This is a genomic window from Pseudomonas sp. AIG (genome assembly GCF_977020205.1).
Map to the genome: position 1 here is coordinate 1 of NZ_CDROCK010000028.1, position 86,286 is coordinate 86,286.

The window sequence follows — 86,286 nt, forward strand, 5'->3', positions numbered from 1 at the left end:
GGTATCTCAGGTCGGCGGACCTCGCCCATCCAATCCGGTCAGTCCCCTCTCCCTCCGAAAGAGGAGGCTGATCTTTGGGCTTTTCTAAACTTGAGTTCGACTCGGTATCTCAGGTCGGCGGACCTCGCCCATCCAATCCGGTCAGTCCCCTCTCCCTCTGGGAGAGGGTTAGGGTGAGGGGCTTTTTGCTCTTCGGGCGCGGAAGAATTCGGTCAGCACCGCGCCGCACTCCTCCGCCAACACCCCGCCTTCATACAACACCCGGTGATTCAAAAAGCCCTGGGTAAAAAACTGCCCCTGACTCTGCACAATCCCCGCCTTCGGCTCCAGCGCGCCGTAAACCACCCGCGCCACCCGCGAATGCACGATCAAACCGGCGCACATGCTGCACGGTTCCAGCGTCACATACAGCGTGCTGCCCGGCAGACGATAGTTGTCCACCGCTTGCGCCGACGCACGAATCGCGATCATTTCCGCATGGGCACTCGGGTCGCTGGTACTGATCGGGCAGTTGAAACCCCGCCCTATGATCTCGCCGTCCTGCACCAGCACCGCGCCCACCGGCACTTCGCCGAGCGCTGCGCCTTGCGCGGCGAGGGCCAGCGCTTCACGCATGAAATCGCGATCACGACTGCGGTCGATGATCGCGGCAGGGCGAATCTGGCGCATCACTTCACCTCGATGGCGGCCATCAGGCCGGTTTCCATGTGGTCGATCACGTGGCAGTGGAACATCCACACCCCCGGATTATCAGCCACCAGCGCCACTTGCGCGCGCTCGTTCTTGCCCAGCAGATAGGTGTCGGTGAAGTACGGAATGATCTTGTGCCGGTTCGACGCGATCACCTTGAAACTCATGCCGTGCAGGTGAATCGGGTGCTGATACTGAGTCATGTTCTTCAATTCGAAGATGTAACTCTGGCCCAGTTTCAGGCTGGCAATCGGGCGGTCGGCGCAGGTCTTGTCGGTGATGTCCCAGGCCTTGCCGTTGATCTGCCACAGGCTCGGCGGTTTGCCGTTGTCGACGTTGACCGACACCGAGCCGACCCATTCGAAATTGAAGTTGAGTTTCTCGGCATTGGCCAGGTCTGGCTCCGCCACCGGGTTGGCGGGCAGCGCTTTCGGCCACTCGGTCGGCGCATCGTTATTGGCCACCGAACGCAGGGTGCCGAGACGTACCGGACCATTGCGCAGCGACAATTCTTCGCCGGCCGCCGGTGCCTTGATCGCCAGACAAATACGCATGCCCGGGCCGAGCCAGTATTCCTTGCCCAGCGGCCGGGGTTCGACCGGATTGCCGTCCAGCGCATAGATCTGCGCTTCGACGCCGGGAATATTGATGCGGTAAGTCAGGGTGTTGTCGAGGTTGAGCAAACGTACCCGGGTGATCTGCCCGGCCGGCAGCTCGATCACCGGGGTCGGCACGCCGTTGATGGTCGACAACCGCCCCGCCGTGCCGCCCCGTGCAGCCTCACGCGGGATGCTGAATTCGACGAAATTGCCTTCGTCATCGATGTGCCAGTTTTTCAGGCTCAAGGTTTTTTCGTACTTGAAACCGGTGGGTTCGCGCTCTTCGATGATCAGCGGCCCGACCAGCCCACGCCCCAGCTCTTCGCTGCTGCTGACATGCGGGTGATACCAATAACTGCCGGCATCCGGCACGCGGAACTTGTAATCGAAGTATTCGCCGGGCAATACCGGCAGTTGCGACACATACGGCACGCCGTCCATCTCCAGCGGCAGACGAATGCCGTGCCAGTGAATGGTCGTCGCCACCGGCAAGTGGTTGATGAAGCGCACCCGCAACCATTCGCCCTGGCGCACACGCAACTCGGTGCCCGGCGCCGACGGGCCGAATGCCCAGGCCTCGGTCTTGTGCCCCGGCACCAGTTCGACGTCCAGCGGTGCGGCGATCAGTTCATAGTCGTGGCCCGCCTCGGCGTCGGCCATTTTGCCGAGCCAATAACGCGACGCGCCCCCCGCCCCGACACCAACGACAACAAGACCGGCCAGGCCACCGAGGATTTGGCGACGGGTAAAGGACATGAACTCAACTACCTCACGTATCAGCGACAGGCCCTAAGGCCTGCAAAAGGCGAATACGATACACCTGCGGTTGAGAAACAGTAAGGGCGACCTGAGGCCGCACGTCACCTGTCGGCTTGAGATCGTAACCCGGTAATCAGGTGCACCACGCCGCCCTCCAGAGGCATGACGCCTGCGACACCGGCGGCATTCAACGCCGGCTGGTCCATGCGCGAAACATCACGCAACACAACCCGCACCCGCGTCAACGCCAATGGTTGCTGCGATTGGAGGTTATCCACACCGCCCAGCGCCGCGACGATATCGGCGCTCAACGCGTCGATCGGCTCGGCCGCTGCTGTGGGTGTATCCACCACCAGATCCGGGGTCAGGGCTTTCCAGAATGCCTTCTGCAATTTATCCAACATCTCAGTTCTCCAGAACCCGCAAAGTATCGACGGTTGCCTCGTGAAAGAGCTGCAACGCCTCACGCACCTGCCCGGCGCTTTCCAGACCCAGCACCTGTTGCGCGATGATCTGACAATCCGCCAGTTCCAGCTCGCGCACCGTTGCCTTGACCGGTGCAATCATCGGCACGCTCACCGACAACTCATCGACCCCCAGCCCCAGCAACAGCGGCACCGCCAGCCGTTCAGAGGCCATCGCCCCGCACACACCGACCCATTTGCCATGGACGTGGGCGGCCTTCACGGTCGTGGCGATCAGGCGCAATACCGCTGGATGAAAACTGTCCGCCTGACTGGCCAGACGCGGGTGGTCGCGATCCATGGCCAAGGTGTATTGCGTCAGGTCGTTGGTGCCGATCGAGAAAAAATCCACCAGCGGCGCAAACAGGTCCGCCATCAGCGCCGCCGCCGGCACTTCGATCATGATTCCCAGTTTCGGCCGTTGCGTTAGCCCCAGCGCCACTATTTCCTCGTCGAGCATCTGCCGCGCCAGACGCAGCTCCGACAGCTGCGTGACCATCGGCAACATGATGTGCAAACGCGTCAGATCGCAGCAACCGAGCATGGCGCGGAACTGCTCACGCAATAACTGCGGACGCTCCAGGCACAAACGAATGCCGCGCACGCCCAGGAACGGATTGGTTTCGCTGTCCATGGGCACGTAGGCCAGCGGTTTGTCGCCGCCGACATCGAGGGTGCGCACCACCAGATTGTGCGCGGACCCGACACAGCGAGCGATCGCGCTGTAAGTGGCGACCTGTTCGTCATGGCTCGGCGCATGGTTGCGGCCCAGATAGAGAAATTCCGAACGTAGCAGGCCAACGCCCGCGCCCCCCGAGGCCATGGCCTGCTCGGTCTCAGGCAAGGATGCGACGTTGGCCGACACCTCGACGTGATGCCCGTCACGGGTGCGCGCCGCGAGCGTCGCGTTGGCCAGTTCATGTTCATGACGCTGGCGCTGTTGCGCCTGCCGAGTCTGCCATTGACTGACGGCCGCAGGATCGGGGAGCACATGCAATTCGCCCTTGTCGGCATCGAGCAAAACCTGCGTGCCGTTGCCCAGCGCCAGCATTTGCACCGGCACCCCGCAGATCGACGGCAGACCACAGGCGCGGGCGAGAATCGCCACGTGACTGGTCGCGCCGCCGCCAACCGTGGCAAACCCCAGCACTTTGCTGGTATCGATGCCGGCAGTCTGCGACGGCGTCAGTTGATCGGCGATCAGGATGCAACCTTGCGGCAACTCCAGCACCGGCTCGCCAATCCCCAGCAACAGCTTGAGCACGCGGCGCCCGACATCGGTCAGATCCGCCGCCCGCTCGGCGAGCAGCGCACTGCCGAGTTGGCGAAACATGATCGCGGTTTCTTCAGTGGCCGCACGCCAGGCGAACGCCGCACTTTTGCCCGCGCTGATCAGCGCTTGGGCCTGATCGAGCAGCCCCGGGTCTTCGAGCAGTTCCTGATGCGCCTTGAAGATCTCGGCTTCGGCCTCGCCAGCGGCGGTATCACGCAAATGCTGCAGGGCCAGATCGGCTTCGATCAGGGCATTGGCGAGGGCCTCGCGCTCGACGTCTGCTCCGCCGCCGAACTCGCTGACATCGAAGACCGGCTCGCTGATCTGCAGCACCTGCCCCAACGCCGAACCGGGTGATGCACAGACGCCCCGCAGCAGCGTCAGCGCCTCCGTACCGACGATCTCGGCGGGCGCCACCGCCGTTATCGCTTCACCGCAGCCCTCGGCTAGCAGCCGGGTCAATGCATCGATGGCAGCGTCAGCGTCTGCGCCCACCGCACTGACTTGCACGCTGTCGCCAAACGCGGTCTGCAACGCCATGATTGCCACCAGCGATTTGGCGTTAGCTTGAGCCTGCTGCTTATGCAGGTAAATCTTTGCCGTAAAACCCTTTGCCGCTTGCGCGAACACCGCCGCCGGGCGCGCATGCAGACCATTGGGGTTGGGCAGTTTCAATGATTGCGAGAGAACAGCCTGCCCCTCTGACGCCCCGGCTTCCTCGCTGAGTGCCTGGGTGCTGGCTATTTCAAGCAACGGCTGGCCGCTTTCGACCCGTCCGCTCGGCGCGATCAGCCAGGTAAACGGCTCCCCACTGACCACCAGCATCAACGTCATCAGGCTGCGCGCATGTCGGGCAATGTAATCGGCGTCGAACTCGATCAGCGCCTGCCCGGCGGCGACCCGCTGCCCCTCTTCGACCAGAGAAGTGAAGCCTTGCCCGGCGAGGTTCACCGTATCGAGGCCAATATGCATCAACACCTGCACGCCGTTGTCATCCGTGATGCTCACGGCATGCCCGCTGGCCTGCACGTTGCTGATAACCCCGGCCAAGGGCGCGCATAAGGTCGACGAGGTTGGATCGATGCACAGACCGTCGCCGATCACGCGCCCGGAAAACACCGGATCGGGCACGTGCTCGAGCGCCATCAGGACACCGGACAAGGGAGCCAGCAGTAGCAAGGGTTGGGGTGTGGCCATGACGTCACCTGCAGTTTTGTTCTTTGAAGTGCCCACGGAGCGCGACGCTCCATCAGCATCGCTTATTTCCACCAGTATTCGACCTGCAATCCGACATTCGCACCGTGGCGAGCGGTGCCAAAGGCGCCGGTGTCAGACAATGCCGAGCCTTTCGCCAGTTCATTGGCCGCACGTTTGGCGGCCTCGTTCCAGGTGGCATACGTGTAATACAGACGCACCTCGGGACGCGCCCAGAACTCGGGCCCTTTGGGCGACCAGGTCGGGGCAAACGTGAACTTGCTCAGCTTGCGCGTGCCGCCCGGGGCCTCGACTTGATCGTGACCCAGTTCGGTGACCAGTTTGAACTGTTCGCTGAGCGCGTAGGTGGGACGCACGCCCAAGGACATCCAGTTCTGATCGGCACCGTCCGGGCGAATGTCTTTCTGATACACCGCCGCGATTTGTCCGCCAAAACGCGGGGTCACCTGCCAGTCGAAAAACTCGACGATCCGGTAGCTTTTATTGTTGTCGTCCAGTTTGACGTTGCCGGTGTAGCCAAGCCCGGTGCCCGGCCCTTCACCGTATTGCAGGGCCAGTTTGTTCTTGCCGCCGAGAAAGTCCTTTTGCACATGTTGCGTGGTGATCGCCCAGCCTCGGTGGGCATCGCGGCTGTCGGGCTTGTCGATATAGCTCAAGCCGAACTCCAGTTCACCGCCCGGATTGGTCTTGAAACCGGCGACGTTGAAGTCATGCCGATTGATGTAGTCCTTCTGGTACAGGTTGTCCTTTCGCGAGAAGGCGTAGCTGTATTTCAGATCGCCGATCAATACGTCTTCGACCCCGCCCCCGGTGGCGCTCTGGTTCCAGTAATAAAAATCAGAGATGTGGATGTCATTACGTTTGTAGTAACGGCGCCCGGCCCAGAGTGAACCGCCATTGAGCGCCGGCATTGCCGACCACTGTGCGTAGGCTTGCGGCAAGCGTATCGAGCCATTGTCATCTTTGAATGTAGGGCTGCGGTCGTAGCGGTTGTACAGCGAGGCCATGCCATCGACACTCAGTACCGAACCGTCGTCGAGGGTGTACAGATCCTGACGCAACTCCAGCTCACCGTACTGCTCGCATTCGTTACCCAGACGATATTTGGTCTGCGCACCGGGTAACTGGAAGCACGACTGACCGCTGCTGTTGACCGACGTGCCGACACCGCTGCGCAAGTAGCCGCCAAACTCCAGCGCTTGTGACGTTGGCGGCAAGGCCAGGCAAAAACCTGCGACTGCAAGGCTGCGATTTATTGTTGTTTTCATAAGCCACCCCATTGTTTTTATTGTTGGTTGCATGAATTCGGCGCGCAAAAATCCCCCGCGCATTGATCTGCGTGTTTTTTTGAAAGCAGGTTTTTCCAGTTAAAGGTCAGGGATCGATCAGGTGCAGCACGAAGGACTCATAAGGTCGTAACGTCACCTGTCGCTTGCGCAACGGGCCGTCCGGATAATTGCTGATCAACTGGCGCTGGCGCATCGACTCGCTGATGACTGTCGACGGTAACTCCACCTCACAGGTTGTCCCGTAGAAGTTGTTCACCACCAACAAACGCTCGGCGCTGCCTTCACGCACATACGCCCAGACCTGCGGATGTTCGGGCAGCAATTGTCGGTACAGCCCTTCGGTGATAAGCGGCTCGCAGCGACGCAATGCGATCAGACGGCGGTAGTGATGCAACACCGAATCCGGGTCGTCGAGCTGGTGGGCGACGTTGATCTGCGCGGCATTGGCCGGCACCCCGATCCACGGCTCGACGCTACTGAAACCGGCATTCGGCCCGGCGTCCCAGTGCATCGGCGTGCGGCCGTTATCGCGGGACTTCTGCATGATCGCCGCCATGTTGTCGGCATCGCTGCTGCCGGCTTCGCGCTTGAGTCGGAAGATGTTCAGCGTCTCGACATCGCGATAATGCTCGATCGATTCGAACCCCGGATTGGTCATGCCCAACTCTTCGCCCTGATACACGAACGGCGTGCCCTGCAGAAAGTGCAGTGCAGTGCCGAGCATTTTCGCCGAGCGCTCGCGGTACTCGCCGTCATCGCCGAAGCGCGAAACCACACGCGGTTGATCGTGGTTACACCAGAACAGTGCGTTCCAGCCGCCACCGGCCTGCATGCCGGTTTGCCAGTCGGACAGAATTTTCTTCAGCTGAAGGAAATCGAAGTCGGCGCGCACCCACTTCTGCAGGTTCGGATAATCGACTTTCAAGTGGTGAAAGTTGAAGGTCATCGACAGTTCTTTCGACTGCGGATTCGAATAACGAATGCAGTGTTCGAGACTGGTCGAAGACATCTCGCCGACATTGATCAGCTCGTGCCCTGCGAAGACTTCGCGGTGCATCTGCTGCAAGTACGCGTGGACATTCGGCCCGTCGGTGTAGAAGCGTCGGCCATCGCTGCTGTCTTCGGGAAAGTCCTCGGGCTTGGAGATCAGATTGATCACGTCCAGACGAAAACCGCCCACGCCCTTGTCCCGCCAGAACTGCATCATCCGGAATACTTCGGCGCGGACCTCGGGATTGTCCCAATTCAGGTCAGCCTGGGTGTGGTCGAACAGATGCAGGTAATACTGACCGGTCTGGGCTTCGTACTCCCAGGCGGAACCGCCGAACTTGGATTCCCAGTTGTTCGGCTGATCACGCCAGATGTAGAAGTCACGGTAAGGGTTGTCGAGGCTGCTGCGCGCCTGCTGGAACCAGACGTGTTCGATCGAGGTGTGATTGACCACGATGTCGAGCATCAGCTTGATCCCGCGCTTGCCCGCTTCGGCGATCAACAATTCGCAGTCGGCCATGCTGCCGTAGCTCGGATCGATCGCGTAGTAATCGCTGATGTCGTAGCCGTTGTCGCGTTGCGGCGAACGCAGGAATGGCGTGATCCACAAGCAGTCGACACCCAGCCAGTGCAGGTAGTCGAGCTTGGCGACGATGCCGAGCAGATCCCCCGTCGGGTTGCCGGCGTGGCTATGAAAACTCTTCGGGTAGATCTGGTAGATCACCGAACGTTGCCAGTCTTGCATGGCACATTTTCCTCTTGAATTTTACGAGCCCTGTAGGAGCTGCCGCAGGCTGCGATCTTTTGACTTTGAGAGGCAGGATCAAAAGATCGCAGCCTTCGGCAGCTCCTACAGTTCGATTCAGGCAACCCGATAACCGGGCCGGACAATCTTCATGCTCAGTGCACAGGTCAGAACAAACGGCACGAGCATGGCAATCAGCATCCCGATCACGAACATCGGGATGTACTGCGGAATGATCGAGATAAACCCTGGCAGGCCACCGACACCGATGGCCGATGCCTGAACCTTGTTCAGCGACAGAAACACGCAGCCCAGCGCGGAGCCGGTCAGCGCGGCGTAAAACGGAAACTTGTAGCGAAGATTGACGCCGAACATCGCCGGTTCGGTGATACCGAAGTAGGCGGAAATCGCCGAGGTCGACGCCATGCTCTTGTCCCGCGCATTGCGCGTCATCCAGAACACCGCCAACGCGGCACTGCCCTGAGCGAGGTTGGACATGACAATCATTGGCCAGATAAAGGTGCCGCCCTGGGTCGAGATCAATTGCAGATCGACCGCGAGAAACATGTGGTGCATGCCGGTGATCACCAGCGGCGCATACAGCAGACCGAAAATCGCGCCCCCGACCATCGGCGCCAGATCAAACAGCATGACCAGCCCTTCGGTGATGAAAATACCGATATGGCGAGTCACCGGGCCGATCACTGCCAGCGCCAGCACGCCGGTGACGACGATGGTGGTGATCGGCACCACGAGCAACTGAATCGCGTTGGGCACGCGCGCGCGCAGCCATTTTTCGATGACACTCATCACATAGGCGGCCAGCAGAATCGGCAGGATCTGCCCCTGATAACCGACCTTTTCCACCTGGAACAACCCGAGAATGTCGAAGTACGGCAGATGCTGCCCGTCCAGCCCGGCCACGGCCTTGCCGTAGTTCCAGGCGTTGAGCAGATCGGGGTGTACCAGCATCAGGCCGAGCACGATGCCGAGGATCTCGCTGCCGCCAAAACGCTTGGCCGCCGACCAGCCCACCAGCGCCGGCAGAAACACGAACGAGGTATTGGCCATCAGATTGATCAGGCTCCACAGCCCGTCGAGTTTCGGGTAGGCATCGAGCAGGGTCTGCCCTTCGATGAACATGCCTTTGGCGCCGAGCAGATTGTTGATGCCCATCAGCAGGCCGGCAATGATCAGCGCCGGCAGAATCGGCATGAACACATCGGAAAAGACTCGCACCAGGCGCTGCAGGGCGTTGATCTTTTCGGCACTTTTCTGTTTGACGTCAGCGATGGTCGACGCGGCGAGACCGGTCTGGCGTCGCAGTTCGGCGTAGACCTTTTCCACCTCGCCCGGACCGATCACCACCTGATACAGGCCGCCGGTGAAGAACGAGCCTTTGACCAGATCGATCTGGTTCAGCGCGGCGCTGTCGACCAGGCTCGGGTCTTTCAGGGCCAGTCGCAACCGCGTGACGCAATGGGCGGCCTGTTCGAGGTTATCGCTGCCGCCGAGGCTGCGCAGCAATTGCCTGGCAATGTTCGGATAGTCGTGGCTCATGCTTATTCTTCCGCTGTGGATTGTTGTTATTGGCAGCACGCCGAAGCGAAAAATACTCGTCTGTACGAGTTAATGCAACAACTCGTACAGACGAGTTTGTTTATGCTTATTCCCGCCAGACCGACGACGAATTTTCCTACCCCGCCCTAAGGTGATTTCCATCGTCCACATGGACAAAGCCCTACCCTGGCCTTAAGGTTCGAAGCTTTGAGCACCGTCGGCACCGAGCCTCCCCATGAGCAAATACAACCAGATCTATAGCGATCTGCTGGCCAGCATCACGACTGAGCGCCTGGAGCGCGGCGCCCGCCTGCCTTCCGAAACCGAATTGATGGACAGCTATCAGGCCAGCCGTGGCACGGTGCGCAAGGCTATCGAACTGCTTCAGGAACGCGGCTTTGCGCAGAAAATTCACGGCAAAGGCACCTTCGTGCTTTCGACCAACCCGATCGAGTTTCAGCTCGGCGGCATCGTCAGTTTTCAGGAAACCTACCCGCGCCTGGGCAACGACGTCAGTACCGAGGTGGTCGAGCTGAGCCAGATACCGCTGGAAGGCGCCCTGCTTGAGCACATCCATGCCGAACCGGGCAGCCTCATCACGCGGATCAAGCGTGTGCGGCGGATCGATGGCAAACGGGTCATCCTCGACATCAACCATTTCGTCAGCGAAGTGATTCCCGGTCTGTCCCTCGACATCGCCGAACAGTCGATCTACGCCCATATCGAACAGACCCTGCAGTTACAGATTGCCTACGCGCAACGCACCATCGAAGCGGTGCCGCGCAGCAAAGATGATCAATTGCACCTGGACCTCGACGGTCAGAGCCATGTGATCGTGGTCAGCAACCAGACCTTCCTTCAGGACGGTCGTCAGTTCGAGTACACCGAATCGCGGCACACCCTGGACAAGTTCTACTTTTCCGACGTGGCACGGCGCTGACCCCGGCACATTTCCAACGATCCTGTGCGGTACATATGTAGTGCACTCCCCTTGAGCGAATCGGCCATGCTCGGCCCTCATTTCTCAAGGATGGAGAAAGCATGTACGCCACCCAACCAAGCCCTCTGCCGAACGCGGCAGACAAGGCGGCTCTGAAGCGAATCGCCTATACCGTCGTGCAGAACTGCCCCGGCCTGCAGGACGCAGCCCATGAGGCGGCCAGTGATCTGCTGGAAGCAAAAGGCCTGCCGGCCCTTGATCCGGATCAGGTGTATTTCCATCGTTTCAAGACGGCCCAGAGCAGCACTCGTTCGTTTACCGGGTGGGAACACATCCGCGAAAAGCCCTACGAATCGATGACCCTGACACAGTTGGTCACTCATCGTTTTCGCGTCACCGACCAGGACAATGCCGATCTTCTTGATCTGTATGGCGGCTTCTACACGGAAGGTCCGCAGGGCGAGAATTTCGACGAAAAAAATCAAGTACGCCTGCATGGCAATGAGGTCTTGAACGCTTTCTGGAACCTCGATTTCAGTGGTCATTACACCGCCACCCTGACGGACTTCTGGAACACTCACGCCGACGATTTCCGCACCTTGGCCAAGTGCAATTTTCTTAACCGGGCGGTGCAGGCTCTGGACCTTGGGCAACTCACCGGGAGTGATTTTCAGTGGCTGGTGGATTCAGTGGTGGGGCCCGTCAGCTGGCCGATAACCCTGAGCATGTTGCAGGCGCGCCACACTGCAACGGGGAATGTATGCGCGTTCGACATTGATGGGCATGTCGCCACGCAACTGCTGCGCGTCGTTGATCCCGGCGGTCGGCAGATTATCTATCTGCCCAGTGAGGCCGAAGCATTCGTGGTCAAGGAAACGGTGACGGACCTGCATTGGTGGGTGCTTGATCAAATGAACGACGCGAAACGCCGCACGTCCTTTCTGGATCATTTTGCCCTCGCTGACCGTCAGCGCATGACCGAGAACGTGACTGACCTGATGAATCGCCTGGTCGGGACCTGGGGCCGTGCCGACCATCACCTGATCAACCAAACCAACCTGGTGCTGACCGATGATGCATTCAGTTGGCTGCGCGACTCGACCCGCCAGGCGATGTTCACAGAAGCCCACCTGTCCCTGACATCGAATGGCGATCTGCGCAAAAAACTGTGGATCGGCTACCTGAGTGCGGGCCTCAAAGTGTTCGGCCCGATGGCCACTGTCGGCTGGCCGCTGGCGCTGCCGGTGATTGGCGCCACCCTCGCGAACATGGGCCTGAATATCGATCAGGCGCAAAACGGCAAGACCAGAGCCGAGCGCAAGGCCGGCGTGCTGGGCGCGGTGTTGAATGGCATCAATCTGTTGTTCAACCTTCCATTGCTCATCGGCACCGGGCCGATGCTGGAGGTGGGCGCCGAGGTCGACGCGGCTGAGGCCGCTGAAATGGCCGAGTACAGCGAATTCCCGAACCCCGTCCTCGAAGCTGAAAACGCGACACAGATCATGGTGCCGGACGCTGTCGACACTACCGTGCCAAATCTTGATGAAACGGTGCTGATTCCAGCGCAAAAGGCTGCACCGCCCCCGGTGCCCGAACGTTATCAATGCAACGAATTACTCGATGGCACAGCTCTCGGCGAGGAGTCCGGAAAATATCAGGGTATTTACCGACTCGAGACTGATCCGCCCTACGCCATTCTGATGAATGACACCCCCTACTATGTGCGTTTCTTCGCTAATTCCAAGGGCAGTGGCGACTGGGCAATCGTCGATCCAGACAGACCCAACCAACTGGTTCATTCGCTGCCGATCCGCCTCAATGGATCAGGCGAATGGGAGCGAATGCCGGCATTGGGCCTCAAAGGCGGCGGCCAATGCATGGGCAAACAATGCACCCCGGATATCGAACTCGACACCTTCGAACCCACACCGCCCGAGATGCCCGCTGAAGCGACGGCAGAACCGCAGCCCTCGAAATCGCGCCCACCGCGTCCGGTGACCAGCGCCTACGACATCGATCCGACAGTACGCCGCTCGATAAGGGGTTGGGCGCTGAACCTCAACGAAACCCATGCCCAGTTGCAGCCCGACGGTGCCGGCGGCTTGGGCATGGACGACCCGTTCGAGTTGTATGCCGTCGGCAAACGCCAACTGTTGCAGAATTCAGCCCGAGGCTTTTTCAAGAACCTGCCGTGGATGATCCAGCCAGCGCGGCCAACGCTGCCCGAGATCAGCGGTTCGATGCCACTGGCCGATCTTGTCGATGGCATTTTTGAAAACGCATCAGGTCTGGTGGTGGGAGAAACGCTTGATCGCATCGCCAGCCTGCGTTTTCTGATCGATACCATGCCGGCGTTAGCCCGCCACGCGAAAACCCTCTACCTGCGTGGCCTGCTCAGTGACTTCGCTCAGGTCGAACTGAACCGCTACTTCACAAGCGGCAATATGGCCGTGGATTTACGCGCTTACTTGAACAGTCTCGGCACCGATCCTGGCGGTCGATTCAACCCACTGGAACTGGTCCAGGTTGCGCGAGCGAACGGGGTTCGGGTCCAGGCGATCGACTGCGCCGCCAGCTACAAAATGAAAACACCGCTGCCCTCCGTCGACGAACAAATGATGAGCACCTACCTGGCAAGCGACATCATGACCGGCGACGTCTACCTCAACAGTCCTGAGAAATGGATCGTTGTGACGGATGCGCACAACACCAACACCTTCAGAGGACTGCTGGGTCTCAGTGAATTGAAGGGAGGAATCGGCCTGCGAATCGATGAAGTCGGCGCGGGTGAAGAGCTGGGTATCGACGTTGACCCGGGCATTGAAGTACCCCGCGGCAGCTCGCCCGGTGGCACTGTCAGGCAAGGAAATCCAGACCTTCTACGCGCCGACTTGCGCTTGAAAGTTCAGGTACCCGAGGTGAGCTGGAACGAGGAGACGCTGGAGAATCTTTTGTACCGGCGTGGCATGTATCTGTTCGAAAAAGCAGGCGACAGCTACACGCTGATTCACCGCAGCAAACAGGGCTTGCTGCAACGCACACCGATCGCTCGATTGAATGACGGCAAGGTCTCTCTCCACCGACCTGCGTGGCAGCGGGTGAATGACATCGCGTTCGCCAACCTGAAGGACATGTCTCAGCGGTTGTCCGATACCGGACTGATATTGCGTAGCCGGATCCCTGATTGAAGCTCTCCGTTTAAACATGAGCAGGGGAAACCCGACAACCAAAAAATGCCCGTCAGCAAAACTGACGGGCATTTTTCATCAAGCTTCCTCTGCGCTTGTGAAGCCAGCTAGCGCCTGCAGGATGTCCTGCAATCTGCCCTCCTCCAGCACTCCCACTCTATTATCAACAAGGGCAATATGCGGTAGCCCGGTAGTGCACTGCCCTTGCGCGAATCAGTCATGCTCGACCTTTGTTTCTCAAGGATGAAGAACGCATGACCTCACCCGAACGACGTCTCCTGCCAAACGCAGCGGATAAAACTGCCCTCAAAGCCATTGCCGCGACTATCGTGCAGACCTGCCCGAGTCTGCACGACGCAGCCCGTCAAGTTGCCAACGAAATCCTCGCGGACAAAGGACTGTCCGGCCTCGATCCCGACCGGGTTTATTTCCACCGTTTCAAAACGGCGCAGAGCAGCTCGCTGACCTTCACGGGTTGGGAGCATGTGCTGGAAAGGCCTTATGAAACGCTCACCCTCACGCAGTTGGTGATCCATCGCTTTCGTGCGACCGATCAAGACAACGCGGATCTGCTTGGCCTCTACTGCGGCTTCTACTCGGATGGCCCGGAGGCGGAAAACTTCAATCAGAGCAATGAAGTGCGGTTGCTCGGCAGCGACGTGCTAAAGGCATTCTGGGATGTCGACTTCAGCGCGCGCTACACAGGTCAGCTGACGACATTCTGGCAAACCTCGGCGGATAACTTCCGCGCATTGGCAAAGTGCAACTTTCTCAGTCTGGCTGTGCAGGCGCTGCAGCAGGGTGACCTTGATGGCTCTGATTTTCAGCGCATCGTCGGCTCGGTCATCGGGCCCGTCACTTGGCCCGCTACCTTGCAAATGCTGCAAGTGTTACACCCGGTCGGTGCTGAAGTGCGGGCGCTGGATCTCGATGGCCACGTCGCCTTCAATGCGCTGCGTCTGGTGGAAGACAGTGGCCGCCAGACCCTTTACTTGCCAGGCGAGGCCCGGGCATTCCTCTTGATGGACAATGCAGCGGATCTGCATTGGTGGATGCTTGAGCAGATGAATTCAGAGCACAAGCGCACAGCGTTTCTCCAGCATTTCCCGCTGGCCGACCGTAATCACATCAACGAAAACCTCACCGATCTGATGAACCGCCTGGTGAGCACCTGGGGTCACAGCGATCACCGCATGATCAATCGCAGCAACGTCGCGATCAGCGGTGACGCATTCACTTGGTTGAGCGAGTCGACACGCTCGGGCATGGTTGCCGAGGCGCACTTGGCGCTCACGTCCAACAGCGACCTGCGCAAAAAACTCTGGATCGGTTATTTGAGTGCCGGGCTGAAAGTATTCGGCCCGATGGCAGCGGTGGGTTGGCCCTTGGCGTTGCCTTTGATTGGCGCCAGCATCGCGAACATGGGATTGAACATCGATCAGGCCATCAACGGCACTACGCCCACCGAACGCAAGGCCGGTGTTACTGGCGCAGTGCTCAATGCCATCGACATTGTGTTCAACATTCCGTTTCTGATCAGCACGGGCGCGCAACTTGAAGTGGGCCCGCAGGTGGATTTTGCCGAAGCTGAAGAAATGCTCGGGTTGATCGAGTTCACTTCGCCAGACTCACCCTTGTTGCCGCCTCTGGATCAACCGCCAGTCCCGGTGGTTGATCCAGAGGTACCCGTTGAGCTGACAAACGAAATCCCCACCGAGACTCCCATCGCATCCATCCGGCAGTTGGCCACGGCTGCTGCGCGCCAAGGTCCGCCCTTTCCAAAGATTCCTGCCCGATATCGATGCAACGAATTACTGGCCCACCGTTCTGTAGAGGCGGCGCCGGGCAAATATGAAGGTATTTACCGCCTGGACAAGGAGCCGGGCCATGCCATCGAAATGGAGGGTGCCGCGTACTACGTGCGCTACTTCGCCGACTCCGAAGAGGCCGGCAATTGGGCTATCGTCAATCCCGAGCGGCCCAATCAGTTTGCTTACTCATTGCCAGTACGCTTCGCCAGTAACGGCAAGTGGCAACGCATACCCGCGTTGCGTCTCAGGGGAGGCGGCCAATGCGTGGGCAAGGCCTGTTTCCTGGACACCGACCTGTCCTCGTCCTCGGCCCAGGCTTCATCAACGCCGTCAGCGGAGCTTCCCCTCGTCGAACCGGTTTCACCGGGCGCGCGACCACTGCGCCTGGTGACGCCCCTCAACGACATCGAAGGCGTGAACATGGCGAAAATGAAAAGATGGGCAATGAACTTGCCCGAGACGTTCGCCGAGCTCTCCAGTGCAAACCGCGGTAAACCATCAAGTGTCGATACGTTTGTGGCCTATTTCCGCGACAGACGCTTGTCCCTGCTAAACGAGGCCAAAGAGTATTACTCCGAGCTGAACTGGACCAACCTGCCCGCACGGCCCGTCATCCCGCCAATCGATGCCGAGATGCAGACGGCTGAGTTGATTGATCGCATCTTTGCCAATGCCGATGGACTGGTCGTCGGCGAAACCCTTGATCGCATCGCCAGCACACGCTTCATGATCGAAAACATGCCGGCGTTCGCACGGCATATCAACACGCTCTACGTACGGGGTTTGCTGAGTGACTTTGCCCAGGCAGATCTCAACGACTTTTTCCTGTCGGGAGAGATGTCAGAGGATCTTCGAGGCTACTTGTCCAGCCTGGGTACCGACCCTGATAACCGATTCAACATCCTTGAACTGATCAAGACTGCCCAGGCCAATGGCATCCGCGCCCAAGGTCTTGAAGTCGCGCACAGTTACAAACTGAAGGTACCGCTGACTTCGATCGAAGAGCAGATGATCCACGCCCGGCTCGCCTCTCAAATCATGTGGGGTGACGAGCTCCTCAACAGACCCGGCAAATGGGTGGCCCTGGTCGAGGCAACGAGCACCAATACCTTCAGAAATCTGCCCGGCATCAGCGAACTCAGAGGTGGCATCGGGTTACGGATTGAAGAAGCGACATCCACCGAAGTGGCCGGTGTCAGGATAGACCCGGGACTGGAAGTCGCTCGGGGCCCGTTTGATAACGGGGCATCGACGCGCAACTCATCGGACTTCCTGTTCGCCGATCTGCGCTTGCAGATCGAAACGCCTGTGCCGCAATGGACTGAGGCAGCGGTGAATACATTGCTGAATCGCAACGGCATGTTCATGTTCGAAAAAACCCAGAATGCATACACACTCGTGCGTCGTAACAGCGACGGCAATATTGTTCGAACCATGGTGAATTGCAGACGAGATGGTCAGGTTTACATCTGGGCACAGTCGATGCCCCGAATCAGCGGCATCATGTTCCGTGACATCGGCGCGTTATCCCAGCGCCTGATAGAGATCGGCTTGACCCTGCAAAGTCGCTTACCCAGCTAACCTGTTTTCAGCGGCATGAAACGAAAAAACCCTTGGCTTCAGGCCAAGGGTTTTTCGTTAATCAGCTTGTAGCGGGATCACTCCCACTCAATAGTCGCCGGCGGCTTGCTCGACACGTCGTAAGTGACGCGAGAGATGCCTTCGATTTCATTGATGATGCGGCCGGAGACGGTTTCCAGCAGTTCGTAAGGCAGGTGCGCCCAACGCGCGGTCATGAAGTCGATGGTTTCTACGGCGCGCAGGGCAACGACCCAGGCGTAACGACGGCCATCACCAACCACGCCAACCGATTTCACTGGCTGGAACACCACGAAAGCCTGGCTGACTTTGTGGTACCAGTCGGCTTTGCGCAGTTCTTCGATGAAGATATGGTCGGCACGACGCAACAGGTCGGCGTATTCCTTTTTCACTTCACCGAGGATGCGCACGCCCAGGCCCGGGCCCGGGAATGGGTGACGGTAGACCATGTCGTACGGCAGGCCGAGTTCCAGGCCCAGACGACGGACTTCGTCCTTGAACAGTTCGCGCAGTGGCTCGACCAGTTTCAGGTTCATCTCTTCCGGCAGGCCGCCCACGTTGTGGTGCGACTTGATCACGTGGGCTTTGCCGCTTTTCGCGCCAGCCGATTCGATCACGTCCGGGTAGATGGTGCCCTGAGCGAGGTACTTGATGTTTTCCAGTTTGTTCGACTGGGCATCGAAGACGTCGATGAAGGTGCGACCGATGATCTTGCGCTTCTTCTCCGGATCGGCTTCGCCGGCCAGGTTGTCGAGGAACTGATCTTCAGCGTTGGCGCGAATGACTTTGACGCCCATGTTCTCGGCGAACATGGCCATCACTTGCTCGCCTTCGTGCAGACGCAGCAGGCCGTTGTCGACGAAGACGCAGGTCAGTTGGTCGCCGATGGCTTTGTGCAGCAGCGCAGCAACCACCGAGGAGTCAACGCCGCCGGACAGACCCAGCAGCACGTTGTCGGTGCCGACTTGTGCGCGGATGTTGGCGATGGCGTCTTCAGCGATCTTCGACGGCGTCCACAGGGCTTCACAGCCGCAGATGTCGAGCACGAAGCGCGACAGGATGCGACCGCCCTGCTTGGTGTGGGTCACTTCCGGGTGGAACTGCACGCCGTAGTAGCCACGGTCGTCGTTGAACATACCGGCGATCGGGCAGCTTGGGGTGCTGGCGAGGATGTGGAAGTCTTCCGGCATCTTGGTGACTTTGTCACCGTGGCTCATCCATACGTCGAGGCCGAACAGGCCGTCAGCGTCGATGTGGTCTTCAATGCCGTCGAGCAGACGGCTCTTGCCGACCACGTCAACGCGGGCGTAACCGAACTCACGCAGTTCGGAACCTTCAACCTTGCCGCCCAGTTGCTCGGCCATGGTTTGCATGCCGTAGCAGATACCGAAGACCGGTACGCCCAGATCGAACACTGCCTGCGGGCAACGCGGGCTGTCGGCGACGTGCACGGACTCGGGGCCGCCGGCGAGGATGACGCCTTTAGGAGCGAATTCGCGGATCGCATCTTCGTCCATGTCGAACGGGTGCAGTTCGCAGTACACACCGATTTCGCGCACGCGGCGGGCAATCAGTTGGGTGTATTGCGAACCGAAGTCGAGGATCAGGATGCGGTGAGCGTGAATATCGAGGGCCATGATTCAGTCTCGTCTAAGTCGTTCAGAAACAGTCGTGATTCAGAAACAACTCGGGGCTGAATCAAACAGCCCCGGTTGCTTACTTTATTGCTTGAAGGCTCAACCTACGCGGTAGTTTGGCGCTTCTTTGGTGATCTGCACGTCGTGAACGTGGGATTCGGCCATGCCAGCGCCGGTGATCCGCACGAACTCAGGCTTGGTGCGCATTTCTTCGATGTTGGCGCTACCGGTGTAGCCCATCGAGGAACGCAGACCGCCCATCAACTGGTGAATGATCGCGCTCAGGGTGCCTTTGTAAGGCACACGGCCTTCGATGCCTTCCGGAACGAGTTTCTCGGCGCCTGCCGAGGAGTCCTGGAAGTAACGGTCGGAAGAACCTTGTGCCTGGGACATGGCGCCCAGCGAACCCATGCCGCGATACGCCTTGTACGAACGGCCCTGGAACAGTTCGATTTCGCCCGGCGCTTCTTCAGTACCGGCGAACATCGAGCCCATCATCACGCAGGAAGCACCGGCTACGATGGCCTTGGACAGGTCACCGGAGAAACGGATGCCGCCGTCGGCGATCAACGGAACGCCAGTGCCTTCAAGGGCAGCGGCAACGTTGGCGATGGCACTGATTTGCGGGACGCCGACACCGGCGACGATACGGGTGGTGCAGATCGAGCCAGGGCCGATACCGACCTTGACGGCGTCAGCGCCTGCTTCGGCCAGAGCCTTGGCAGCGGCGCCGGTGGCGATGTTGCCGCCGATCACCTGCACTTCAGGGAAATTCTCTTTGACCCAGCGAACGCGGTCGATCACGCCTTTGGAGTGACCGTGCGCGGTATCGACTACCACGACGTCCACGCCAGCATTGACCAGAGCGGCAACGCGGTCACCGGTGTCTTTACCGGTACCGACCGCAGCGCCCACGCGCAGACGACCTTGATCGTCCTTGCTGGCCAGCGGGTAGGCTTTGGCTTTTTCGATATCGTTGACGGTCATCATGCCTTTGAGGGCGAATTTGTCGTCGACGATCAGCACGCGCTCGATGCGGTGCTTGTGCAGCAGTTCGCGTGCTTCGTCCTTGCTCGCGCCTTCCTTGATCGTGACCAGACGCTCTTTGGGCGTCATCACTTCACGGACGGTGGCTTCCAGACGGCTTTCGAAACGCACGTCACGGGAAGTGACGATGCCGACCAGGTCGCCATCGTGCAGCACCGGAACGCCGGAAATGTTGTGCATGCGGGTCAATTCGAACAGGTCACGAACCGTGGCATCAGCCTCGATGGTGATCGGATCCTTGACGACGCCGGCTTCGAACTTCTTGACCTTGCGCACTTCGGCAGCTTGCTGCTCGATGGTCATGTTCTTGTGGATAATGCCGATGCCACCTTCCTGAGCCATGGCGATTGCCAGACGGGCTTCAGTAACGGTGTCCATGGCGGCAGAAACCAGAGGAATGTTCAGCTCGATGCCACGGGTAAGGCGGGTCTTGAGACTGACTTCGTTAGGAAGTACCTCGGAATAACCGGGCACTAGGAGAATGTCGTCGAATGTCAGAGCTTCTTGGCTGATACGCAGCATCGCGGGGGCTCCCGAGCGGGAAAATGGAAGCGCGCCATTATAGTCAGACACCCCCTGCTGTTCAATGTAAAACTCAGCTTAATATCAATGTTGCTGATATACGGAGATCCCCGGCCCTACAGCTCCACCTTGACCCAAGAGACAGGTTGATCGAGCCAATCGGCAAACTCATCGATAAAGCTTTGCTTGAAGCCCGCCTCCAGCCAGTTGTTGAAGATGAAACCGAGGTTGGAAAACGCGCACTCCTGCAAATACAGAAAGCCGTTGATATCGTCTTCATGCCCGCATTCGGGGCAGGTGAAGTTGTCGGTGCGACCCGGAAACCACTCTTCGAGGCTTTCGAACAGTGCTTCGCCAACTTCACGACGGCACTCGGCGCAACCGGCCTCTTCGAGAAAGCCCTTGGCCGGGGTGTAGATGCAGCGTTTGGTAACGATCTCCAGGCCGTTGATTGGCTCACCAAACGGCAGCGCTTGCGGGTGCAGGACCACGGCACGCGCGCCGTCGGCAATCGCGTAAGCCATGCGGTTGCCGGTGCGGCCACAAGTGCTCAGCTCTTCCTTGATGATGTTCTTGCGCACCAGCCAGCGCACGATCGCCCGGGCCCGGGGTTCGTGGACCGGCAGGGTGGAGATTTTCGGGACGATGATGCTTTGCGAATTCATGGAGAGTCCTGCGGTGTGGCTGCTGACGCCTTCGCGAGCAGGCTCGCTCCCACAATGGAATGCAGTTCCCTGTGGGAGCGACGGTGCGACGATTCGACCTGCTCGCGAAGAGGCCCTAAAGGCCGGCAGCTTAATCCCTGACGAAATCCGGTCAAGTGCTGAGGTAGCGTCCGATCAAAGCAATCCCGCTCGCCAGCACCAGCCACGTCACCAACCGCACAAACGCCTCGCGCGACAACTTCATGGTCAAGCGCCGCCCGATCCACAGCCCCAGCGCCATGGCCGGCAACAAACACAAGGCCAGCATCAACAAGGGTAGCTCGGCATACACACCGGCGATAGCAAACAGGCTCAAACGCACCACCGTGCTGCAACTGATCAGCGCACTTTGCGTGGCCCGCGCGGCGTCTTTCGGCAGCCGACTATTCAAATAGATCGCATAGAGAAAGCCGCCACTGCCAAACAGCGCCCCGAACAACCCGCCCACCGTCCCCATCGGCACCGCCCATGCCGCCGACAATTGCGCCGGCCGCGCTTTCACCCACAAGCTGTAAATCGCATAGGCGCTGATAAACAGCCCCATCAACAACAGCAACAGATCGGACTTCAGATTAAGTAGAAAAATAACCCCCAACGTACAACCGACCGCCATCCACGGCAGCAACCGCAACAGCTCCGGTTTAGCCACATCCCGCCGCGACGGCAGCAGATTGCCGAACGCCGCGACAAAATCCAGCAGCACCAGCAGCGGCACAATCTTCGACAATGGCAGGAACAAAATCAGAATCGGCCCCGCCACCAGCGCCGTACCAAACCCGGCAATGCCAAACACGATGTAAGCCAGCGCGATGCCCAAGGCAATTACCGCCCAACCACTGACGCCCCACGACCACTCACTCAACAACCCCGCCACGCTCATCGATGCGCTTCCTTAATAAGCCTGAGATGACTTTAGTCAGCGCCGAGCGTTGCGACTAATATCTTCCAGATCGCTTACTTATCTCGAAAAGGCATGCCTTGTGCTTTCAACCCGTCAATTACGCTACTTCGTGGAAATCGCCGAATGCGGCAGCTTCAGTGCGGCGGCCGAGCGTCTGTTTATCGCGCAATCGGCGCTGAGCCGGCAGATCAAGGACATGGAAACGCGCCTGCAAACCCCATTGTTCGAACGCACCGCTCGCCAGCCCCGACTGACGGCGGCGGGCGAAGCATTTCTGCCGCGGGCAAGAAACCTGCTCAATGAGCTGAGCAAGGCCAGCGCCATGGCCACAGAGGTCGGCAATGGTCAGCTAGGCACCTTGCGCCTCAGTCATTCCAGCACCGTGTCGATCAGCGGTCGTTTGCTCAGTGATATCGGCGCCTATCTGCAGCAACAACCCGGTGTGTCGCTGGACATCGGCAAGTTGTCTTCCGAGGCGCAACTGGACGAGTTGACCGAAGGACGCCTCGACATCGGCCTGCTGCGCCTGCCGGTGTTGCGCCAGCGTGAAGGTATTCAGATTGTGCCGCTGTTTACTGAGCGGTTGCTGCTGGCGGTTCCGATGGATCATCGGTTGGCCGCGGCTGAGCGTGTCGACCTGGCCCAACTGAAGGACGAAGCGTTCATCTCGATTCCGCATCCGCAGCGCGGCGGTTTGAGTTATCTGTGTGCCGATCTGTGCATGCGTCAGGGCTTCTTCCCGAAAGCCGCGCGGGTCATGTCGCGAAAGACCACGCAGTTACAGTTGATTCAGGCCGGATTCGGCATCGCCCTGCTGCCGGAATCCATGCAGGACATCGCGCCGAGCGGCGTACGATTCCTGCCGCTGACCGATGCCGACTGCCACAGCACCGTCGCCCTCGCCTATCGGCAAAATCCCACGCCGCTGATTCAACACTTCCTCCAGACATTCACCAATTCCCCCTGTGGGAGCGAGCTTGCTCGCGAAAGCGGACCGTCAGCCACTGAGGATGTCGAAGGATAAGACGCCTTCGCGAGCAAGCTCGCTCCCACAGGGTTTTGTGCGGTGTAATGGTGATTCGGCGGCAAATGCCTTTAAACTGCGCCCCATGATTAAAGATCCCTTTGCAAGACTTGGCCTGGACCGTGAGGTCCTGACCGTCAGCCAGCTCAACGGCCGCGCGCGGGTGTTGCTTGAAGACGTGTTCAGCAACATCTGGGTCGAAGGCGAAATCTCCAACCTCGCCCGCCCGGCGTCCGGGCACATTTACTTCACGCTCAAGGACAGCGGCGCGCAGGTGCGTTGCGCGTTGTTCCGGCAGAACGCCGCGCGGGTGCGTCAGGCGCTCAAGGATGGCCTGGCCGTCAAAGTGCGCGGCAAGGTCTCGCTGTTCGAGGGCCGTGGCGACTATCAACTGATCCTCGACACCGTGGAGCCTGCCGGTGACGGCGCGCTACGCCTGGCCTTCGATGCGCTGAAAGAAAAGCTCAGCGCCGAAGGCCTGTTCAGTGCCGAACGCAAAGTGCCGTTGCCGGCGCATCCGCAACGCATCGGTATCATCAGTTCGCCGACCGGCGCGGTGATTCGCGACATCATCAGCGTGTTCCGCCGCCGTGCGCCGCAAGTCCAACTGACGCTGATTCCGACCGCCGTGCAGGGCCGTGAAGCCACCGCGCAAATCGTCCGCGCGCTGAAAATGGCCGATGCCCGTGGTTTTGACGCGTTGATCCTCGCCCGTGGCGGCGGTTCGCTGGAAGACCTCTGGTGCTTCAACGAGGAAGCCGTGGCCCGCGCCGTCGATGCTTGTGTGACGCCGATTGTCAGCGCCGTCGGCCATGAAACCGATGTATCGATCAGCGACTTTGTCGCCGACGTTCGCGCACCGACGCCATCAGCGGCTGCCGAATTGCTCGCTCCGGATTCCAGCCATCTGATTCGTCAAGTCGAAAGCCTGCATCGCCGCTTGGTGATGCGCATGCGCGACCGCCTGATGCGTGATCGCCTGCGTCTGGAAGGCATGGCGCGTCGCCTGCGTCATCCCGGCGAACGTCTGCGCCAGCAAGCGCAACGTCTGGATGATCTGGACATGCGCATGCGTCGGGCGTTCGAACGCAGCCTCAACACCCGTCGCGAGCGGCTGATCCGCCTGGAAACCCGCCTCGCCGGACAACATCCGGGACGACAACTGGCGATGTTGCGCCAGCGCCTCGACAGCCTCGCCGAACGCTTGCCGCGTGCCATGCGCGAAGGCCTGAAAAGCCGTCGTCTGCAATTGCACAGCCAGATGCAGACGCTGCATGTGGTCAGCCCGCTGGCAACGCTCGGTCGCGGCTACAGCATTCTGCTTGATGAGCGCGGCCACGCAATCCGCAACGCAGCGCAAACCCACACCGGCCAGCGCCTGAAAGCCAAACTCGGCGAAGGCGAACTGCACGTGCGCGTCGAGGACAATCACCTGACGCCTGTCACCCTCTCTTTACTGGACTGATCCATGCCACGTTTTCTGGCTCCACTGTTTCTGCTGTGCCTGACCTTCAACGCCCACGCCGACAGTTACATCACTCGGCTGCTGAACAAACCGGTGCCGGGCGGCGTCGCAGTGGTTGATCTCGGCACCGCCGCGCAGGCACCGAAAGCCACCTATCAGGGCAAACCGGTGCTGGTGGTCAAGGAACAGAACAACTGGCTGGCGATTGTCGGCGTGCCGTTGACGGTGAAACCGGGCGCGCAGCAGATCAGCAGTGGCGGGCGCAATCTGCCGTTCACCGTGGGCAACAAGAAATACCCGGAACAGCGCATTACCCTGAAGAACAAACAGCAAGTAAACCCGGATCAGTCGAACCTCAAGCGCATCGAGGGTGAACTGGCTGAACAGATCAAGGCTTACCGCAGCTTCAGCCCGAACACACCGAGCAATCTGCTTCTGGACAAACCGGTCAATGGGCCGCTGTCGAGCAAGTTTGGCGTGCGCCGCTTCTTTAATGGTGAAGAGCGCAATCCGCATGCCGGCCTCGACTTTGCGGTGCCGATGGGCACGCCGATCAAGACCCCGGCGGCGGGCAAGGTGATCCTCACCGGCAACTACTTCTTCAACGGCAACACCGTGTTTGTCGACCATGGGCAGGGCTTTATCAGCATGTTCTGCCACATGTCGAAAATTGATGTGAAAGTCGGCGATCAACTGGCGCGGGGCGCGGTGGTCGGCAAGGTTGGCATGACCGGCCGCGCGACCGGGCCGCACATGCACTGGAATGTCAGCCTGAATGATGCGCGGGTGGATCCGGCGATTTTTATTGGTGCATTTCAACCTTAAGACAGCCGATGGGCTGATGGCCCCTTCGCGAGCAAGCTCGCTCCCACAGAGATTTGTGTTGTGAACGCAACCCAATGTGGGAGCGAGCTTGCTCGCGAAGGCGGCCTATAAAACACCACCACACTTAATGAATCTTCAAAAACTCAATTGCGCCCCAATCTAACCTCACGCAAATATCAATAAGATCCACCTCCTTAAGCGCAATAAAATCCTGCATAACCCCGCTTTCCGAGTATTCCTCTCAATTTTTTTCGACTGCTTGCCATCCTCTCCCCTCGCGGTTAGGGTTGAAGGCATGAAAACCTCTCACACCCTCATTCAGCTTCGCCAGCACCGCAGCCTGTGCCTCGTCAGTGCACGACTGCCAGGCTGAATCGCGGCACCTCGTCCCACGCTTTTCCCAGAACATTCGTAACACCGGCAGGCCGCCTCTTTTCGGCCCAGACAATAAGGAATTTCCCGATGAGCATGCTCAAAGATCCGTCTTCGAAATACCGCGCGTTTCCTGTCATCAACCTGCCGGATCGCACCTGGCCGTCGAAAACCATCGACACCGCGCCGATCTGGTGCAGCTCCGACCTGCGTGACGGCAACCAGTCGCTGATCGAGCCGATGGACGCGGTGAAGAAGCTGCGCTTCTGGAAAACTCTCGTTCAGGTAGGCGTGAAGGAAATCGAAGCGTCGTTCCCGGCGGCTTCGCAAACCGACTTCGACTTCGTGCGTACTCTGATCGAAGAAGGCCACATTCCGGACGACACCACCATTCAGGTGCTGACCCAGGGCCGTGAAGACTTGATCGAGCGCACCTTCGAATCCCTGCGTGGCGCGAAGAAAGCCATCGTTCACTTGTACAACGCCACCTCGCCATCCTTCCGACGCATTGTCTTCAACCAAGACAAGGACGGCATCAAGGCCATCGCCGTCAACGCGGCCAAGCTGTTCGTCAAATACGCCGCGATGCAGCCGGACACCGAATGGACCTTCGAATACTCGCCGGAAACCTTCAGCGCCACCGAGCTGGAATTCGCCAAGGAAGTCTGTGATGCAGTGATCGAGGTGTGGAACCCGACGCCTGAGCACAAGATGATCCTCAACCTGCCAGCTACCGTTGAGTGCGCGACCCCGAACATCTACGCCGACCAGATCGAGTGGTTCGGCCGCAACATCAACCGTCGTGATAGCGTGATCATCAGCCTGCACACCCACAACGACCGTGGCACCGGTGTCGCCGCCACCGAGTTGGGCCTGATGGCCGGCGCCGATCGCGTCGAAGGCTGCCTGTTCGGCAACGGTGAGCGTACCGGTAACGTCGACCTCGTCACCGTCGCCCTGAACATGTACACCCAGGGTCTCGACCCGCAGCTGGACTTCTCCGACATCGACGGCGTGCGCAAAGTCGTCGAAGAGTGCAACCAGATTCAGGTGCACCCGCGTCACCCGTACGTTGGCGACCTGGTGCACACCGCATTCTCCGGCTCGCACCAGGATGCAATCCGCAAGGGCTTCTCCCAGCAGAAACCCGATGCACTGTGGGAAGTGCCGTACTTGCCGATCGACCCGGCCGACATTGGCCGCAGCTACGAGGCGGTGATCCGCGTCAACAGCCAGTCGGGCAAGGGCGGCATCGCTTACTTGCTGGAGCAGGAATACGGCATCAGCCTGCCACGTCGCATGCAGATCGAATTCAGCCAGGTGGTGCAGCGTGAGACCGACCGCTTGGGCCTGGAAATGACCGCCAAGCAGATTCACTCGCTGTTGATCAGCGAATACCTGCAAGCCAACACCCCGTATGCGCTGGTCAGCCATCGCCTGCAGGAAGAAAACGGCAACAGCAATGTTGAAGTGGAAGTGGCGAGCAAGGGTCAGGGCGAAACCAATCTGCACTGGCGCGGCAAGGGCAACGGTGCGCTGGAAGCACTGGTCGCCGGCCTGCCGATTCCGGTGGAGATCATGGACTACAACGAACACGCGATCGGCGCGGGCACCAACGCCAAAGCAGCGGCGTACATCGAACTGCGTGTGAATGGCGAACGTGCGGTGCACGGCGTCGGCATCGATGAAAACATCACCACGGCCAGCTTCAAGGCCCTGTTCAGCGCGCTGAACCGCTCCCTGAGCCAGCCTGAGGCGAAAGCGGCGTAAGCCTTCGATGAAATACAAAAGGCCCCGGCGTTTAAACGCCGGGGCCTTTTTTTGCCTGCGATCGTTCCCACGCTCTGCGTGGGAATGCCTCAAGGGACGCTCTGCGTCCAGTGACGCGGAGCGTCACGGGCTGCATTCCCACGCAGAGCGTGGGAACGATCAGTTACCTCAGGTGAACTCGAAGGTGTCGGCATCCAGATTCGCCGGGAAACGCTCGCGATATGCCGCCAGTGGTGCCGCTTCCAGCACAGCCTTGAACACCCCGTCTGCCTCCCCCGCCGCCAGCAAGGTTTCCCCCTGGAAATCCAGCACCTGACTGTCACCGGTATACGCAAAACCTTTACCGTCAGTGCCAACGCGATTCACCGCTGCCACATAACAAAGGTTTTCGATAGCCCGTGCCGGCAACAGGCGATTCCAGTGCAGACGCCGCGCCCCCGGCCAATTGGCGGTGTACAGCAGCAGATCGGTGTCCTGGGCATCGCGGCTCCACACCGGGAAGCGCAGGTCGTAACAAATCAGCGGACGCACACGCCAGCCCTTGAGCTCAAACTGCACCTGCCGTTCGCCGGGGGTGTAGTGGTTATGCTCGCCGGCCATGCGAAACAAGTGACGCTTGTCGTAATGCAGCACCTCGCCGTCCGGCCGCGCCCACAGCAGGCGGTTGCGATGGCTGCCGTCAGACGCCTGAATGATCACACTGCCGGTGATCACTGCATTGAGCTTTGCGGCCTGTGCCCGCAGCCATTTACTGGTCGGGCCGTTTTCGGCTTCGGCTAGGGTCTCGGACTCCATGGAGAATCCGGTGGTGAACATTTCCGGCAGGATGATCAGATCCGCCCCGCGCGCCTGCTCCAGCAGCGCATCGAAATGCTCCAGATTCGCCTGGCGGTCATGCCAGGCCAGGCTGGTCTGGATCAACGCCAGGTTGAGATCGGGCAACGCACTCAGATCACGCATAGTTTCGCCGCTGCTTCACGCAGCGTCTCCTCGCGTTTGGCAAAGCACAGGCGCACCAGGCGTTGGCCTTGCGGTGGATTCTGGTAAAACACCGAGACCGGGATACTCGCCACGCCGTGTTCGCGGGTCATCCACATGGCCATCTCGACGTCATTCAGGTCGGGGCGGATTTGCGAATAATCGACCAGTTGGAAATAGGTGCCGGTGACACGGGTGAAGCTGAAGCGAGACGGCGCGAGCAGATCGCAGAACAGATCGCGTTTGGCCTGATAGAAGCCCGGCAGTTCTTCAACGTGCTCCGGGTGCTCGGCCATGTAATCGGCCAGCGCGTATTGCAGCGGTGTGACGCCGCAGAAACTGACGTACTGATGCACCTTGCGCAACTCTGCCGTAAGCGCTGGCGGTGCCACGACGTAGCCGGTTTTCCAGCCAGTGACGTGATACGTCTTGCCGAACGAGCTGACCACGAAGGCCCGCTGATACAGTTCTTCGTGGGCCAGAACGCTGACATGCGGCACGCCGTCGAACACCAGGTGTTCGTAGACTTCGTCGCTGATCAGGTAGATGTCGCGATCACGGATCAGCGCTGCCAATTGATCCAGTTCGTCGCGAGTGATCAGCGCGCCGCTCGGATTATGTGGGGTGTTGATGACGATCATTTTCGTGCGCGGACTCAGGGCCGCGGCGAGCTTGTCGAAATCAATGGAGAAGTCGTCCGGGTTCAACTGCACATGCACGCAACGACCGCCCGCCAATTCCGTCGCCGGTTCGTAGCTGTCGTAACAAGGATCGAACACGATGACTTCGTCGCCGCTGTGGATAACCGCCTGAATCGCACAGAAGATCGCTTGGGTCGCGCCCGGCGTGACTGTCACTTCGCTGTCAGCATTGACCTGCACGCCATAGCTGCGAGCGATTTTCGCCGCAATCTGCTCGCGCAGCGCCGGCAAACCGGTCATCGGCGAATACTGGTTATGGCCACTGGCAATATGCCGACCGACCGCGTCGCGCAACGACTGCGGGCCGTCAAAATCAGGGAAACCCTGGGACAGGTTGATGGCTCCGGTTTGCGCCGCGAGCTGAGACATCTGCGTGAAAATCGTGATGCCGACATTCGGCAGCTTACTGGTAATCATCGGGGGTTCCCTGCTCAACACCCGGCTCTGACGACGGCGCGGGAGAGCCCGAGGATAGCCCATCCGACGCCCATAAAAAAAGGGCGCCGGATGGCACCCCTCTCTCATATTGATCGTTCCCACGCTCTGCGTGGGAATGCAGCCTTGGACGCTCTGCGTCCACCGCTTATGTGACGCAGAGCGTCACGGGATACATTCCCACGCGGAGCATGGGAACGATCAGCGACCTGCGACCTTATTTCTTGTCGCGGCGCTTTTTGTCGGCTTTCTTGCTGTGCGACATCATTCGACGCTTCCTGTTGACCTGGCGGTCGGTCAGCGTATTTTTGTTGCCTTCGTACGGGTTCTCGCCGCCCTTGAACTCGATGCGGATCGGCGTACCGACCAGCTTCAGCACACGGCGGTAAGTGTTCTCCAGATAGCGCACATACGACTTCGGCACTTTCTCGATCTGGTTACCGTGGATCACGATGATCGGCGGGTTAGCACCACCCAAGTGGGCATAACGCAGCTTGATCCGGCGGTTGTTGACCATCGGTGGCGCGTGCTCGCCAACCGCGTCTTCCAGAATCTGGGTCAGACGGTTGGTCGGCCAGCGGGTGACCGCCGACTTGAACGAGTTCTGTACGGACGCGTAGAGGTTACCCACGCCGGTGCCGTGCAGGGCCGAGATGAAGTGAATGTCGGCGTAATCAACGAAGAACAGACGACGCTGCAGCTCGACCTTGACGAAGTCGCGCTCGCTCGGCGTCATGCCGTCCCACTTGTTGATCGCGATCACCAGCGCACGACCCGACTCGATGGCAAAACCGAGCAGGTTGAGGTCGTGATCGACCACACCTTCGCGGGCGTCCATCACGAAGATCACCACGTTGGCGTCTTTGATCGCCTGCAGAGTTTTCACCACGGAGAATTTTTCGACTTCTTCGTGGATCTTGCCGCGCTTGCGCACACCGGCGGTGTCGATCAGCGTGTACTTCTCTTCATTGCGTTCAAACGGAATGTAGATACTGTCGCGGGTGGTGCCGGGTTGGTCATAAACGATTACCCGGTCTTCACCGAGCATACGGTTGACCAGCGTCGATTTGCCGACGTTCGGACGGCCGATGATGGCGATCTTGATCCCGTCTTTTTCGCTCGGGCCAGGAATGCGCTTGGCTTCCTCGCCTTCGGCAACGATCTCTTCCTCGCCGTCTTCAGGCTCTTCTTCGTCTTTGGGGAAATCACCCAGGGCGATTTCCAGCATCTGCGTGATGCCACGGCCGTGAGCACCGGCGACAGGAATCGCGTGGCCCATGCCCAACGGAGCGAATTCGGCGCGGGCCATTTCCGGGTCGATGTTGTCGACCTTGTTGGCGACCACGTAGGAACGCTTGTTACGTTTGCGCAGGTGTTCGGCGATCATCTGGTCGGCGGCGGTAAAACCGGCCTTGGCATCTACCAGGAACAGCACAACATCCGCTTCTTCAATGGCCAGCAGCGACTGCTCGGCCATTTTTTCGTCCATACCGTGCTCGTCACCGGAGATACCACCAGTGTCGACCAGAATGTAGGAACGCCCTTGCCACTTGGCCTCACCGTACTGGCGATCACGGGTCAGACCGGACAAGTCGCCGACGATGGCGTCACGAGTCCTGGTCAGGCGGTTGAACAAGGTGGACTTGCCGACGTTCGGTCGGCCCACCAGGGCGATTACGGGAACCATGCGGCTCTCCACTTCGTTATTTCAGAAAATACAAAAGCCGCTGCGAGGCAGCGGCTGGTGCTCGGGGCAACGCCTGATAGCGTTGCAAGCCCCATGAATCCGGGGCCGCCTGGGGGTTTAACCCCAAGCATAGTTGTTACTTGATGGTCAGGGCTTCCAGTTTGCCGCTGTTGCCATACACATAAATCGTGTCACCCACCACCAGCGGACGGGCACGCAGGCCGTCGCTGTCGATGCGCTCACGGCCGACGAAACGACCGTCAACCTGGCTCATCAGGTGCAGGTAACCTTCCAGGTCACCCACTGCCACGTAGCTGGAGAACACTTCCGGAGCCGACAGTTGACGGCGAGCCAGCGAATCGTTGCTCCACAATGCAGTGGTCGAACGCTCGTCAACACCCTCAACGGTGCCCGAGGACAGGCTCACGTAGACGCTGCCGAAACCCTGAGCGATACCGGCGTAGCTCGACGCATCGCGCTGCCAGAGTTGACGACCGCTTTCCAGGTCCAGTGCCGCCACGCGACCCTGATAGCTGGCAACGTACAGCGTACCGCCGGACAGCAGCAGACCGCCGTCGATGTCGACCACGCGCTCCAGTTCCGAACGACCTTGTGGAATCGCGATCCGTTGTTCCCAGACCGGCACGCCGTTGGAAATGTCCAGAGCAACCACTTTACCGGTCGACAGGCCAGCCACCGCGAGGCGGTTGGTGACCAGCGGGGCACTGGTGCCACGCAGGGTCAGTACCGCCGGAGTGCTGTCATACACCCAGCGCTGGGTACCGGTGGAGGCATCCAGACCGATCAGACGATCGTCCTGAGTCTGCACCACCACCACGTCACCGTTGTTGGCCGGCGGCGCGAGCACTTCACTGGTCACGCGAGCACGCCACTTCTCTTCACCATTGCTGGTATCCAGAGCGACGACTTCACCACGCAGGGTGCCGATCAGCACCAGACCATAACCCACTCCAACGGCGCCGGAGACAGGCAGATCAAGATCCTGCTTCCACTTCACGTCGCCGTTGCTGCGATCCATGGCCATCACCACGCCGGTCACATCAGCGGCGTAGATGGTGTCACCGTCGATCGCCGGTACCAGCATGTTGTAGGTTTCGCCCTGACCGTCACCGATCGAACGACTCCACTGCTTGTGCAGAACCACTTCTTCTTTGAAGTCGGTCAGTTCGGCCGGTGGCAATTCTTTTTTGCTGTTGCTGCTGCAACCCGCGGCCAGAAGGGCCAGAGCCAGCAATGCTGCATGCTTCCAACGGATCACGTCACGCATCCCCTTTGGCCAGGTCGTCGAGCTTGATTTGAAGGCCACCGACCGCCGCTTCATCCGACAGTGCCGCCTTGGCTTTTTGATACGCCTTGTTCGCGTCATCGGTACGGCCCAGCTGCACCAGCAGGTCGCCCTTGAGTTCTTCGCGAGTGGCCAGGAACGCTTTGTCGGCATCGCCGTCGAGCAGTTTCAGGCCGTCTTCAGCCTTGTTCTGCGCACCCAGTACCTGTGCCAGACGCTGACGGGCGATTTCGCCCAGCGCCGGGTTGGCCGGTTTGTCGACGATAGCTTTCAGCTCGGTTGCCGCGTCATCCAGCTTGCCGCTGTCGACCGCCACTTTGGCGACGAACAGGCTGCCGTACTGCGCGTAGGCAGAGCCGCCGAATTCGCTGTTGAGCTTGCCGGCCAGATCCGCAACGCGAGCAGCATCAGGCTTGCCGTCAGGCGTCAGCGTGGTTTCCAGCAGTTGCTGATAGAGCACCGAGGCGCCTTGCGACTGGTTGCTCTGATATTTGTGATAGGCCTGCCAGCCGAACACGATGACCAGCGCCAACAGGCCGCCGGTGACCAGAGGTTTGCCGTTGCGTGTCCACCAGTCCTTCAAATCCGCCAACTGTTCGTCTTCGGTACTCGACACCCCAATACTCCTTAATCGCTAAATCGGCTGTTTGGACAGCTTCAACCCTGCACGACGCAGGTGGCCAGGTGAGCGGCGAGCGCATCCCAGGCAATGCTTTGTTGTTCGCCCTGGCCACGCAGGGGTTTGAAACCTACCACTTGCTGGGCCATTTCGTCGTCACCGAGGATCAGTGCGTACAGCGCACCGCTCTTGTCGGCCTTCTTGAACTGGCTTTTGAAGCTGCCGGCGCCGGCATTGACTTGCAGGCGCAGGTTTGGAAGTTGATCACGAACACGTTCAGCCAGGGCCAGACCGGCCAGCTCGGCCTCTTCACCGAAGGCGCAGAGGTAGACGTCAACCTGACGGGAGATTTCTTCCGGGATCTGCTCAAGGGTTTCGAGCATCAACACCAGACGCTCGATGCCCATGGCGAAACCGACGCCGGTGGTCGGCTTGCCGCCCATCTGCTCAACCAGACCGTCGTAACGACCGCCGGCGCAAACAGTGCCCTGGGCGCCGAGCTTGTCGGTGACCCATTCGAAAACGGTTTTGCTGTAGTAGTCGAGGCCACGCACCAGCTTCGGATTGAGCACGTAAGGAATGCCCACGGCATCCAGACGCGACTTCAAACCTTCGAAGTGCGCACGGGACTCGTCATCGAGGTAGTCGGCCATTTTCGGCGCATCGACCAGCACCGCTTGAGTGTCGGCATTTTTCGTGTCGAGCACGCGCAGCGGATTGGTTTTCAGGCGACGCTGGCTGTCTTCGTCGAGCTTGTCGTGGTGCGCCAAGAGGTACTCGACCAGCGCTTCACGATAGCGACCACGAGACTCGCTGGTGCCGAGGCTGTTGAGTTCGAGTTTGACCGCATCACGAATGCCCAGCTCACCCCACAGGCGCCAGGTCATGGTGATCAGCTCGGCGTCGATGTCCGGACCGTCGAGGTTGAACACTTCCAGACCGATCTGGTGGAACTGGCGATAACGGCCTTTCTGCGGACGCTCGTGGCGGAACATCGGGCCGATGTACCAGAGTTTCTGCACCTGGCCACCGCCGGTGATGCCGTGCTCGAGCACAGCACGCACACACGCTGCGGTGCCTTCCGGACGCAGGGTCAGGGAGTCGCCGTTGCGGTCTTCGAAGGTGTACATCTCTTTTTCGACGATGTCGGTCACTTCACCGATCGAGCGCTTGAACAGCTCGGTGAACTCGACGATCGGCATGCGGATCTGCTTGTAACCGTAGTTATCCAGCAAACGCGCAACGGTGCCCTCGAAATAACGCCACAGCGGGGTCTGTTCGGGCAGGATGTCGTTCATGCCACGAATGGCTTGCAATGACTTGCTCACTTTAAATCCTTAAATTCGTTCGGCTCTTCAGTCAGGGTCAGCCGCGCGCAATTACGGCAGCGTCAGCTTCGACCTTTTCGGCCGCTTTCTGGCGGATCAGCCTTTCCAGCTCGTCCACCAGATTGTCATTCGTCAGTTTCTGCGCCGGCTTGCCGTCGATGTAAATCAGGTTTGGCGTGCCGCCGGTCAAGCCGATATGGGCTTCCTTGGCTTCGCCAGGACCGTTGACCACACAACCGATCACCGCGACATCCAGCGGCACCAGCAGGTCTTCAAGGCGCCCTTCCAGCTCGTTCATGGTTTTCACCACATCGAAGTTCTGCCGCGAGCAGCTCGGGCAGGCGATGAAGTTGATGCCACGGGAACGCAGATGCAAAGACTTGAGAATGTCGTAACCGACCTTCACTTCCTCGACCGGGTCGGCCGCCAGCGAGATGCGGATAGTATCGCCAATCCCTTCGGCGAGCAGCATACCTAGGCCCACGGCGGATTTCACTGTGCCCGAACGCAATCCACCGGCTTCGGTGATGCCCAGGTGCAGTGGCTGGACGATTTCCTTCGCCAGCAAGCGGTAGGCTTCGACGGCCATGAACACGTCGGAGGCTTTAACGCTGACCTTGAAGTCCTGGAAATTCAGGCGTTCGAGGTGTTCAACGTGGCGCAAAGCAGATTCGACCAACGCGGCTGGGGTCGGCTCGCCGTATTTCTTTTGCAGGTCTTTTTCCAGCGAACCGGCGTTGACGCCGATGCGGATCGGAATCCCGCGATCACGCGCCGCATCGACCACAGCACGAACACGGTCTTCACGACCGATGTTGCCCGGGTTGATGCGCAGGCAGTCCACACCCAGTTCGGCTACGCGCAAGGCGATCTTGTAGTCGAAGTGAATGTCAGCAACCAGAGGCACCTTGACCAGTTGCTTGATCTTGCCGAACGCCTCGGCGGCGTCCATGTCCGGTACCGAAACGCGCACGATGTCGACGCCAGCGGCTTCCAGACGATTGATTTGCGCAACAGTGGCGGCCACGTCATTGGTGTCGCTGTTGGTCATGCTCTGCACCGCGATCGGCGCATCGCCGCCCACCGGTACGTTGCCGACCCAGATCTTGCGCGAAACGCGACGTTTGATTGGAGATTCGCCGTGCATGACTTATTGACCCAACTTCAGGCGAGCAGTCTCGCCACTGGTGAACGGAGCGATATCGACCGGCTGGCCGTTGTAGCTGACCTGTGCAGCACGGGCAACGCCCAGGCGCACGGCAAGCGGCGGCTTGCCGCTGACGGTCACGTTATCGCCTTTGTGCTTCAGACCGCTGAACAGTACTTTGCCACGGCCATCGGTAACCTGTGCCCAGCAATCGGCGCTGAACTGCAGTTGTACCTGGCCGTCGCCTGCAACCGGCGCGGCCGCTTCTGCGGTGGCTGCTGGTGCTGCGGGCGCTACCGGAGCGGTAACGGTCGGCGCCGGGGTAGCCGGAGCGTTAGGCGCGGGGGTGGCAGCCACCGGCGCCGGTGTATGAACCGGAGCGGTCGGTGTGGCAGCCGGAACAGTCGGAACAACCGGTGCAGCTGGAGCAGTCGCCGGAGCAGCAGCCTCTGCCCCAGTCGATTCAGCAGTGGTTTCAGACTGAGGCAGTGCCAGCGCAGTCGAGCTGTCGGACTGGTTCTCCTCGACAGCCTGGTCTTCCGGCTCATCGATCGGGTGAATCTGGGTGGTGCCGTCAGCACCTTCGACTTCAACGTGCTCAGGCGCCAGCGACGTCAGGTCCTTGGTGCGCAGCGATGTCTGATCCTGCCACCAGACGAAACCACCGCCGATGACCGCGATCAGCAACAGCAGGCTGACAATACGCAAAATGGTGTGGGAAACCCGCACGGGCTCCTCGATTCGGCCCAGGGCGTGAACATTGCTGCCTTGGGAGTCGGTACCGGTGGACTGGTCGAATTGCTGAACCAGAACGGTCTGGTCCATGCCGAGCAATTTGGCATAGGCGCGAATGTAACCGCGAGCGAAGGTATGCCCCGGCAGCTTGTCGAAAGCGCCGGCTTCAAGGTTGCTCAGGGAGGTCACGGTGAGGTTGAGCTTGAGGGCCACTTCGGCCAGCGACCAGCCATTGCTTTCGCGGGCCTGGCGCAGGGTCTCACCGGGGTTAACGCGATTCGCTGCTACAACTTCGGGATGCGCCGCTTTCATCATTGCTCCGACAGGTATTGCTGATATTCCGGCGTACCGGGATAGAGTCGTTTTAATTGCAGGCCATAACTGGCGGCCTTGTCGCGATCTTCAAACACTTTTGCCAGCCGAACGCCGAGCAATAGACTACGTGCATTTTGTTCGGTCAGCAGGCTGAAACGGTCGTAATAGTCACGCGCGGGCACATAATGCCTGTCTTCGAAGGACAACTCAGCCATTTCCAGCAATGCGCGCGGTTGTTGACGATTCAAACGCAGCGCCTTTTCCAGTTGCTGCTGCGCCAGATCACGCTGACCGAGCTTCGCGGCGGTCATGCCAAGGTTTTCGAACACACGCGAACGCTCAGGATACAGGGTATCGGCGGCGGCCTGTTCAAAACGCTCGTAGGCTTCTTTATAACGCTGTTGTTCGTAGAGAAAACTGCCGTAGTTGTTGAGGATGCGCGCATCGGCGGGACGGGAGGACAAAGCCTTGCGGAAGTGTTCGTCGGCCAGCTCAGGCTCCATTTCGGACTGGAACACCAGGCCGAGGGCCGCGTTGGCATCAGGATCGGAACCGTCGATGTCCAGCGCCTTCTTCAGCGGCACCTTGGCCCGCTCGCTCATGCCTTGCTGCAAGTATCCCAGCCCCAGCTGCACGTAGGCAGCCCGCGCTTCATCGCGGCCCTTGCTGGTCTTCATCGGGTTGTAGTCACCCGACAGGACACAACCAGCACACAGGCTGGCCAACAGCAACAGCAGCGCAAAGCGCAGGGACATAGAGATCCTCTCTTAATTTGTGTTCGCGGCGTTCTGTGCCAGATCGCTGTCGGCGCTCAACTCGCGCACGGCGATGTAACGTTCGCTGCGACGGGTGCGATCCAGCACCTGCCCTACCAATTGACCACATGCAGCGTCGATGTCTTCACCACGGGTGGTGCGGACAGTGACGTTGAAACCGGCCTGATGCAACTGATCCTGGAAACGACGGATCGCGTTGTTGCTCGGACGCTCGTACCCGGAATGCGGGAACGGGTTGAACGGAATCAGGTTGATCTTGCACGGAATGTTCTTCAGCAGCTCGATCATCTCGACGGCGTGCTCAACCTTGTCATTGATGTCCTTGAGCAAGGTGTACTCGATGGTCAGCACACGTTTCTCGCCCAGGGACGACATGTAGCGCTGGCACGACTCGAGCAGCATCTTAAGTGGATATTTCTTGTTGATCGGCACCAATTGGTTACGCAATGCGTCATTCGGTGCGTGCAGCGACAACGCCAGGGACACGTCGATGTGCTTGGCCAGCTCATCGATCATCGGCACCACACCCGAGGTGGACAGGGTCACGCGGCGCTTGGAGATCCCGTAGCCGAGGTCATCCATCATCAGATGCATGGCGGCGACGACATTGTCGAAGTTCAGCAGTGGCTCACCCATGCCCATCATCACCACGTTGGTGATGGCACGGTCGACGGTAGCCGGGACACTGCCGAAAGATTTGTTGGCAATCCACACCTGACCGATGACTTCGGCGGCGGTGAGGTTGCTATTGAAGCCTTGCTTGCCGGTGGAGCAGAAGCTGCAATCCAGGGCACAGCCTGCCTGGGACGAAACGCACAGAGTGCCGCGTTTGCCCTGGGGAATGTACACGGTCTCGACGCAGCTGCCGGACGCCACGCGCACCACCCATTTACGGGTGCCGTCGCTGGAGATGTCCTCGCTGACCACTTCCGGACCACGGACCTCGGCAATAGCCTTGAGCTTGTCGCGCAAGGCCTTGCTGACGTTCGTCATGGCGTCGAAATCATCGACGCCAAAGTGGTGAATCCATTTCATTACCTGACCGGCACGGAAACGCTTCTCCCCGATTGAGTCGAAGAATTTTTCCATTTCCTGTTGAGTCAGACCCAGCAGGTTGGTTTTTACAGTCGATGTAGTCATGGATTCACCTTCACTCTTAAGCCAATGCTTAGCGAGTGGTTACTTCAGTAGCTGCGAAGAAGTACGAGATTTCACGAGCAGCTGCGGCTTCGGAGTCCGAACCGTGAACAGCGTTGGCGTCGATGGAATCAGCGAAGTCAGCGCGGATGGTGCCGGCAGCAGCTTCTTTAGGGTTGGTAGCGCCCATCAGCTCACGGTTCAGAGCGATAGCGTTTTCGCCTTCCAGAACCTGAACAACAACAGGACCGGAGATCATGAAAGCAACCAGGTCGCCGAAGAAACCACGAGCGCTGTGCTCAGCGTAGAAGCCTTCAGCTTCAGCTTTGGACAGTTGCTTCAGTTTCGAAGCTACAACGCGCAGGCCGGCTTTTTCGAAACGGGTGGTGATTTCGCCGATGACGTTTTTTGCAACAGCGTCAGGCTTGATGATGGAGAAAGTGCGTTGAACAGCCATGGTGTAACTCCAGAAACGGTAATTTGCGAAAAATTAAACCCGCGAATTATACGCGGGTTCTTGGGTATTGCCTAACCTGCGAGGACGATCAGTCCAATTCTTCAGCCCAGAGCGTCTGAACCGCTTCCAACACCTTCTCGCCTACTCGACCAGAGGTATTGTCAAAATCCGGCAGTTCTTTGATCCATTGCTGCAAGTCGACGAAATTGACAGAAAACGGATCTACACCCGGCTTGGCCTCGGCCAATTCTTCTGCAATACGTTGAACATCATTCCAACCGTAGCTCATGACAGTCTTACCAGTCAGTGCGGCGCTTCAGCCGCATGGTTAAGCGAATATTTCGGAATTTCGACGGTGATGTCTTCTTCACCGACGATCGCCTGGCAAGCCAGACGCGATTGCGCTTCCAGGCCCCAGGCACGATCGAGGAAGTCTTCTTCCAGCTCGTCAGCCTCTTCCATCGAGTCGAAACCCTCGCGGATGATGCAGTGGCAGGTGGTGCAAGCACACACGCCGCCGCAGGCGCTTTCCATCTCGATGTGGTGTTCGTGGGCCAGTTCGAGAATCGAGGTGCCGGGCGCAGCCTCGACCACCATGCCTTCAGGGCAGAACTTCTCGTGGGGCAGAAAAATGACCTGCGGCATCAGATATCCTCGATTTCATTCAGATTGCGCCCCGACAGAGCGGCTTTCACCGTCAGATCCATGCGGCGGGCAGCAAAAGCATCGGTCACTTGCGACAGACGCTTGGTCTGCTGCTCGATGGCGTAACCATCCGTACCTTTCATCAGTTCAGCCAGTTCTTGCAGCTGCAGGTCGATAACCATGCGCTCTTCGGCGTCGAGCAAACGCTCGCCATCAACCTCAAGAGCGCCCTGCACCGCTTCGATCAGGCGCTGGGCATCGACTTGCTGCTCACGCAGAACACGGGCGACCTTGTCGTCATTGGCGTGCTGGAACGAATCCTTGAGCATTTTGGCGATTTCGCCGTCGGTCAGGCCGTAGGACGGTTTGACCTGAATGCTTGCCTCAACACCTGAACCCAACTCACGGGCGGAAACGCTGAGCAGACCGTCGGCATCAACCTGGAAGGTCACGCGAATTTTCGCTGCACCGGCGACCATCGCTGGAATGCCGCGCAATTCAAAGCGCGCCAGCGAGCGGCAGTCGCTGATCAGCTCGCGCTCGCCCTGCAGGACGTGGATTGCCATGGCCGACTGGCCGTCTTTATACGTAGTGAAATCTTGTGCGCGAGCGACGGGGATGGTGGTGTTGCGCGGAATCACCTTCTCCATCAAGCCACCCATGGTTTCCAACCCCAGGGACAGCGGAATCACGTCGAGCAGCAGCAGTTCGCCACCATCGCGCTTGTTGCCAGCCAGCGTATCGGCCTGGATCGCAGCACCAATGGCTACCACTTGATCCGGATCGATTTCAGTCAGAGGCTGACGACCAAAAGCTTCGGCAACGGCTTCGCGAACACGCGGAACCCGAGTCGAACCGCCGACCATGACCACGGCGTGCACGTCTTCCAACTCGATGCCGGAGTCGCGAACGGCACGGCGGCAGGCTTTCAGGCTGCGCGCGACCATTGGCTCGATCAGCGCATCGAAGGCTTCGCGGGTCAGCGGTGCCTGCCAGTCGCCATAGGCCACTTCAACGCTGGCCGAGTCGGTCAGGGCTTCTTTGGCCGCGCAAGCGGTTTGCAGCAGATTGCGTTGTGCGCCCGGATCGAGATCGGCGGACAGGCCCGCGCTCTCGATGATCCAGCCGGCAATCGCGTGATCGAAGTCATCGCCGCCCAGCGCGCTGTCGCCGCCAGTGGCCAGCACTTCAAAAACACCGCCAGTCAGACGCAGAATCGAAATATCGAAAGTACCGCCGCCGAGGTCATAAATCGCGACCAGGCCTTCGGCGTGCTGATCCAGACCGTACGCCACAGCGGCCGCCGTCGGTTCATTGAGCAGACGCAGCACGTTCAGACCAGCGAGTTTCGCCGCATCCTTGGTGGCTTGACGCTGAGCATCGTCGAAGTAAGCCGGAACGGTGATCACCGCACCGACCAGTTCGCCGCCCAACGTCGCTTCAGCGCGCTGACGCAGCACCTTGAGGATATCGGCGGAGACTTCGACCGGGCTTTTCGGGCCCTGCACGGTATCGATGAACGGCATGTGCGACTCGCCACCGACAAAGCGGTATGGCAGTTGCTCGCCCAATTGCTTGACGTCGGACAGACCACGACCCATCAAGCGCTTGACCGACAGCACGGTGTTCAAAGGATCGGAAGCGGCAGCCAATTTGGCCGACTCGCCGACTTCGACGCGATCGGCGTGGTAACGCACAGCAGACGGCAGGATGACCTGCCCGTTTGCGTCGGCCAACGGCTCGGAAAGACCACTGCGCAACGCAGCGACCAGCGAATTGGTAGTACCCAAGTCGATCCCCACAGCCAGACGACGCTGGTGCGGTTGAGGACTTTGGCCGGGTTCGGCGATCTGCAGTAGGGCCATCGTGATCAGGACTTATCTGTATATCAGGCGTGCGACCGGAGCGGCACTGGGTTAATCGTCGAGGCGCTCTTCTAACTGGCGCACTTCGTAGGTGAGCTTGTCAAGGAATTGCATGCGCCGCATCAGGCGTTCGGCCTGTTCGCGTTGCGCCGCATCATCCCAACAGGCTGCGAAGCTTTCATTGAGTTCTTCCTGAGCCACTTTCAAGCGTCGCTTGAACACCGCAACGCCGTCGAGATCGGCACTGTCCTGAAGGTCTTCGAGCTCTTCGCGCCATTGCATCTGCTGCAGAAGAAACTCGGGATCATGGACGGTGACTTCCATCGGCACTTCATGCCCGCTGATGGTCAGCAGGTAGCGGGCGCGCTGGGCCGGACTCTTGAGCGTCTGATAGGCGTCATTGAGCCGCGCAGACTGCTCGAGTGCCGACCGCTGCTCACGCTCGGAAGCGTCGGCAAAGCGGTCAGGATGAACGCCGCGCGCCAACTCACGATAGCGCGTGGCCAACTGCTCGAGATCCAGACGGAAACCCGGTTGCAGCTCGAATAAAGCGAAATGACAAGGAATACCCACGACAAGCCTCAGATGTTGAAGCTTTCGCCGCAGCCACATTCACCGCGTACGTTGGGGTTGTTGAACTTGAAGCCTTCGTTCAACCCTTCCTTGACGAAATCGAGCTCGGTGCCGTCCAGGTAGGCGAGGCTTTTCGGGTCGATGATCACTTTTTCGCCGTGACTCTCGAACACCTGATCCTCTGCAACCACCTCGTCGACAAACTCCAGCACGTAGGCAAGGCCGGAACAGCCTGTGGTGCGAACACCCAGACGAATCCCTTCACCTTTGCCGCGCCCGTCGAGGGAGCGCCGCACGTGTCGAGCAGCCGCTTCTGTCATGCTGATAGCCATCGGTGACTCCTTACTCGTCGCCAAATCCTGAAAGTCAGATCAAGCCTTTCTTCTGCTTGTAATCGCGAACAGCCGCTTTGATAGCGTCTTCAGCCAGTACCGAGCAGTGAATCTTCACTGGCGGCAAGGCCAGTTCTTCGGCCAGCTGAGTGTTCTTGATGGTTTCTGCTTCGTCCAGAGTCTTGCCCTTCATCCACTCGGTAGCGAGGGAGCTGGAAGCGATAGCCGAACCGCAGCCGTAGGTCTTGAATTTGGCATCTTCGATGATGCCTGCTTCGTTGACCTTGATTTGCAGACGCATCACGTCGCCGCATGCCGGAGCGCCGACCATGCCGGTGCCGACATCAGGATCTTCCGCGTTCATCTTGCCGACGTTGCGCGGGTTTTCGTAGTGGTCGATGACCTTTTCGCTGTAAGCCATGATTCTCAATCCTCACTCATCAGGGCCGCTCTTGAGACCCTGCAACTGCGCTGCGTAAACCGCCGCGTTGCTACAGGATCTGTATCCGGCGGCTTCTATATTTAGTGTGCCGCCCACTCGATTTTCGAGATATCGACGCCGTCTTTGTACATGTCCCACAGCGGCGACAGAGCGCGCAGCTTGGTAACGGCCTCGCAGACTTTCTGCGCGGCGTAGTCGATTTCTTCTTCGGTGGTGAAACGGCCGAAGGTGAAGCGGATCGAGCTGTGCGCCAGTTCGTCGTTGCGGCCCAGGGCGCGCAGTACGTACGAAGGCTCCAGCGACGCCGAGGTGCAAGCCGAACCGGACGAAACTGCCAGATCCTTGAGCGCCATGATCAGCGACTCGCCTTCAACGTAGTTGAAGCTCAGGTTCAGGTTGTGCGGAACGCGGGCGGTCAGGCTGCCGTTGACGTACAGCTCTTCCAGATGCTCGACCTGCTTGTAAAAACGGTCGCTCAAGGCTTTGATACGGACGTTTTCGGCAGCCATGTCTTCTTTGGCTACACGGAACGCTTCGCCCATGCCGACGATCTGGTGGGTGGCCAGAGTGCCCGAACGCATGCCGCGCTCGTGACCGCCGCCGTGCATGGTCGCTTCGATGCGCACACGCGGCTTGCGGCTGACGTACAGCGCGCCGATGCCTTTAGGGCCGTAGGTCTTGTGGGCGGAGAACGACATCATGTCGACTTTCAGCTTCTGCAGATCAATGTCGACCTTGCCAGTGGACTGAGCGGCGTCGACGTGGAACAGAACGCCCTTGGCGCGGAGCAGTTCGCCGATCGCCGCGATGTCGTTGACGGTGCCGATTTCGTTGTTCACGTGCATCACGGAGACCAGGATGGTGTCTTCGCGCAATGCAGCTTCAATCATGGCCGGAGTGATCAGACCGTCTTCGGTCGGCTCGAGGTAAGTGACCTCGAAACCTTCACGCTCCAGTTGGCGCATGGTGTCGAGGACAGCCTTGTGCTCAATCTTGGAGGTGATCAGGTGCTTGCCCTTGGAGCCGTAGAAATGCGCCGCACCCTTGATTGCCAGGTTGTCGGATTCGGTGGCACCGGAGGTCCAGACGATTTCGCGCGGATCGGCGTTGACCAGATCGGCCACCTGACGACGGGCGTTTTCGACGGACTCTTCAGCCTTCCAGCCGAACACGTGGGAACGGGACGCCGGGTTACCGAAGTTTCCGTCGACCAGCAGGCATTCACTCATTTTTTGCGCAACACGCGGATCAACCGGGGTGGTCGCAGAGTAATCAAGGTAAATCGGCAATTTCATGGACTATCTCCTAAATCAGGGCTGGCGTGCCGCTAGCTCTCTGGCTGTCATTCGACGGCGGACGCTTCAATCTTGTCCAGGCGTGGCGCCTTGCTGTTGCAACGGCGCTGGTCCTGACGCTGGGCTACTTCTTGCACCTCACGGCGAGTCACAAGATCAGCCAAGCTGATACCACTTAGAAATTCGTGAATCTGCAGGCTCAAATCACACCACAGATGATGGGTCAGGCACGTGTCGCCGGAATGGCAATCGCCTTGGCCCTGGCATTTGGTGGCATCGACCGATTCGTTTACCGCATCGATCACCTGGGCGACCTGAATGCCCTGCATGTCGCGGGACAGTTGGTAGCCGCCACCCGGACCGCGAACACTGGAAACCAGGTTGCTGCGGCGCAGCTTGGCGAACAGCTGTTCGAGGTAGGACAGGGAGATGCCTTGGCGCTCGGAGATATCGGCCAGGGACACGGGCCCGTGCTGCGCGTGCAACGCCAGGTCAAGCATGGCGGTCACGGCGTATCGGCCTTTTGTAGTCAGTCGCATGGACAGTTACCACGGAGTTCAGAATGGGGCGAGTATGCAATTCCCGAGTATTTAAGTCAACTTTAAGACCTAGTACTTTAGTCAGGATTACCCGCAAAAGAGCGCGCGCATCATAGCAAAGGCTGGCGGCATGCAGCCAGCGGTACCGCGTTATCGTTCTTCGCGAGCAGGCTCGCCCCCGCACTGGAATGCAATCCCCTGTGGGAGCGAGCCTGCTCGCGAAGGAACCGGCGCGGTTTAGCTGGCCTGACTCTGATCCTTATCCTTCACGCAGGCGAAGTCTTCTTCACGCAGCTCAGGCAGATCTTTCGCACAGTAATTGCTGCCCAGATCCTTCAGCGCACCGCACATCCCCTCCAGACGCCCGTCCACCGCTTGCAGGTGATCGAGCAATTGACCGATGGCGCGCGCCACCGGGTCAGGCATGTCTTCGCTGACGCCGTAGGCATCGAAACCGATCTTCTCGGCCATGGCCTTACGCTTGGCGTCCTGCTCTTCATCGGATTTGACGATGATTCGCCCCGGAATCCCCACAACCGTGGCACCCGGTGGCACCTCTTTAGTCACCACGGCATTGGAACCGACCTTGGCACCGGCGCCGACCGTGAACGGGCCAAGCACCTTGGCGCCCGCACCAACAACCACGCCATCACCCAACGTCGGGTGGCGCTTGCCTTTGTTCCAACTGGTGCCGCCCAGGGTCACACCCTGGTAAATGGTCACGTCATCGCCAATCTCGGCGGTTTCACCGATAACGATGCCCATGCCGTGGTCGATAAAGAAACGACGACCGACCTTGGCCCCCGGATGAATCTCGATCCCGGTCAGCCAGCGACCGAAGTTCGACACCAGCCGCGCCAGCCATTTCAGTTCGTTACGCCAAAGCATGCCAGCCAATCGATGAATCCAGATCGCATGCATGCCGGGGTAGCAGGTCAGGACTTCAAAAGCGTTACGCGCCGCCGGGTCTCGATGAAAAACGCTCTGGATATCTTCACGCAAACGCTCAAACATCATTTAGTCCTTCCGCTTAAGAAGCTCACCACGGGCCGCTTTTTGGGTTTCCGTGAGGATGCCTCGCAAAATATTCATTTCCGCCCGGCTGACCGAGCTGCGTCCGTACAACCGGCGCAGGCGCGCCATCAAGTGCCGGGGTTTTTCCGGATCGAGGAATTCGATGGCGACCAGCGTCTGCTCCAGGTGCTCATAGAATCGCTCCAGCTCATCCATGGTTGCCAGCTCGGCACTTTTCACCGAAGCCACTTCTTCTTTCTCGATCTTGCTCGGCTGACCTTGGGCGGCCAGCCAGGCCATGCGCACTTCATAGCTCAACACCTGCACCGCCGCGCCGAGGTTCAGCGAACTGAACTCAGGGTCGGAGGGGATGTGCACGTGGAAGTGACATCGCTGCAGCTCTTCATTGGTCAGGCCGGAATCTTCACGACCGAACACCAAGGCGATTTCTGCGCCCTGCCCGGCTTCCTCAACCACTTTGGTACCGCATTCGCGCGGATCCAGCAGCGGCCAGGGGATTCGGCGGTCACGCGCGCTGGTGCCGAGCACCAGATTGCAGCCGACCAAGGCGTCTTCCAAAGTGGCGACGACCTGCGCGTTTTCAAGGATGTCACCGGCACCGGAGGCGCGAGCATCGGCCTCGTGGTGCGGAAACAGGCGCGGTTCGACCAGCACCAGTCGCGACAGACCCATGTTTTTCATGGCGCGCGCAGCACCGCCGATGTTGCCGGGGTGGCTGGTATTGACCAGGACGACACGAATGTTCTGCAGCAAGGGAGGCGCTCTCGGACACAGGAAAGGGGGGGCAAATCTTACAGAACAGCCTACCGTTAAGCTATGAAAGCGAACAGCGTCCTTCACCTGAAGAAAAGTTCTGATAGAATGCGCGGCTTTCTTTAACAACCTTAGGTGACACATCCATGCAGCCCATGCTGAATATCGCGCTGCGCGCCGCCCGCAGCGCCAGTGAACTGATCTTCCGCTCCATCGAGCGCCTGGATACCATCAAGGTCGACGAAAAAGACGCCAAGGATTATGTATCCGAGGTCGATCGCGCCGCTGAACAGAAAATCATCGACGCGCTGCGCAAGGCTTACCCAAACCACTCGATCCGCGGTGAAGAGACTGGCCTGCACGCCGGCACCGGCATCGAAGGCGAAGAGTACCTGTGGATCATCGATCCGCTGGACGGCACCACCAACTTCCTGCGTGGCATTCCTCACTTCGCTGTCAGCATCGCCTGCAAATACCGTGGTCGCCTGGAACACGCAGTGGTTCTGGACCCGGTTCGCCAGGAAGAATTCACCGCCAGCCGCGGTCGCGGCGCCCAACTGAACGGTCGTCGTCTGCGCGTCAGCGGTCGCACCAGCCTTGACGGCGCCCTGCTTGGCACGGGCTTCCCGTTCCGTGACGACCAGATGGACAATCTGGAAAACTACCTGGGCATGTTCCGCGCTCTGGTTGGCCAGACTGCCGGCATCCGCCGCGCCGGTTCCGCCAGCCTGGACCTGGCTTATGTGGCTGCCGGTCGTTTCGATGCGTTCTGGGAATCGGGTCTGTCCGAGTGGGACATGGCTGCAGGCGCCCTGCTGATTCAAGAAGCCGGCGGCCTGGTGAGCGACTTCACCGGCGGTCACGACTTCCTTGAAAAAGGCCACATCGTTGCCGGCAACACCAAATGCTTCAAGGCAGTGCTGACGGCGATCCAGCCGCACCTGCCGGCTTCGCTGAAGCGCTAAGCTTTACGCGAAACGAAAAAGCATCCTTCGGGATGCTTTTTTTATGCCTGGAATTCGATCTTCAGATCACCAAAATCTTCATGTGGGAGCGAGCCTGCTCGCGAATGCATTCTGACAATCAACATTGATGCCGGCTGGGACACCGCTTTCGCGAGCAGGCTCCCACAGGAGGGCACGGTGCAGCCAAAAATGGCGGGCACAAAAAAAGCACCCCGCAGGGTGCTTCTTGTTAAAACAGTCGTTCTTTACTGACCCGGCTCATTCTGCGACAGAATCAGCTTGCCTTCCTTGTCGACCGGAATCTGGTTGCCCGGATCGCGATCCATCCGCACCTTGCCTTCCTTGCCATCGAGCGAGTAACGCACGTCGTAACCGACGACCTTGTCGCTGATGTCATTCACGGTGTTACAGCGAGTCTGGGTCGTGGTGTAGGTGTCGCGATTCTGCATGCCTTCCTGCACCTTGTTACCGGCATAACCGCCACCGACTGCACCGGCCACCGTAGCAATCTTCTTGCCGGTGCCGCCGCCGATCTGGTTACCCAGCAAACCTCCCGCTACCGCACCGATTGCAGTGCCGAGAATCTGATGCTGATCCTTGACCGGCGCCTGACGGGTCACGGCTACATCCTTGCACACTTCACGTGGAGTCTTGATCTGTGTTTTAACCGGTTCAACGGCCAATACTTGCGCATACTCAGGGCCGCTTTTAACCAGGCTATAGGTGGCAACAGCACCCCCGGCAGTCACACCGACAGCACCCAATACCGCACCAACCAGCAACGACTTGTTCACATGAACCTCCTGACCATCACATACGGGACGCGCCCGCGCTTCTCCCAGCCTTGGAGCATAAAAAAAGGCGCGAGTTCAACTCGCGCCTTTCTTGGGCTGACAGCCGGGAAAACGATGGCCGTTATGGACGGTCGTCGACTTCCTTCTCGGTGTTTGCCGGAGGAATCAGATCCTCAGTGCTCAGGTTCAGCCAGATCAGCACCACGTTAGCGATGTAGATCGACGAGTAAGTACCCGCCAGAACACCGATGAACAGGGCAATCGAGAAGCCGAACAGGTTGTCGCCACCGAAGAACAGCAGTGCCGCGATCGCCAGCAAGGTGGAGATCGACGTCGCCATGGTCCGCAGCAGGGTCTGGGTGGTCGAGATGTTGATGTTCTCGATCAGCGAAGCCTTGCGCAGAACACGGAAGTTCTCACGAACCCGGTCGAATACCACGATGGTGTCGTTCAGCGAGTAACCGATGATCGCCAGTACCGCCGCCAGCACCGTCAGGTCGAAGGTGATCTGGAAGAACGACAGGATACCGATGGTCACGATCACGTCGTGAATCAGCGAAACGATGGCGCCAACTGCGAACTTCCACTGAAAGCGGAAAGCCAGGTAGATCAGGATACCGCCGAGCGCCAGCAGCATGCCGAGGCCGCCTTGGTCACGCAGCTCTTCACCGACCTGCGGACCAACGAATTCGACACGCTTGACCGTCGCCGGGTTGTCGCCGCCGAGCTTCTGCAGCGCTTCCGCGACCTGATGGCCCAGTTGCGGGTCTTCACCCGGCATGCGTACCAGCAGATCGGTGGTGGCACCGAAACTCTGCACGATGGCTTCGTGGTAACCGGAAGTTACCAGCTCTTCACGCACCTTGGTGACATCGGCCGGACGCTCGTAGGTCAGCTCGATGAGCGTACCGCCGGTGAAGTCCAGGCCCCAGTTCATGCCTTTGTGGACGACGCTGAAAATAGCCAGCAACGTGAGAAACACTGTGACGCCGAACGCGAAGTTGCGAACGCCCATGAAGTTGATTGTACGTAACATGGCAGCCCCTTAAATCCACAACTTCTTGAAGTCACGTCCGCCGAAGATCAGGTTGACCATTGCGCGGGTCACCATGATGGCCGTGAACATCGAGGTAAAGATCCCGAGGGACATGGTCACTGCGAAACCTTTGACCGGGCCGGTGCCCATGGCAAAGAGAATCCCGCCGACCAACAAGGTAGTCAGGTTGGCGTCCAGAATCGCGGTGAATGCCCGGCCGAAGCCTTCGTTGATTGCACGCTGCACGGTCATGCCGGCGGCGATCTCTTCACGAATCCGCGAGAAGATCAGCACGTTGGCGTCGACCGCCATACCCATGGTCAGCACGATACCGGCGATACCCGGCAGGGTCAGCGTTGCACCCAGCAGCGACATCAACGCCAGCAGCAACACCATGTTCACCGCCAGGGCGACGGTGGCGATGATGCCGAAGAAGCGGTAGATGGCGATGATGAACAGCGACACGAACAGCATGCCCCACAGCGACGCATCGATACCTTTGGTGATGTTGTCAGCACCCAGGCTCGGGCCGATTGTGCGCTCTTCAGCGAAGTACATCGGTGCGGCCAGACCACCGGCACGCAGCAGCAGCGCCAGTTCGGACGATTCGCCCTGACCGTTCAGGCCAGTGATACGGAACTGAGCACCCAGCGGCGACTGAATGGTCGCCAGGCTGATGATCTTCTTCTCTTCCTTGAACGTTTGCACCGCAACGTCTTTCTCGACGCCATCCACCATTTGTTTGGTGTAAGTGGTGATCGGACGCTGCTCGATGAAGATCACCGCCATGCTGCGACCGACGTTCGAACGGGTCGCGCGGCTCATCAGCTCGCCGCCGTGACCATCCAGACGGATGTTCACTTCAGGTGTGCCGTGCTCGCCGAAACCGGCCTTGGCGTCAGTAACCTGGTCACCGGTGATGATCAGACCACGTTCGATCTGTGCTGGCGGACGCTTGCCTTCACGGAACTCGAAGGTTTCCGAAGTGGCTTTCGAAGCACCCGGCTCGGCAGCCAGACGGAACTCAAGGTTGGCCGTCTTGCCGAGAATACGCTTGGCTTCGGCAGTGTCCTGCACGCCCGGCAGCTCAACCACGATGCGGTTGGCGCCCTGACGCTGAACGATCGGTTCGGCAACACCCAGCTCGTTGACGCGGTTACGTACCGTGGTCAAGTTCTGCTTGATGGAGTATTCACGGATTTCCGCCAGCTTGGCCGGGGTCATCGCCAGACGCAGCACCGGTTGACCGTTGAGGTCGGCCGGAACAATGTCGAAATCGTTGAAGTTCTTGCGGATCAGTGCACGGGCCTGTTCGCGGGAGTCTTCATCGCTGAAGCCCAACTGAATGGCACCGCCGAGTTGCGGCAGGCTGCGATAACGCAGTTTTTCTTTGCGCAGCAGGCTCTTGACGTCGCCTTCGTAGACTTTCAGGCGTGCATCGAGGGCTTTATCCATGTCCACTTCCAGCAGGAAGTGCACACCACCGGACAAGTCCAGACCCAGCTTCATCGGGTGCGCGCCCAGATTGCGCAGCCATTGCGGGGTGGTCTGTGCCAGGTTCAGCGCGACAACGTAGTCATCACCCAATGCCTTGCGCACAACGTCTTTGGCCGGCAGCTGGTCTTCAGCCTTGCTCAGGCGAATCAGACCGCCCTTGCCGTTGGCGGCCAGCGTGGCTGCCTTGACGTTGATCCCGGACTCTTTGAGCGCGGTGCTTACGCGATCCAGATCGGCCTGATTGACCTGCAGGGCCGTGCTGGCGCCGCTGATCTGAATGGCCGGGTCATCGGGGTATAGATTCGGAGCGGAATAAATCAGACCGATCGCCAGCACCGCCAGGATCAGAATGTATTTCCACAGAGGATATTTGTTCAGCATCACGCCGCCCGTTATGAACGCGGGGCGCCTTGCGCGCCCCGTCGATTGAGTAGAAGTTGTTGCTTCAGATCGCTTTCAGCGTGCCTTTTGGCAGCGTGGCGGCGATGGCGCCCTTCTGGAACTTCATTTCCACGGTGTCGGAAACTTCCAGAACCACGAAGTCATCGGCCACTTTGGTGATCTTGCCGGCGATACCGCCGGTGGTCACAACTTCGTCACCTTTCGCAAGGCTGCTCAGCAGGTTCTTCTGCTCTTTGGCGCGCTTGGCCTGTGGACGCCAGATCATCAGGTAGAAGATGACCAGGAAGCCGACCAGGAAAATCCACTCGAAACCGCCGCCCATTGGGCCGGCAGCAGCCGGTGCAGCCGCGTCAGCCATGGCGTTAGAGATAAAAAAGCTCATTTAGCACTCCAGTTGCAAATGTTGAATCTTGGGGTCAGAAAACTCAGTCCAAAGGCGGAACGGGGAGCCCGCGTTTGGCGTAGAAGGCATCGACAAAGGCGGCCAATGTACCCTGTTGAATAGCCTCGCGCAAACCAGCCATCAGCACCTGATAATGGCGCAAGTTGTGGATGGTATTGAGCATGCTTCCCAGCATTTCGCCGCACTTGTCCAGGTGATGCAGATAAGCGCGGGAGAAGTTCTGGCAGGTATAGCAATCGCAGGTCGGATCCAGCGGCGATTCATCATGGCGATGGAACGCGTTACGGATCTTCAGCACGCCGGTATCAATGAACAGATGCCCATTGCGGGCATTACGGGTTGGCATCACGCAATCGAACATGTCCACACCGCGGCGCACACCCTCAACCAGATCTTCCGGTTTGCCAACGCCCATAAGGTAACGAGGTTTGTCAGCCGGCATCATGCCCGGCAGATAATCCAGCACTTTGATCATTTCGTGCTTCGGCTCGCCGACCGACAGACCGCCAATGGCCAGGCCATCGAAACCGATCTTGTCGAGGCCTTCGAGCGAGCGCATGCGCAGATCCTGGTGCATGCCGCCCTGCACGATGCCGAACAGTGCCGCGGTGTTTTCACCGTGAGCATTTTTCGAGCGCTGCGCCCAGCGCAGCGACAGTTCCATGGAAATCCGCGCGACATCTTCATCAGCCGGGTACGGCGTGCATTCGTCGAAAATCATCACGATGTCGGAGCCGAGATCGCGCTGCACCTGCATCGACTCTTCCGGGCCCATGAACACTTTGGCGCCGTCGACCGGGGAGGCGAAGGTCACGCCCTCCTCCTTGATCTTGCGCATCGCGCCGAGGCTGAACACCTGGAAGCCACCGGAGTCGGTGAGGATCGGGCCTTTCCACTGCATGAAATCGTGCAGGTCGCCGTGTTCCTTGATCACTTGGGTGCCAGGGCGCAGCCACAGGTGAAAGGTGTTGCCGAGAATGATTTCTGCGCCAGTGGCAACAATGTCACGCGGCAACATGCCCTTGACCGTGCCGTAGGTGCCCACCGGCATGAACGCCGGGGTCTCGACGGTGCCACGCGGGAAGGTCAGGCGACCACGCCGGGCCTTGCCATCGGTGGCCAGAAGTTCAAAGGACATGCGACATTCGCGACTCATTCTGTTTCCTCTGGGCCGGTTTCTTTAGGGGCAGTAGGTGCGGGGTTACGGGTGATGAACATTGCATCACCGTAGCTGAAAAAGCGGTAACCGTTGTCGACGGCAGCCTTGTAGGCAGCCATGGTCTCGGGATAACCGGCAAATGCCGAAACCAGCATCAACAGCGTCGATTCCGGCAAATGGAAATTGGTCACCAGGGCATCGACCACATGGAACGGTCGGCCCGGGAAGATAAAGATATCGGTGTCGCCACTGAACGGCTTGAGCACGCCATCACGCGCGGCGCTTTCCAGCGAACGCACGCTGGTGGTGCCGACCGCAATCACCCGACCACCGCGCGCATGGCACGCTGCGACCGCATCGACCACGTCCTGGCCAACTTCCAGCCATTCGGTGTGCATGTGGTGATCTTCAAGCTTCTCGACGCGCACTGGTTGAAAGGTCCCCGCGCCCACGTGCAACGTGACGAACGCGGTCTCGACGCCCTTGGCGGCAATCGCTTCCATCAGCGACTGATCGAAATGCAGCCCCGCTGTCGGCGCCGCCACCGCACCGAGTTTCTCGGCGTACACGGTCTGATAACGCTCGCGATCCGAGCCTTCGTCCGGGCGGTCTATATAAGGAGGCAACGGCATGTGCCCGACGCGATCGAGCAGCGGCAACACTTCTTCAGCGAAGCCCAGCTCGAACAACGCATCGTGACGCGCGAGCATTTCGGCTTCGCCACCGCCATCGATAAGAATCTTCGAACCCGGCTTCGGCGACTTGCTGGAACGCACATGGGCCAGCACGCGGTGTGTATCAAGCACCCGTTCAACAAGGATTTCCAGCTTGCCGCCCGAGGCTTTCTGCCCGAACAGCCGCGCCGGAATCACCCGGGTATTGTTGAACACCATCAAATCGCCCGGGCGCAAATGCTCAAGCAAATCAGTGAATTGACGGTGTGCGAGGGCGCCGCTCGGCCCGTCAAGGGTCAGCAGGCGACTACCGCGACGCTCGGCCAAAGGGTGGCGAGCGATCAGCGAATCAGGGAGCTCGAAAGTAAAGTCAGCAACGCGCATGATGGGGTTCGTCTAGCAGGGCCGGAAAGTCTAGCGGAAATATCGAAAATTCTCTATGTACCTGATTGACCGACGGTAATCTCATCTCTATACTTCGCCGCCATTGAGCCCTGATGGCGGAATTGGTAGACGCGGCGGATTCAAAATCCGTTTTCGAAAGGAGTGGGAGTTCGAGTCTCCCTCGGGGCACCAAAATTAAGAAAGGTCTTGCTTAGCAAGGCCTTTTTTTTCGTCTGCTCGAAAGTGGCTGCTGTTGTAGGAGCTGCCGAAGGCTGCGATCTTTTGATTCACCGCTTCTTGGTTAACCGAAACCCCAAGGACCCACCCATGGAAACGTCACTGGAAACAGTCGCCCTGTTCTCCCTCAAACTCGCTTACGAGGAAGAAGGCCTGAGCCCGATTTTGCGGGACGACATGGTCATGGGTGATTACCAGAAAGACATTTTCGAACTGTTGGTGCGGCGCGGGGATGTCGAGACCATTCAGTTCAAGATGAACGAATGCCTCGGTCTGGCGATGGACGCTTTGGGCGGCGTCGAGAAACCGCTGGGGCGCGAGTTGCACAAGTTGTCCGCGGATTTCAGCGAGGCGCGTTCGCTGGAGCAGCTGGATCAGCCGCTCCTCGCGCTCAAGGGTTACTTGAAAGACATCTTGTAATGGGCTTTGCCGTTACAGCAGATGCTTCGAGATGTACTTGGAAATCTCCACCATCGAGGTCTTCCCGGTGAATTCGAACTTCACTTTCCCCAGTGACGAGAAGTAAATCTCCAGCTCCGAATCCAGATCGAACGTGCCCGAGGTTTCCACGGAGTAGGCGACGATGTTCTTGTATGGCAAGGAGGTGAAATCCTTCTTGCTGCCGGTAATGCCCTGAACGTTGACCGCGATGATGCGTTTGTTGGTAAACACCACGCCATCACGCATGGCTTTGTAAGAGTCGATCACTTCCTCACCGTCCAGCAATAGCGCGCTTACGCGTTCGGCGTACTCATCGTTCTGCTTGAGTTTGAAAAAGCCTTTGTTGTTGAAGTCGATCATCTGTCCATCCTCATATTCAAGAAAACATCCCGGTATTTCTTTGGTTCAACGACGGGCTTTCAGCACGCGGATATCGGTTGGGAACCCGTCGGCACCAACAAGTTTTTTCCAGCCCAGATACTGAAACTCGCCCTTCTCATCAATGTAATCGCCCTTCTCCACTGATCGGCCGCCAACCACCGCCACGCGTTTCACTTCGCCACAGCCGCCGTCAGAAGGCCGAACCGTATAAATCACATACGGTTTCACATATTGCGTGGCGCGGAAGTATTGGCCGCAGATTTCGTCGACAGTGATCAACATGGTTTTCAGGCGTGCTTCGCCGTCGGTGTCTTCGTGCAGTTTCAGGAAGGAGATGTCGCCGACGTCGCTGTAGCCGAGGGCGCGGGCGCGTTGGTATTCGGGGGAGTTCTGGTGGGCGATGCGGCCTTCCTCCGCAGCACCTTGCATTTTTGCGGCGAACTCGGCTTTGCCTTGGGCGATCATCGCTTCTGCCTGGCCCGCGAAGTTTTCGCATTGTGCAAATTCCTGGGAGCCGAGGTGATAGGGCGTCAGGTTCGAGCGGTGTTCGTTCATGGTCCGCAGGTTGCTTTCCAATGCAAACATCACGTCGTAGGCCGTGGTGCGGCCACTCTGCACGTCGGCCATTTTTTCCTGCACGCTCTGGCAGTTGCCGGCGTAGTACTTCCAGCTGTTTTCCGGATGTTCTTGCACGGCGGCGAATGCCGGAGTCATTGCAACGGCGAGTGTGATTGCGCCGAACAGGCGTATAGCGCGCAGGCTGACAGGCATAGGTAATCCATTACGGGGATAGGGCAGTGGCGCGACGCTACTATTTTGCTATCTTGCCGTCCACTGCCAGTAACGAGGTTGCCAGCGCCTCAATGGAGTCAATTTTCAGAGGGAGAAACACCTTGATGGCCGTGTTGTACTTTTTCGTCTGGGCAGCTGTTTGGGCTTGGGTCGTGCAAACCCGTGGTGCCTGGAACCTGATCCTCGCCAACCTGGCGGGTGCCGCCAGCGGCTTCATCGTGGCAATGATTTTTTCGGTGATCTGTTCGGGCCTTTTCCCGGCGCACGTGCCTCCCTCACCTGAAAACCTGGCCAGTAGCGTGCTGCAAGTGATCACCACGTTCGGCGTGCTGGCGGGCGTCTGGATGTGGCTGGTCAGGCGTCCTCAGCCCGAGCATCCACTGGCCCGCCAACTGTTCGCCGGCATCTGTGGATTGGCTGCGGGTGTGACGACGCTGGTATTTTTCGCGCTCAACTTTCACTGAGCAGCGCTCTCGTCACTGGTATTACACGCCTGTTTTGTTATCTTGCCGCCCATCGTCAGCGTTCACTGTGGGCGTGCGTTGATTTCAGGTTTTGAAGGTTAAAGGAAAGGATCAAATGGAGTTTCTGCGTTTTCTGGCGATTGTTGCGGTTTGGGGGTTCATGTGGCGCTGGGTGGTGCAGAACCGCGGCAGCTGGAATATTGTCTACGGCAACATCGTTGGCGCAGCGGGCGGCTTCATTGTGGCGATGGTGGTGCTGTCGATCACGTTGTCGTTGTTCCCCTCGTCGCATGACTACGAAGCGCCGCAGGCCGAAAACACGCAAGTCACCGAGCCGAGCTCTTTATTGCCTGAAGCCGAGGCAGTAACACCCGCCGCTGAGCTGAAGGATGCGCCGGCTTTTGCTGCCATCGAGCCGGACGACAAGCCCTCTCCCGCCGACTCCGCACTGTTGCCGAATTACGCCAGCCGGGCGCCGAAATCGATCGGGTTACAGACCGTGCTGGATCAAAGCGACTATGACGGTCGCATGGCCCTGGCAGCGCTGAACAAGAAATTGCGCGGCGACGCCCAGGCCGACAAGTCGATGATCGCGTATGTCATGTGCAGCCCGTTTGTGACCAGTACGTTGCGCTTTCCCGCGTCGGCGCGTTTCGCTGACAGCAAAGCGCTGGTCAGCCACCGCTTCAAGGATCAGGTCTACACCTTCAACAACACCGTCACCGCGCGCAACATGAACGGCGACGATGTCACCTACCGTTTCGATTGCTCCGTGCAAGAGCAGCCGCGAGTTGACGCGATGCCTGCGCAATGGCGTTTGTTGGCGCTGAAACTGCAAAAAGCCGACTCTTAAGGCTGATTTAAGGGATCAAGGCGCCGGCTGCGCTATCATCGCCGGCCTGTGCGCCTTGAGCTTTGCCCTTCGATGTCTCCGACACCTGTTGACCTGATCCCGCTGCCTCCCGTCCTGGCCGGCCCGCTGCTGCGACGGCTGGAGCCTACGCGCGTGGTCATGTGGGTAGTTGGTACGCGGCCACTTTCGCTGACCTTGCGCCTGCAAGGTGTAGGAGACATTCCTCTCGACGTAGAGAAATGCAACGTCATCCCGGTAGGCCGTCAGGCGTTTGTTCATCTCATCGATGTTTCTCTCGACAGCACCCTGCCCTGCGATACGCGGATCGACTATGACCTGTTGATCGACAACGCTGAGGGTATCGCCGACTGGGCGCCGCACCTACTGTACGGCGATGCAACCAGCCCGAACTTCGTCCTGCGCTCACGGATCGATCAACTCCTGCATGGCTCCTGCCGCAAACCGCATCACCCGGCGGCGGATGGCTTGCTGTGCGTCGACCAATTGCTGGCAACGGAAACCGATCCGCAACAACGCCCGGCCCTGTTGATGATGAGCGGTGATCAGGTCTACGCCGACGATGTGGCTGGCCCGATGCTGCGGGCGATTCATGCCTTGATCGAACGTCTCGGCCTGTTCGACGAACACCTCGAAGGCGCCGTGGTCAGCGACAGCGCCAGGCTCTACGAACACCCGGCCAGTTACTACCACCGTGCGGATTTGTTACCGGCACTGGAGAGCAACGAGACATTGCGCGAGCGATTTTTCGGCGGTGCGCGTAAGCCGATTTTCACCAGCAGCAGCGCTGACAATCACTTGGTGACGTTCGCCGAAGTCATGGCGATGTACCTGCTGGTGTGGTCGCCGACCGCCTGGACGCTGATCGTTCCGCAAGCCCCCGAACTGACGCCAGAACGCCTCAAGCGCTATACCCTCGAACAGACTCGCATCGATGCCTTCAAGGCTGGATTGGGCAAGGTCGCCCGCGCGCTGGCGCATCTGCCGAGCCTGATGATTTTCGACGATCACGACATCACCGATGACTGGAACCTGTCTGCGCAATGGGAGGAAACGGCCTACGGCCATCCGTTCTCCAAACGCATCATCGGCAACGCACTGATCGCCTATATGCTGTGTCAGGGCTGGGGCAACAATCCCGATGCGTTCAAGGATGTGCTGGCAAAAACCCTGGGGCTGAGCGCCAGTGGCAATGACCAGTATCTCGACAGCCCGGTGCAGGACGACCTGATCGATGACCTGCTGCGCTTTCAGCATTGGCATTTTGTACTACCAACCAGCCCGGCGCTGGTGGTCATCGACACCCGTACCCGTCGCTGGCGCAGTGAAATGGCGCTCAAGCAGCCCTCGGGCCTGCTCGATTGGGAGGCGCTGAGCGAACTGCAACAGGAACTGCTCGATCATCCGTCAGCGATCATCGTTTCCCCGGCGCCGATCTTCGGCGTGAAGCTTATTGAAACGGTGCAGAAAGTCTTCAGTTGGTGTGGTTACCCGCTGCTGGTCGACGCGGAAAACTGGATGGCCCATCGCGGTGCTGCGCAGGTGATCCTGAACATTTTCCGCCACTCGCGAACACCGGGTAACTACGTGGTTCTGTCAGGCGACGTGCATTATTCCTTCGTCTACGAAGTACTTATCCGACACCGCAAGGCCGGTCCACGAATCTGGCAGATCACCAGCAGCGGCATTAAAAACGAGTTTCCGAAAACCCTGCTGGAATGGTTCGACCGCCTCAACCGCTGGCTCTACTCGCCACGCTCCCCGCTGAACTGGTTCACCAAACGCCGCCGCATGCGCATCGTGCCGTATACGCCAGAACATGCTGAGGCAGGTGAACGATTGTGGAACTCGGCAGGGATCGGTCAGGTGTTTTTCAATGAACAGGGGCAGCCGCGCGAGATCATTCAGCACAATTCCAATGGCGCGGCGAAGACACGGATGCTGGCGCCGGATCTGGCGGATTATCCGGACTAGCCATAGTTTTTTCCTACACCGGGAATGCCGAATGCCGACAACGCGGCGGTTTCTCGCTGCCCGAGGCAGTGGACAAGGATTACAGCCTTCTCAGAAACGTCTCCAGAGTTCTTAAGTGATACTGAGCGTGCTCGCAGCAAGCCTTCTGCGAAACAACCACTGATAGGTATCACCTTGTCATCATGTACTCATTTCTGTACGTTCTTTGCTAATAGCGAGGACTACTTCATGCAAACCATCAACTACACCACCGCCCGTGCGCATTTGGCCGAAACAATGGACCGCGTTAACGAGGACCGTGCTCCCCTTCTGGTCACACGCCAAAAAGGTGAGCCCGTCGTGATGATGTCTCTGGCTGAGTACAACGCACTCGAAGAAACAGCCTACCTACTGCGCTCTCCCGCCAATGCCGAGCGGTTGATCAAATCGATTGGCGAAATGCGTGCCGGCAAAGCCAAAGTGAGGCAATTGATCGAAGAATGAAAATCGAGTTCACGCCATCAGGTTGGGAAGACTATTTGTGGTTTCAACAGAACGATAAGGCCGGACTCAAACGTATCAATCTGTTGATCAAAGCAATCCAGCGCAAACCGTTTGAAGGTATCGGCAAACCTGAGCCGCTCAAACACAACATGAGCGGCTTTTGGTCCAGACGAGTATCGGGTGAGCATCGTTTGGTCTACAGCATTGAAGGTGGTGAGATTTGCGTTATTAGCTGCAAATATCACTACTGATGATGTGCCCCACACCTCGGACAATCATCTCCACCTCCCGCTCATCAATCGTCAGCGGTGGCAGCAGCCGTATCGTCTTGCCACGCGTGACGTTGATCAGCAGCCCGTGATCCCGCGCCGCGATCAGCGTTAGATCACGCACCGGTTGTTTCAGCTCGATACCGATCATCAAGCCCTGCCCACGAATCGCCAGCACATTGGGATTGTCCGCCAGCTCTGCACGCAGACGAGTCAACAGCCGCTCCCCCTGAATCCGGGCGTTTTCCAGCAGGCCCTGCTCTTCGATGATATCCAGCACCGTGCAACCGACCCGGCACGCGAGTGGATTGCCGCCGAAGGTGCTGCCATGACTGCCGGGTGTGAACAGATCCGCTGCCCTGCCCCGGGCCAGGCACGCGCCGATCGGCACGCCATTGCCCAGTCCTTTTGCCAGGGTCATGACGTCCGGGACGATGCCTTCATGTTGGAACGCAAACCAGCGGCCAGTGCGGCCAATACCCGTCTGGATCTCATCGAGCATCAGTAGCCACGTATGGCGATCGCACAATTCACGCAGGCCCTTCAGATAACCGGGCGGCGCCAGTTGCACGCCACTTTCGCCCTGGATGGGCTCAACCAGAATCGCCACGATGCGCTCGCCGTGCTTTTGCTGCACCTGCTCCAGCGCCGCGAGATCACCGAACGGCACTTTGAGGAAATCCCCCGGCAATTCGTTGAAACCCAGACGCACCGCCGGACCATCGCTGGCCGACAAGGTACCGAGTGTGCGGCCGTGGAACGCGTTGGCCATGACCACCACCAACGGCTGTTCGATGCCCTTGCGCCAGCCGTACAAACGCGCAAGTTTCAGCGCTGTTTCATTGGCCTCGGCGCCAGAATTATTGAAGAACGCACGCTCCATCCCCGACAGCTCAGTCAGCCGTTTGGCCAGTTGTTGCTGCCAGTCGATGCTGTACAGATTGGACGTGTGCAACAGTAACCCCGCCTGCTCGCTGATCGCCGAAACGATTCGAGGGTGCGAGTGACCGACATTAGTCACCGCCACGCCGGCAACCGCATCCAGATACTCGCGACCGGCCTGATCCCACAGGCGAGTGCCGAGGCCTTTGGTGAAGCTCAGGGCCAGCGGTTGGTAGGTGTTCATCAGGGCGGCGGTCATGACTTCAAACTCCAGTGAAGGTCGGTGTGCTGGCAGTATGGTTAGCCACCGAAACTGGATAAACTCGGAAAAACTTCATTCATTTAAAAGCAGGACTTGATAATGGACCTGTTCCAGTCGATGAGCGTGTACGTCAAAGTCATCGAAGCCGGAAGCATGACGGCGGCCGCGTTGCAGTGCGACATGTCGACCACCATGGTTGGCAATCACCTGCGCGCGCTGGAGCAGCGGCTCGGTGTGCAACTGTTGCAGCGCACGACTCGACGGCAGCGTCTTACCGAATTCGGCAGCGTTTACTACCAGCGGTGCCTGGATGTCTTGGGACTGGTGGCCGACTCCGAACGTCTGGCGGAACAAGCACTCGATGAGCCGCGTGGCCTGCTGCGCATTACCGCGCCGCTGACCTTTGGCGTAGAACGCCTGGCGCCGGCGCTCAGCGAATTTTCCTTGCAGTATCCACAAGTCAAAATGGATGTGGTGCTGACCAACAGCCGCCCAGACTTGCTGGAAAGCGGCCTCGACGTAGCGTTTCGGCTGGGTCATTTCGAAGAATCAAACCTTATCGCCCGCCCCCTGATCGATTACACACTGACCGTCTGCGCCTCCCCGCAATACGTGGCGCGTCGCGGCATGCCGCAAACCCCTGAAGACCTGCAGCAACACGACTGCCTGTCGTTCGCCTACCCTGCTGGCGACGATTGGCAATCGGTGGAAAAACGCTGGCGCCTCAGCGGCCCGGAGGGAGAAATTCTCGTCGACGTCAGCGGGCCGATGCTGATGAACACTTCCGCCGGATTGCATCAGGCCGCGCGCACCGGCATGGGCATCGTGATGCTGCCCGATGCACTGGTGGAACAGGATCTGCGCGATGGCAAACTGGTGACCGTCGTTCCCGACTATCAACCTCCAAGCCGTCCCTTGCATTTGCTGTACGCCCCGGATCGCTATCGCTTGCCGAAGTTGCGCCGCTTCGTCGAGTTTGCGATGCAGACGTGGGGCAGATCCTGATGGCGAACAACTGCTGACAAGGAGTCGAACCATTTATGAACATAAACCTGACCGTACGCGACCTGCAGCCTGACGAAGTGGAGTTGGTGAGACTGTTCCTCGGCCAAAACGACTGGGGTCACCGCACCGGCCACAGCGAACACTTCGCGCAACTTATCAAGCACTCTCAACGCACGGCAGTTGCCCTGCACGGCACCCGGATCGTCGGCTTCGCCCGGGGCATCAGCGATGGTTTGTCCAACGGTTACCTGTCGATGGTCGTGGTCGACGGCCAGCATCGGCGCTCAGGCATTGGTCGCAGACTGGTTGAGCATGTCATGGGCGATAGCCCCGACATCACCTGGGTACTGCGCGCTGGACGCGAAGGCGCCGAAGCCTTTTTTGCCCGCCTGGGTTTTGAAATGTCAGTGATCGCCATGGAGCGACCTCGATTGAAATAGCAGGCATGCGCTCTGGCAACGGCTATGATCAGCTTCTCTTTCCAGCACGGATGCTGTGCGATGCTCGTCACTCTTCAAAATACTCCCTTGTGGGTTTATGTGGTTTTTCTGGTTCTGGTGTATTTCGGCCTCAAGGCCCGCAAACCCCAACGTGAAAGCCGGTTTTCCCTGCTGTCGACCCCGCTGGTGTTGTTGGGCTGGTCGCTGTTGTCGTTGAACCTGACGGATGATTCAGGCTTGAGCCTCAGCGGCTGGCTCATTGCTGTGTTACTGGGCGCTCTGTCGGCATGGCTGATTTTCCCCAACAAGGGGATAAATCTTGATGATCCGGAAACCGGGTTGATCGTGCCGGGCACTTGGAAAGCGCTGACTGTGCTCCTGCTTTTTTTTGCAGTGAACTACTACTTCGGCTATCAGGATGACGTGCACCCCGAGCGCGCTGCCGCCCCGGATATGGTGTTGCTCAAAGCCGCAGCATCAGGCTTTATCAGTGGTCTGATTTGCGCTCGCTCACTGAAATATTACCGTTTGCTGCGCACCCTTCAGGCTCAACGCCCTCCATTGGGCGCCCAATGATTCAGGCGCCGTTTTTCACCAACACCGGTTTTTCCTGATAGCGCTGGGCAAACACCTGCTTCAGATTCGCCACCTTCGGCATGTCGTTGATCACGATGTAGGGATAGCTCGGGTGCTCGGTCAGGAAATCCTGGTGGTAGTCCTCTGCCGGATAGAAACCGTTGAAGCTTTCCAGTTTGGTGACGATGGGTTTGCTGTAGGCATGAGCCGCCTCCAGTTGGGCGATGTAGGCCTGCGCGACCTTCTGCTGATCGGCGTTGACCGGGAACAGTGCCGAGCGATATTGCGTGCCGCTGTCCGGGCCCTGGCGATTGAGCTCAGTTGGGTTGTGCGCTACCGAAAAGTAGATCTGCAACAGGCTGCCATAGCTCACCTGAGTCGGATCGAAGGTGACCTGAACTGACTCGGCGTGGCCGGTATCGCCTTCGCTGACACGCTCATATTCCGCCGTGTTGGCCGCGCCGCCGGCGTAACCCGAGACGGCTTTCTGCACGCCTTTGACGTGCTGGAAAACACCCTGCACACCCCAGAAGCAACCACCGGCGAACACTGCGGTTTCGCTGTGCGCCTGGGTCACCTCATCAAGAGTTGGTGGCGGAATCAGCACAGCATCCTCGCCCCCAAAGGAGAACGCCGAAACCGGTCCAATCAGGCCTGCTACCGCGACTCCCAACAACATACGACGCCATGTGATTTTCATTTCAATGACTCCTGATCAACCGAAGGTAAAGGCGTAGGCCGATACGCCCGGGTCGAGAAATTCGATGGTGAAGGTTCGGTCCTGCACGCCGTTGTTTTGCCGCACCAACTGATACAGGCGTTGTTCGGTCACATGGCCCGTGCCGTCAGGTGCGACATCGATGCCATGGGCATCGCCCGGAACCTGGCCATCGATCATCACCTTGAAGCGCACGGGTTTGCCGTCCGCTGCCGGGCCGAGCACCAAATGCAAGTCGCGGGCATGGAAGCGATAAACGATGCGACTGGCCGGCGCACTGGCCGTGGCGCGCTCGGCACCCACCGACCATTGGCCGCCGAGGCTCCAGTCATTGAGTGCCAGTTTGTCCGGCGGGTTGTAGGCCGCGACCTTGTCAGGCACGAGGCTGGTTTCCGGTACGAAGTGTTCCGCACGCTGGTAGCCGACGTAGGTTTCCGGCGACTGCACTTCGTTCATGTCCGGCGCCAGTTGCACGCCCTTGGCGTCAGCATTGATCAAGCCATCCGCCACGGTTTTCGCACCCGCCTCACGCAGCAACTGTTGTATGACGCGTTCAGACTCCGCGTAGTCCCCTTCGCCAAAATGGTGGTAACGAATACGTCCCTGAGCGTCGGCAAAGTAATGTGCTGGCCAATATTCGTTGTTGAAAGCACGCCAGATCTTGTAGTCATTATCGACGGCTACCGGGTAGTTGATGCCCAGTTCCTTCATGGCTTTGGTGACATTGCTCACATCACGTTCGAAGGCGAACTCCGGTGCGTGCACACCGATCACCACCAGGCCCTGATCGCGATATTTCTCGGCCCAGGCTTTGACGTAAGGCAGGGTGCGCAGACAGTTGATGCAGGAGTAGGTCCAGAAATCCACCAGTACCACTTTGCCCTTCAATGCCTGGGCGTCCAGAGGCGGCGAATTGAGCCATTGCACCGCACCCTCAAGCGGCGGCAACTGCCCCTCTACCGGCAGCGCGCCCGGCCCTTTGGCCGCCATTTTCATCGCACCGCCGGCGGCCATCATGCTGCCGTTCGCAGCGCCTTCCTCGGCAGGAATCTGCGCCATCGTCGTGCCGTTGGCGTTAGCAGATCTACCCGATAGCTTGCCGACCAGTGCCTGCTCCAGACCACCGGTGGACGCCGTCGATAGCCGTGCGAGAACCCCGGTATCGAGCCCCAGCGAAATGGCCGCGACGCCGGCCAACATCAATACACCCAGACCCCGACGGATCCACTCACCGGTGCCGATCGAGCGCTTCATCAGGGCAAAAACCTTACCGCCCAACAGCAGCGCCGCGGCCAGCGAGGTCGCGGCACCCGCCGCGTAGGCGAGCAATAACAGCGTGGTGGCGATACTTGCCCCTTGCAGCGCGGCACCGGTCAGAATCAGCCCCAAAATCGGTCCGGCGCACGGTGCCCACAGCAGTCCCGTGGCGACCCCGATCAGAAACGAAGCGCCGGGACGCGGGCGATTGTCCTGCCCGGCGGCCTCCGACAGACGACTGCCGGCCGAGACCAGCGGCCGGGTCAGACGCTCGGCCACACGCGGCAGCAGCAAGGTCAGCCCGAACAGGGCAACGAACAGCAACGCGAGCCAGCGCCCGTACTGATTGACTTGCACCACCCAACCGCCGCCCACCGCCGCCAACGAGGCGACGAGCGCAAAGGTCACCGCCATCCCCGCCAGCAGCGGCAAGCCACTCTTGATAAACGGCTGCCCGGTGCGAGCGAAGACAAAAGGCAGAACCGGCAGGATGCACGGGCTGACGATCGTCAGCACACCACCGAGATAAGCGAGAACCAAGAGCCACATAAATTCGTCCTGTGTGAAGTGAAGATCGCGAGCGGGTCATGACTCAAGCCGCCACGGCTTGGAAGGTCATCGCCAGGCCGTTCATGCAATAACGCAGACCGGTGGGCTTGGGACCGTCATCGAAAACATGGCCCAGATGACCGCCGCAGCGGCGACAGTGAACTTCGTCGCGGGACATGCCGAACGAACGGTCCTGACGCGTCGCTACCGCGTGTTCCAGCGGCGCCCAGAAACTCGGCCAACCGGTACGGCTGTCGAATTTGGTCGCGGATGAAAACAGCGCCAGATCGCAGCCGGCACAGGCAAACGTGCCAGTGCGATGTTCGTTGTTGAGCGCGCTGGTATAGGCCCGTTCGGTGCCTTCCTCACGCAGGATCTGGTACTGCTCGTCGCTCAGGATCGAGTGCCATTCACTGTCGCTGTGAATCACTTCGAACGCCTCGTCCGCGTGTGCCTCGCCGATCACTGCCGTGGCAGTCGACAATTTTGGCAATACACCCGCCACCAGGGCTGCAACCCCCAGCCCGCCGCCCGCTAACAGAATCTGTCGCCGTGAAAACATGGCCGTCTCCAAAAATTCCAGATGCCCTTCATGGAACACAGCCTAGGCTTGGATTGATCGCCAAATCCTCACGGGGAGTTAACGAATTTGTGATAACTCGCCCGGAGGAAAACCCGCACAATGCGCTTATCGCGCCGAAGGATTGAGCTCCATGGAACAGACCAAACGCATCCTCGTGGTGGAGGATGACCAACACATCGCCGACCTGATTTGCCTGCATTTGCGGGATGAACAATTCGAGGTGACACACAGCGCCGACGGCGACGAAGGCATGCGCCTGCTGCAGCAAGGTCACTGGGATGCACTGATCCTCGACCTGATGTTGCCGGGGGTCGACGGTCTGGAAATCTGCCGCCGCGCCCGAGCGATGGCGCGCTACACACCGATTATCATCACCAGCGCGCGCTCCAGTGAATTGCACCGCATTCTGGGCCTGGAACTGGGCGCCGACGATTACCTCGCCAAACCGTTTTCCATGCTCGAACTGGTGGCGCGGGTCAAAGCCTTGTTGCGCCGGGTCGACGCAATGGCGCGTAATCTGAAAATGGACGCCGGCAGCCTGAGCCTCGACGGGCTGAACATTGACCCGATCACCCGTGAGGTCAGTCTCGACGCCAAGCGCCTGGATCTCACGCCAAGGGAGTTCGATCTGTTGTATTTCTTTGCCCGCCAACCGGGCAAAGTGTTCTCGCGCATGGACCTGCTCAACGCCGTCTGGGGTTACAGCCACGATGGTTACGAACACACGGTCAACACCCACATCAATCGCCTGCGGGCGAAGATGCAAAAAGACCCGACCCAGCCCTCTCGCATCCTCACCGTGTGGGGTCGCGGCTATAAATTCGGTACCGAGCAGCCATGAAACTGACCCTGACGCAGCGCCTGTCCGTAGTATTCGCCGTGCTGCTGTTGGTGTGCTGCGGCACATCGGCATGGCTGCAGGTGCGCTCAAGTCACATGCATGAACTGGAAGTGGTGCAAGGCCTGTCGCGAGATCTGGCGCAACATATCGCTCACGACACGGTGCTGATGGACAGCAACGGTTTGATGCCCGGCGCCGTGCGCGAACTGTTCAGCCAGTTGATGCTGGTGAACCCGAGTGTCGAGGTGTATCTGCTCGATACCAAAGGGCGGATCGTCGGAAGTGCTGCGCCCGAAGGACGGATACGCCGCCAGCAAATCGATCTGGCGCCGATTCGGCAACTACTCAACGACGGGCCGTTGCCGATCCTTGGCGATGACCCGCGCAGCGTCGATGGGCGCAAGGTATTCAGCGCCGCGCCATTGCAGGTCAACGGCAAACCTGCCGGCTATCTGTATGTGGTGCTGCTGAGCGAAGCCCATGATCGTTATGCCGAGCGAGGCGCCACCAGTGCCGCGCTCAACACCGCATTGCTGTCGATCGGACTGGTCGCATTGCTGTGCTTGATCGCCGGTCTGACGGCGTTCAATCTGATCACTCGGCCATTGCGGCGACTCACCGAAACCGTCAGCCGCTTCGACATCGATGGCGCGCCGCAACCTCTGCCGATAACGACCGCTGTGGATAAAACCGCTGACCCGGATGAAATCGCCGTGCTCGATGCTGCGTTCCGCCAGATGCAGAACCGACTCGGTGAACAATGGCGCTCGCTGACCCGTCAGGATCAGGAGCGCCGCGAATTGGTGGCGAATATTTCCCACGACTTGCGCACGCCGCTGGCTTCGTTGCACGGATATCTGGAAACCCTGCAACTGAAGGACGCCACGCTGTCGGCCGAGGAACGCCGACGCTATCTCGGCATTGCTCTGGATCAAAGCCGCAAGGTCGGCGGTCTCGCGCAATCACTGCTGGAACTGGTGCGCCTGGAGCATGGTTTTGTACAACCGGTGCTGGAGCGTTTTTCCCTGATCGATCTGGTGCAGGACATCTTTCAGAAATTCGAACTGACGGCGGAGGCGCGGCAGGTCGAACTCAAGGCTCATTTTGTGCCGAACCTGCCAACGGTCTGCGCCGACCTCGGGTTGATCGAACGGGTGCTGACCAATTTGATGGACAATGCTTTACGGCATACACCTCAGGGCGGCGAAATCGAGTTCGATCTGAAACCCCAAGGTGCACAGGTCGACGTGACGGTCAGTGACACCGGCCCCGGCATCGCTCCCGAGTTGCGCGAAGGTTTGTTCCTGCGCCCGTTCAATATCGGTGGCGCACGGCGTGACGGAGGACTGGGTCTGCGTATCGTGCACCGCATCCTGCAATTGCATGGGCGAGACATTCAGTTGCTGGAGGTCAGCGGGCGGGGCGCGACGTTCCGCTTCTCGCTGCCAACGGATCAGCAAACCGCCGAACAGTGGATGATGCGCTCAATGAATTTGCACAGCCCCGGCAAATAGTTGAGACCGCCGGCCCGTTGCTCCGTGACAACGCCGCCCCGCTCCCCTAAATTAGTCGGCCTGAAAAAGCCCTCGGGTTTTCTCATCTCCACTCAAGTTAAAAAGTAGTGAAATTTCAATGTCCGATTTCAACACCGCTGAATCCGTAGTCACCGAATCGTCCAAAGCGGAATACGAAAACTCCATCAATCTTTCACAACCCCTGCCACAAGCCAAAATCATCAGCGAGATGGTCCTGGACGCGTTCCAGTCGACCCGCGAAAGCGACCAGATCCGCGAGTTGCGCGCAGCGATCCGCCAGGCTCACGACAGCTTCGATGACGACAAGGCCTACGAGCTGATGGGCGAACTCAAGGCGCTGAAAGATGCTGAAGCTGCCGACCTCGCTGCCCTCGAAGACCTGAGCAGCAAGTTCTCGATCGGCCGCATTCTGTCCAGCTTCAAGGACGATCCGGCGTTCCAGGAAATCGTTTACGGCCTCGCGCTGAAAGTGCTGAACCAGACCCATCAGGCGATCAGCAATCCGAGCGGCGGCAAGAGCAAGGCTGCGAAGAAGAAAGAAGTCGAAATCTTCACCATCAGCAAAGACGGCATCAGCGTGACCCTGCCGCTGCGCACGCCACGCTCGCGTCTGAACGTTGACCGTGCAGCGCTGGAGTTCCTCGGTTTCACCTTCGTCGGAGAAGGCGAGGAAGCGGAACTGGAAAGTGAAGTCTTCGTTGATAACGCCGGCACCGAGCAGGCGGTAAATCGCAAGAACATCATCACCGCACTGCAACAGCAGACTGCGTTTGATGGTTACAGCATCGCCGCGCAGTAATAGCGCAACCGCTGTATGAAAAAGCCCCGCGCTGAGTGATCAGGCGGGGCTTTTTTTCGGCTGGGGATTGGCGGTGTTGCTTGGATTGTAGCCCCTCACCCCAGCCCTCTCCCCCAGGAGAGGGAGCCGATCGGCGTGCCGTTCAAGATTCGTGCTCGACGCGATATTCCGTTTCGACGCATCTCGCCCAACCACCCCGGTCAGTCCCCTCTCCCTACGGGCGGTCCGACGTTTCGGGAGGGTTAGGGTGAGGGCAACAGCCACCGCCGATCTCAAGCGGAAGGATGCAACGCCACAATCATGTCCACTTCAATCGCTGCGTTCTTCGGCAACTGATACACGCCAACTGTGGTGCGCGTGTGCCGTCCGGCATCGCCGAGCACGTGACTGAACACGTCCGAGGCACCGTTGGCCACTTCGCTCAGGTCAACGAAGTCCGGCGTCGACTTCACGTAAACAGTGACCCGCAACAACGCCTTGATCTTGTCCAGCGAACCCACCGCATCGACGATCAGCGCCAGGCAACGCATTGCACTGATGCTCGCGGCGGCTTGCGCATCCTTGAGGGTCAGCTCCAGTCCGACGCGACCCGGGTACTGAATCTTGCCGTTAGTGCGCGGCACCATACCGCTGATGTACAGCTCATCATGATGACGGATCAGCGGCGCGTAATTGCCGCCGGCGGTGTTCTCACCATAGATGTCGTAGTTCAGCTCTTGGGCCAGGGCAATAAAACGCTCGTCGCAGGTCATCCTCTCAGTCATTTCGCCCAGCCTTATGATCAGTGCATGAAGAACCGCAGGTTAAGACCGATGATTGCCGGAGATTCGATTTGTGGCAGGTCATCGGCATAGTTGGATCCAAATCTAGGTGTTTCACGAAGTGATAGCAACCGACCGCTAAGGCATCCTTCGCCACATTTTCACGGTGAGCCGCCATCTCTGCGACGCCCTGCATTAACTCAGCAAACAGATCGCGCTTTTTCATCCAAACCTGCCCCATTAGAAAATAGCCTCTGGGATCCTAACTAATGAAAAGTTTTCTGAAGGTAGGATATCTCTCTATAAGCAGACAGTCGTTTCCCAAAGACACGCTCAACCTTAAATAGCACCCAACAAAAAACCCCGCACATCTCTCAATGTGCGGGGTTTTTCTTCAAGCCTTTGAGCCTTAAGGCGCGTACGTCAGCAGCAGCTCTGCGGGCACCTTGAAGTCCAGGGACATCATGACGCTCAACGCAGTGATGGTGAAGATCGAGAACACGAACAGCTTGCGTGCCCAGACCGTGTCATCCACCGCTTTGTAGCCGGTCCAGGCCATGTACAACCAGTACATGCCCATGGCCGCGGCGACGGCGAGGTAGCTCATGCCGGCGTAACCGCTGAAGGTAAGCATCAAGGTCGCTACGAGGAACGCCAGGATGTAGAGCAGGATGTGCTTCTTGGCCACTTGAATCCCGCGCTTCACTGGCAGCACCGGAATCGATGCGGCCAGGTAATCGTTGAAGCGGAAGATCGCGATGGCGTAGGAATGCGGCATCTGCCACAGGCTGAACATCACCAGCAACGTCAGCGCGGCCATGTCGAAGCTGTTGGTTACGGCGACGTAACCGATCACTGGCGGCATGGCGCCCGACAGACTGCCCACCAGCGTGCCGTGAACCGACTTGCGCTTGAGGTACAGGCTGTAGAAGCCGACGTAGATGATGAAGCCGATTACCGCGAACAGAGCGGCCAACGGGTTGGCCACCTTGTACAACAACGCAACGCCGAGAACACCAAGGATGGTCGCATAGACCAGGGCCAGTTTCAGGGAGATCAAGCCCTGCACCAGCACCCGGTTCTTGGTGCGTTCCATCTTCAGGTCGATGTCGCGGTCGATGCAGTTGTTGAACACGCAACCGGAGGCAACAACCAGGGATGTACCGATCATGGCAGCCAGAAACACCGCCAGATCCACATGCCCTTTCGAGGCCAGGAAAAACCCGCCTGCCACAGAAAGCACGTTACCGAAAATGATCCCCGGTTTGGTGATTTGGATAAAGTGCTTGAGCGACATCGGGTCTTACCTCACTTCGCCATCATGTAGGTGTGGATGCTGAACATGATCCACAACGACAGGCCAACCAGCAGCAGGATCACGATGGCCGTAAAGACGAACGCGATCACGTTGTTACGCTGAGCCACCGAGCGGTCCAGGTGCAGGAAGTAATACAGGTGAACGATCACCTGGATCACTGCGAACAGCAGAACGATTGCCAGCGTGGTGGCTTTCGGCAGGCTCGGGTACATCACCAGACCGAAAGGAATCACGGTCAGGATCACCGACAGGATGAAGCCAATGGCGTACGACTTTACGCTGCCGTGGCCAGCATCATGGCTGTCATGGGAGTGTGCATTAGCCATTACAGAGTCCCCATCAGGTAAACAACGGTGAATACGCAGATCCACACCACGTCCAGGAAGTGCCAGAACAGGCTCAGGCAGCTCAGACGGGTCTTGTTGGTCGCCGTCAGGCCGTGCTTGTTGACCTGGTACATCATGATGCCCATCCAGATCAGACCCGCAGATACGTGCAGACCGTGGGTACCGACCAGGGTGAAGAACGCGGACAGGAAGCCCGAACGGCTAGGACCGAAGCCCTCGGAGATCAGCAGGTGGAACTCGTTGATCTCCATGGCGATAAAGCCTGCGCCCAGCAGGAAGGTCATGAACAACCAACCCAGAACCTGCTGCTTTTTACCTTTGTACAACGCCAGCATGGCGAAGCCGTAGGTGATCGAACTGAACAACAGCAGAGCGGTTTCGCCCAGCACGTAGGGCAGTTCGAAGATGTCGTGGCCCGCCGGGCCACCCGCTACGTTGTTTACCAGTACTGCGTACACCGCGAAGATCGACGCAAACAGAATGCAGTCGGTCATCAGGTAGAGCCAGAAACCGTATACGGTCATCTCGCCCGAGTCGTGGTGATGGTCATCGTGCCCATGGTCACCATGGGCGTGTCCAACATTGGTCACTAAGTTCGACATGGTTTAAGCCTGTTCCAACGAGGTTTCAACACGGGTGGCACCGGCCGGGATTTTCCCTGCCGCAACCAGACGCTTGTGCTGCTCGGCTTCGATACGCTCGATTGTTTCAACCGGAACCATATAGCCCTGGTCGTCACGTGCAGCGTGGATCACGAAGTAGATGACGGTGCCGGCAAGGCTGGCGATCGCCAACCACCAGATGTGCCAGATCATCGCGAAACCGAAGACGGTCAACAGTGCGCCCATCACCACGCCAGTGGCGGTGTTGTTCGGCATGTGGATCGGCTCGTACTTGGCCGGACGCTGGTACGCAGTACCGTTTTCCTTGGCTTCAGTGAACGGGTCGATGCAGTCAGCCTTAGGCAGCACGGCAAAGTTGTAGAACGGCGGTGGCGACGAGGTCGACCATTCCAGGGTGTGTGCATTCCACGGGTCACCGTGATCGCAAACGTTCTCTGGCTTGTTGCGGTCACGCACACTCACATAGAGCTGGATCAGCTGGCAGGCAATACCCACCGCGATCATCACCGCACCGAACATGGCAACGTACAGATACGGTACCCAATCAGGGTTGGTGGTGGCGTTCAGACGACGGGTCATGCCCATGAAGCCCAGAGCATAGAGCGGCATGAACGCGACGAAGAAGCCCGAGATCCAGAACCAGAACGCTGCTTTACCCCAGCCTTCGTGCAGCTTGAAGCCGAACGCTTTCGGGAAGTAGAAGCCGAAACCGGCGATGTAACCGAATACCGCACCGCCGATGATCACGTTGTGGAAGTGCGCGATCACGAACAGGCTGTTGTGCAGAACGAAGTCAGCACCCGGGATGGCCAGCAGTACGCCAGTCATGCCGCCGATGGCGAAGGTCACCATGAAGCCCAGAGTCCACAGCACCTGGCTGGTGAAGCGCAGACGGCCCTGGTAGATGGTGAACAGCCAGTTAAATAGCTTCACACCCGTCGGGATGGAAATCAGCATCGTCGCCAGACCGAAGAAGGCGTTGACGCTGGCACCCGAACCCATGGTGAAGAAGTGGTGCAGCCAAACCATGAAGCCCAGTACCGAGATCGCGCCCGAGGCGTAGATCATCGAGTGGTGGCCGAACAGTTTCTTGCCGGTGAATGCCGAGATCACTTCCGAGAAGATGCCGAATGCCGGCAGGATCAGGATGTAAACCTCAGGGTGGCCCCACGCCCAGAACAGGTTGACGTACATCATTGGATTGCCACCAAGTTCATTGGTGAAAATGTGGAAATCCATGTAACGGTCAAGGGTCAGCAGCGCCAGGGTCGCGGTCAGGATCGGGAACGAAGCCACGATCAGAACGTTTGCCCAGGTGCAGGTCCAGGTGAAGATCGGCATGTCCATCAGTTTCATGCCAGGGGTACGCATTTTCAGTACGGTCGCGAGGAAGTTGACCCCCGTCAGCGTCGTACCTAACCCGGATAGCTGTAGCGCCCAGATGTAGTAGTCCATGCCCACGCCAGGGCTGTATTGCAGACCCGACAATGGTGGATAGGCAACCCAACCGGTCTTGGCGAATTCGCCGACGCCCAGGGACAGGTTGATCAGTACTACGCCGGATACCAGCAGCCAGAAGCTCAGGGAGTTCAGGAACGGGAACGCAACGTCACGTGCGCCGATCTGCAGCGGCACTGCAAGGTTCATCAGGCCGGTGAAGAATGGCATCGCCATGAAGATGATCATGATCACACCGTGAGCGGTGAAGATCTGGTCATAGTGTTCAGGTGGCAGGTAGCCAGGCGAACCCTCGGTGGCCATTGCCAACTGGGTACGCATCATGATGGCGTCGGCAAAACCGCGCAGCAGCATGACCATGGCGACGATGATGTACATCACGCCGATTTTCTTGTGGTCAACCGAGGTCAACCACTCGGTCCACAAGTAGGTCCACTTCTTGAAGTAGGTGATTGCAGCGAACAACGCCAGACCACCGAGCGCGATCATGGAGATGGTAATCATCACAATCGGTTCGTGGAAAGGAATCGCTTCCCAACTTAATTTACCAAACATCGTTTACTCCTCTGCCCCGGCAGCTGAATGCGAACTCGAGTCAATTTCCGTGGCCGCCACTTCTTTCTCTTTCTTCTCGTGCTTCAGCGGCTTGCCCGGCTTCATACCTTCGTACTTGTCGACGATGATCTGGAACTGGTTCGGCGTGACCGAGGAGTAGAGCTCGATTGGGTTGTTCTGGCTCGGTTTGGCAAGGGCCGCGTATTCAGCTTGATCAAGCTGTTTAGGTGACTTCTTGACTTCACTTACCCAGGCGTCGAAATCTTCCTGAGTGGTGGAGATAGCCTTGAATTTCATACCGGTGAAACCCGCGCCGCTGTAGTTGGCGGAGATACCGTCCATTTCAGCGTTACGGTCAGCGATCAGGTGCAGTTTGGTCTGCATGCCCGCCATCGCGTAGATCTGGCCGCCCAGACCCGGGATGAAGAACGAGTTCATCACAGCGTCAGAGGTGATCTTGAAGTTGATGGGCGTGTGCGCCGGGAACACGATCTTGTTGACCGTGGCAATGCCTTGTTCCGGGTAGATGAACAGCCACTTCCAGTCCAGCGCGACCACTTCAATGGTCACAGGCTTGACGTCGGACTGGATCGGACGATACGGGTCCAGTTCGTGGGTCGAAATGTAGGTGATGTAACCCAGGGCAATGATGATCAGGACCGGGATGGTCCAGACTGCCACTTCGATTTTGGTCGAGTGCGACCATTTCGGGGTGTAGACGGCGTTCTTGTTCGACGCGCGGTACTTCCAGGCGAACAGGAACGTCATGACGATAACCGGCACGACGACCAACAGCATCAGCAGGGTCGCGGTGATGATCAGGTTTCGCTGTTCCAGGCCAACCTGGCCCGTTGGATTGAGCAAGGTCATGTTGCAGCCTCCCAGCAACAACGTGCCGAGCAGCGGCACTAGGCCTAGTAATCTGGGGTACCTGTTTTTACTCATCTCACGACCTCTAAAGCAGCTTGCGCAATGCAGTTGGGTTTTGATCGCCAACACTTCACCCTGCCAAGGGTTGGCATTTTCTTTGGATTGAATAAGGGCCGCCCGTCGCGCGTCAGACGCTCGACAAAACCTGGGACAGCGGTCAGTTCTTATTCGAATTCGTGGTCAAAGGCCTAGTTACAGACCAATTCCATTTGGTGCGGAAAGTTGGAAGGCACCGACACCTGGGTGTCTTGAAAGCCTTGCGACTCACTCGACACCCGACTTTCTGCGCAGCGCCTTAATAAAAAGCGTTCCTTAATAAAGGCTGAACAGTGCCGGGAATTCAGTGCGGGCGATTGTAGATAGGTAGCGCCCTATACACCATGTCTTATCCCGAAATAATTTTTATCCGTTCGAGCAACAATCCATCGCCATTTTTGCAAAAGTGCCGCATGTTATCGAAATCGATTCTCAACAAAAACACCAAAAATTGTAGGTGTACCCGCGTCAGTTCAGACAGCTCTGAAGGCTTTTTCCCATCGTTCGAACAGCGCAAGCCCCGATAACCCAAGGCTTTTGGCCATATGCCAGCGCTTGTTAAAACTGCCTGCTCTGGCACTCGCGTGCTAAAGCCGAAAAACCCCGAAACAGACCAATCCTTTTTTGTAACAACGGTCGATTCCGCGTCATCGAAGTGCCCTGCGACACGGCGTGTGTGACAACATGTCGCACACCTGCCACACCCTGCCTTGCCGTCCGTCACGGTGTTTTCACCAACACTCTGAAAGGCAAAACGCCCCTATTGGCTGATCCGCAAATCGAGGCGTTTTCTGTATCGGCCAGACAACCGAATAGTTGACTCAGCGCAGTGCTTTTCGATTACGCGAGGTCAGCAGCGGCACCAGGATCACCACCAGCACGAACGCTACGAGCGCCCATTGCGCCAGCGACAGTCCGAGAATCGGCGGGTACGGCGTCGAGCAGAAACCGTCGACCTGGAAGCCCAGCGGGAAGATCTTCGCCAACGGCAGATCATCGACAATCGGTTGCAGCACATCGATGCCGCAACTCACCGCCGGATAGAACTGGGTGTACACGTGATGCCCGGCCACAGCCGCCCCGGCAAGCGCGCAAATCACCACCAGCACTTCGAACACGGTGATGCTGCGACGGCTGCGCATGGCCGCGCCGATGAACGCAAACAGCGCGATCAGCAGCAACGCATAGCGCTGCAAGATACACAGTGGGCACGGCGCTTCGCCGAGCACGATTTGCATGTACAGCGCACCACCGATCAGCGCCAGGCAGATAATGCCCAGCAGCACCAGAAAGCGCCGCTCACGTCCCAGTCGAATCGTTTCCTCGCTCATCGCGTTTCCTTTATATGTCCATGGTTCAGCTGGCCGGCGGCTGCGCGTGCAGTTGCGCCATCAAGCTGATGTTGTCTTCGATATGCCAATTGGCCGCGATGCGACCGTTGTCGATCTGATAGATATCGGTTGCCCGGAAGTCTACACGCTGGCCCTGCCCTTTGAGAGCGTTGAACGTACCGCTGAAGTGCCCGCGAAAGTGCAGATGCACCACCACGCGATCCCCGGCGATGATCATTTGCTCGATGTCGCAACTCAAGTCCGGCACCGCCGTGCGAAAGAACTTCGACGCCAGCAACGGCCCGGTCGGCCCCTGCACCCGACCTTCGGGCGGCGTCTGGTCGACAAACTGCGGCGACAACGCCGCCGTGGCCAACGCCTCCTCACCGGAATTCCAGAAACTGCCGTAACGCTGCGCCGCCAGTTGCATGGCTTCGACCTGCGCCTTGGGCAGGCTCTGATCGACGATCAGGGTCTGCGGTTTTATCAGGGCTGATTCGGCAAAGGCAAACGGGCTGGCCAGCAACGCAGCCGAAAGACCGATGGCGGCCAAACTGAAACGACGGGCGAAGGTGAAGTGCGACATGGGGGGCGATCCTGATCATGTAAACGAACGAGCGCCTATCATCAGCATCGGGGAATAAACGATAAACCGGTTAAGAAACGATTAACCTTTAAACAGAATTTAAGAATCGAGACCGCGTAACGGCCTTCGCGAGCAGGCTCGCTCCCACATTGGATCTGCGTTGTACACAAATCCTGTGGGAGCGAGCCTGCTCGCGAATGAAGGCAACTCGGTTCTGAATTATTCCAAAGCCGCAGCCGGCCCGAAGAACTCATAACGGCTCTGCTTCTCCGGCACACCCAACGCCTTCAGATGACGCTTGATCGCGCCCATGAAACCCTTCGGTCCAAGGAAGTAAGCGTCGATATCACGCTGCTGAGGCAACCATTCACCCAGCAAGTCCTGACTCAACATCCCGACCTTGTCCGCCGCCGGGCTCACACCATCATCTTCGGCATAGCAGTAAAAACGCTTGAGTTGCGGATGACGCTCAGCCAAATCATCAATCCAGTCACGGAACGCATGCACGCTGCCATTGCGCGCGCAGTGGATAAAGTGCACCGGCCGCTCGGTCTCCAGCGCTGCTTCAAGCATCGCCAGAGTCGGCGTGATGCCGACGCCACCACTGATCAACACCAATGGCTTGTCGCTCGCGGTCAAGGTGAACTCACCCGATGGCGGGAACAGCTGAATGCTCGCACCAACATGCAGTTGATCGTGCAAGTGATTGGAGGCACGGCCACCCGGTTCGCGCTTGACGCTGATGCGGTACTGACCGTTATTGGCCAGTGCTGACAGCGAGTAGTTGCGGCGGATTTCTTCGCCATCGAGGATCAGCTTCATGCCGATGTACTGACCCGGTTCGGCCGCGAGAATCGGGCCTTTGTCGGCCGGTTCGAAGTAGAACGAAATAATTTCCGCACTCTCCTCAACCTTGGCCGCGACGATGAACTCCCGCGCCCCGCGCCAGCCGCCAACGGCGTGTTCCTTCTGGTCGTAGATCGCGGTTTCGGCACCGATCAGAATGTCCGCCAGTTGGCCGTAAGCTGCGCCCCAGGCGCTCATCACTTCTGGCGTGGCGATCTCTTCGCCGAGCACTTCGGAGATGGCGCGCAACAGACAGGCACCGACAATCGGGTAGTGCTCCGGGAGGATTTGCAGGGCGACGTGCTTGTTGATGATCTTCGCCACCAGATCGCCTAACTGGTCGAGCTGATCGATGTGCCGCGCGTACATCAAAACGCCGTTGGCCAAAGCACGTGGCTGGTCACCGCTGGCCTGGTGGGCCTGGTTAAACAGTGGGCGGACTTCCGGGTATTCAGAGAGCATCATGCGGTAGAAGTGAGTGATCAACGCCTCACCGCCGCTTTCCAGCAGAGGCACGGTGGATTTGACGATGGCACGATCCTGGACGCTAAGCATTAGATTGACTCCTGAGCTTTCTTGAAAAGTTGCCTTAGGGTTATCAGGTTCCGTGCCAACTTATTTATTCATATAAATCAATTAGTTGAGAATGCAGTAGTCATAAAGACTCAAAGACCTTTATAGTCATCCCGACTACATCTTGTCTCTTTGACTACACGACCATGACTGCCAAATCCCTGCTCACTGCGCTACTGCCTCTCGTCTCTGACCTGTCCCGCGAACTGCCCGAGGGCGAGCGTTATCGACGCCTGCTCGAAGCCATGCGCGCCCTGCTACCCTGCGATGCGGCGGCGTTATTGCGTCTCGACGGCGAAGCACTGGTGCCGCTGGCGGTGGACGGTTTAAGCACTGATACCCTCGGTCGGCGCTTCAAGGTCAGCGAGCATCCGCGCTTCGAGATTCTCCTGAGCGGAGCCGGACCCACGCGATTCGCCGCCGACAGCGACTTGCCCGATCCTTATGACGGTCTGGTCGACGGCCTCGACGAACACCTGGAAGTCCACGATTGCCTCGGCTGTCCTTTGTTTGTCGATGAAAAGCTCTGGGGCCTGATTACCCTCGACGCCCTCGATCCTGAACGTTTCGAGCCGATCGAGCTCGACGCCCTGCAAGCCTTCGCCAGCCTCGCCTCGGCCACGGTCAACGCTGCCGAGCGCATCCAACGCTTGGCCAATCGCGCAGAAGACGAGCACCAGCGCGCCGAGGTGTATCGTCAGGCCAGCGGCCAGCAGAATCGCGAAATGATCGGCCAGAGCAAGGCGCTGAAGAAGTTAGTAGAAGAAATCAATCTGGTCGGCGGCAGTGACCTGACCGTGTTGATCACCGGCGAAACCGGGGTCGGCAAAGAGCTGGTCGCACAGGCCATTCACGCCGCCTCTCCCCGCGCCGACAAACCAATCATCAGCCTCAACTGCGCCGCGCTGCCAGATACGCTGGTAGAAAGCGAACTGTTCGGTCACGTGCGCGGCGCTTTCACTGGTGCCACCAGCGACCGGCGTGGCAAGTTCGAGCTGGCCAATGGCGGTACGCTGTTTCTCGATGAGGTCGGCGAGTTGTCGCTGACCGTGCAGGCAAAGTTGCTGCGCGTCTTGCAGAGCGGCCAGTTGCAACGTCTGGGGTCAGACAAGGAGCATCAGGTCGATGTGCGCCTGATTGCCGCGACCAACCGCGACCTCGCCGAAGAAGTGCGCAGCGGTCGCTATCGTGCCGACTTCTACCATCGCCTCAGCGTCTACCCGTTGCGCGTGCCGGCGCTGCGTGATCGTGGCCGCGATGTGTTGCTGCTCAGTGGTTTCTTCCTCGAACAGAACCGCTCGCGCATGGGCCTCAATAGCCTGCGCCTGAACGGCGACGCCCAGGAAGCACTGCTCGCCTACACTTGGCCGGGCAACGTGCGTGAGCTGGAGCATTTGATCGGCCGCAGTGCGCTGAAGGCGCTGGGCAACTGCAAGGTGCGGCCGAAGATACTCAGTTTGAGCGCGGCGGATCTGGATTTACCGCGCGAGGTTGTGGATAACTCGGTTGAGGCGGTTGCTGGTGTGGTGACCGAGATGCCGCTGATTAGCGGAGATTTGCGCAGTGCGACCGAGCAGTATCAGCGGCGTTTGATCAGTGCGGCGCTGGAACGCAATCAGGATAACTGGGCGAGCGCGGCGCGGGAGTTGGGGCTGGATCGGGCGAACCTTGGGCGGATGGCCAAGCGGTTGGGCATGAAGAGCTAAAAGCACACCCTCACCCTAGCCCTCTCCCAAAGGGAGAGGGGACTGATTGGGGGATATTGCAGAATTCCGCCGACGTGATCGATCTTTACCGAATCCATAATCGACTCGGTCATTCAGGTCGATGTACAACGCCAGACACCTCCGTCGGTCCCCTCTACCTCCGGGAGAGGGCTGGGGTGAGGGGCAGTGATCAAGAGATCAGCGATCAACTCAAGCCGACTACCCGACAACTAACCTAAAGCCCACCCCTTTAACGCCGATAACCCGGCATCAATAGTTTCTGGCGATTTGCACCCTCGCCCACCACCTTTCCACAGAAGGTTCATATGTCCTCCACCAAAGCCCGCGCAGACTCACTTTCGCTTCTGCTGTTTACCTTGCGCAGCGGCAAGTTGATGGCGATCAACCTGCTGAAAGTCAGTGAAATCATCCCCTGCCCGCCGCTGACCAAACTGCCGGAGTCGCACCCGCACGTGAAAGGCATCGCCACCCTGCGTGGCGCCTCGCTGTCGGTCATCGACCTCAGCCGCGCCATCGGCGAACGTCCGCTGGAAGACCCGAACGGCGGCTGCCTGATCGTCACCGACGTCAGCCGCTCCAAGCAGGGCCTGCACGTCCAGGCGGTGAGCAAAATCGTTCATTGCCTGACCACCGACATCAAACCGCCGCCATTCGGCTCCGGTGGCTCGCGCGCCTACATCACCGGCGTGACCTCGGTGGACGGCACGCTGGTGCAGGTGCTCGATATCGAAAAGGTTATCCACAGCATCGCCCCGGCGCAGATCGAAATGGCCCCGACCGACCTGAGCATGGAAGACGCTGATGTGCTCGGCAACGCGCGGATTCTGGTGGTCGACGACAGCCAGGTGGCGCTGCAGCAATCGGTACACACCCTGCGCAACCTCGGCCTGCAATGCCACACCGCACGCAGCGCCAAGGAAGCCATCGACTGCCTGCTCGACCTGCAAGGCACGGCGCAACAGATCAACCTGATCGTTTCCGATATCGAGATGTCCGAGATGGACGGCTACGCTTTCACCCGCACCCTGCGCGAGACCCCGGATTTTGCCCATTTGTACGTGCTGCTGCACACCTCGCTCGACAGCGCGATGAACAGCGAAAAAGCGCGTCTGGCCGGGGCGAACGGCGTGCTGACCAAATTCTCCTCGCCGGAACTGACCCACTGCCTGATCGAAGCGGCCAAACACGTCGCCGCCCACGGGCACTGAGTCTTGGCTGCGACGTACTGTTTTTTGATGCGGCGCGATCTGGGCAAGGACGCGCCGGATGCGCATTGGCCTCAGGGTATTGAACTGTGTACGTACTCCGTCGAAATGGCGGCGGACGTGCATCATTTGATGCAACTCGGTTATCGCGAAGGCGGCGGCCGAGTGCCGGCGCTGGACACTTGGCAGCAGCAATTCGAGACCGATCCCGAATACGATCCGTCGCTGTGCTTTATTGCCCACGATGGCGAAGGCGTGGTCGGTGTGGCGCAATGCTGGACCAGCGCCTATATCAAGAATCTGGTGGTGCATCCGCGCATGCAAGGCCGCGGATTGGGCCGGGCGTTGTTGCTCAATGCATTCAAGGTATTTCAGCAACGGCGCGAAGGGTTTGTTGATCTGAAAGTGCTGGAGGACAACCAGCGGGCGCAGCGCTTGTATGAAAGTGCCGGGATGTATGTGGTCCGCCGGGAGTTGGTGCCGGACTGATTAAAGTCAAAAGATCGCAGCCTTCGGCAGCTCCTGCAGGGAACCGCATGTTCATGTAGGAGCTGCCGAAGGCTGCGATCTTTTAGCGGTGTCCCAGGCAACAAAACTCTTTAGGCAGACTCAAACCTTGGCCACCCACGACCAAGGACGCCCACCATGAAAGCCATCACCTTAAGCCTGCTCTGCCTCACCGCCCTTGCCTTCCAGGCCCACGCCTCCAGCCCCGACGCCTGGGCCGCCTACGACAAAACCGTGCTCGCCAGCTGCACCAAGGCCAGTGGCCTGAAAAACGCCAAACCGGTCGGCACCCCCGCACAATTCGACGACCGAGTCGGCTACACCGCCGTGTTGCTGCAAGGCCAATACCCGCAAAAACACATGAAAGGTCAGCAAGGCACCGAACTGTGCCTGTACAACAAACAGTCGAAAACCGCCTTCGTCACCGAGTGGGACTCGATCCGCCCGACCGTTAAAACCCGGTGAGTGGCGCATAATTTGCTTCGATCGGCGCCTGTGCGGTGGTTTTCCGCCACCGTTTCACACCCTGATTGAAGACAGATCGCTCAATGAATACGACGTTTTCCTGTGTAGGCTGCGGCAAATGCTGCACCGACCACCATGTCCCGCTGACCTTGACCGAAGCCCGCATGTGGGCGGCGGATGGCGGTCAGGTGATCGTGTTGGTCGAGGCCTTTCTTGGTAATGGCCTGGGTTTGCCGGCGCAGCAACGTGAACATGCCGAACGGCGTTCAGCGGTCGTTCGCAGCGGCGCGACAGACGCCCATGTGGCGATCACCTTCGCCGCGTACAACGTCGGCCCCTGTCGGAATCTTGACGAAGACAAGTTGTGCCGGATCTACGAGCGGCGGCCATTGGTGTGTCGCATTTATCCGGCGGAAATCAATCCGCATATCCCGCTCAACCCTGCGGCCAAGGACTGCCCGCCGGAGTCTTGGGAGCAGGGGCCAGTGTTGATTGCCGGCGGTGAGTGGGTGGATCAGGAACTGGTGGAGTTGATTCAACGCTCGCGCCAGGCGGATCGGGATGACATCGGCATCAAGGACGCGATTTGCGCGATGCTCGGGATTCGCACCACGGCGCTGAAGGGTGACGGGTTTACTGCGTACTTGCCGAATATGAGCGCTTTTGCTTCGGTGATTGATCAGGTGACCGCGCAACCGCTGGCAACTGCTCCGAGTGAGTGGGTGTTTCATGTGTCCGGGGATGATGTGGCCGGGCAAGTGGTGGCGGCCGGGGCGCAGGTGGTGACCGAACCCGCGCAGACGTATGCGTTTATTTCGCTGCGGGCGGCTTGATCCAGTTTCTTCAGCGTCCGCCCGGGCCTCATCGCTGGCAAGCCAGCGAAAGGTCCGGCACACGCAGTATCAATCGCCGCGTTGAGCGCAGGCGGGATTAAAACTCAGCGCTTGCCCATCGAACGACGGGTGCCCGGCGGCGCCATGCCCGGGGTCTTGGTGTGGCCATTCTTGGCGCCGTTCTTGTACCACGGCTGATTCGAGCCTTTGGCAGAAGCCAGTTCGCCCGGCTTGAACGGAAATTTGAACGCCGGGATATCGGCTTTGGTTTCGCTGGTATCGGCCAGTTCAGCCAAGACATCGCTCACAGCGTCGTCAACCGGCGGCAGGGTCGGGGAAGTCATAAAAGCTCCGGAAAGCAAAAAGTCGGGCCCGATCAGTGAGCCGCGAAGGCGCGCAGTATACCTGTGCGCCATGGCTCGGCACCTGAAGATTTGCAGCGCACGCCGAACGGTTTACAGGTAACTGATAATGACAATGCCTTTGTCGGTCGAGGTCTTCAGCGCTTCGTAGCGCATGGAAATCGGCAGCGACTGATGACTGCAGGCGTTGCGCTCAGTGTCGACATCGACGCTCACGCCGGGCTTGATTTCGATCTGGCGAGACTCACGAGACGCAAACGCCCCGACCGGTCCGACCTGACAGCCCGAATCAACGATTTGCCCGGTGAAGCGGATCTCGCCGGATTGACTGGCCGGCGCGGCGAAGGCTGTGAGTGGAAGCAAGAGAAGCACAGACGGCAGAGCGGTTTTCAGCTTCATTTCAAGACACTCCCGGGTTGAGCGGCCCAGAGAGATATGCGCCGTGCGCGGCCTGAGCCATACAAGCTGTATCCGCTCACAGAGGCGGATCTTTAAGAGATTAGTCAGGATCGCAAGCCGTGCCGGATATCAGTTCATTCGTTGCTGGACGTTACTCAACAATTGCGAGGCGCTTTCCAACAACTGCGCCAGAAGCGCGTCATCCTCATCCATATACCCTTCGTATTCCGCAAGATTGCGCCGCTCATGACACAACGCGAACAATCGCACCTGAACCTTGCTGATAGGCGCCGTATGCACCAGACACTGAAAGACCAGATAGCGTTTATCCGATCGATAGCCACTCAATCGGAGCGCCGTCAGCGCCAACGCGTGCGCTGCGTTATAAGCCAAATCGAAACGGCTGGAAAAAGACAACGTAGAAGTTTGCGCATCCTTGAGCCGATCCACGGCCGAGCGCATCAAGCCCTCGCACTCCTTGCGATCCGGCGGCTCCGCTTTCAGCCCACCGCTACGTAGAAGATTCTCCAGACTCTCGTTGCTGCCCATCCTTGGACTCCAAAGGGTTTGCCCCTAACAGATCGATTTTTTCCTGCTGCACTACCCGCACGACAAAGCTGTTTTGCGCAGCCAGTTTCGCCGCCCAGTCTTGCGGGGTGTAAAGCGTCGGATTGATGGGACGACCCAATTGCTCCTCCATGGGCATGAGCCGTTCCATGACGTCACTGTAGTGCAGGCCTTCGCCGATCAGCATGAGATCAATGTCACTGAGTGTGTTTGCTGTGTCCTTGGCGATGGAGCCATAGACAAACGCCCAAGTGATCTGCTCGGTAAACGGCTGCAATGCCAGACGCAGAGGCTCGGCGATACCAAACGTCTTGCGGGCGATGCCCAGTAGTTCGGCATAGATGGGACAGGCGGGATTGGCCTGGTAGTGGTTCTGATTGCCCACCCTTGTCATGCGCAACACACCGGCTCGCTGCAGACGGTCGAGTTCACGCATGAGACTGCCTTTGCCAACACGCGCCCAGCGCGCGATCTCATTGGCATAGAAAGTCTGGTCAGGCTTACCGAACAGCAGACCCAACACTTTTTGTTGAGTGGTGGTAAACAGCGCTTCGCTTAGAGAGATAGTTTCCACTGTGAAGGCCAAAGAGTCCCAAAAAGGGAACGATAGGTCCCTTTTTGGGACTTATCAACCTTACGAATGTTTCCAGAGACAGCGGCCACAGAACAATCGCCATCGCAAACAGGCTCACACCTACATTTGGATTGCGATCCCCTTGTAGGAGCGAGCCTGCTCGCGAAGAACGATGACGTGGTGTTCAGACGGATTACGTTTGCGGATCAACCCGATCCAGCGCCCGATTTACCGCCAGCTCGGCGAGCATGACGATCTGCTGGATCGCCAGCGCCGTACTGCGCTGCGGGCGACAGAGCTGATCAGCCAGATCACCGGCCATGACATTGGCTGAAGCCAGCGATTCACAGGCGTGGGCCAGCAGGCTTTCGGTGTCGATGTTCGGGTGGATGAGGAACATCGTACTGGGCTGACGCGGTTTGACCGGTTCGGGACAGAGGTAGAAATCGAGAGCGCGCTTGATGGCGTCGCGGGTTTTGATCTGGTCGTCGGCGCGGATGGCGTCTTCGAGTGGGGTGGTGGGATCGATGGGTGGATCTGGAACTGGCTTAGTCATTGGAAACCCTATTTTGCAAATGGGAGCCATCCCTTGCCGTTTCTCACGCGGCGAAGTGGGTGGCAGCTATGTGCGGGGTGAGAAACCGGAAAAATAGGAAACCGGCCAGACCGAAGTCTGCCCGCACATAGCCGCCATGAAGCATTTGCAAGCAGCGGACAAGCCGCCGGCAATTATGCGGACTGATGGACTGAATCACTAATTTTTCAGGGTTCTCACACCCGATCACCGAGTTTTCGGCGACAACCAAAGACTAGAGAGCGCACGTCCGACGGACAACCTGAAAACATTGTGGGAAGGTTCTGGTTATTTGACACAATTTTAAACAGCCAAAAGCCAACCCTCACCCTAGCCCTCTCCCGGAGGGAGAGGGGACTGACCGAGTTGTTTGGTAGAACTACGCCGACGTGCGATACCGCGTTGAACTCAGATTTTGAAAGGCCCACAAATCGGCCCCCTCTCCCTCGGGAGAGGGCTGGGGTGAGGGGCAAATCCAACACCAAACCAAAGCCGAACACCGCTTGGCCCTTAACCACTCAATAGGCCGAGTGTCAGCTCGCCTGCT

Annotated in this window: 83 protein-coding genes and 1 tRNA gene; 26 read left to right on the forward strand and 58 right to left on the reverse strand. The window is 58.9% G+C overall.

What is annotated here, in order from left to right:
- Nucleotides 1-168 precede the first annotated feature (168 nt).
- The 7 genes from tadA to treP form a co-directional block, all read right to left on the reverse strand.
- Entirely contained in the window at nt 169-669 is a 501-nt protein-coding gene (gene tadA / locus ACWR1S_RS16795; RefSeq protein WP_454564290.1) for a tRNA adenosine(34) deaminase TadA, read from the reverse strand.
- Nucleotides 669-2,045 carry a multicopper oxidase family protein gene (locus ACWR1S_RS16800; RefSeq protein WP_454564291.1) on the reverse strand — a complete coding sequence of 459 codons (1,377 nt, stop codon included), beginning with the start codon at nt 2,043-2,045 and terminating at the stop codon, nt 669-671. Before ACWR1S_RS16800 ends, tadA begins: the two co-directional genes overlap by 1 nt.
- 104 nt (nt 2,046-2,149) lie before the next feature.
- Nucleotides 2,150-2,452, reverse strand: a complete 303-nt coding sequence (locus ACWR1S_RS16805) for a PTS transporter subunit EIIB (RefSeq protein WP_454564292.1) — start codon at nt 2,450-2,452, stop codon at nt 2,150-2,152.
- A 1-nt stretch (nt 2,453) separates the two neighbouring features.
- Nucleotides 2,454-4,982, reverse strand: coding sequence for a phosphoenolpyruvate--protein phosphotransferase (gene ptsP / locus ACWR1S_RS16810; RefSeq protein ID WP_454564293.1), 2,529 nt, complete (start codon nt 4,980-4,982; stop codon nt 2,454-2,456).
- Nucleotides 4,983-5,044: 62 nt separating this feature from the next.
- Nucleotides 5,045-6,268: a carbohydrate porin gene (locus ACWR1S_RS16815; RefSeq protein ID WP_454564294.1), complete on the reverse strand. Its 1,224-nt coding sequence runs from the start codon at nt 6,266-6,268 to the stop codon at nt 5,045-5,047.
- A 106-nt stretch (nt 6,269-6,374) separates the two neighbouring features.
- Nucleotides 6,375-8,024, reverse strand: coding sequence for an alpha,alpha-phosphotrehalase (gene treC, locus ACWR1S_RS16820; protein WP_454564295.1), 1,650 nt, complete (start codon nt 8,022-8,024; stop codon nt 6,375-6,377).
- A gap of 117 nt (nt 8,025-8,141) precedes the next feature.
- Complete coding sequence (gene treP / locus ACWR1S_RS16825; RefSeq protein WP_454564296.1) at nt 8,142-9,584, reverse strand: PTS system trehalose-specific EIIBC component; 1,443 nt, start codon at nt 9,582-9,584, stop codon at nt 8,142-8,144.
- Between the two features lie 235 nt (nt 9,585-9,819).
- Between treP and treR the strand changes: the two genes are divergently transcribed.
- The 3 genes from treR (at nt 9,820) to ACWR1S_RS16840 (ending at nt 17,104) form a co-directional block, all read left to right on the forward strand.
- Entirely contained in the window at nt 9,820-10,524 is a 705-nt protein-coding gene (gene treR / locus ACWR1S_RS16830) for a trehalose operon repressor (RefSeq protein ID WP_034156275.1), read from the forward strand.
- Between the two features lie 101 nt (nt 10,525-10,625).
- Nucleotides 10,626-13,712, forward strand: coding sequence for a membrane-targeted effector domain-containing toxin (locus ACWR1S_RS16835; RefSeq protein WP_454564297.1), 3,087 nt, complete (start codon nt 10,626-10,628; stop codon nt 13,710-13,712).
- A 254-nt stretch (nt 13,713-13,966) separates the two neighbouring features.
- Nucleotides 13,967-17,104 (forward strand): membrane-targeted effector domain-containing toxin, encoded by a 3,138-nt coding sequence (locus ACWR1S_RS16840; RefSeq protein WP_454564298.1) that lies wholly within the window; start codon nt 13,967-13,969, stop codon nt 17,102-17,104.
- Nucleotides 17,105-17,181: 77 nt separating this feature from the next.
- On the opposite strand, the gene guaA is transcribed toward ACWR1S_RS16840, so the two are convergent.
- The 4 genes from guaA to ACWR1S_RS16860 all read right to left on the reverse strand — a co-directional run bounded on the left by guaA (nt 17,182) and on the right by ACWR1S_RS16860 (nt 21,912).
- A complete protein-coding gene (guaA, locus tag ACWR1S_RS16845; RefSeq protein WP_122589943.1) occupies nt 17,182-18,759 on the reverse strand; it encodes a glutamine-hydrolyzing GMP synthase in 1,578 nt (525 codons plus the stop codon).
- 99 nt (nt 18,760-18,858) lie between these two features.
- A complete protein-coding gene (guaB, locus tag ACWR1S_RS16850) occupies nt 18,859-20,328 on the reverse strand; it encodes an IMP dehydrogenase (RefSeq protein WP_007916845.1) in 1,470 nt (489 codons plus the stop codon).
- Between the two features lie 116 nt (nt 20,329-20,444).
- Nucleotides 20,445-20,993 carry a sugar ABC transporter ATPase gene (locus ACWR1S_RS16855; protein ID WP_016984359.1) on the reverse strand — a complete coding sequence of 183 codons (549 nt, stop codon included), beginning with the start codon at nt 20,991-20,993 and terminating at the stop codon, nt 20,445-20,447.
- A gap of 151 nt (nt 20,994-21,144) precedes the next feature.
- Nucleotides 21,145-21,912 carry a sulfite exporter TauE/SafE family protein gene (locus ACWR1S_RS16860; protein ID WP_454564299.1) on the reverse strand — a complete coding sequence of 256 codons (768 nt, stop codon included), beginning with the start codon at nt 21,910-21,912 and terminating at the stop codon, nt 21,145-21,147.
- A gap of 100 nt (nt 21,913-22,012) precedes the next feature.
- On the opposite strand from ACWR1S_RS16860, the gene ACWR1S_RS16865 reads away from it, so the two are divergent.
- The 4 genes from ACWR1S_RS16865 (at nt 22,013) to leuA (ending at nt 27,389) form a co-directional block, all read left to right on the forward strand.
- Nucleotides 22,013-22,957: a LysR family transcriptional regulator gene (locus ACWR1S_RS16865; protein WP_454564300.1), complete on the forward strand. Its 945-nt coding sequence runs from the start codon at nt 22,013-22,015 to the stop codon at nt 22,955-22,957.
- 85 nt (nt 22,958-23,042) lie between these two features.
- On the forward strand, nt 23,043-24,422 hold the full coding sequence (gene xseA, locus ACWR1S_RS16870; RefSeq protein WP_454564301.1) for an exodeoxyribonuclease VII large subunit: 1,380 nt from the start codon (nt 23,043-23,045) through the stop codon (nt 24,420-24,422).
- A 3-nt stretch (nt 24,423-24,425) separates the two neighbouring features.
- Nucleotides 24,426-25,247: a peptidoglycan DD-metalloendopeptidase family protein gene (locus ACWR1S_RS16875; RefSeq protein ID WP_454564302.1), complete on the forward strand. Its 822-nt coding sequence runs from the start codon at nt 24,426-24,428 to the stop codon at nt 25,245-25,247.
- A gap of 462 nt (nt 25,248-25,709) precedes the next feature.
- On the forward strand, nt 25,710-27,389 hold the full coding sequence (gene leuA, locus ACWR1S_RS16880) for a 2-isopropylmalate synthase (RefSeq protein WP_053123514.1): 1,680 nt from the start codon (nt 25,710-25,712) through the stop codon (nt 27,387-27,389).
- A 168-nt stretch (nt 27,390-27,557) separates the two neighbouring features.
- On the opposite strand, the gene ACWR1S_RS16885 is transcribed toward leuA, so the two are convergent.
- The 21 genes from ACWR1S_RS16885 to trmJ all read right to left on the reverse strand — a co-directional run bounded on the left by ACWR1S_RS16885 (nt 27,558) and on the right by trmJ (nt 46,489).
- The gene (locus ACWR1S_RS16885) at nt 27,558-28,349 is read right to left on the reverse strand and encodes an amidohydrolase (RefSeq protein WP_454564303.1); all 792 of its coding nucleotides are present in this window, start codon (nt 28,347-28,349) and stop codon (nt 27,558-27,560) included.
- On the reverse strand, nt 28,337-29,485 hold the full coding sequence (locus ACWR1S_RS16890; RefSeq protein ID WP_454564304.1) for a pyridoxal phosphate-dependent aminotransferase: 1,149 nt from the start codon (nt 29,483-29,485) through the stop codon (nt 28,337-28,339). The genes ACWR1S_RS16885 and ACWR1S_RS16890 overlap by 13 nt, the downstream gene beginning before the upstream one ends.
- A gap of 235 nt (nt 29,486-29,720) precedes the next feature.
- Nucleotides 29,721-31,190 carry a ribosome biogenesis GTPase Der gene (gene der, locus ACWR1S_RS16895; protein ID WP_454564305.1) on the reverse strand — a complete coding sequence of 490 codons (1,470 nt, stop codon included), beginning with the start codon at nt 31,188-31,190 and terminating at the stop codon, nt 29,721-29,723.
- Between the two features lie 136 nt (nt 31,191-31,326).
- A complete protein-coding gene (gene bamB, locus ACWR1S_RS16900; protein WP_454564306.1) occupies nt 31,327-32,478 on the reverse strand; it encodes an outer membrane protein assembly factor BamB in 1,152 nt (383 codons plus the stop codon).
- The gene (locus tag ACWR1S_RS16905; RefSeq protein ID WP_007916865.1) at nt 32,471-33,112 is read right to left on the reverse strand and encodes a YfgM family protein; all 642 of its coding nucleotides are present in this window, start codon (nt 33,110-33,112) and stop codon (nt 32,471-32,473) included. Before ACWR1S_RS16905 ends, bamB begins: the two co-directional genes overlap by 8 nt.
- Before the next feature lie 41 nt (nt 33,113-33,153).
- On the reverse strand, nt 33,154-34,443 hold the full coding sequence (gene hisS / locus ACWR1S_RS16910) for a histidine--tRNA ligase (protein WP_454564307.1): 1,290 nt from the start codon (nt 34,441-34,443) through the stop codon (nt 33,154-33,156).
- A 37-nt stretch (nt 34,444-34,480) separates the two neighbouring features.
- Entirely contained in the window at nt 34,481-35,590 is a 1,110-nt protein-coding gene (gene ispG / locus ACWR1S_RS16915; RefSeq protein ID WP_008084646.1) for a flavodoxin-dependent (E)-4-hydroxy-3-methylbut-2-enyl-diphosphate synthase, read from the reverse strand.
- Nucleotides 35,591-35,593: 3 nt separating this feature from the next.
- Nucleotides 35,594-36,637 (reverse strand): RodZ domain-containing protein, encoded by a 1,044-nt coding sequence (locus ACWR1S_RS16920; RefSeq protein ID WP_454564308.1) that lies wholly within the window; start codon nt 36,635-36,637, stop codon nt 35,594-35,596.
- Nucleotides 36,637-37,395 (reverse strand): type IV pilus biogenesis/stability protein PilW, encoded by a 759-nt coding sequence (gene pilW, locus ACWR1S_RS16925; RefSeq protein WP_186615264.1) that lies wholly within the window; start codon nt 37,393-37,395, stop codon nt 36,637-36,639. Before pilW ends, ACWR1S_RS16920 begins: the two co-directional genes overlap by 1 nt.
- Nucleotides 37,396-37,407: 12 nt before the next feature.
- Entirely contained in the window at nt 37,408-38,556 is a 1,149-nt protein-coding gene (gene rlmN / locus ACWR1S_RS16930) for a 23S rRNA (adenine(2503)-C(2))-methyltransferase RlmN (protein ID WP_077574427.1), read from the reverse strand.
- 28 nt (nt 38,557-38,584) lie between these two features.
- Nucleotides 38,585-39,010: a nucleoside-diphosphate kinase gene (gene ndk, locus ACWR1S_RS16935; RefSeq protein WP_007916882.1), complete on the reverse strand. Its 426-nt coding sequence runs from the start codon at nt 39,008-39,010 to the stop codon at nt 38,585-38,587.
- Between the two features lie 88 nt (nt 39,011-39,098).
- Complete coding sequence (iscX, locus tag ACWR1S_RS16940) at nt 39,099-39,299, reverse strand: Fe-S cluster assembly protein IscX (protein WP_008084655.1); 201 nt, start codon at nt 39,297-39,299, stop codon at nt 39,099-39,101.
- A 14-nt stretch (nt 39,300-39,313) separates the two neighbouring features.
- Nucleotides 39,314-39,655: an ISC system 2Fe-2S type ferredoxin gene (gene fdx, locus ACWR1S_RS16945; protein WP_007916885.1), complete on the reverse strand. Its 342-nt coding sequence runs from the start codon at nt 39,653-39,655 to the stop codon at nt 39,314-39,316.
- Entirely contained in the window at nt 39,655-41,520 is a 1,866-nt protein-coding gene (hscA, locus tag ACWR1S_RS16950) for a Fe-S protein assembly chaperone HscA (protein ID WP_454564309.1), read from the reverse strand. The genes fdx and hscA overlap by 1 nt, the downstream gene beginning before the upstream one ends.
- A 51-nt stretch (nt 41,521-41,571) precedes the next feature.
- Nucleotides 41,572-42,093 carry a co-chaperone HscB gene (gene hscB / locus ACWR1S_RS16955; RefSeq protein WP_007916889.1) on the reverse strand — a complete coding sequence of 174 codons (522 nt, stop codon included), beginning with the start codon at nt 42,091-42,093 and terminating at the stop codon, nt 41,572-41,574.
- 8 nt (nt 42,094-42,101) lie between these two features.
- The gene (gene iscA / locus ACWR1S_RS16960; RefSeq protein ID WP_003227904.1) at nt 42,102-42,425 is read right to left on the reverse strand and encodes an iron-sulfur cluster assembly protein IscA; all 324 of its coding nucleotides are present in this window, start codon (nt 42,423-42,425) and stop codon (nt 42,102-42,104) included.
- Nucleotides 42,426-42,459: 34 nt separating this feature from the next.
- Complete coding sequence (gene iscU / locus ACWR1S_RS16965; RefSeq protein ID WP_046820395.1) at nt 42,460-42,846, reverse strand: Fe-S cluster assembly scaffold IscU; 387 nt, start codon at nt 42,844-42,846, stop codon at nt 42,460-42,462.
- A 101-nt stretch (nt 42,847-42,947) separates the two neighbouring features.
- A complete protein-coding gene (locus tag ACWR1S_RS16970) occupies nt 42,948-44,162 on the reverse strand; it encodes an IscS subfamily cysteine desulfurase (protein WP_077574430.1) in 1,215 nt (404 codons plus the stop codon).
- Nucleotides 44,163-44,209: 47 nt separating this feature from the next.
- On the reverse strand, nt 44,210-44,701 hold the full coding sequence (gene iscR, locus ACWR1S_RS16975) for a Fe-S cluster assembly transcriptional regulator IscR (RefSeq protein ID WP_003227911.1): 492 nt from the start codon (nt 44,699-44,701) through the stop codon (nt 44,210-44,212).
- A 237-nt stretch (nt 44,702-44,938) separates the two neighbouring features.
- Nucleotides 44,939-45,715, reverse strand: a complete 777-nt coding sequence (gene cysE / locus ACWR1S_RS16980) for a serine O-acetyltransferase (RefSeq protein ID WP_026000547.1) — start codon at nt 45,713-45,715, stop codon at nt 44,939-44,941.
- Between the two features lie 3 nt (nt 45,716-45,718).
- Nucleotides 45,719-46,489, reverse strand: a complete 771-nt coding sequence (trmJ, locus tag ACWR1S_RS16985) for a tRNA (cytosine(32)/uridine(32)-2'-O)-methyltransferase TrmJ (protein ID WP_108226533.1) — start codon at nt 46,487-46,489, stop codon at nt 45,719-45,721.
- A gap of 146 nt (nt 46,490-46,635) precedes the next feature.
- On the opposite strand from trmJ, the gene suhB reads away from it, so the two are divergent.
- On the forward strand, nt 46,636-47,454 hold the full coding sequence (gene suhB, locus ACWR1S_RS16990; RefSeq protein ID WP_034156254.1) for a type III secretion system regulator SuhB: 819 nt from the start codon (nt 46,636-46,638) through the stop codon (nt 47,452-47,454).
- 245 nt (nt 47,455-47,699) lie between these two features.
- Here suhB and ACWR1S_RS16995 read toward each other — a convergent pair whose 3' ends face one another.
- The 6 genes from ACWR1S_RS16995 to queA form a co-directional block, all read right to left on the reverse strand.
- Nucleotides 47,700-48,248 carry a glycine zipper 2TM domain-containing protein gene (locus ACWR1S_RS16995; RefSeq protein WP_064118923.1) on the reverse strand — a complete coding sequence of 183 codons (549 nt, stop codon included), beginning with the start codon at nt 48,246-48,248 and terminating at the stop codon, nt 47,700-47,702.
- A 121-nt stretch (nt 48,249-48,369) separates the two neighbouring features.
- Nucleotides 48,370-49,284 carry a protein translocase subunit SecF gene (gene secF, locus ACWR1S_RS17000; protein WP_034156104.1) on the reverse strand — a complete coding sequence of 305 codons (915 nt, stop codon included), beginning with the start codon at nt 49,282-49,284 and terminating at the stop codon, nt 48,370-48,372.
- Nucleotides 49,285-49,293: 9 nt separating this feature from the next.
- Nucleotides 49,294-51,162, reverse strand: coding sequence for a protein translocase subunit SecD (gene secD / locus ACWR1S_RS17005; RefSeq protein ID WP_454564310.1), 1,869 nt, complete (start codon nt 51,160-51,162; stop codon nt 49,294-49,296).
- Between the two features lie 64 nt (nt 51,163-51,226).
- The gene (gene yajC, locus ACWR1S_RS17010) at nt 51,227-51,565 is read right to left on the reverse strand and encodes a preprotein translocase subunit YajC (protein ID WP_003227923.1); all 339 of its coding nucleotides are present in this window, start codon (nt 51,563-51,565) and stop codon (nt 51,227-51,229) included.
- A gap of 43 nt (nt 51,566-51,608) precedes the next feature.
- Nucleotides 51,609-52,724, reverse strand: a complete 1,116-nt coding sequence (gene tgt, locus ACWR1S_RS17015; protein WP_162130783.1) for a tRNA guanosine(34) transglycosylase Tgt — start codon at nt 52,722-52,724, stop codon at nt 51,609-51,611.
- Between the two features lie 14 nt (nt 52,725-52,738).
- On the reverse strand, nt 52,739-53,803 hold the full coding sequence (queA, locus tag ACWR1S_RS17020) for a tRNA preQ1(34) S-adenosylmethionine ribosyltransferase-isomerase QueA (protein WP_454564311.1): 1,065 nt from the start codon (nt 53,801-53,803) through the stop codon (nt 52,739-52,741).
- A 107-nt stretch (nt 53,804-53,910) separates the two neighbouring features.
- Between queA and ACWR1S_RS17025 the strand changes: the two genes are divergently transcribed.
- Nucleotides 53,911-53,995 (forward strand) — tRNA-Leu (locus tag ACWR1S_RS17025).
- A 135-nt stretch (nt 53,996-54,130) separates the two neighbouring features.
- Nucleotides 54,131-54,460, forward strand: a complete 330-nt coding sequence (locus tag ACWR1S_RS17030) for a hypothetical protein (protein WP_150652694.1) — start codon at nt 54,131-54,133, stop codon at nt 54,458-54,460.
- 12 nt (nt 54,461-54,472) lie between these two features.
- Here the strand turns inward: ACWR1S_RS17030 and ACWR1S_RS17035 are convergent, their stop codons facing one another.
- Together ACWR1S_RS17035 and ACWR1S_RS17040 are read right to left on the reverse strand one after the other, a co-directional pair.
- Nucleotides 54,473-54,841, reverse strand: coding sequence for a PH domain-containing protein (locus ACWR1S_RS17035; protein ID WP_034156100.1), 369 nt, complete (start codon nt 54,839-54,841; stop codon nt 54,473-54,475).
- 45 nt (nt 54,842-54,886) lie between these two features.
- Nucleotides 54,887-55,633 carry a hypothetical protein gene (locus ACWR1S_RS17040; RefSeq protein ID WP_454564312.1) on the reverse strand — a complete coding sequence of 249 codons (747 nt, stop codon included), beginning with the start codon at nt 55,631-55,633 and terminating at the stop codon, nt 54,887-54,889.
- Between the two features lie 26 nt (nt 55,634-55,659).
- On the opposite strand from ACWR1S_RS17040, the gene ACWR1S_RS17045 reads away from it, so the two are divergent.
- The 5 genes from ACWR1S_RS17045 (at nt 55,660) to ACWR1S_RS17065 (ending at nt 59,697) form a co-directional block, all read left to right on the forward strand.
- Entirely contained in the window at nt 55,660-56,118 is a 459-nt protein-coding gene (locus ACWR1S_RS17045) for a hypothetical protein (RefSeq protein WP_454564313.1), read from the forward strand.
- A gap of 115 nt (nt 56,119-56,233) precedes the next feature.
- Entirely contained in the window at nt 56,234-56,971 is a 738-nt protein-coding gene (locus tag ACWR1S_RS17050) for a hypothetical protein (protein WP_454564314.1), read from the forward strand.
- A gap of 72 nt (nt 56,972-57,043) precedes the next feature.
- On the forward strand, nt 57,044-58,963 hold the full coding sequence (locus ACWR1S_RS17055; protein ID WP_454564315.1) for an alkaline phosphatase D family protein: 1,920 nt from the start codon (nt 57,044-57,046) through the stop codon (nt 58,961-58,963).
- Between the two features lie 228 nt (nt 58,964-59,191).
- Nucleotides 59,192-59,446 carry a type II toxin-antitoxin system prevent-host-death family antitoxin gene (locus tag ACWR1S_RS17060; protein WP_086791676.1) on the forward strand — a complete coding sequence of 85 codons (255 nt, stop codon included), beginning with the start codon at nt 59,192-59,194 and terminating at the stop codon, nt 59,444-59,446.
- The gene (locus ACWR1S_RS17065; protein WP_454564316.1) at nt 59,443-59,697 is read left to right on the forward strand and encodes a Txe/YoeB family addiction module toxin; all 255 of its coding nucleotides are present in this window, start codon (nt 59,443-59,445) and stop codon (nt 59,695-59,697) included. The genes ACWR1S_RS17060 and ACWR1S_RS17065 overlap by 4 nt, the downstream gene beginning before the upstream one ends.
- On the opposite strand, the gene ACWR1S_RS17070 is transcribed toward ACWR1S_RS17065, so the two are convergent.
- Complete coding sequence (locus ACWR1S_RS17070; RefSeq protein ID WP_454564317.1) at nt 59,675-60,856, reverse strand: acetylornithine/succinylornithine family transaminase; 1,182 nt, start codon at nt 60,854-60,856, stop codon at nt 59,675-59,677. The two genes, ACWR1S_RS17065 and ACWR1S_RS17070, sit on opposite strands and share 23 nt — an antisense overlap.
- A 102-nt stretch (nt 60,857-60,958) precedes the next feature.
- Here ACWR1S_RS17070 and ACWR1S_RS17075 point away from each other — a divergent pair, with 102 nt between their 5' ends.
- From ACWR1S_RS17075 to ACWR1S_RS17085, 3 genes are read left to right on the forward strand one after another with little or no spacing between them, the layout of a single operon-like run.
- Entirely contained in the window at nt 60,959-61,864 is a 906-nt protein-coding gene (locus tag ACWR1S_RS17075; protein ID WP_454564318.1) for a LysR family transcriptional regulator, read from the forward strand.
- Nucleotides 61,865-61,899: 35 nt separating this feature from the next.
- Complete coding sequence (locus ACWR1S_RS17080) at nt 61,900-62,304, forward strand: GNAT family N-acetyltransferase (RefSeq protein WP_454564319.1); 405 nt, start codon at nt 61,900-61,902, stop codon at nt 62,302-62,304.
- 60 nt (nt 62,305-62,364) lie between these two features.
- Nucleotides 62,365-62,880: a hypothetical protein gene (locus tag ACWR1S_RS17085; protein WP_454564320.1), complete on the forward strand. Its 516-nt coding sequence runs from the start codon at nt 62,365-62,367 to the stop codon at nt 62,878-62,880.
- A 1-nt stretch (nt 62,881) separates the two neighbouring features.
- Here the strand turns inward: ACWR1S_RS17085 and msrA are convergent, their stop codons facing one another.
- From msrA to msrB, 3 genes are read right to left on the reverse strand one after another with little or no spacing between them, the layout of a single operon-like run.
- Complete coding sequence (gene msrA / locus ACWR1S_RS17090; RefSeq protein WP_454564321.1) at nt 62,882-63,580, reverse strand: peptide-methionine (S)-S-oxide reductase MsrA; 699 nt, start codon at nt 63,578-63,580, stop codon at nt 62,882-62,884.
- Nucleotides 63,581-63,595: 15 nt separating this feature from the next.
- Nucleotides 63,596-65,404 (reverse strand): cytochrome c biogenesis protein DipZ, encoded by a 1,809-nt coding sequence (locus tag ACWR1S_RS17095; protein ID WP_454564322.1) that lies wholly within the window; start codon nt 65,402-65,404, stop codon nt 63,596-63,598.
- Nucleotides 65,405-65,447: 43 nt separating this feature from the next.
- The gene (gene msrB / locus ACWR1S_RS17100) at nt 65,448-65,966 is read right to left on the reverse strand and encodes a peptide-methionine (R)-S-oxide reductase MsrB (RefSeq protein ID WP_454564323.1); all 519 of its coding nucleotides are present in this window, start codon (nt 65,964-65,966) and stop codon (nt 65,448-65,450) included.
- 151 nt (nt 65,967-66,117) lie between these two features.
- On the opposite strand from msrB, the gene ACWR1S_RS17105 reads away from it, so the two are divergent.
- From ACWR1S_RS17105 to ACWR1S_RS17115, 3 genes are all read left to right on the forward strand, one after another.
- A complete protein-coding gene (locus tag ACWR1S_RS17105) occupies nt 66,118-66,828 on the forward strand; it encodes a response regulator transcription factor (protein WP_454564324.1) in 711 nt (236 codons plus the stop codon).
- Complete coding sequence (locus ACWR1S_RS17110) at nt 66,825-68,342, forward strand: HAMP domain-containing sensor histidine kinase (protein ID WP_454564325.1); 1,518 nt, start codon at nt 66,825-66,827, stop codon at nt 68,340-68,342. Before ACWR1S_RS17105 ends, ACWR1S_RS17110 begins: the two co-directional genes overlap by 4 nt.
- A gap of 118 nt (nt 68,343-68,460) precedes the next feature.
- Nucleotides 68,461-69,162 (forward strand): hypothetical protein, encoded by a 702-nt coding sequence (locus tag ACWR1S_RS17115; protein ID WP_454564326.1) that lies wholly within the window; start codon nt 68,461-68,463, stop codon nt 69,160-69,162.
- A 272-nt stretch (nt 69,163-69,434) separates the two neighbouring features.
- Here the strand turns inward: ACWR1S_RS17115 and ACWR1S_RS17120 are convergent, their stop codons facing one another.
- The 9 genes from ACWR1S_RS17120 to hmpA form a co-directional block, all read right to left on the reverse strand.
- Nucleotides 69,435-69,926, reverse strand: coding sequence for a RidA family protein (locus ACWR1S_RS17120; RefSeq protein ID WP_007916938.1), 492 nt, complete (start codon nt 69,924-69,926; stop codon nt 69,435-69,437).
- Between the two features lie 406 nt (nt 69,927-70,332).
- Nucleotides 70,333-71,220 carry a heme o synthase gene (cyoE, locus tag ACWR1S_RS17125; RefSeq protein WP_007916939.1) on the reverse strand — a complete coding sequence of 296 codons (888 nt, stop codon included), beginning with the start codon at nt 71,218-71,220 and terminating at the stop codon, nt 70,333-70,335.
- Nucleotides 71,221-71,231: 11 nt separating this feature from the next.
- Complete coding sequence (cyoD, locus tag ACWR1S_RS17130) at nt 71,232-71,567, reverse strand: cytochrome o ubiquinol oxidase subunit IV (protein WP_064120525.1); 336 nt, start codon at nt 71,565-71,567, stop codon at nt 71,232-71,234.
- Nucleotides 71,567-72,190, reverse strand: coding sequence for a cytochrome o ubiquinol oxidase subunit III (gene cyoC, locus ACWR1S_RS17135; protein WP_064120526.1), 624 nt, complete (start codon nt 72,188-72,190; stop codon nt 71,567-71,569). The genes cyoD and cyoC overlap by 1 nt, the downstream gene beginning before the upstream one ends.
- A gap of 3 nt (nt 72,191-72,193) precedes the next feature.
- On the reverse strand, nt 72,194-74,224 hold the full coding sequence (gene cyoB, locus ACWR1S_RS17140; protein WP_454564327.1) for a cytochrome o ubiquinol oxidase subunit I: 2,031 nt from the start codon (nt 74,222-74,224) through the stop codon (nt 72,194-72,196).
- Between the two features lie 3 nt (nt 74,225-74,227).
- Nucleotides 74,228-75,169: a ubiquinol oxidase subunit II gene (cyoA, locus tag ACWR1S_RS17145; protein WP_454564328.1), complete on the reverse strand. Its 942-nt coding sequence runs from the start codon at nt 75,167-75,169 to the stop codon at nt 74,228-74,230.
- Nucleotides 75,170-76,011: 842 nt separating this feature from the next.
- Complete coding sequence (locus ACWR1S_RS17150; protein ID WP_160059334.1) at nt 76,012-76,521, reverse strand: disulfide bond formation protein B; 510 nt, start codon at nt 76,519-76,521, stop codon at nt 76,012-76,014.
- A 25-nt stretch (nt 76,522-76,546) separates the two neighbouring features.
- Nucleotides 76,547-77,107 carry an ester cyclase gene (locus tag ACWR1S_RS17155; protein WP_454564329.1) on the reverse strand — a complete coding sequence of 187 codons (561 nt, stop codon included), beginning with the start codon at nt 77,105-77,107 and terminating at the stop codon, nt 76,547-76,549.
- 219 nt (nt 77,108-77,326) lie between these two features.
- Nucleotides 77,327-78,508 (reverse strand): NO-inducible flavohemoprotein, encoded by a 1,182-nt coding sequence (gene hmpA, locus ACWR1S_RS17160; protein WP_454564330.1) that lies wholly within the window; start codon nt 78,506-78,508, stop codon nt 77,327-77,329.
- Between the two features lie 164 nt (nt 78,509-78,672).
- Here hmpA and norR point away from each other — a divergent pair, with 164 nt between their 5' ends.
- The 5 genes from norR (at nt 78,673) to ACWR1S_RS17185 (ending at nt 83,263) form a co-directional block, all read left to right on the forward strand.
- A complete protein-coding gene (gene norR, locus ACWR1S_RS17165) occupies nt 78,673-80,232 on the forward strand; it encodes a nitric oxide reductase transcriptional regulator NorR (protein ID WP_454564331.1) in 1,560 nt (519 codons plus the stop codon).
- A 326-nt stretch (nt 80,233-80,558) separates the two neighbouring features.
- The gene (locus tag ACWR1S_RS17170) at nt 80,559-81,461 is read left to right on the forward strand and encodes a chemotaxis protein CheV (RefSeq protein WP_007916955.1); all 903 of its coding nucleotides are present in this window, start codon (nt 80,559-80,561) and stop codon (nt 81,459-81,461) included.
- A 27-nt stretch (nt 81,462-81,488) separates the two neighbouring features.
- Nucleotides 81,489-81,947 (forward strand): GNAT family N-acetyltransferase, encoded by a 459-nt coding sequence (locus ACWR1S_RS17175; RefSeq protein WP_454564332.1) that lies wholly within the window; start codon nt 81,489-81,491, stop codon nt 81,945-81,947.
- Nucleotides 81,948-82,103: 156 nt separating this feature from the next.
- Nucleotides 82,104-82,430, forward strand: a complete 327-nt coding sequence (locus ACWR1S_RS17180) for a hypothetical protein (protein ID WP_454564333.1) — start codon at nt 82,104-82,106, stop codon at nt 82,428-82,430.
- A gap of 83 nt (nt 82,431-82,513) precedes the next feature.
- Entirely contained in the window at nt 82,514-83,263 is a 750-nt protein-coding gene (locus ACWR1S_RS17185) for a YkgJ family cysteine cluster protein (protein ID WP_454564334.1), read from the forward strand.
- Nucleotides 83,264-83,367: 104 nt separating this feature from the next.
- Here the strand turns inward: ACWR1S_RS17185 and ACWR1S_RS17190 are convergent, their stop codons facing one another.
- From ACWR1S_RS17190 to ACWR1S_RS17210, 5 genes are all read right to left on the reverse strand, one after another.
- Nucleotides 83,368-83,607, reverse strand: coding sequence for a hypothetical protein (locus ACWR1S_RS17190; RefSeq protein ID WP_454564335.1), 240 nt, complete (start codon nt 83,605-83,607; stop codon nt 83,368-83,370).
- A 111-nt stretch (nt 83,608-83,718) separates the two neighbouring features.
- Complete coding sequence (locus ACWR1S_RS17195) at nt 83,719-84,024, reverse strand: type 1 fimbrial protein (protein ID WP_454564336.1); 306 nt, start codon at nt 84,022-84,024, stop codon at nt 83,719-83,721.
- 129 nt (nt 84,025-84,153) lie between these two features.
- A complete protein-coding gene (locus ACWR1S_RS17200; RefSeq protein WP_454564337.1) occupies nt 84,154-84,573 on the reverse strand; it encodes a hypothetical protein in 420 nt (139 codons plus the stop codon).
- A complete protein-coding gene (locus tag ACWR1S_RS17205) occupies nt 84,536-85,165 on the reverse strand; it encodes a nucleotidyltransferase domain-containing protein (protein ID WP_454564338.1) in 630 nt (209 codons plus the stop codon). The genes ACWR1S_RS17200 and ACWR1S_RS17205 overlap by 38 nt, the downstream gene beginning before the upstream one ends.
- A 193-nt stretch (nt 85,166-85,358) precedes the next feature.
- Complete coding sequence (locus ACWR1S_RS17210) at nt 85,359-85,721, reverse strand: DUF6124 family protein (protein ID WP_454564339.1); 363 nt, start codon at nt 85,719-85,721, stop codon at nt 85,359-85,361.
- Nucleotides 85,722-86,286 lie beyond the last annotated feature (565 nt).

Excerpts from the sequence above, each read along its gene's own strand:
- fdx (WP_007916885.1), bottom strand. The coding sequence starts at position 39,655 with ATGCCGCAGGTCATTTTTCTGCCCCACGAGAAGTTCTGCCCTGAAGGC.
- secF (WP_034156104.1), bottom strand. The coding sequence starts at position 49,284 with ATGTTACGTACAATCAACTTCATGGGCGTTCGCAACTTCGCGTTCGGC.
- ACWR1S_RS17060 (WP_086791676.1), top strand. The coding sequence starts at position 59,192 with ATGCAAACCATCAACTACACCACCGCCCGTGCGCATTTGGCCGAAACA.
- treR (WP_034156275.1), top strand. The coding sequence starts at position 9,820 with ATGAGCAAATACAACCAGATCTATAGCGATCTGCTGGCCAGCATCACG.
- msrA (WP_454564321.1), bottom strand. The coding sequence starts at position 63,580 with ATGAAAATCACATGGCGTCGTATGTTGTTGGGAGTCGCGGTAGCAGGC.
- yajC (WP_003227923.1), bottom strand. The coding sequence starts at position 51,565 with ATGAGCTTTTTTATCTCTAACGCCATGGCTGACGCGGCTGCACCGGCT.
- ACWR1S_RS17185 (WP_454564334.1), top strand. The coding sequence starts at position 82,514 with ATGAATACGACGTTTTCCTGTGTAGGCTGCGGCAAATGCTGCACCGAC.
- iscA (WP_003227904.1), bottom strand. The coding sequence starts at position 42,425 with ATGGCTATCAGCATGACAGAAGCGGCTGCTCGACACGTGCGGCGCTCC.
- ACWR1S_RS17035 (WP_034156100.1), bottom strand. The coding sequence starts at position 54,841 with ATGATCGACTTCAACAACAAAGGCTTTTTCAAACTCAAGCAGAACGAT.
- cyoD (WP_064120525.1), bottom strand. The coding sequence starts at position 71,567 with ATGGCTAATGCACACTCCCATGACAGCCATGATGCTGGCCACGGCAGC.
- norR (WP_454564331.1), top strand. The coding sequence starts at position 78,673 with ATGACTGCCAAATCCCTGCTCACTGCGCTACTGCCTCTCGTCTCTGAC.
- ACWR1S_RS17080 (WP_454564319.1), top strand. The coding sequence starts at position 61,900 with ATGAACATAAACCTGACCGTACGCGACCTGCAGCCTGACGAAGTGGAG.
- ACWR1S_RS17155 (WP_454564329.1), bottom strand. The coding sequence starts at position 77,107 with ATGTCGCACTTCACCTTCGCCCGTCGTTTCAGTTTGGCCGCCATCGGT.
- tadA (WP_454564290.1), bottom strand. The coding sequence starts at position 669 with ATGCGCCAGATTCGCCCTGCCGCGATCATCGACCGCAGTCGTGATCGC.
- ACWR1S_RS17070 (WP_454564317.1), bottom strand. The coding sequence starts at position 60,856 with ATGACCGCCGCCCTGATGAACACCTACCAACCGCTGGCCCTGAGCTTC.
- xseA (WP_454564301.1), top strand. The coding sequence starts at position 23,043 with ATGATTAAAGATCCCTTTGCAAGACTTGGCCTGGACCGTGAGGTCCTG.
- iscX (WP_008084655.1), bottom strand. The coding sequence starts at position 39,299 with ATGAGCTACGGTTGGAATGATGTTCAACGTATTGCAGAAGAATTGGCC.
- cysE (WP_026000547.1), bottom strand. The coding sequence starts at position 45,715 with ATGTTTGAGCGTTTGCGTGAAGATATCCAGAGCGTTTTTCATCGAGAC.
- cyoB (WP_454564327.1), bottom strand. The coding sequence starts at position 74,224 with ATGTTTGGTAAATTAAGTTGGGAAGCGATTCCTTTCCACGAACCGATT.
- ACWR1S_RS17200 (WP_454564337.1), bottom strand. The coding sequence starts at position 84,573 with ATGGGCAGCAACGAGAGTCTGGAGAATCTTCTACGTAGCGGTGGGCTG.
- ACWR1S_RS17085 (WP_454564320.1), top strand. The coding sequence starts at position 62,365 with ATGCTCGTCACTCTTCAAAATACTCCCTTGTGGGTTTATGTGGTTTTT.
- ACWR1S_RS17110 (WP_454564325.1), top strand. The coding sequence starts at position 66,825 with ATGAAACTGACCCTGACGCAGCGCCTGTCCGTAGTATTCGCCGTGCTG.
- tgt (WP_162130783.1), bottom strand. The coding sequence starts at position 52,724 with ATGTCCTTTGAACTTCTGGCCACCGATGGCAAGGCCCGGCGTGGTCGC.
- ACWR1S_RS16835 (WP_454564297.1), top strand. The coding sequence starts at position 10,626 with ATGTACGCCACCCAACCAAGCCCTCTGCCGAACGCGGCAGACAAGGCG.
- ACWR1S_RS16815 (WP_454564294.1), bottom strand. The coding sequence starts at position 6,268 with ATGAAAACAACAATAAATCGCAGCCTTGCAGTCGCAGGTTTTTGCCTG.
- rlmN (WP_077574427.1), bottom strand. The coding sequence starts at position 38,556 with ATGACTACATCGACTGTAAAAACCAACCTGCTGGGTCTGACTCAACAG.
- bamB (WP_454564306.1), bottom strand. The coding sequence starts at position 32,478 with ATGCGTGACGTGATCCGTTGGAAGCATGCAGCATTGCTGGCTCTGGCC.
- iscU (WP_046820395.1), bottom strand. The coding sequence starts at position 42,846 with ATGGCTTACAGCGAAAAGGTCATCGACCACTACGAAAACCCGCGCAAC.
- guaB (WP_007916845.1), bottom strand. The coding sequence starts at position 20,328 with ATGCTGCGTATCAGCCAAGAAGCTCTGACATTCGACGACATTCTCCTA.
- msrB (WP_454564323.1), bottom strand. The coding sequence starts at position 65,966 with ATGTTTTCACGGCGACAGATTCTGTTAGCGGGCGGCGGGCTGGGGGTT.
- ACWR1S_RS16970 (WP_077574430.1), bottom strand. The coding sequence starts at position 44,162 with ATGAAATTGCCGATTTACCTTGATTACTCTGCGACCACCCCGGTTGAT.
- ACWR1S_RS17115 (WP_454564326.1), top strand. The coding sequence starts at position 68,461 with ATGTCCGATTTCAACACCGCTGAATCCGTAGTCACCGAATCGTCCAAA.
- hscA (WP_454564309.1), bottom strand. The coding sequence starts at position 41,520 with ATGGCCCTACTGCAGATCGCCGAACCCGGCCAAAGTCCTCAACCGCAC.
- ACWR1S_RS16800 (WP_454564291.1), bottom strand. The coding sequence starts at position 2,045 with ATGTCCTTTACCCGTCGCCAAATCCTCGGTGGCCTGGCCGGTCTTGTT.
- ispG (WP_008084646.1), bottom strand. The coding sequence starts at position 35,590 with ATGCACGGCGAATCTCCAATCAAACGTCGCGTTTCGCGCAAGATCTGG.
- ACWR1S_RS17050 (WP_454564314.1), top strand. The coding sequence starts at position 56,234 with ATGGAGTTTCTGCGTTTTCTGGCGATTGTTGCGGTTTGGGGGTTCATG.
- ACWR1S_RS17065 (WP_454564316.1), top strand. The coding sequence starts at position 59,443 with ATGAAAATCGAGTTCACGCCATCAGGTTGGGAAGACTATTTGTGGTTT.
- ACWR1S_RS16840 (WP_454564298.1), top strand. The coding sequence starts at position 13,967 with ATGACCTCACCCGAACGACGTCTCCTGCCAAACGCAGCGGATAAAACT.
- leuA (WP_053123514.1), top strand. The coding sequence starts at position 25,710 with ATGAGCATGCTCAAAGATCCGTCTTCGAAATACCGCGCGTTTCCTGTC.
- pilW (WP_186615264.1), bottom strand. The coding sequence starts at position 37,395 with ATGTCCCTGCGCTTTGCGCTGCTGTTGCTGTTGGCCAGCCTGTGTGCT.
- ACWR1S_RS17175 (WP_454564332.1), top strand. The coding sequence starts at position 81,489 with ATGCGGCGCGATCTGGGCAAGGACGCGCCGGATGCGCATTGGCCTCAG.
- iscR (WP_003227911.1), bottom strand. The coding sequence starts at position 44,701 with ATGCGACTGACTACAAAAGGCCGATACGCCGTGACCGCCATGCTTGAC.
- queA (WP_454564311.1), bottom strand. The coding sequence starts at position 53,803 with ATGCGCGTTGCTGACTTTACTTTCGAGCTCCCTGATTCGCTGATCGCT.
- ACWR1S_RS17210 (WP_454564339.1), bottom strand. The coding sequence starts at position 85,721 with ATGACTAAGCCAGTTCCAGATCCACCCATCGATCCCACCACCCCACTC.
- ACWR1S_RS17195 (WP_454564336.1), bottom strand. The coding sequence starts at position 84,024 with ATGAAGCTGAAAACCGCTCTGCCGTCTGTGCTTCTCTTGCTTCCACTC.
- ACWR1S_RS16860 (WP_454564299.1), bottom strand. The coding sequence starts at position 21,912 with ATGAGCGTGGCGGGGTTGTTGAGTGAGTGGTCGTGGGGCGTCAGTGGT.
- ACWR1S_RS16875 (WP_454564302.1), top strand. The coding sequence starts at position 24,426 with ATGCCACGTTTTCTGGCTCCACTGTTTCTGCTGTGCCTGACCTTCAAC.
- ACWR1S_RS17105 (WP_454564324.1), top strand. The coding sequence starts at position 66,118 with ATGGAACAGACCAAACGCATCCTCGTGGTGGAGGATGACCAACACATC.
- ACWR1S_RS16805 (WP_454564292.1), bottom strand. The coding sequence starts at position 2,452 with ATGTTGGATAAATTGCAGAAGGCATTCTGGAAAGCCCTGACCCCGGAT.
- der (WP_454564305.1), bottom strand. The coding sequence starts at position 31,190 with ATGGTTCCCGTAATCGCCCTGGTGGGCCGACCGAACGTCGGCAAGTCC.
- secD (WP_454564310.1), bottom strand. The coding sequence starts at position 51,162 with ATGCTGAACAAATATCCTCTGTGGAAATACATTCTGATCCTGGCGGTG.
- ACWR1S_RS17075 (WP_454564318.1), top strand. The coding sequence starts at position 60,959 with ATGGACCTGTTCCAGTCGATGAGCGTGTACGTCAAAGTCATCGAAGCC.
- ACWR1S_RS17190 (WP_454564335.1), bottom strand. The coding sequence starts at position 83,607 with ATGACTTCCCCGACCCTGCCGCCGGTTGACGACGCTGTGAGCGATGTC.
- ACWR1S_RS17055 (WP_454564315.1), top strand. The coding sequence starts at position 57,044 with ATGTCTCCGACACCTGTTGACCTGATCCCGCTGCCTCCCGTCCTGGCC.
- ACWR1S_RS17095 (WP_454564322.1), bottom strand. The coding sequence starts at position 65,404 with ATGTGGCTCTTGGTTCTCGCTTATCTCGGTGGTGTGCTGACGATCGTC.
- suhB (WP_034156254.1), top strand. The coding sequence starts at position 46,636 with ATGCAGCCCATGCTGAATATCGCGCTGCGCGCCGCCCGCAGCGCCAGT.
- ACWR1S_RS17040 (WP_454564312.1), bottom strand. The coding sequence starts at position 55,633 with ATGCCTGTCAGCCTGCGCGCTATACGCCTGTTCGGCGCAATCACACTC.
- treC (WP_454564295.1), bottom strand. The coding sequence starts at position 8,024 with ATGCAAGACTGGCAACGTTCGGTGATCTACCAGATCTACCCGAAGAGT.
- ACWR1S_RS16885 (WP_454564303.1), bottom strand. The coding sequence starts at position 28,349 with ATGCGTGATCTGAGTGCGTTGCCCGATCTCAACCTGGCGTTGATCCAG.
- ndk (WP_007916882.1), bottom strand. The coding sequence starts at position 39,010 with ATGGCTGTTCAACGCACTTTCTCCATCATCAAGCCTGACGCTGTTGCA.
- ACWR1S_RS16855 (WP_016984359.1), bottom strand. The coding sequence starts at position 20,993 with ATGAATTCGCAAAGCATCATCGTCCCGAAAATCTCCACCCTGCCGGTC.
- ACWR1S_RS16890 (WP_454564304.1), bottom strand. The coding sequence starts at position 29,485 with ATGATTACCAGTAAGCTGCCGAATGTCGGCATCACGATTTTCACGCAG.
- ACWR1S_RS16920 (WP_454564308.1), bottom strand. The coding sequence starts at position 36,637 with ATGAAAGCGGCGCATCCCGAAGTTGTAGCAGCGAATCGCGTTAACCCC.
- ACWR1S_RS17150 (WP_160059334.1), bottom strand. The coding sequence starts at position 76,521 with ATGAGCGAGGAAACGATTCGACTGGGACGTGAGCGGCGCTTTCTGGTG.
- ptsP (WP_454564293.1), bottom strand. The coding sequence starts at position 4,982 with ATGGCCACACCCCAACCCTTGCTACTGCTGGCTCCCTTGTCCGGTGTC.
- ACWR1S_RS17180 (WP_454564333.1), top strand. The coding sequence starts at position 82,104 with ATGAAAGCCATCACCTTAAGCCTGCTCTGCCTCACCGCCCTTGCCTTC.
- ACWR1S_RS17030 (WP_150652694.1), top strand. The coding sequence starts at position 54,131 with ATGGAAACGTCACTGGAAACAGTCGCCCTGTTCTCCCTCAAACTCGCT.
- ACWR1S_RS17120 (WP_007916938.1), bottom strand. The coding sequence starts at position 69,926 with ATGACTGAGAGGATGACCTGCGACGAGCGTTTTATTGCCCTGGCCCAA.
- cyoC (WP_064120526.1), bottom strand. The coding sequence starts at position 72,190 with ATGTCGAACTTAGTGACCAATGTTGGACACGCCCATGGTGACCATGGG.
- cyoE (WP_007916939.1), bottom strand. The coding sequence starts at position 71,220 with ATGTCGCTCAAGCACTTTATCCAAATCACCAAACCGGGGATCATTTTC.
- hmpA (WP_454564330.1), bottom strand. The coding sequence starts at position 78,508 with ATGCTTAGCGTCCAGGATCGTGCCATCGTCAAATCCACCGTGCCTCTG.
- ACWR1S_RS17170 (WP_007916955.1), top strand. The coding sequence starts at position 80,559 with ATGTCCTCCACCAAAGCCCGCGCAGACTCACTTTCGCTTCTGCTGTTT.
- guaA (WP_122589943.1), bottom strand. The coding sequence starts at position 18,759 with ATGGCCCTCGATATTCACGCTCACCGCATCCTGATCCTCGACTTCGGT.
- treP (WP_454564296.1), bottom strand. The coding sequence starts at position 9,584 with ATGAGCCACGACTATCCGAACATTGCCAGGCAATTGCTGCGCAGCCTC.
- cyoA (WP_454564328.1), bottom strand. The coding sequence starts at position 75,169 with ATGAGTAAAAACAGGTACCCCAGATTACTAGGCCTAGTGCCGCTGCTC.